Raw genomic sequence first — 115343 nt, forward strand, 5'->3', positions numbered from 1 at the left:
CAGGTAAGTGACTTCGGGAGAAAAGGTCCATCCGTAATATGCAATGATGTTCTGATAAGGGATCGCCACCAGCAAAAAGATAAAGTGCGTCCGTATATAACGCCACTTATGCTTTGCCAGAAAAAACTCCAGTACAAAATCGAACAGGAACCAGATGCAAATCCACAACTGGATCTTCATGTACGAGGACTGTGTATAAAAAGGAATCCCCTTAAACGTATCGATCGAAATACTAATAACCAGAAAAAGGGACATTAACAATATAATAATGTGGAGAATGCCATAAATCCCCTTTTTCCCCAGAATAAAATCGGAAAGCGCTGATTTCATAACTACTTAATTTATAATAAAATGATTCTTATGTAACTTATAATGCTTAGAAACAATCTGAGAAAGCGATTGTTTCGGAACAGGCATCCGAAGGTTTACAATTGAGCCATCCGGCGATGTTAATTAACGAACTTTGAAAGAGATTGCGGAAACATCTCACGCAAAATGTTGTTATAACACTGACTTTAAAATATTTTTCACTTAAAACCTTAACTTATGGCAAATATTAAAAATGCAGTGAAGCTGGGCGTGTTTACCCTGGCTATCATGAACGTTACGGCAGTAGTATCATTGCGTGGGCTACCAGCCGAGGCCGTATACGGAATGAGTTCGGCCTTCTACTATCTTTTCGCAGCGATTGTCTTCCTTATCCCGACATCGCTCGTAGCAGCCGAACTGGCAGCTATGTTTCAGGATAAGCAAGGTGGTGTGTTCCGGTGGGTAGGCGAAGCCTACGGCAAAAAACTGGGATTCCTCGCCATCTGGGTACAATGGATCGAAAGTACGATCTGGTATCCTACCGTATTGACATTCGGTGCCGTATCCATCGCCTTCATCGGAATGAACGACGTACATGATATGTCGCTGGCAAACAACAAGTATTACACCCTCGTCGTAGTTCTTATCATCTACTGGCTGGCTACATTCATTTCTCTGAAAGGTATGAGCTGGGTTGGTAAGGTAGCCAAAATCGGTGGTATGGTGGGTACGATTATTCCGGCCGCTTTGCTGATTATATTAGGTATTATCTATCTGGCAACCGGAGGACAATCCAATATGGATTTCCACAGCAGCTTCTTCCCTGACTTTACCAACTTCGATAACGTCGTCCTTGCTGCCAGTATCTTCCTGTTTTATGCTGGTATGGAAATGGGCGGTATCCACGTAAAAGACGTAGAAAACCCTTCCAAGAACTATCCGAAAGCCGTATTTATCGGTGCGCTGATCACTGTTCTTATCTTCGTATTGGGAACCTTCGCATTGGGCGTTATCATCCCTGCCAAGGATATTAACTTAACTCAGAGTCTGCTCGTCGGTTTCGATAACTATTTCAGATACATTCACGCTTCCTGGTTGTCACCGATCATCGCTATCGCTCTTGCATTCGGAGTGTTGGCAGGTGTGCTGACATGGGTTGCAGGTCCGTCAAAAGGTATCTTTGCCGTAGGTAAAGCAGGTTATATGCCTCCGTTCTTCCAGAAAACAAACAAACTGGGTGTACAGAAGAATATCTTGTTCGTGCAGGGTATCGCTGTAACTGTGCTGAGTTTGTTGTTCGTCGTTATGCCTTCCGTACAGAGTTTCTATCAGATTCTGTCACAGCTGACAGTGATTCTTTATCTGATTATGTATCTGTTGATGTTCTCCGGAGCTATCGCCCTGCGTTATAAGATGAAGAAATTGAACCGCCCGTTCCGTATCGGTAAGTCCGGTAACGGTTTGATGTGGTTCATTGGTGGTCTTGGCTTCTGTGGTTCATTGCTCGCATTCATTCTGAGCTTCATCCCGCCCAGCCAAATTTCTACCGGTAGCAATACCGTTTGGTTCTCCGTATTGATCATCGGTGCATTGATCGTAGTCGTTGCTCCGTTTATCATCTACGCATCCAAGAAACCGTCTTGGGTAGATCCGAACTCTAATTTCGAGCCGTTCCATTGGGAAGTTCAGCCTCAGGCTGTGACTGTCGGTGTTACTGCCAACAGTGCAAATGCCGCTCGTCCGGCTTCTGCTTCGACATCGTCTGCAAGTCCGGTCAGTTCCGCTACTACCAGACCAGCAAGTACCCCAACTTCCGGTCCGGCAAGCGCAGGCTCTACAACCTCCGGTTCTACTCCGACAAGCAATCCAGCTCCTTCCGGTGGAAATACCGCAGCAAGCAACGGATCGCCAGATTCCGGAATTAAAGATGCGGGTGCACCTAAATCTTAAAAGCTAAACATATTGTTTACATAAATAATCCCACCTTGAATATTTCCTGATTCAAGGTGGGATTATTCATATCTTATCATTTGTTATTTCTTTCTTCGTAACCAAAGGCAAGATGAACCAAAAAGTACTACCCTTACCGACTTCCGATTCTACACCGAATCTTCCCCCAAGATTATGAACGATTGTTTGCGAAAGTGTCAGTCCGAGCCCTGTTCCCTGCATCTCCCGATCAAGCTTCGTAAAACGGGAGAATATCTTTTCCTGCTCCTCCTTCGGAATGCCGATACCGGTATCCGATACATAAAAATAGACTTCATCCGTGCCTTCCATACGACATCCGAAACGGATTTCACCTGTCTTAGTAAATTTCATCGCATTATGGAGCAAGTTCGTCAATACCTGAATAATACGCTGCTTCTCCGAATGCATCATAATCGGTTCCAGATGTGCTTCACAGACCAGTGTCACCAAAGGATTCTCATTCAGCCTCATTCCGAAAAGTCCTTCCAGCTCCCTCAGCAGATCATTGGCATCAAACTCCGAATATACAAAGTTCAACACGCCTGCATCTATTTGCGAAAGATCGAAGATATCATTTACCAGTCGCAATAACCGCTCATTATTTTCAGAGATAATATCGGTATACATCTTCTTTTCCTCCTCGCTGGTAGCCGTAGCCATCAACCCAGAGAATCCGATAATGGCATTCAACGGAGTACGGACTTCGTGACTCATATTAGCGATAAAGGCAGACTTAAGTTTGTCGGCAGAAATCGCATTTTCTCTTTCTACATCCAGCAGGCGCTGCATATTTCGAAGTTCCGTCACATCATAGACTGTCAGCACCATACGTTCTTCACCATTTATTTTCAGATAAGTGCCCGAAACAGAAACATCACAGGGAATAACCGTCTTTTCATCCTCACTTAAAAGTTGCATAGAGGCATCCAGTTTCTTAAAGCTTCTCTTCTCATAAAAAGCCTTGCTTATAGATGTACGTATACAGCACAACTTACACTGTTCATGTTTCCCGCATTCTCCGGCTACTATCGCATTTCTGCAATGCAATAAATCTCCGACTCTTTTTTCTTCTCCCTGCGCAGGAGTCAAATGATTCAGTGTATAATAATTGGTATTGTGGACGATGAGGTCTCTGTCAATCAACAGATAGTAAACGTTTATATTCTGTAGTATGGAAGTCAACTCTTTGGATTCATGCAGCATTACAGATGTTTCCAATATCATTTTCTTCTTAACCGACTGATACTTAATCAGTAGATAAATGAATCCAGCTAATAAAACAACTGTAACAAACTGTAATGCCATAATAATATATTCTATTGTTTGTAGTGCCCTGATCGTTTTGACTCGTAAAAGTATAAAATATACCGAATAAATGATACTACATTTGCATATTTATTCTACCTAGAAAGAAAAGTTTTTTTTCTTTCTCCCTAAGTAGACGAAAAATTCTCTCTAAGTTATTGCAGTATTAAAAAATATACTTATCTTTGCACCCGCAAACGAGAAAGGTGCCATAGCTCAGTTGGTAGAGCAAAGGACTGAAAATCCTTGTGTCCCCGGTTCGATTCCTGGTGGCACCACTTTTAGAGAAAGCAAAAAGAAGTAAACTCCTGATATTCAGTAAATATCGGGAGTTTTTTATTTTTACCCGCTACGCAAAAAACAGCAAATTTCAACATACTTTGGTGGAGCAAAAGGTGGAGCAAATAAGGAGATAATACATCTCCACCTTTTGTCTTTGTTTGACTCTGTTTGTCAGCATGTTACATAGCGAAACTCTCTCCACTTTTCCATAATTTTGTATCACTTAAAACAGGTAGAAAAATGATGGAAAGAAATTCATTTAGTGTTTTGTTCTTCTTGAAGAAAACAAAACTATTGAAGAATGGTGAAGCCTCTGTATGTATGCGGATTACGGTCAATAATGTTCGTTCTGAAACGAATATCCGTAAAAGTATTACCCCTTCCCTATGGAATCAGGCGAAAGAATGTTCTCGTGGTAAAGACCGCAAATCAAACGACCTGAACAAGTTTATCGAAGAAGCCCGAATTAAATTGTATAATATCCATGCTGATTTGAAGCAGGAAGGTTTGCCTATTTCGGCTACTATCCTTCGGGATAAGTTCTTTAGCTTGGAAAAAAAAGAAGAACCGAAAACACTTATAGTCATTTTTCAGGAACACAACGACCAATGTCGCCAGCTAGTAGGAAAAGACTTTGCCTTAGTTACTGTTCGTCGTTATGAAAGCTGTAAACGCTATTTAGCTGAGCTTATTAAAATCAAGTACGACACAGACGATTTACCGCTCAAAGATATTAACGGAGAATTTATTCGGGCTTTCGACTTCTACCTGAAAACTGAAAAAGAATGCGCCAATAATACCGTCATTCGTTATATGAAGTGCCTGAAAAAGATTACGAACCTATCTCTTGCCAATGAATGGATAAACAAAGACCCGTTCGTAGGTATCAAATTCCATGAGAAAGAAGTTCATCGTGAGTTTCTTACTTGGGATGAACTTCAGATATTAGTGAATAAGAAATTTGAAATACCTCGTATTGATTTGGTGCGGGATATTTTCGTCTTTTGTGCATATTCCGGTCTTTCGTTCATAGATGTAAAGCAGCTAACCGCAGAACATATTATCAAGGATAGAGAAGGCAATTATTGGATTCGCAAGGCTCGGCAAAAAACAAAGAACATGTGCAACATCCCACTGTTAGATGTACCCTTGTCCATCATCGAGAAGTACAAGGATCACCCCCTCTGTAAGAAACAAAATGTATTACTTCCGGTTCCCTGCAATCAAAAGATGAACGCATATATCAAGGAAATCAGCGATTTGTGCGGAATCAAGAAAAACCTTTCAACACATTGTGCCAGATACACTTATGCCACTTCGGTTTGCTTGGCAAATGGGGTTAGTATGGAAAATGTTGCGAAAATGTTAGGTCATTCGAATATCAGTATGACAAAACGATATGCGAAGGTATTAGATCAGAGTATTCTGAATGATATGCAGAAGGTGGGGAGTTTGTTAGTTACAACTATATAAGGATAAGCTGATATAAATTGAGAAAGGTGCTTTTCTGTTGAGATTAGCACCTTTTCTTATACATATCACTTTAAGATTTAATCTTATCCGTAAATATTTTATTCCTAGAAATGGCTCTCTCCAACAAAGTAGAATACTTAATTACTTCTATATACATTTCACCCTCCCTTCTATTATCTCCTCCACTAACTGGATAAGCTGGGCAAAATAAATAATCAAAATAATATGCTTTTTTCAAAAAAGGATTTGCACGTTGAACCTCATTTAAAGTAAAGTTTTCTCCTATTAAATACGAATAAAAAGAGGTTATTTCATATTCTTCTTTTGAATATTGCCTAATTAGTCCTGCATATTGAGATACTTGAGATACAAATTTTGACACATCTGCATCAATACTCTTAAGTTCTATTATTATACATTTATGTTCTTTAGGGAAAAGTAGAATGTCAGGTCTATTACCCAATCGGTCTCGATTGAATGAAGTCAACTCCTCTTCTTCTTCTTTTGATAGATCTTCTCTAAAAAAAGGTTTTTCATTTATCAATATATTTCTCAATTCTGTTTCTGACGTTCCTTGAAAATGAATATAATCATCATTTATCATCCAAAGATTACTATCTAATGGATTAGAAGAATGTTGGCTAAAAAGAATGTTATGTAAAAAGCGTTCATTGTCAACTCGTTTCTTAGTACCAGTCTGCTGACAATTCAATTTTTTATCAATTGTCTTCTGCATTAAATCCAATACAACCTTTCTTTTTGTTATATATTTCGCCAACTCAGTTCTGTTTATTTGAGGAACTAACTCAGTTACTCTTTTGACCTTTTCGTTCAATTTACGACTAAAATCTTTACTGCCGGGAACCAATTCCCCTAAAGAATCAATCATAGATTTAACCCCAGCATCTTGTTTAGCCTCAATATCTGCATTGTACTCATAAACTCGTTTTAATATAACTTGATCTGAATCACCTGCTTTATATCCGACTTTGTTTAGAACATTTCTATCTAATGAGAACATTTCGGCAAGTTCATCTATTTTGTTATCTTGATTACTCTTTGCTTTTCTAAAATGTTCATAATGATTAATAATAGATGTGGTTGCTTGCTCTTGAATGTCATCAACTAATATTTCTTCTTGATTAGTAAATAAACTCCGATTTTTCAGAAAGTCTTTTCGTGAAGATAGAAGCAATTGTCCCCTTACATCAGTATCTTTATCAGTCAAGTAAGAACTGGATATAAGAAACAGATAATAATTATTCCCGATTTTGGGAGCTTCACTCATAAAAGAGAAATCAAAACCTTGCACATCTACGGTTTCGTTCTTACTTGTTAGCTTTACTTCATTTTTCTTTTGTATACCCACAGGTAAATTAAACGATTTTATTTCAAAATTTTCAGTTTTAGAAAGTTTGACTAAATCATTATCTACTGACATCTTAGAATAATTCACCTTTATAGAATCCTCATAATCAGGCTTAGGTATATCACTATCTTTAATAAAGCAATCTTTTGACTTATCATGAACATTGTTTATGTACTGCTCAAATTTAAACTCTTGAAAATTACCCTTTTTCAAACAAAAGCGACTCAGATAATGGATAAAAACAGATTCTTTTATCACCTGCGGAGAAAGCTCATTATATTTAATTTTATCATCTTCGTCTATAGGATAATAGAATGACACACTCGTTCCTGTAGGAGTATCTTCCTCTATTTCAAGTTTATCTCCTATCCATATAACAGAATGTCGATTAGGCAAATAGAATTTTTTGGAAAGTACAATTCTACGCTTATATTTCTTCCCTCCTTCTTCAAAAATACTATAAATATCAGTATTGTAGAAAAAATGAAGGTACTGTATTCTTCCTGTACCCAGATTATTCTGCCCTTTTGATTCATCAAATAAACATTTTAATCTACTTAGATTATCTTCTGTAAATCCTTTACCAGTATCACTAATTTCCAATGAAAGAAAGTCTAATTTGTCGGATTTTAATGTCTTGGCGAAATATAGTCTTATTGTAATACAATCTTCTGCTCCATTAGTAACTTCTAATGAATTACTAATAGCTTCAAACATCGGTTGTAAAAACGACGAATGCTTTTTGATATGTTTCTTCATTAAAGAGGGATACGCAATCTCTTGGATGAAGAAAGAGCCATTTGTAAGTTCTTTATACATAATCGCTATATTATTTAACAACTGGATAATACAATTCTATTGATATGAAATCTCAATATCGTGAAATTTCGTTTAGCAAAACTACACATAAAAAAAGACTTAGAAGCCATTTTCTAAGCCTTTCTTAAAATATTCATTTAAAACAGCTTACTATCAGTGATTCTGTTCTAACCGTCTAACTATCTCCGACTCCTTATACAGAATCTTTCCCTGTAATTTGATAAACTGAATTTTTCCTGTCTCCCTCCAGTTTTGGAGAATACGGGAAGAGATACGGAACAGTTGGCAGACATCTCGGTTTGTGAGGTACTTTTAACCATTCAGATGCAGAGTATGATTTTGTAGGGTTTGTTTGATGGTGGCTGGCAATTCATCTAAAGCCGTAAAGAACAATCCGATTTGCAGAGATTTGTTGTCGAGTATATCCAGATTATTAGTTTTTCATATAATCACCCAACGAAGCAATAGTTAGTATATCCAATCTCGAAGAATAAAAAACCGAAGTTCTTTTGCCACTGAGATACACAAAATAGCCCTGTTCATCCTCCTGAATCTCATACGTTAATGGGTTTTCCTGTCGGGTATTTTCATTCATATAGATGATACTTAATTGGTGTTTCTCACTGTTCCGATAAATCATTACGGTAGGATTCAAGTTAATGCTTTCCCAGTTGCCGACTAATATATCTAAATCAAAAAGTTCTCTTTCCATAGCTGCTATTTCTTGGTTTGTTGCTGATTGATAAACTGCTTGATGTCGGTAGTCTTATAGTAACACTTTTGCCCGATTTGTGAATAGGGCAAAACTCCCGTATCTCAGTAGGTTTGCAGGGTACGGGATGAGATTTTAAGCAGTTCGCAAACTTGCCTGTTATCTAACCAGTTTTCGGAACTTCGGTTCTGTCTGCAAAGTGCATTTATTTGCTTAGAAAAATCCTCAAACCTCTGCATCATCTGTTCAAAGGTTCGTTTTTCGATAGCTACAATTTCCATATTGATGTTGTTTTAGATTGTTATAAACTCCTGTCATTGCAATGATTTGCAGCAAAGAAAGAGAAAAAAACAACCGCTTCGGGGAACTGTGTATGCAATGGATTGAACTGGTAGCCGATGTCCTTGCCACTCACTTCAATCAATATATTTTTTCCTTTTTTTCTCTGATAAACATCTCCTATATGGAAAGAATAAATAAGGCAACACTTTTTGCAAATTTACTCTTTTTCGGGACGAAAAAGGAAGAAATTTACAAAAACCGCTTGCGGCTTGGTGTTGCCGTTTTATTCTTGGAATATACCTTTGTGTTCAGAGAAAGAAAGGATTAATTAAGATTATTCCATTGAAAAATAAGATATTAGATTGTTTACTGTTATTGCGTAATTCTCGCCATCTATGGAATAAAAGCCTAACTTCTTGGCAAATGCTCCGCTTTTGTCATTGGCACACTCTATACCGATATGATTAAAGCCGTATTTTTGGGCTACTTTTGTCAGAAATCTAAGAAAGTGTGTTCCGTGTCCTACCCGTTCTTTACTGAAACTCAATCGAGCTATAATCAAGCAATCAGGTGGAAATCGGCTTTCAATTCGTCTGATACGCAGATACAAATCTATTCGGCTATTCCTACGGGTGATAATAGCATTATCAATTGTTAGCCGTACCAGTGATTTACGATATTTGAAACGCTCCATCAGATAGCGGTCTATATCGGCTCTTAGTTCCTCATATTCAATCATCTTCTAATCCCTTTCTTCTTTTTCTTTTTGCGTTTCTGTGCCTGCAATTCCTCTGATTGTGTAGCATCGTAATTATTGCCATCTCCCAATGAAAGGATAGACAACAGAGAATCACCGCTTCTGTTATTTTGTTGATTAAAAGCGTGTTTCTCATTTTGCTGGTTATCAAGATTGCAAGAAATCATGTTTTCTTTTTCACTGGATTGGAATACGTCTTTTTTATTTTCGCCAGCAATATTCTGTTCCTGTAGTTCAAGTTGTTCAGAGATAGAACCATTCTTCATGGTATTGGCATACTCAAACGATTCAGAGAATTGCCGGTCGTAACCGAATAACTTGTCAAAACCTTGTTCTGCTTGTTGGAATAGGTTCACACGGTCAAAACCGCCTGTTACCGTCCCTTTTTTGGTGTTCTTATGATTGGTAAGCGGTGACAGCTTCTTCTTATTCGCTTGGTCTTTCCGGCTGACAATCAAATGGCAGTGCATATTCAGTTCATTATCGGAACGGCTACGGTCAAAATGTATCTTCCCATAAAACTTTATATCCGCTTCGGATAGCTCTTTGTTGAAGTTCTTGGCATATTCAGGAATGAACACTTCCCGAATATATAGTTTCATGGCTTCGGCTTTCTCCTGCTCGGTGTTTCCCATCACTCGAAGTTCGCTTTCCGATGGGCTGACATGGATAGCGAAAAACTTTGCATCCGTTTTCAGCAGTTGCCCGATATTACTATCTATATCCTTTATAACTTGCGATTTATAGATATTATCATCCGTCAGGTTGAAAAAGCCATCAGTATAGATACCCTGCTGCATCCGTTCCAAATCTTCATGCTCCATGTATGAGGCTAATTGCCGACTACTGCCTGCATTGTTATATGTTCCTCCCGATGGTGGAGCAAAATCTATGTGCATGGCTATGTATTTATCAGGTTGGTAATTTCCGTTTTTAGGCTCTCTTTTCGTTTACTATCCATCACACCACAGGCGGAGAGTTCCGAATAGAGTTGTATTAATTGAAGTAGCTTCTTATAATCCCGTTGGTGAATTTGATACAAGGCGTTAAGTTGCTTTCCCTGCTGGTTAATTACATCGGCGTGTTTGCCAAACTGCTCACTAACTTTTTGTAGTACGGCTGTTTGCTTTTCCCGACTGGATTCCAGTTGGGAAAGAATAAGCGTTTCCAAAGACTTGCCAATCGTATCAAATCGAACTGAAATAGAATTGGCGGTTCGTATCATTGGATTCAGTTGTTCTTCCTCGTAGTGTCGGATAAAGCGGATTATATCATCTTGCCGTTTGCTTATTTTCGCCAGTTCCGATTTTACGGATTCGGGTGCTTCCGATGGGTTGATACACGCTTTATCAATATAGACAAATGCTAACCTGACTATTTCCCCTTTTTTCAGTGAATAGCGTTTGCATAGCTTATCTATCAATTTACCCGTCTGTCGGTCTATCCCGATGGTGGTAAGTGTGGATATATTGCTGGTCTTATCCATAATTATAACTTTTTTATAAAGAAAGTGAGGTCTATTCAGTTGATTATAAGCAGAATAGATTTTTCACTTATAATCACTGTTATAAACGATTACAAATGTAACCTCTTAAAGCCGAAGGCTTTGTCCCGCAGGGCAAGAGGGAAGAACAGGACTTGTCCAGTTCCCTCTTGCTTCATTTAGCGAAACGAGCCTAGCCACAAGGCGAGGCGGTTTCTGCTAAATGGGGAGCGGTGGCACTTCATCAGGTGGTAACATTAACCACCTTGTTTTGCTTCGGTATGCTTATCAAGTTGGTTTTCCTTTTTAAACCGCTCATAGGTAGTACAATCGGCATTTTCCTGAACAAATGCCCGAATGTCCGATGCCCGATAATAGGTCTTGTGGCTTATCGTAAAATAAGGAAGTTTGCCACTTGCCCTATACCGTTGCAAGGTTCGGAAAGATACTTTCAATAGAAACGCCAAGTCCTGATTATCTAAAAGTTTGTCGTTCTCATCCATTATCTTGTCGGTATTGATAAGTGATTTCAGGTCTTGCCCTACTTCGGTGAGCTTCTTTGATAACCGTTCCATCCACTTGTCGAAGTTTTCATTATCTACATACATTTTGCTTCAATTTTAAGTTTAACATTATTGTTCTCAACCGATTGATGAAGCAAAGTTCGGCAGAATAGAGAAATGAAAATAGAGGAGTCCGGTATTGACCCCTCTATATCATAAACGCAAATAGCTATTTATCAAACTATTGCAAAATCATCTTTTTTCATCTTTATTTTTCAGTGCTTCCGCTTGTCGTTTCTTATATTCTTTAATAAGGACGGCTTTTAAAGCATCCAATGTTTTGGTGAGATTACATGGTTTGCGTTTGAAAAGTTCGCTCTGACGGTCATAGATACCGTTAAAACTAAATCCAAAAGCCCGTTCAAAGACTTCTGAAATTGCAATGATAGATGGTTTCTTTCCTGTATTATCGACAATACCACCTAATAACATCAGGGCTGAAAGAATTTCAGTCATACCCATAATTCCAAGATATTGGAACTTAGGTATGACCGATAAAAGTGATTCAAATGTCAATGAAGTTATCGAACGGAACGATTCGGGATGTGTGATTTTGAAATTTAGTAGTGCCAGTTCTGCATTAATAATCGCCAGTGTTTTTTGTAAGAACCGCTGTTTAAGCGCATTTTTCCCCCTGCCCGTAAAGAGGTGTTGTTTCAAGTGAAGCTATCTCAATACGGGTAGCTACAAGAATCCGATAAGTAGTGGAATAATCATTTCCATTGCTCACCGTTTTTATTTGTTCAATAAACTCACCATAGGCATCTTGCAATTCTTCGTTAGTTACTTTATGTGAGGTTTCGGATAATAACCCGAATAACCTCATGTTTAACAATTCGTTCATAGGCATAATTTTTTAATGTGAATATTAATAATAAGACCAAAGTCTTTTTTTACCTATGACTTTAAAATCATATTCTTATATTTCTGCAATTGATGATATGTCCCGGAATTACAGAGATAAAAAAGAATACGACTGTTATAATTAAATTTTGCTCATATCCAGATATTAATAAAAGCGACATCATACCAACAATGCCTACCAACCCCAGTATTACAACTATTCTATACTTAATGATTATTCCTGTGACTATGGTTTCAACTCCCATTAGAGAAGATATAAAGGCTAATAACGGAAAAGTGTAATAATATCGCCCAATACATAAAAACAGTGTTAATCCTCCGAATAGTGCCCATACTTTATTGATTAAATTTTCCGTTCTGCTCTTACTATTACTCTTTTGGATTAAGCGAGTGATTAAGTTAGCTGAAATTGGAACACCAGCATATAAACAATAATAAAGTTCATCAGCGGTTAGTTTCAAGCACATAAACACCAAGAGGGAAAAGAAAACAGTTGAATATCCCCATATAAGAAAACTATTACCATTATATGCAATATTACTTTGCTCCATTCCGTTTTTTGTTAAAATAATACTCTTTACCGACTGGCAATTCCATAATTTGGTCGATTTGATTACAATTAAAGGCAACGGTTCTCAATCTCGTTATCGGTTCGCCCATCGGTTCATCGGTTAAATCATACGTTCCGTAATGCATCGGAATAAAGAGTTTTCCACCTAAATTATGAAAGGCTATAAATGCTTCCTCTGGATTCATGTGTTCTCTTGCCATCAACCATTGTGGAGAATATGCTCCAATAGGTAACAAGCAAATATCTATATCTCCAAATAGTGCATGTATGTCTTCAAATATCATTTTATCGTATGCACTATCTCCAGCAAAAAAGATTTTCCTATCTCCATCTATAATTAAGAAGCTACCCCACAAAACTTTATTGTAATCGTTTAATCCTCTACGTCCCCAATGCTTAGCGGGAAGAAAAATAATCCGAATATCCTTGTCAATCTGAAATTCCTGATACCAACCAGCTTCCTGCATTTCAATATCTTTTAATATAGCTTTTACTCCCAAAGGAGCAAGAACCATTAAAGACAGATTATTAGCTACAATTTTATCAATTGTATTTTTATCAAGATGGTCGCGATGGTCATGTGAGATAAGCAGATAATTTATATCTGTCAATGAATCAATATTGCATGGTAAATCTACTTTCCGTTTTGTTGTTGGTAAATCAAAGAAACAAGGGTCTGTGATTAACTTTACGCCATTAATCGAAATAAAAAAAGAAGAGTGTCCCAACCAAATTATTCTATCTTCTTTACTGCCAAAATCATTGATATGGATTACCTCTAACCTAGATATATCATTTTGTTTCTCTAATTTTTGAGGATTAGAACTTAACTTCCATTTTAATACACTCCATACAGGCGATTTTACAATGATTGAATCATTGTAGAAACGTCCATTAATGGTAATATTTCCACTCCATTGCTGTTTTACAGTTTTCAGAAGCGGATTATTAACTTTTTCTATTTTCTGCGTCGTATTCATTGAACATATTAGTATTGACGATATTATGAACGAGCCAAATATGCCAAGCCTTATTTTATAACCCCGATGCTTTTCCATCTATTAATCACATAAGTATATTTATCTCTACTTTTCAGGACAAAAGGCTTTATCAGCATATGTATTGCGATATAATTCACAATAACATCTATAATCGTTTTTGACTTCTTCTTTTTTATAGCACTGTAAAAAGTATCTGCTTTTTGATGGATTTGTTTTATCATTCGGTCAGAAAGCGGGTTGGTGTTAAATTGTATTTTACACAAAATAGAACCAGCTATGATACCGCTTGAATATCGAAACAAGTTATTGAGTATTTTTAGAGCCGTACCTCCACCTGCAATTTCATACGTTACTACGGAAAAAGTATATTTATTATTCAAGGCTTGTTCTACCACAAAATGCCCTCTATCTATGTAGTTTTTAAGTATGCCCGGAATATTACTTACATAAGTAGGTAGTCCAATAATCACTCCTTCAGAATCTTTAATTGCAGCATTTAATTCTTCTGCATAATCATCCATGTGGCAACTACCCGTACTATAGCATCGCATACATCCAATACATGTTTGAATCGGTTTTGATGATATGTCATAGTATGAAACTGATATATCATCGTTTGTTTCCAATCGACTTTTGATTTCTTTTAAGATTTTTGCAGTCGCTCCATTCTTTCTAGGGCTTCCGTTGATGATTGTTACTCTCATATTTATTATACATTTGATTTAATCATTTGACTAAATTAGTAGCAAAAAAAATTATGCTCTTATACTATTAATGATAAAGCTACTGACGTGCTTACTTCTTTCTTTTACAAAATGACTATATTTTTTATTATCCAATACAATTCCTGATAAGAAATTTTTTGCCATAAACGGGAATAAGGATAATGACAAAATATTAATAAACAGAGAATCAACATCTATCGTTTTTATAATATTGCTATCAATAGCATTCTGTACATCAGCATAAAACATAGACAAATTCTTATTTGCATTCTGCTCTTCTTTATATTTCAAAATAAGAGGTTCAACTAACTTCTTATTAACCTCCAATTCGTGCATAATAAAACCCGGAAGTTTGGGATGTTTAATACCAACACTTATGTAGCTTTCAACCATTAATTCAATTTTATGGAAAATATCTACATCAGAGGTAAAAATCTTATTTAGTCGCTTAAATAGAGTTACAAATGCTTGATTAAGGACTATCTCGAATATTTTTTCTTTAGTTCTATAATAATAATGTAACAATGCAAGATTTACTTCTGCTTTAGAAGCTATGTCTCGCATTGTAGCACCGTTATATCCTTTCTCGAAAAATATTTCACGGGCTGCATCTATAATCTTTTCTTCTACTGATATTTCCATTACTGTTTTTAGTCAAACGACTAATTGCGAACAAAGCTAAAATAATATTTCTTAATATGCAAGGATAATTGAATTTATTCCCTATTTTTGTGCTATAAGAGTTATTTGAAGCAATGGAAAAACACAGCAAACTAAAGAAGTTCGCTCGTTTCTACATCGTTACCCATTGTTATACTCTTCTTCAAAAATCTATTATTCAATAGATTACAATCACATTTCTTGTTACAAAACACATATAATGCCTTTATGAATATTTCAATGAAGAATTAACACATAAAATTGTCTCCAAAATTTCCAAATTATGACGATTCCTCGTATATTTGCAAAAGGAAATGTGTTGTGAAGAATTTCGCCGCAAAGCAGTGCAAAAATTTGGTGGAGCAATAGCGGGAGATTACTTCTTTTTTGAAAATATATCTATAAGAAATACAGCCACTTAAGTCAAAATGACGATTTCTGGTGGCACCACCTTTTAAAAAGCAAGACAATATTAATCCCTGATTTTTTTCAAAATTCAGGGATTTTTCTTTTTCTGGAACAGGTAAAACCAATAGGAATGAGAATCAACATAAATATGATACCATTCTGCAATTGATTTTGGTACAGCATTTATTCAATCATTATCTCATGTTAAGCAACAGCTTTTCGCCCACTTTAAAATTCATTTAATGAACAAACTTTTTCTATAGCAAATATGTTTTCTATTATCCTAAATGAATGATAAATAAAATGTTTCCATCAAGCATTTTTTCTGTATGACAAAGGATTAATTTTATAAAGAGACAGATAAATGCTCATTTGTTATATTCATTTATTTATAGTTTAATATAACAAATCATGTAGATATGGCAACAATAAAAATCAAATTCCGTACCTCTTCCGTGAAAACAAAAGAAGGCGTATTGTTCTATCAAATCATTCATGCCAGAGTAACCAGGCAAATCAATACCGGCTATAAAATTTTTCCTTCAGAATGGGATAAGCATTTGGCTTGCATCATTCTTCCGGACAATAATGACATAAGACGACGTTTTCTCACTCAACTAACAAGCCGAATAGCAGAAGACATGCATAGACTGAAAAATATCATTTCAAAACTTGAACATTCGGGCAATCCTTTTACCTCCGGAAAAATAATAGAGCTATTCCGTATTCCCCCCATCAATAAATACAGTTTTCTATCATTCGCACAAGATCTTATTATACAACTAAAACAAATCGGCAAAGAACGCACTGCCGAGTCTTATGCCTCAGCATACAACAGTTTCAAGCGTTTTATGGACAATAATGGTGACGTTCTACTTGAAGATGTAAATTCCAATCTGATGATAAAATATGAAATATACCTTAAAAACTGCGGTGTCTGTCCAAACAGTTGTTCATATTATATGCGGAATCTCCGAGCAATATACAATCGTGCTGTAGAAAAAGAGTTAACACAACAACAATATCCGTTCAAGTATGTGTATACCGGTATTGACAAAACAGTAAAACGAGCTGTATCTCTAAAAACAATTCGCCAAATACAAAATTTAGATCTGAGCACAAACCCTTTGATGGATTATGCAAGAGACATCTTCATGTTCTCGTTCTACACCCGCGGAATGTCGTTCATTGACATGGCATATCTGAAAAAGAAAGATCTGCAAAATGGAGTTCTGTCCTACCGCAGACATAAAACCGACCAACAATTGTTCATTAAATGGGAAAAGCCCATGCAAAAAATTGTCGATAAATATAACACTATAGAAAGCCCTTATCTACTACCTATCATCAAAAATAACGGTAAAGACCCAAGAAGAGAATATAAAAATGCCTCACATTTGATTAATAGAAAACTGAAGGTAATAGGACAAATGTTAGAGATCCCCGTCACACTAACAACATATGTCGCCCGCCACGCATGGGCAAACATTGCCAAGAGTAAAAATATCTCTATCTCGGTTATTAGCGAAGCTATGGGACATGACTCCGAAAACACAACACGTATTTATCTAGCCTCGTTAGACGCCTCCATAGTAGATAAAGCAAACAGTATTATACTTAAATCATTATAGTATACCAAAAGAGTATTGGCGGGGCTGACCCAAAAGTCAGCCCTTAGTTTTCCAATGCTACATTATTAATAAATAAGATTATCATGGCTCTACACAACGGATAAAGCATGCATCACTTTTAGGCGTTTCTATTTTATTTTCACCAGTAAGAGTTGCGTAAACATTACTTTTAGAAATCAAATTAAAATCAAAAGAGAAGTAATTAATATCCCACGCCATAATATCACTTTCTCCATCGCGCCCTGGTGGATATATCTGCTGTAACCAATAGATAGCCCCCGGACGCATATACAAATCATAAAACAAAGGTTTCTCATCACCTGCCGTCATATTGAATTTATCACTACGTCCAGCAGAATAACGGAGTACAACTGTATTCTTTGTCTCACCATGTATATAGCCCTGACCAGTAACTACGCCCTGCCAATTTTTCATATCACCATATCCTTGTTTTCTATGTCCATAGCCTGACGCTCCTATCGGAAAGAATAGATTCCGCCCATCCGTTTTATTATATATAAAACAACCACGCATACCATATGTGCCGAAACTATCATAACGATATCCGTATACTTCATTGATATTGGAAAGTGTTTCCTCGGCATCATCACCATAGAGTACACCATAGCCCATTTCTATATCCTTGCTTTTATACAATACATTATAATCATCGTAATTGGCAATTTCCACTTCTTTTCCATTAATTTTAGGCTTTTCAAAAGGGGTATTAAAAGGCTGAGATGTGATTTCATCCCACAATTTAGTAGTCCCTTTTCCAGCAATCTCTAGTGGCTTGGCTTTATCATCTTTAAAGTCTTTCGGCTGCACTTCTATCCAATATTCTTTCTCATGTTTATTACTTGACGCATCAATTGGCTCATTCAGATTTCCCCACTTAAACAATGACCCTTCTTCTACCGGCGAATCTGTTTCCTCCGTAGGAGTCTTCATATTAAACGTATGCCAAGCCCGCCCTTCGTCAAGCAAAGCTACAGGAGCATAGCCCTGGCGGACAAATATAAGGTGATTGCAAGTATTGTTGTGATAACTGACACGAATAACGGCATGGCGGGATTCATTTTCTGCACATGTACCATTGAACGTAATTTTGAAATCAATTACTGAACCGGAAAGCCCCTTAAGTGTACCATGTTCATCTATACTCGTGTACTTGTTACTACTACTTTTTTCTAACTTCACAAATCCTTCGTGCGTTGTCGCTGCAACAACAGCTTCCCAAGCCCCCTCGGAAGTAAATTCTTCGAAATTTGTAGCATTCTCCCGTGCCAAACGTTTTAAAACGACATGGAAAGGCTTGTCATTATTATGCCGTCGATATATTCCTTTAGGATTGACTACGCGACGTACCTGGAATATATCAACTATTTCTGTTAATGGCTCACCCTGCGATAAAGTCGCGGTTATTTTTATTTTTGCCTGACGCCGGTAGGCTACATATGGATTATTCCCGGTATAACTAGTTTTTGCAATCATCTGTTTCGCACGTGTATATAAAGGTATACTCATATGAAGTATATTCGTCCCCTCTTCTTTACGCACAGAATAATTACCATATTCAGTATCTTCGTGAATGCCTGGATCTACGGCATATTCGCGATTTCCTCGTTGAGTTCGGTTATAGTATTCCTGGTTGCTTTCTGCATAAACAATACCTGAATCCTCATTACCATCTGCTTTTGTTGTCGTTAGTATGGTTGCAGTAGTACGGCGCAAAGAAAGAAATCCATTCCATACATTCTTGCCTTCCAAATCAAAATGATAATAATCAAAATTATTAGCATCTGCACCAATAGGCGCCCAACCATTGTTGAGTATTTCCGCTTTCACACTTTCCACTTTCGCATAACCAGGATTTATTTTTATAGGCAAATCCATCGTTCTGTTATATAAATAGGAAATATAATAGGGATTGGGCACCTCAATACCTGGTTCCGGTTCAGCATATTCGATATGCCAGTCTGCATCATTTGCAAAATTTTTAAATTTCAATGTAAGTTTATAGTGATGATTACGTTCGGCATCATAGTTTGTTGTAATGTTTTTGCCAAGCATAAAACGGTATTTAATATCACCACTACCTACTTTTTCTTCATTAATAGAACGATAATAAGCGTCTACTTCAATATATGTACCATAAGGTACGTTATCTTTTGGTCTATATTTTGAATAATCTTTGTCCGGCTGTTGCAGATGAGGAGGTAATCCGGGATGATCCAGTTCTTTATCTCCATCTGCATCCTGGCGTTTATCATATGGCTGGTCCCCCTGCATATTCTCAAAGAAAAACAAAGCATCAGCTGCCTCTTCGTGTCCATATTTAAAAGTTCCATTCTCTTCACACGGGTAATAAGCTCTCCCCGTAGCTAAACGTACCGGATAAAATTCGTCAAATGCAGGTGGGGTAGTTCCTGTATAATACTTTATGATTTCTCCGTCTTTTATTAAAGACGATTGTTCATCTTCACTTGGTGTGTTTGTTTTTCCCAAGTAGCAATTAACAGGAATATCCTTTATCTGAACCGATTTCAAATAAATAAAAACTCCTTCTTTCAATCCAGTGGCATCATAAGCAATGGTTACTTTGGAAGCTGCGCGGCGAATCCATGCGTGCAATTCCATATCTTTCTTATTTATAGCTACTCGTGAAGCTTCCGTATTGCGGTTAGCCCCCGCAGGTGCATTCTCTTTTGTTGTGAAGTAGCCAAACATCTGATGGTTTTTAGTAGCTCTTGTCACTTTTCCATCAACAGTTTCTTCTGTCGCGAACCAGTTTTCTGCTTCCCATGTCAGATTAATCGATTTCAGTTTATCGACTGTTTGTATATTATCTTTTTCTAACTCAGCCAAGTTACCCATATTTGCTACCGCATACATATAATAATAGCCGTAAGGAACTTGAGCCAACTTGAAGGTAGCCCGTTTGGTTTTGGCTTCCGCCGTTTTGCCTCCTTCCGCATCTGTGTCTGCACGGTCAATATCATCAACATCGAATCTATCTGTAGTTTCCGTTGAAGCAGTACCTTTCGGAAGAAGATAGTACGATTTCACCAGATTTCCTTCCTCATCATACAGCAACACACAAAGATCATTGATGTCTTTGATTACATCTCCTGCCGTACGAGTGTTTACATCCAGAGCCGGCCGAAGAGGAAGAAACTCTACAGTAGCACTCACACTGACTTCTCCTTCCGGCATTCTTTCGCCTTCGTTGTTCAGCCAATCATCCGTACAGGCAGTCAAGACAAATATCAGCATACCTGTAAGACTATAAATAATGTTGCGTTTCATATTTTCCTGTATAAAGTTATTTAAGGAAATCTTTCCTTTCTTTTTTTATAATCCGAAATCGGGTTCTAGTGTGATTTCGGTATAAGGACGCACATCTACTATGCAATCCATTGCATGTTCATTAATTGTAATATTTACCACCACATGTGTATTTCGCGGCAACTGTGGCAGATTTGGCAAGTAACTTTTCAATTCAGTTCCGTTGACACCCAAAGTCAGCAGATAAGGATTTTCCTTATTGTTGTCATCACTATGCTTCCCCTCCAACAGGTAAATCGGTTGCTCATTAGTTTTCGTATTTTCATCTCCCGGAAGCAGTTGCCCTTTAAACAACGATGACGCATCATATGTATAATACCCTTTCAAAGTAGGAACATCGAAACTATTTATGTCCCAGAACTTTGTTCCCTCCGTCATTTCTCTCTCTATATATGTAGCATTGTGTGGCAAGTAATACTCCCTTTCTGCCATTTTATCAATAGTCAGTTTCGTGATTTCTATGGACCGACTGCTTTTATTCGTTATATTGAAAGTAAATTTAACAGCCGCTCTCATTATGGAAAGCTCACGTTCACAATCCTCGGCAGGCACATCTACCATATAAAGTCCACTCATCGGCAACGGACCGTCGATTCGCTCCATATTACTGCCTAACCGAATGGTCAGGCTGGATATATAATCCGTAAAGAATAAGCTTCCGGGCTGAATTTTCTCAAAATCACACTCTACCAATTTACGTTTCGGAAAAAATCCCGTTGTCTTTATTTCCGTAGCTTCATTTGCAAACAAATAAATTCGTTTCTTTTCGTTTCCGATAACTTTCATCGGCTCGCTATAACAATCGGTAGATGCAACCTCCAAATTGTAAATCCGGTTATGTTCCACTATATTATCATTGTTACGTACAACAATAATACGCAACGTTTTCATCTTTTCATTATCATTTACCGGAGCCTCTGGATAGATGTCACTGGCCCGTGTACCCGATTGCGATATGTCAGACAGGGCAACGCTGATATTAAGATTCACTAACGGCACTTCCCTGTCAAACATTTCACTATCTGCATCATGAGCACACCCCCGAAAAAGAAGAGAAATAGCCCATGGTATAATGATATATGCGATTTTCTTCATTGTCCTATATCGTTGATTCTGACAGTCCAATCGTTTATCTTAATATAAGTTTTAATCCATTCAAGATTCGGGCTTAAGAAGAATATCATTGACCATTCACTTTCACGATCGAGGAACTCCTGCGAATCCATGCTTGCATACAGATCACTCTTAAGCATAAGCAAATAGTTAATAAGTGGAATATTGATAATTTCCACACCATCTGCTTTGCGACGCACCGTCAGCTTAGGCGAGTACCAATCACGCACCATCAACCGTGAAGTAGATAGTTCGGCATAAGCTACCACCACTTCTCTTCCCTCATCAGTGAATCCTGCCGAAGCTTGCCCTTGTGCCCATGGAGTGTATGTCACCATACCATTCTCAAGCAAATTATTATCATAACTGAACAGTATGTTATCATCGGTAATTTCAAATTCAAATTTCTTATCATCTACCGGCTCACCATTCATTTGTTGCAACACAACACGAATATTATTGGTGTTCTTCATCATCTCAACGGTGCCTTCACTGTAAAGGTCGGCAGTAGCAAGAGTAAGTTCACCCCAATACAAACCGTGCAAGTTCTTTCGTTTAGGATTTGTCAAGCATTCCGAATCTAGTTCCACTTGCAAATCGGTATATCCAGTTCCTTCTCCGGGGGTATACTTCATAAGGAAAGAGCTCTTATTACAAGCCAGACCACCATAAGCTACGAAATGATAATTTCCTTGTTTGAGGTCCAGCTTCATGCGATAGTTCTCGTCCTGCAACTCCGTACCCGTCACTATGCGAGTATCCACATAATTGCCATTTTCATCATAGACCAGCAATGTCAGACAATCCACCTTCTTAGCAAATGCATTGGCATATTCCATATTGTAGTCGTAAATGAAGCGTAGTGACACGCCATGCGGACATGGAGCAAGATCTTCATAAATACGCTCACACGATGAAAAGGCAAAATTTATCAGTACGATGCCAAGCACCGTACTGATAAACCCTGAAATTATATTTCGTTTTTTATTATGCATCTTTGGTTTCTTAGAAATCGATATTATTGACACGAACTACCCAAGGCAATACATCTACCGAAACTGTCAGATAAATATCACCTCGCTCATCGGGAGTATCAGGACCTGGGTTATCAGGGTCATTATCTGAAATACGTGGATGCCCAAGACGGGAAATGTTAGTTACAGCAAGTTTATAAACATTGTTGCGAACTACAGCGAACTCCATCGGAGCCATTTCACCTTCCACACCATTGTCATTGTGGCGATTCCAATAATAATAGTAGCAATAATAGCCCCAACCACCGTCTTTGTCCTCGCTTGACTGATAGATGGTTATGCCGGCATCAGTAGCTGCTTGTCTGAAATCACTGAGATAAGAACCTTCAAGTGTTTTGTCGTTTCTGTCCCAAGTGTTCCATTTTGAATTAGCACTACTTTCATCTTGAGGGCTAGCATCCCCTTCCTCACCTGTACCACCGGTACCATATACAGCCACATAAAGCGGATGAGAACGACTCCATGTTTTGGTCTCTTCGTTGTATGCAACAGCTTTCACTGCTTTTCGCACATTTGGCCAACTTACATACAAATTGCCGCCGAACATATAAATAATCGGATCTTTATAAGAATCCTTCATTAAACCAGTAGCAGTGTAATTAATAACTTCTGCCAAGTGCCTGGTATCTTCGTCAGTGCTAGCGGCAGCAGCTTCAGTAGCTACCATTTTTCCTTTGAAAACAATACCGGTTGTTATACCGTTTACCTGCCTGTCAACCGGTCCCGGAATTGTATTTTCAGTTACATACCGCCATATACGATAGTCACCATATTTGTTACCAGTATTCCAGCTATTATCTGTATCTTCTTCACCCCCAAGAACCGTAGATAATAGATGCGTGTTCCATTGATCTTGCTTTGTATTGTCTATTGAGCCGTCAGGTTGAAAGAGAGGGTAATTAAAATACTCTCCTAATTTCTTAGTCTCAATGCCTTGATTCTTCTCGGTTGCCCACACATCCACGACATAATTACCATTAAGATGAGTTTCCCCACCTCCCACAGCGGTAAACCAGGGCTTTTCCGGGCTGCAAAGACTAGCTTGTGCCGGAAGTCCATTATCAGATACACGACGCAAATAATAAAAACTATTATTCATATTCACCAAAGCCATTTTACCTAATTCAACGTTTACAATGTAATCCCCAGGTGTTCCGTCCGGCGCAATATCTTGTACAACCGGATAAGTGTTGCCTTTCTGAGGACGTATATTTTCAGGCAAACTGCGACTACCATCTCTAAAATCGAAACGTGCCATTGCGCGTTCTACTTTCACTGCACCACCTACACTGTTGTCTACTTGTGACAAGCTTCTCGCATTGTTTATTCCGGAAAGATTAAACGGAGTGGCTTCATTATATAACAACCAGTCATTCATCGTATTAGGGAGCAAGCGCTTAGCTATGGAATAGTTGGACATCAGAAAGCTGCCACCTTCATTCTTGCTCCATATCTTTCCTAATTCCTCATCGTCACCCTTGCAAATTGCATTATACCATGTCGTATTCTTATATTCAGTTTTACTAATAAGTTCTACCAATTCATCTGTCGGGTTACAAAATATAAATACATTCACTTCCTTTTTATCAGTTGGTGTTTCTGTATCATTATAGAACTGAGACAATTGCGTTTTAGTTATTTCGGAAGTCCCAATATAAGCCTGTTTATTTGCGGATTGTTTCATCTTGTCCGACATGTCACCAAAAGCAATGAATGCATTATCCGTGCTGCGGGCAAGTACCACATACATTCTTTTCACATTGTTCTCATAATCTTTACCGATTTCGACACCAACATTGCTGCCACCACCTTCAACCGTATTACTACGCGAACCAGGTACAGACGGCATAGTTACCTGTACTGTCATGTATGCCTTATCTCCCTCATAAACAGTAGGGTCAAATTCTGTTTCACCTAGTTTATCCTCAGCACAACCTGCTGTGAGAACTACGGCAAAAAGGCATAAAAAATACTTGCTAATTCTTTTCATAATCTGCAACTTTGAATGAATTAATAATTTCTATGTTTTTATATTTAGATCCTGTTAATGTTTTATCTCTTCTATTTGCTTTAACATCCCCTCTGCATCAGCCAGCCCCCTATGTGCAGCTTCAGTAAACATTTTCTCTGCCATATCAAACTCCTTCTTCAAGGCAGCGTATGTTCCCCGACCATAAACAGCCTGTGGTGAGTTTCCAGCTTTCTTCAGATAATATTCCGCATTCTTCATATCCCCCCTGGCCATTGCGGCATTTGCAGCATTCAGATTAGCCACTTCATCATCAGGGAACATACGTACAGCGACTTCGAATGTTTCATTATATTCTTCACTCCCCAGTTTCATATCCTGTGCGGCAAGATACATCTCATTCAAACTTAACTTCTGTGGCTGTGTTTTAATCAGACGCTTGATTTCGTTGATATCAGTATAGGTACGCACTTCATATTTGACTGCATAGTCTGAATGACGAAGCCCCGGATAAACCTCTTTCAGTAAGAATGCATAATCTTTGGGAAAGGCAGTCTTGATGCTACGTTCTTTTGCATCCGGTTCCTGGTTACTGCGGATTAATGCCAGAATACCTGCTTTGTTTTCGAGATACGAGTTTTCCACATAACGTTCGAGTCCTGCCCAATCTTCCGGCTCGTAATCGGTAATGAATAGTGAATCGGCAAAATCGTACTGTTTGCGTACATACTCTTTCAATGTCTTCGTTCGTCCCATCGCCAGACGTTCATTATTCGAATAGGGACTTTCAGGCGAAGCATATCCTTTGATGCTGACAGAGATAATCCGTGTATCCACATCATTCTTCACCGCATCAATAGTATTAAGTATCTTTTGTAATTCAGCCGGATTACGACGATAATTCTCATGGATTTCTGTTCGGTTCACAGGAAAGTCAATATAAGCCGAACCTTCCAATACATTAATTTTTGGTTCTGCTTTCGGACGAATGTATACATAGGCAGGCACAAATTCTTTCGGCTCCAACTGAAGCACCAACAGAGGCTCGTTGCCATCAACAAGTGCCTCGCCGCAACAACCGCATGTTTCATTGCCCGTACTGAGCGTGGCACGTTTCATCCAATCGGCATAAGGTACCACTGTACGATATTTGACCACAGATACTTTGCTTTTTTGATAAAGCATCATATCATCCGTACACAAGCCATTGCGCAGATGATGATAATAGCGGTTGCGACCAGCTATCATCACCGAAGGTAAGTTCAGTTCATTACCTTCTCCTGACAGTCTAGGCGTAAGAATCACTTCACGGTTACTTTTTACACTCAATGCCGAAACATCAATATCCATTGATACGAACAATTTATCTTCCGAACGAGACACGGCAAGGTCAGATACTGTCACATTACCGCCCATTATTGTTTGAGCCTTTGCTCCTATCATCAAGAGTAGGAGTAGCAAACTACTACAAAGTATTTTTGTTGTTCTATTCATATCCGTAATTTGTGTGATTTAAAAAGTATATATGAGATTGACTGCCGCTTTTGTGGGCCCAACATAATTATGCGATTTTCCATCGGCTATTTTTGTACCGCATTGGGCACAGGGATAACTGTCGTAGCGAGTATAAATCCAGCCCAAGCCTAACTCCGCTTCCAAATTCCAACGTTTGTTCAATATCCACGCATAACCATACGCAATGCCACCACCGGCAAACCAACCTTGATAACGACGATCAGAAAGCACAGATAAATCTGTTCCAAGAAACGAAATATGATTGTTCAGATTACCAATGTTATACTGCCCACCCAAAGCATGAACACCAACAAAATGACCAGCGAAACGATCACAAAACCAATAACGTCCTTCTGGTTGCAGAAGCCAATGTTTCCACTTACGCTCATGTGAAAAAGTCCAGCCATTATAGTTAGCGGAAAGATCAAATGTCCATTTCGGAGCAAGGCCAACTTCTATTCCTGCATTAACAGTTGCAGTAACATCATACAATAAATTGCTTTTGATTGCTACTTTCTGACAATGTACTTCTGTGCAAAGAAGCACAAAAATCAGAATTGCATACAGTTTCAATTTGTTTTTTTTCATATATATAAGTATTATATATTACTAAATTCACACATACACGCATATAGCTCGAACCACATTTGTCCTATATATCGGAAATAGAAATATTTTAGACATGCGTTATATATCAAATCAATGTTACATATACCTTTTCAACACCCCTATATATATGAGTAGAAATAAATGACATTTCAAATATATCTCTTCTTAAGAGATGTATCCAACCTGTTGCAAAATTATATAAAATATTGTAAATGACAATATAAAATATAAACTTTTTTTTTAGCTAAACTATTAAAAACTAAGGATTTGCAAAACTTTGTAATCTATACATATTTCTAGTTAATTCATTATTCGTTGAAATATTATTAATTAATTATTAACAGATTGGAAACTTCTCTTAAGAAGAAAGGTATTAAAATGTATATATACTAGAACTAATATCCGCATATATTCAATTTTGTATATTGCCGGTATACCTAATAATGAATATTTCAGTTTCTCATTAGGAGATAAACTCTTTGTCTAAAAAACCAGCACCAAAGAGAAGGACACGGGATATAGTTTTGTTCTTATCATCATAAAAGAATACATTATAAAGTTCCCTCCAAAAAATATTCCTATAGTATTTGGATAAATCGAACCTTTTCCATATCTTTGCACCGTCAAAAAAATAAGAGCAGTATAAGTTAACATTTAACATATATACAATCTATTTATTTGATTATAATGTGATAGAAATTGTAATGTTAATCAGAGTTTTACGAATAAAAACTTTCAAAGCTCAATTTTCAACAACATCACATTCAAGAGCGGAATGTAGCGCAGTTGGTAGCGCACTACGTTCGGGACGTAGGGGTCGGGCGTTCGAGTCGCCTCATTCCGACAAAAGCGACAAATGATTTTATCATTTGTCGCTTTTTGTTTTAATTCACTTTGGTAACGTACTGATAATCCATCAGATAATTCAATAATCAAATTCTTTTTCGTTCGATTCCTCCCTATTTTCAGTTTAATTTATTTGCACGCCAATAGATTCATTTATATCTTTGTTACCAATATTTTATTTAATCCCATTAATTCATCAACCTGTTACATCATGAAAAACAGATTCCACCTTTTAGCCACAGCGGTAGTTTCCTTGTTATGTGTTAGTTGTACAGAAACTCAGGTTTCTCAATCCGGAAGTGAAAAAGCAGTCAATCCCCCTATTATGGGTTGGAGTTCATGGAACGCCTTCCGAGTAGATATCAGTGAAGATATTATTAAAAATCAGGCCGACCTGATGGTTAAAAAAGGTCTGAAAGACGCAGGATATCACTATATTAATATTGATGATGGTTTCTTCGGCGAACGAGATGGCAATGGAAAAATGCAGACCAACAAAAACCGTTTCCCGAATGGAATGAAACCGGTTGCCGACCATATACATAGTCTTGGAATGAAAGCCGGTATTTATACAGATGCGGGCAACAACACTTGCGGTTCTATCTGGGACAACGATCATGCAGGAGTAGGTGCCGGTATTTACGGACATGAGCAACAAGACGCCCAACTCTATTTCAGCGATTGGGGATTCGACTTTATCAAGATAGACTATTGCGGCGGAGATGTACTGGGCCTGAATGAACAGGAACGCTATACTTCCATCCAGAACAGCATCGACAAAGTAAACAAGGACGTCTCTGTCAACATCTGCCGTTGGGCTTTTCCCGGCACATGGGCAAAGGATGTAGCTACTTCATGGCGTATCAGTGGTGACATCAATGCGCATTGGGGTTCATTGAAATATGTGGTCGGCAAAAACCTATACTTGTCTGCCTACGCCAAAGACGGACATTACAATGACATGGATATGATGGTCATCGGTTTCCGCGACAACAGCAAAGTAGGAGGAAAAGGACTTACCCCGACAGAAGAAGAAGCTCACTTCGGCTTATGGTGTATCATGAGCTCACCCCTGCTGATCGGATGTAATCTGGAAAGTCTGCCGGAATCTTCTCTTGAACTGCTGACAAACAAAGAATTAATCGCTCTGAACCAAGACCCGCTAGGCTTGCAGGCATACGTAGCACAACATGAAAACGAAGGCTATGTACTGGTAAAAGACATCGAACAAAAACGTGGAAATGTACGTGCCGTTGCTCTTTACAATCCATCGGACACCGTTTGTAGCTTCTCCGTACCTTTCTCGGCACTGGAATTTGGCGGGAACGTAAAAGTACGTGACTTGGCAAAACGCAGTGATTTGGGAAATTTCTCTGATGTCTTTGAGCAAACGCTTCCTGCACACAGCGCTATGTTCCTCCGCATGGAAGGAGAAACACGTCTGGAACCGACATTATATGAAGCAGAATGGGCATACCTGCCAATGTTCAATGATCTCGGCAAAAATCCGAAAGGCATCATATATGCTGCCGATCAGGAAGCTTCCGGAAAAATGAAAGTAGGTTTCTTGGGCGGACAACCGGAGAATTACGCAGAATGGTCGGAAGTATACAGCGCAGACGGCGGACGTTACCAAATGACGGTTCATTATTCATTCGGCAAAGGAAGACAACTGGAGATAGATGTCAACGGCATCGTAACCAAAATCGATTCGCTGGGAGAGGATGACAAGCACAATCAAGTAACAATCCCCGTTGATCTGAAAGCCGGTTACAATCATATCCGTATGGGTAACAGCTACAACTGGGCACCGGACATCGACTGCTTTACGCTTACCAAAGGAATGTAACAGACTGAAAAACAGCTAAACGTGACAATAAAAAAAAGGAGGAGCTAAGATCACTCTCCACTCCTCCTGTCACGACAAACAACTAAAATTATTCACTATTTGATGCCATCCAATGCCCTTTTAGCAGTAGCATTAGTGGAGTCTATAGCCAGAATTTTGCTCCAATACTCCTTAGATTTTTCTTTATTCGCCATTGCTTCCGCTTTCAGTGCCGGATTTTCAATAGCCAACAAGTAGTAATATCCAAGATAACTGTAGCACTCAATCAAAGCTGAATTGTAATGAGGATCATTCTTGCTTTCCAGCAGGGTGGCTACCTCCTCATAGAAAGGCTTCGCCAGTCCAAGAGTCGTTTCGGGGTCCAGTGCGGAATTGGCACGTGCCCTCCAAAAATTACCCAGGTAGCTGTCCGGTGCTGCTTCTGCGATGGAATGGAAAACAGAATCAGCGGCCATCAAAGCCTGCTTGCGCTCTTCAGCATTGATTGTCAGTGAATCAGTCTGCGTACCTGCACCATAATAAAGTCTGCCAAACTGGAATTGTAAATCCGGAGTCTGATGTTCCTTATCAAGAGATGCATAATATTTTTGGTATGCACTGATTGCTTTTTTATAATCATTCTTCTGTTCATAGGCAGAAGAGATATTTTTGTATAAGTCCGTCTTTGTCGGATCTAATTGTATGGCTTTCTCATATTGCTCTACAGCTTCATCATATTTTTTCAGAGCTTCGAGTAAATGCCCGTAATACATGTAATCAAGGTATGAATAATCAGCCTTGTCCGATTCGGTAAAGAAAGCATCCGCTGCCTTTATTGCTTCATCAAAGCGCTTCAGGTCTGTATAATTATACATTGCCAGGCGATTGAACGCCGCGTGACGCGCATTCTTTTTCAATCCCATATTCGCCACTTCAAGTGACTTCTCGAAGTCATGGTTCAGGAAGAGGGCAAATGCATATTTCACCAGATCCTCTTCTGTCGCTGTCGGTCCCATCGCAAAACGCGAATAAGCTTCGGCAGCTTTACTAAAATCATTCTTCAAATAATAGATTTCGGCAAGTTTCTTATCTACGGCTGTGTTGGACGGTTCCTGGGCTTTCAGCTGTTCCAGCTTTTCAATGGCCAGAGCAGCATTGGCTGATTTATAAATATCCGCATATCTCAGATATGCTTCTGTGCAACTCGGATCGAAATAGATAGCTTCTTCATATTTCTGAGATGCAAGACCGGCGTTTTTCTGCTCAAAGGCGATGTCTCCCTCCAGTACGGAGGCAAGAGCCGATTTGCCATTCACCTTTTTGGCAAGAGCAGCATACTCCTGTGCTTCCGGAAGTTTTCCGGCTTTCAGATATACCTCGCCGATAGCCACCAGAAGTTCCACATTCTTTTTATTCTTTCCTTTTATCAACTGTTCAGCGTCCTCATTGGCCTGAGCCGGATTCGTCTGAATGGTTTCTTTCAATTTTGCAACTCCTGCCTGCCATTCGGCATCAGATGATTGCGCATAGAGCGACCCAACTGCTATAAACGCTCCAGCTAAAAACATTTGTACTCTTTTCATGATAGTCTCTAATTTTAGTTATTATTCGTCTTTCACATGGACAATACGCACTGGCTGAGTAGCCGGAACAAGTCCAGATTTTAATATAATCCGCTGCCCTTTGTCGGATGTCATAAAAGAAGCGAATCCCCAAGGCAGCGCACTGCGAGGATCATTCAGTAATGCGTAAATGGGTCGTGCCAATGGATAGTTACCGTAATACAGGTAAGCCTGATAAGGCTTATAACTGTTAGCAGGAGTAGCTACATCCTCCGCACTCACTGCCATTACTCTGATTTCCTCGGTGAAAGAAAGGTTAGTGGTATCGCTGCGGTTGCCCAGCCAGTTCACACCAATGACTCCCATTGCGCCGGGATTCTCTGCTACATACTTTATCACCTGCTGATTGGTCTTCAAGGCACTGACATTGTCAGTAGCCAGTGGTTTTCCACCACAGATAGAATCCATTGTATAGCGTACGGTGCTGGAGTTTTTATTATCGAACACCACCTGAATACTCTTCAGGCGGGAGTTCGGATTTATATCCTTCCAGTCTTTCGCCTCACCAGTGAGGATGCGGCTGAAATCCCGTACGGTCAACAAAGAATCCGGATTGTCCCGGTTAACGATTAATGCCAGACCATCTGTAGCCAGCTTAATCTCGCGGGGAAAGAACTTGCGGCTGTGAAAGGAATTCATTTCTTCCTCAGTCAATGTCCGGGTTGCAATAGCCAACCGGACACTGTCTTTCAGAAGTAAATTAATAGCCTCGACTTCCGTCGTGTAGCGAGGAACAATTCCGGCCAAAGGATACAGACTTTCAAACACATCTATCTCTTCCTGTATAATAGGCTCAAAACTTTCATCCGCCGCAATAGATATCACCCCAGACGAATACGTATCCGTCGGTCCATCCGATTTGGAACGGCAAGCACTCAACACCGCCAACAAAACGATTCCTACCAGCCAAAATTGTCTCTTCATCATTCTTACTGTAATCTAAACATTACCGGAACGGTGAATTTCACACGTACCGCTTTACCATTTTGTTTACCAGGAATCCATTTCGGCATACTTTGTACCACACGCACGGCTTCTTTATCCAAGTATGGATCTACACCACGAGCTACGTGCACATCGGTGATAGTACCGTCACGTTCTACCACAAACTGGATAATAACGCGACCTTGTGTTCCATTCTCCTGTGCAATTGTCGGATACTTGATATTTTTTCCAAGGTATGACATCAATTCCTGCTGTCCACCGGGGAAAGTCGGCATCTGTTCTACCATATCAAATACTTTTTCAGGTTCTGCAGCCTGTGTCACCACTTGCTTCAGGTCAGCAATATCAGCTCCGTTGGCTTCATCATTACCTTTTACGTCGGCAATGGAGATTGCTACTCTGGTAGAAGTCAATTCTTCCTGACTCTTGATCTCATCGTCTTCGTGCACCTCTTCATCTTTCTTGATGACAGGGGCAGTAAACTTAATAGAACTCTTCAATGCAGGAGGGGGAGGTGCAACCGGTTCTACCCGTTTCATCTCTTCCTGTTTGATTTCCGGTTCTGCCAATTTCGACAAAGTTGTAACCTCTGTCATTACTTCCTTTTGCTCCGGGGTCGCCAACTTAAGCAGCGTAGGGATAGTAAATCCAACGATTGCTATCGCCACCACAATCAGCATTGCAATAGTATGCCGTCTGGGTGAATTGGCACGCATTCTATATGCACCGTACGCTTGATTCTTGCCTTCAAAAATCAGCTGACACCATTCCGAAGAAGCTAAATCTAATTTTGCCATTTTACTTTCTTTTTTTAGGTGTTACATCATTTATCGGCCAAGTTCTGTGACAGTTCTCCCTTAGCATCATAATTCTTAATCAGGAATTCATCGGCTTCGGCAATATCCGTTATCACATATTTACCTATATTACATATCTGCATCTCGTCCAATGCATCAATCAGATTCATATAAGAAGCATCATCCGTCGCCTTGATAATGACGGTCGGCGTATCTTTTCCGCTTTTTATTTCGGAAACCTTCTTTTTGTATTCGTCATCTGTTATCTTCAGATCGAGCTTCTGTTGTTTCAAAGCTCTTACCTGATTGACAGCTGCAGCATTTTTCTGAAGAAGTACGGCACGTAGCCCGTTTGCCCCGTAACTAGTCTCTTTCAATGAGGTGTAATCCTTGTAGTTAGGCTCTCCCTCATAGTAATAGAGCTTGTTATCGGCTCCCAGCAATAATGTAATTGCCTGAGAGGCTTTCACCATACTCTTTTGCTGTTCAGTTATATCTTTGTCATTGCTCGGCATGCTTATTTCCATCGTCTGAGGCTTGCTCAGCGTGGTACAAAGCATAAAGAAAGTAATCAGCAACATGTTCATATCCACCATCGGGGTAAAGTCTACCCGGACAGTCATTTTCTTCTGCTTGCCTTTTCCTCTTTTTCCGCTGCTCTCTTGTACTTCAGCACTCATTGTCTTTCCTCCCTTTTAATTTTCAGATTCTGCTTTGAGAGAAGTAATCAGATTGTACCGATTTTCCCGCAAATCCTGAAGTGAGTTCATTACGTTCTTTATCACTGAGTATGGAGTTGAAGCGTCCGCTTTAATAGCAATTCGCAGATCAGCATTGGCGGCACGTGCATTACGCACCCACGACTTGAACTGATTATCGGTACTATCACAAGGAATTCCTTCATTCTTCAGAATTTTGTCCCGTTGATCTTCCGGGAGGTCAAGGAATTTCTGCATACTTCTGATAGGCACTCCAAACGTAGAAGCCACTGTGAACCTCTTTGCCTGTTCCGGAGTGAACTTGATGCCATACTCTTCACCCATACTCTCCAAGACAGCCTGCATATCCTGCTGCTTGTCGAGGCTCATAAATATTTTTCCTTCCTGGTCAACCAGAATCTGGAGTACATCTGTCTCCGGAATCTTGATTTCCGATACGGAGGCTGGAGTGGTAACCTGCACCGGTTCCTTCTTCACAAATGTTGATGTCAACATAAAGAAAGTCAGAAGCAATACAGTTACGTCACTCATAGCGGTCATATCTATGAACGTATCTTTCTTTTTAATTTTCGCTCTACCCATGATTAATAGATTTTAAAGGGTTCGCCAAATTAATGAGTAGCTGCAAAAGTCTGCACGATAGAGAATCCGACTTCGTCGAGTCCGTAAGTCAATTTGTCAATTTTGTTAGTGAAGTAGTTGTAAGAAATAACAGCCAGCGCACCTGTCAAGATACCGAAAGCCGTATTGATCAAGGCTTCAGAGATACCTTGTGACAAAGCCATAGAGTCGGCACCACCACCGGCGGACAATGCGGCAAATGAACGGATCATACCGATTACAGTACCGAGCAATCCCATCAATGTACCCAAAGTAGTAATTGTAGCGATAATCGGAAGATTCTGTTGCATCATAGGCATTTCCAGAGCAGTTGCTTCTTCCAGTTCTTTCTGGATAGCCAGCAGCTTTTGTTCTTTAGGCAAAGCAGTGTTCTTTTCCATTTCTTCATACTTGCGCAAAGTAGCAGTAACTACATTGGCAACAGAACCGCGTTGTTTGTCACAAATCTCTTGTGCTTTCTTAAGGTCACCGGCAGCCAGAGCTTCTTTGATGTTAGCTACAAATTTAGCCAACGAGCCTTTACCGAAAGCAGAACGAAGAGCAAAAAAGCGTTCAATACTCAAAGCGAGTACAGTTAACAACAGTGTCTGAATAACAGGCACAATCACACCACCTTTGTAAATGGTACCCAACATGTTCAATGGATGGTTGTTAGGGTCATTGTTCATAAAGTTAGACGGATTTCCCAACAGGAACTGAAAAATACACACTGCTACAATGAAACAGCAGATGATTACGATACCGGCATTCTTTATACCTACAATCTGAGACTTTTTAGTAGTTTCCATAATAAGTTTTTTGTTAAGATATTAATTTTAGTTATTTAGAAAATTTTCAAATGATTAGATACACTGCGCTATAGACCCTGTGACTTTTCAAGAATGAAAGTCACACAGCTTCATACAGGGTACGAAAAAGTAAATAAGATGGGATAAGTAATTAAATAAGGATACGTCTTAGAGCGAACACGTAGTAGTCGCTGCAGATAATGGAGTAATGTGGATCCTTATCCGAATAATAGGATTTACTTTGATCTAATACAAGTGAGTTTTCTCTTAACAAGAAGAACTTATACATAACGTCTTTAAAGAAATCATTGGATTCAATGATTCTACGCAGACGATAATTATTAGAAGATGTTTCTGTAACTGATTTAAAGCCTAATTCTACGTCAGAAATAGACAAAGACTGGGATGATCTGTCATACCCCAGCGAACGAGTCTTAAATGAAGAATTAGAATTCGTATCGGAAGTTGATTCAGACAACTGACAAGAGCATTCGCTCTGAGAAATACATGAAGTGATATTCATAGCATTTCCACCTATGCTATATGATAGCATCAGCAGAACAATCGCTAATATGAATCTCACAGAACCTTTCATGATATTTATTTTAGTTGTTTATATCGAATTCTCGTATTTCGGCGACAAATGTAGCAATTAAATATATCCGTTTGTCGTTATTCACATCATTTAAGCATAAAAGTTTAACTCTATTATTGAAACAACGTACAAAGTGTTTTGTTCTCGCAGTTTGTGATTTTATGTGTTAAAAGTAGTTAGGCGTACATACGTTTTAAAGAGTCCGCCAAGTTTAATAATTGAGGGAAATATGTATAACCAAGAAAGCCCTCCAGTCTTAAATTCCGAAAGTATCCAAAACAAGAAAGCCCTTCGGGTATTTCTACCAGAAGGGCTTCTCTAAAAATGGCGGCTACCTACTCTCCCACTGTTACGCAGTACCATCGGCGTGACGAGGCTTAACTTCTCTGTTCGGAATGGGAAGAGGTGGAACCCTCGTGCTATAACCACCTGAATAAATTCAATAAGGTTATGACATGATGAAAAGTAAAACTTAAGTAAGATATCAGAGTCAAATGAATGAACTTACTGATACGCTCGCTAAACGTATATATCGCGATCCGCACCGTCCGAAAGAAAGTGAACGGGCAATTAGTAATGCTCGGCTTTGATGTTACCACCTTTACACCTGCATCCTATCAACGTCATCGTCTTTAACGACCCTAAGAAATCTAATCTTGTGGCTGGCTTCGTACTTAGATGCTTTCAGCACTTATCCAATCCCGACTTAGATACCCAGCAATGCACCTGGCGGCACAACTGGTAAACCAGCGGTCAGTCCAACACGGTCCTCTCGTACTAGTGTCAGAGCCACGCAAATTTCATACGCCCACGATAGATAGAGACCGAACTGTCTCACGACGTTCTGAACCCAGCTCGCGTGCCACTTTAATGGGCGAACAGCCCAACCCTTGGGACCTTCTCCAGCCCCAGGATGTGACGAGCCGACATCGAGGTGCCAAACCCCTCCGTCGATATGAGCTCTTGGGAGGGATCAGCCTGTTATCCCCGGAGTACCTTTTATCCTTTGAGCGATGTCCCTTCCATACGGAAACACCGGATCACTATGCTCTAGTTTCCTACCTGATCGACTTGTTAGTCTCCCAGTCAAGCGCCCTTATGCCATTACACTCTACGGACGGTTACCAATCGTCCTGAGGGCACCTTTAGAAGCCTCCGTTACTATTTTGGAGGCGACCACCCCAGTCAAACTACCCACCAAACAGTGTCCTCGCAACTACGAGTTAGAACTCAAATAATCAAAGGGCCGTATTTCAACAGCGACTCCACAAATACTGGCGTACCTGCTTCGAAGTCTCCGGCCTATCCTACACATCAATTACCCAAATTCAATGTTAAGCTATAGTAAAGGTTCACGGGGTCTTTTCGTCCCATCGCGGGTAATCGGCATCTTCACCGATACTACAATTTCACTGAGCTCACGGTTGAGACAGTGTCCAGATCATTACACCATTCGTGCAGGTCGGAACTTACCCGACAAGGAATTTCGCTACCTTAGGACCGTTATAGTTACGGCCGCCGTTTACTGGGGCTTCAATTCAATGCTTCTCTTGCGATGACATCTCCTCTTAACCTTCCAGCACCGGGCAGGTGTCAGGCTGTATACGTAATCTTTCAATTTGGCACAGCCCTGTGTTTTTGTTAAACAGTTGCCTGGACCTATTCTCTGCGCCCAACTCTCGTTGGGACCCTTTATCCCGAAGTTACAGGGTCAATTTGCCTAGTTCCTTAACCGTGAATCACTCAAGCGCCTTAGTATATTCAACCCGACTACGTGTGTCCGTTTGCGGTACGGGTACCTTAAGGATTAAGTTTAGCGGATTTTCTTGGGAGTATGCTTACACGCACTATTGGATTGTTCCGAAGAACGCTCCATACTATCAGGTTCGACTCTCATCCCGGATTTGCCTGGGATGATCAACATCTACACCCTTCAACGGACTATTCCGTCAGTCCGCGGCGCTGTCACTGCTCCGTCTCCACGTCACTCCTTAAGGTAGTACAGGAATATTAACCTGTTCTGCCATCGGCCTCACCGTTCGGCTGAGCCTTAGGACCCGACTAACCCTGATCCGATTAGCGTTGATCAGGAAACCTTAGTCTTTCGGCGAGGGGGTTTCTCACCCCCTTTATCGTTACTTATACCTACATTTGCTTTTCCACACGCTCCAGCAAAGCTCACGCTTCACCTTCGACGCAGAGTGGAATGCTCCCCTACCGATCATTACTGATCCCATAGCTTCGGTAAAACACTTAATGCCCGATTATTATCCACGCCAAACTCCTCGACTAGTGAGCTGTTACGCACTCTTTAAATGAATGGCTGCTTCCAAGCCAACATCCTAGCTGTCTTAGCAATCTGACTTCGTTAGTTCAACTTAGTGTTTATTTGGGGACCTTAGCTGATGGTCTGGATTCTTCTCCTTTAGGACATGGACCTTAGCACCCATGCCCTCACTCCTGTGATAGAACTAATGCGCATTCGGAGTTTATCAAGACTTGATAGGCGGTGAAGCCCTCGCATCTTATCAGTCGCTCTACCTCACATTAGTAACTCACAAGGCTGCACCTAAATGCATTTCGGGGAGTACGAGCTATCTCCAAGTTTGATTAGCCTTTCACCCCCACCCTCAGTTCATCCGGAAGCTTTTCAACGCTTATCGGTTCGGTCCTCCAGTTAGTGTTACCTAACCTTCAACCTGACCAAGGGTAGATCACTTGGTTTCGCGTCTACTCCTTCCGACTCGACGCCCTATTCAGACTCGCTTTCGCTTCGGCTGCACATCTCAAGATGCTTAACCTTGCCGGAAAAAGTAACTCGTAGGTTCATTATGCAAAAGGCACGCCGTCACTGCTTACACAGCTCCGACCGCTTGTAGGCGCACGGTTTCAGGGACTATTTCACTCTTCTATTCGAAGTGCTTTTCACCTTTCCTTCACAGTACTGGTTCGCTATCGGTCTCTCGGGAGTATTTAGCCTTACCGGATGGTCCCGGCAGATTCACGCAAGATTTCTCGTGTCCCGCGCTACTCAGGATACCACTACGCTTAATTTGACTTCGTATACCGGACTATCACCGTCTATGGTTCAACTTTCCAGAGGATTCTACTCATCAAATGTCTTGCGACATCGTGGTCCTACAACCCCACACATGCCGTAACATGGGTGGTTTGGGCTATTCCCCGTTCGCTCGCCACTACTAGGGGAATCATTATTATTTTCTTTTCCTACAGGTACTAAGATGTTTCAGTTCCCTGCGTTAGCTTCCATCTAAGATGGATGACATTCCTTCAGAATGCCGGGTTGTCCCATTCGGAAATCTCTGGATCAAAGGTTATTTGCACCTACCCAGAGCTTATCGCAGCTTATCACGTCCTTCATCGCCTCCGAGAGCCAAGGCATCCGCCATGCGCCCTTGCTTACTTTCTTTCAAACTTACTTTTAAGTATCAGGTATTAAGTATCAGGTATTAAACCGGAGTACTTAATATCGCGGTACTTAAAACGTACGGTTCGATATATACTTTTAGCTCTTTACTAAATTTTACTTTTTGTACATCATGTCAAAGATCGTTTCTCTTTTCAGAGATGGTGGAGAATAACGGATTCGAACCGTTGACCCTCTGCGTGCAAGGCAGATGCTCTAGCCAGCTGAGCTAATCCCCCAAGAGTAATTGAACATTCCAACACTGTATTGGCAACGACAATTTTTGTTCGGAGTAGTCCCAGGCAGAGTTGAACTGCCGACCTCTACATTATCAGTGTAGCGCTCTAACCAACTGAGCTATAGGACTAGTTCAACCTTGTCTACCTGATGTTAGACTCGGCTTCTTTCTTTTCTCTTGTTTATCTCTATCTATACTTCTATAGATGGTTGATCTATATGTTATAAATAAACAAGTACCAGTAGTACAATAATAGAACCTATGAAATCGTTGTAACGACATCGCTCCAGAAAGGAGGTGTTCCAGCCGCACCTTCCGGTACGGCTACCTTGTTACGACTTAGCCCCAATTACCAGTTTTACCCTAGGACGCTCCTTGCGGTTACGTACTTCAGGTACCCCCGGCTTTCATGGCTTGACGGGCGGTGTGTACAAGGCCCGGGAACGTATTCACCGCGCCATGGCTGATGCGCGATTACTAGCGAATCCAGCTTCACGAAGTCGGGTTGCAGACTTCGATCCGAACTGAGAGAGGCTTTTGGGATTAGCATCCTGTCACCAGGTAGCTGCCTTCTGTACCCCCCATTGTAACACGTGTGTAGCCCCGGACGTAAGGGCCGTGCTGATTTGACGTCATCCCCACCTTCCTCACATCTTACGACGGCAGTCTCTCTAGAGTCCTCAGCATGACCTGTTAGTAACTAAAGATAAGGGTTGCGCTCGTTATGGCACTTAAGCCGACACCTCACGGCACGAGCTGACGACAACCATGCAGCACCTTCACAAATGCCTTGCGGCTAACCTGTTTCCAGATTATTCATTTGCAATTTAAGCCCGGGTAAGGTTCCTCGCGTATCATCGAATTAAACCACATGTTCCTCCGCTTGTGCGGGCCCCCGTCAATTCCTTTGAGTTTCACCGTTGCCGGCGTACTCCCCAGGTGGAATACTTAATGCTTTCGCTTGGCCGCTTACTGTATATCGCAAACAGCGAGTATTCATCGTTTACTGTGTGGACTACCAGGGTATCTAATCCTGTTTGATACCCACACTTTCGAGCATCAGTGTCAGTTGCAGTCCAGTGAGCTGCCTTCGCAATCGGAGTTCTTCGTGATATCTAAGCATTTCACCGCTACACCACGAATTCCGCCCACCTCTACTGTACTCAAGACAGCCAGTATCAACTGCAATTTTACGGTTGAGCCGCAAACTTTCACAACTGACTTAACTATCCACCTACGCTCCCTTTAAACCCAATAAATCCGGATAACGCTCGGATCCTCCGTATTACCGCGGCTGCTGGCACGGAGTTAGCCGATCCTTATTCATATGGTACATACAAAATTCCACACGTGGAAAACTTTATTCCCATATAAAAGAAGTTTACAACCCATAGGGCAGTCATCCTTCACGCTACTTGGCTGGTTCAGACTCTCGTCCATTGACCAATATTCCTCACTGCTGCCTCCCGTAGGAGTTTGGACCGTGTCTCAGTTCCAATGTGGGGGACCTTCCTCTCAGAACCCCTATCCATCGAAGGTTTGGTGAGCCGTTACCTCACCAACTGCCTAATGGAACGCATCCCCATCGATAACCGAAATTCTTTAATAAAAAAACCATGCGGTTCTATTATGCCATCGGGTATTAATCTTTCTTTCGAAAGGCTATCCCCGAGTTATCGGCAGGTTGGATACGTGTTACTCACCCGTGCGCCGGTCGCCATCTTCAGTTTGCAAGCAAACTGAAATGCTGCCCCTCGACTTGCATGTGTTAAGCCTGTAGCTAGCGTTCATCCTGAGCCAGGATCAAACTCTTCATTGTAAAAGTATTTTAATCAGCATTACTGCTGTTTTTTGCTCTGTTCAGGATGCCGTACAATTTATTGACTTCATTAATACCTTGCGTCTCACACATATTACTATATATAAGACAAGTATTGACGGTTCTATTTTTTTCTTGTACTACTTGTATTGTTTATCAATATTTCAAAGAACATTTTGCTTTCGTTTTAAAAGCGGGTACAAAGGTAAGAGGTTTTATTTTAACTACCAAATATTTCGGAAGTTTTTTTTCGTTTTTCTTTTTCTATCGTTTCTCAGACTCTCTTAGCGAAAGGGAAAGAAGGTAAAGAAGAAAAGCGTAACACCTTTTCTTTGCGAATCGGACTGCAAAGATAAGAACTTTAAGCATTATCTTCCAAACTTTATCGGAAGTTTTTTTGTTCTTATGTTTAAGCAGACCCTTGCTTTTACACTAATTCAATTTATCAAGGCTTTCTTCTCTTGGAAAGCGGGTGCAAAAGTAGCCCCTTTTCAAATATGCTCCAAACTTAAATCACTCTTTTTTTGAATTATTTTTGAAAAGACTCGCTAAAGTGTTGAATCATAAGGATATTGTAGAACATATTTTTCTCGGATACAGGAGGAACAGAGGAAAGGCATGCACATTATTATATTCATACGCGCGTTAGAAGGGCGAGCGCGGGTAGATGCACCAGGGAAATGAAGAGGAAGTAGGGGGAAGAACAAAGTTTGAAAAAGAAAAAACTATGCCATCCGCAACAATTGGATTAACATTCTTATGGGGACTGACTAAAAAGTCGGGTCTACCTCTATTGGGGCTGACTAAAAAGTCAATTCTATCTTAAATCTCCTCCTTCCAGAAGGAGGAGTACCCGTAGGGGGAGGTGGTAGGTGAATACATAATCCTTTCATTTACAAAGAAATAGGAACAAACATTATTTATCCTACCACCTCGGTCTGCGACCACTCCTCCTTCCAGAAGGAGGAGAATGGAGATACTACCGACTTTTCAGTCAACCCCTACTCACGTGTCAGCCAAGCTCTCTATGAAAATAAAAAACTATAATTTGCTGTCATCTGTCACGTTGTCGGGGATAATAATTTGAATATGAGTGATTAATGAGGTGACGGCAGTAGGTGATGGCAGTGTGACGGCAAATTTTGCTGTCACACTGCCTTGTTTTCAATGGTTACTTATGGGCTGTTGGTTGGTCTATACAGAGCTTTTTAGTTTCTCCCGTTTGAAACTTTTGTTTCTCCTGCTTGGAACTAAAGTTTCATCGGCTTGGAACTAAAGTTTCAAAGCCGTGAAAACAAGGTTTCGGACGCTTGAAAACAGTGCTTCAAGCGTAGGGAATGAGTGAAACAAGGCAGGAACTGATGCCTTACTTATATGATTCAATTAACTTGACCGCACCAACTGTTCGATTAACCTGCTCTTCCAAGAAACAATAAATCACTTATCACTCAAAAACAGCTGAGTTATCAACCATTAAAGACTGATTTCTCAATTATTAATGTCTGAAACATCAATCGTTAATAATTGATACCTCAGATATTAACACACTGTAAATCAAATGACAATATCAAACAAATGACAGATAATGATACATGGAAGAGTGAGAGCAAACACTTGCTCTCACTCTGCTACCATTGGATCTCTAACTACTAAAACATCGATGAATAAAGGGATACAGACGAATTGTTAGAGCATGAGGGCAAAACGGATATCAAATCACTGTGGAGCGTAAAGAGAATAAAGCAAAATGTATGTTCATTTCAAATAGAACCTTTGTTTATCTCAAATATAAGTTCCGCTTTAAGATAAACAAAGATTCAATGCGCACAAATATATAATAACAAAACATCGAAAGTAAGTCCCAAATACCCAACACTTTTATTATCCTTTCAACTAGTAATAGCAGGCTTAGAAACTGCATATATTCCTATAAATGATACAGGAATATTATCATCAAAGGAAAAAAGATAATAAGCTTATTATTAAAATTTTAAATTTAACAACAGGAAGTATTACTAAAACAATCGACATTGGCAGCAAATTACAACTCCCCAAGTTCAAGTTCATCATAAGGGCGATAGAATTTCTAGTAAATCCTCACTGCTTATCAGATCATTTTATCACACACACTCTGCCTTCCTCTTACCAAAGACATACACAATAGCCGATCAATAGAGAGATGATAAGACACGAGAAGCAATTTCGGGATTACTTCTTTTCTTTATTTTATAATCGTTTCCACGCACCCGTTTTTGAAAAAAAGATAGAAAGAGCTGGAATACATCCATTGCACTTCACCATTTGATTCTGAGATTGTTTGCGGTTTGCCAAAAGCCAGCAGGCATTCATCTTCCGTCATCCCCTTTACCGGTTTACCGATATTTATTTCATTCCAATGGGTGATAGGAGAAAGCTGTTTGGTGCTGACAAAATCAAACAGTTTGTTCAGCATCTGCGATTCTATTTGCACAAAGTCATCCATAGTTTCCTTGTGAGAAGGCTTCTTCTCAGGTTGTAGTTTTTCCATCGGAGTGACTTTCTTCATTATAACCACCGATGATTCTATCTGAATATTGGAAAGATAATAGACCAGCTTCCCATCTTTTACCTGAAATTGGGCCGTACAATAGTACGTATTCTTTTGTTTGGCATCCGCTTGGGAAGTAAGCACCAAGTTACAACTAAAACTCTTGGCAGGAACGCTCACTTCTGTTATTCCGTCACGCTGTGCAGGGCAAACATTTTTAATAGTCCACAACAGAGTATTAGCATAAATACTTTCATCGTTCATCGAACTGAAAGGAATAAATCCGTTGACTACATATTTGCTGCCGTCCGCACTGAGCGGATAAGTATTCTTTTGTTCAGTAAAAGTTTGTGCAATCAAAGAGGGCAGTACTCCACCCAATAATAATACAATTACCCAAAGTCTCAGTCTTGTTATCATACGTCGCTATGTTTAAGAAAACAGCATTCACGTCTTTTCCATCAAAAGAAAAAGAGCGCAAATGCTGAAATTTATATGATTAAAATATGTGTCTCAATTAGAAAGCAATACCCAGACGGATCATAAAGTTACTAGTCTTGATTCCATCGAGATCGGAAAATACATCAATGAATCCACGCTGATAAGTGAAATCCAGATTGAAACGGTCATACCACAGTCCTACGCCAATATTCATACCAGCATCGAAATGATTGTAATCCACTTCCAGATAATCTGCAAAATCTCCCCAGCTGATGCTTTCACCACTTTCTTTCATTTTGCTGGTATAGTCATAACTGGCAAAAACACCCAGATGCGGATCGATGCTAAGATTGTCCGCTACTCCAATTTTCCATCCGAAAGTGAACGGTGAATATTGAATATTGTGTGCGATACATTTCATTTCATCGGCTTTAAACCCACGGGAACCGAGGCCGAATTCCATTCCCCAATATGCTCCGGCACCGCCCATAGGCTTTTGATAGCCGAATGTAGCATTGTAGCCAATGTTTGAATCCGCTTCAACTCCGTCACCGTTGAGGTTCATGATGTTCAGGCCTGCACGCAGGAACCATTGTGTGTTACTCGCTTGCTTTTGAGTCTTGACGATTGCACTTCTGGATGATACAATCTGTGCCTGTGTTCCTACGCACAACAAAAGCGCAGCAACAATTGATAATACTTTTTTCATTATTGTCTATGTTTTTTGGTTATTAATTCTTGTTCTTTATGACAGGTGCTATTTTGGTTCTATCATCGGCACCCGAAAGTTTCTGGATACGTATCCATTCGTAATCTTCTGTCGTGGCAGTATGCCAGTTGGTGAACACGCCCGGATAACCTACGACCGTAACCGTATATCCTCCCGACTTTTCATCATCCTCTATTTTAAAAGTGGCTCCCATGATCACATCACAATCGTTCTTGATAGTGGACAAATAAGTTCCCCATGCACGGATGTTATCAAGCTCACCTTTCATGGCAACTTCCACCTCTTCTCTGCTCAGTGTCCATACATCCTTTATTCGTCCTTTCTCTTCAAGAATTTTCACCTCTACAACTGTAGGCTTTACACAAACTTCGGTTACTGCATCTCCGGCACGTGCCTGCGCATCACGAAACTTAAAGACAGTCTTTTGCGCATACGTCCCAATGACACAACCGAAAACCAGCATCATAATTAGAATCAGCTTTTTCATATTCTTTTGTGATTTTATGTTAATATGCCGCAAAGGTATGCGAAAGGAGTATACCAGCAGGAGAAATCATAGTTCCGGATAGGATACAGAAATGTATCTTATTTGGATACACATGAAGAAGTACCGATACGGATGTTATCGGATAAATCGCGGAAGAAATCATGATCGAGTATGCACGAAATGCGCCAAAGAAGATGGATGTCGATATTTTCCTTCTTGAATATCTTGTATATATTGGGACGTGTACAGCATAACTGTCCGGCGAACCAGGTAACTGTGCGTCCCTGTTCGTGAAGCGTACGTTCGATAAGCTGTCCCGCATGAATCATGCCCAATCTTCCTATGAGTGCCCCCCTGACTCCCACCGGGTAAACGGATAAATGTAAGATGAAAGGAATATATAAAAAAGCGTGGGAATCTTACCTTCGTCCGTTCCATGTTCAAGGCCTTCGCAATGCCCACCACCGAGAACGAACAACGCAGAAAGCCCACGCCGATATGTACAACACCCGTAACCTCCCTTTGTTTTCTCAAAAAGAGGCACGGATGTATATAAATACACATCAGGAGGACGTCTTAGTTGCTATTCGTCATTCCGGTGGTCAAAGTTTGCGAAGTTCTGAAACACGAAAGACAAACGCTTGTAAACGTCTTCTCTATATACACGGCTCCCCCACCACCCGGAGGCTTTCTGCGGAAGAGTCCGTTGCAAATGTATAAAAAAATAAGTTTGGTGCGCCAATTATGATTAATAATCTTTTAATCACTCTCAGCAAATGACAGTCCAATTACCCCAATAAAGCCATCAGACTTTACACAAAATTCGTTCTATCCCATTTAATTCTTCAGCAGTAAATTCCAACTGGTTTAAAGCCTGCAAATTGTCTGCCAGCTGATTCACTGAGCTCGCTCCTACTATGACCGATGTCATCCGTTCGTCTCTCAGCACCCATGCCAAAGCCATTTCTGCCAGCGTCTGTCCACGGTGACGGGCGATTTCATTCAATTGTCGGGCAGCCTCCACCTTTTCAGGCGTCACTTGCGAGCGTTGCAGAAAAGTGGAAGGACGTGCCGCACGTGAGCCTTCGGGGATGCCATTCAGATATTTATCCGTCAGTAATCCTTGCGCCAAAGGAGAAAAGGCGATAAAGCCGGAACCGTATTCGGCAGCCAAAGGAAGGCTTTCAGCCTCAACCGCACGGTCGAACATACTATAACGATACTGGCTGATAAGACAAGGAACGCCTGCTTTTACCATCATTTCATAGGCAATCCGCGCTTGCAGAGGAGGATATTTTGAGATTCCGATATACAGAGCTTTTCCTTGCTTTACAATATCAATCAACGTTTGAATGGTTTCTTCTACCGGAGTGACTCCGTCATAGCGATGACTATAAAAGATATCAAAATACTCCAGTCCTGTCCGGCGCAGACTCTGATCAATGCTTGCCATCAGATTCTTGCGGGAGCTGTTGCCGCCATAAGGCCCCATCCACATGTCATGGCCGGCTTTGGAGGAGATTATCATCTCATCCCGATATCCCTGGAAGTTTTCTTTGAGAATCCGTCCGAAATTAGTTTCGGCACTTCCCGGCACAGGACCATAGTTATTAGCAAGATCGAAATGGGTGATGCCATGGTCGAAGGCATATTTAATCATGTCGGTCGCTACACTAAAGTTATCTACGCTACCGAAGTTATGCCACAATCCTAAAGAGATGAGAGGCAGTTGCAAGCCACTCTTGCCACAGTATTTATATTGCATCCGATCGTAGCGATCAGTAGCCGGCTGATTATTCAATGGGTAATCCATAAGGTTCAATGTTTTTTTCGTTATTGCAAAGAAAGAGAAAATATTTTAATAACGTTCCATCTTATTGCTAAATTCAAAGGTTGAAATCAAGGAACAACGTCCTTCAGTCTGCCAGTAAAGGAGACACATTCTGATCAAAGAAGACAGATGATGTCACTATACTGACAGTACGATGGACGGTCCTTGGAAAACCAATCATACAAACCCTAAAAAACTATTTCAACAAGTTCTCCTTGAACTCTATTTCTACAATACGCAATTCATGCCCGGTCTTGTCCCCATCCTTCGCTTTAAACAAATCCAGTTCATTGGCAACGGGGGCGGCAACTTCTACTATTTGGCCGAAGGCATCTCCTTCTTTGCTTGTACCCTTCAGCCGGATGGTAATTTCATTGGTCAGTACCGGTTTTACATCCAAGTGGACGTATCCCAGACTCTTATCCGTATCTCCGCTCCATATCAGTTCTTTGCCTGCATATATCTCCAGCGGATAACTGCGCATACGCCATCCGGTCAGTTTCATACAAACTTCATCCACCCGTGCGGCACGTTCCAACTTATAGGTAATCCATGCGGTAGCTGCCTTCCCGTCATTCCGCCATTCGCTCAGTTCATTATCATCGAAACTGTTGACTGTATTCTCATTATTGGCTCCGGCAATGGCGGAAACGATACCGACATCCACTTTTGAGACCTTGTATGAAGGAGTCTGCGGAGTCTCACCACGAGTCAGCCTGCCTTCGAGTTCATCACCGGGGATATAGCTACTCAAACCGTTTTTCACTTCGACAGGTGAGGAAGTAAGGCTGATTTCTGCTGATTTCAATCCGTCGGCCTTCGCTGTGATACGGACGTTTCCGGCAGTAGTGAGCGAACGGATCAAAGCACGATTGATGCCGCATTCTACCGGCAAGTCTTTTGAAAGGATATAATTATTTTCTCCTTGTGCGATACCGCCACGCCATTCAGCAGGTCCTTCTACTTCAAAGTGTATCAAGTCATTTGCCAGCGGACAACGGTTGCCGTCTTTATCCATGACTTCTACCTGAAGCAATACCATATCGGCACCATCCGCTTTCCATCCTTCGGGACTCTGGATGAAACTCAATTGAATCTGTTCCGGCTTGCCAGCGGTCTGCAACTGAGTACGGCAACATTCTTTTCCGTTTTCGTCGTATCCTACGGCCTCCAGTCTGCCCGGTACGAAAGCGATATCTTTGAAGGTATACAGAAAATGATAATCCCGTTCACCATAGCCCAAAGACTTACCATTCAGAAATAATTCTACTTTATCGGCACTCGATACGACATATACCGGTTTCACTACCGTGTCATTATAATTCCAATGACCGACGATATAGATGCGAGGACATTCCGTATCTACCCAGCCGTCCCACATCACCTGATGTGCAAAGAAAGGATCTTTAGGAATACGCATGGCGTCGGTTACTCCGCTACGACGATAATTTTCTACTCCGCGATAGTGCGTATTGGTATCGGAGAAGATTATCTTCACGCCACCCGAACTTACACGGTCACCCGTTCCCGGACGTTCTCGCCAGTAATCGAACCAGCGAATAATATTTTCGATGGTAAAGGAATCCTGATTACGGTTGTAGACACGGGCATCCACTTTCTTCTGTACTTTGTTAGTAACGGTGGACTTATAAGAATTGCTGCCGTCTCCATCCTTGTGATAAGGATAGGAATAATCATCCCAGTATTTGCGCAATCCCTCGTCACGGCAATATTCCATTGCCCACATCGGATGATGCGCACTCTTATTGATATACAGCATTTCGCCTCCATATTCCGCTTCACGGATATCCAGCATTTCACGGGAACCGATTGCACGGCCGCCGTGAGGATCGTACAAATCACGTATCGCTTTCATCTCAATCATGTGTTCACGACTGATGGACTCATTGCCGCATTCATAAAATAAGATACTCGGATTATTACGGTTATAGATGATGGCGTCGCGCATCAATTCCGTACGCTGTTCCCACTGACGTCCTTCACAATCTTTTTCGGCATCTCCCGCCTGCATAGCCTGAATCAATCCTACACGGTCGCACGACTCGATATCCTGTTTCCACGGGGTGACATGCATCCAGCGCACGAGGTTCGCATTGCCCTCCACCATCAGATGATTGCTATAATCGCTCAGCCAGGCAGGTACGCTCATCCCGACTCCCGGCCATTCATTGCTTGTCCGCTGGGCAAAGCCCTTCATCTGAATGACACGGTCATTCAGCCAGATCATTCCTTTACCGAAACGCGTTTTACGGAATCCGGTGCGAGTGGCAACTTCGTCTACTTTCCTGCCATCTACCCACAGGCTTGTCTTTACTGTATACAGATAGCCATATCCCCAGCTCCAGAAATGTAGGTTATCTACTTCGGATGCCGCTTTCAGCGTGATTGTTTCACCCGGTTTCACTACCGCCTTTGTTCCTTCGAATGTTTGGATCGATGTACCGTCACGGTCTATCAGTTCTACTTGATAGGAAACCTGCTTATCACGGTTATATTCGTTTCTGATTTCAGATTCCGCATGGATAATGGCCTTGCGCGATTTCACACGGATGTCTTCGGCATAGATGTAGACTCCGGTCGTTTTGAGATTACTATATAAAGGTAAAGTCTGATACAAACGGTCGGTGACGTGCAGCCATACATTTTTGGGGATACCGCCATAATTGGCATTAAAGTTCTTATTGCTCCACTGGTATTTCGTGCCCGTCGCCCGTTCTTTATAATTCCAGTCATTGTCGATGCGGACTGCGATTACATTTTCCTGCCCGTACTTAATATAAGGAGTCAGATCAAAACCGACAGCCATGACACCATTCTCGTGCAGGCCGACATTCTGACCATTTATATAGAAATCCGCCCCTTGACGGACTCCTTCAAACTCTACAAAAACTTTCTTATTCTTGCTGTCGGCAGGCAGACGGAAATGTTTCCGATACCACATAATCGTATCGGTCAACTCATCAATGCTCAGGCGGAAAGCCTCATCTTCATTGAAGGCATGCGGTAAAGTCACTTTCTTCCACTCCGAATCAGAAAAACGCGGCTGCTTTGCCTCGGGAACATCGCCCACATAAAGCAACCAGTCTGAATTGAAGTTATATTTATTACGGACATCAGACGATGTCACGAACTGGCTTATTCCGATAAAAGCCAAAAAGAAAAAGAGGATTCTATGTCTCATAGTATGTCTATTTATCTGTTCGTGGCAAAGCTAGTGCAAAATATTACATATGTCCATAGACTAAAATACAGATTGCATAGAGATTTGTTCATAACTGCAAAGGAATGAATCAAACAGTAGTACACAATAGTAACTCCATTCTCCTCCTTCGGGAAGGAGGAGTGGTCGCAGACCGAGGTGGTAGGAAAAACAATGTTTATACCTATTTCTTTGTAAATGACAGGATTATGTATTCACCTACCACCTCCCCCTACGGGTACTCCTCCTTCCCGAAGGAGGAGAATTGAAGATAGAACCGACTATCATTTAGCTCAAAACCGTATGGTAATGAACAAAACTGTGTGGAAAGAAAGCTAAAACTGGAAATAAATAAACGGCTGAATCTCCGAACTCTTCATCTGAATGACCAGATAAATCAGAGCCACCATCAGCAGAGCTTTCCCTAAGAACGGCAGGCGAATGACTCCACGGCAAGCAGCATTCTCCCAACTATCCGGAGTGAAATGAAGCAGAAAGCCGAGCAGCATCAAGGCAAACACGCGCCAGTATCCTTCGATCAATTGTGGAAAAAGCTGCGGACGGAAAGTGGTGAATATCTGTCTCAACATATCCATCGAGTTCTGAAAATCAGCATTACGGAAGAATATCCAGCAGAAACAGACAAAGTGGAAAGTGATAATGATGCCGAATACACGACGCCAGCCATGACTTTGTTCCCCTTTCTTACGACCGGTGATGGACATCCACATCTTATGCGCCGCCAAAGCGATGCCGTGAAATGTTCCCCAAAGCACAAAGTTCCAGGAAGCTCCGTGCCACAATCCGCCCAAGAACATGGTAATAATCAGATTCAGATACTGGCGGAACTTACCTTTCCGGTTTCCTCCCAAGGATATGTACAGGTAATCGCGCAACCAACTGGACAATGAGATATGCCAACGCCGCCAAAATTCAGTGATGGAGGCGGACTTATAAGGAGAATTAAAGTTGAGATTAAAATGAAAGCCCAACAGCAGAGCGATACCGATAGCCATATCGCTATATCCGGAGAAGTCACAGTAAATCTGCAAAGCATATCCGTATACTCCCATCAGATTCTCGAGACCGGAATAAAGGGTCGGATTATCAAAGATACGCTCCACGAAGTTGACACTGATATAATCGGAAATGATTGCTTTCTTGAACAAACCGGAGAGAATAAGGAAAATCCCCCGCCCGAACATCTCCTGAGAAACGAAAAGCGGTTTCCGGATTTGCGGAATAAAGTCACGGGCACGCACAATAGGTCCGGCCACCAGCTGCGGAAAGAAGGATACATAAAACGCGTAATCCAGTATGTTGGTCAATGGCTTGATGTCTTTCCGGTAAACGTCAATGGTATAGCTTAATGACTGGAAAGTGAAGAATGAGATTCCTACAGGCAGGAATATATCAAGCGCCGTAAATTCTCCTCCCATCAACGAGGCAATCACTCCACCCAGAAAATTAGTATATTTAAAGTAGGCAAGAAGCCCCAGATTGACTCCCAAACTCAGAGTCACCAGGCCTTTACGCTTCCAGCGTCCTTCGGTACGGTCCATCCATTGCGCCAGCAGAAAGTCGCAAACCGTGACCAGCGCCAGCAGGAAAAAGTAAGTGCCGCTGCTCTTATAATAAAAGTAATAAGAGAAAAGCGTCACAAACAGAATACGGGCCGTATACTGACGCTGCAACAAGGTGTACACGATCATAAAGGCGGCAAACAGCCAAAGGAAGATACCACTGCTGAATATCATAGGTGCCTGCGGATCGTAGGTAAGCACCTCTTTTAACCGGCTGAAATCAATATCAATGGGAAACATAATCGTTATAAGCTTGAATAATGGCTTGGTATAATAAATTTCCTTGCAGGATATATCCCTCAGGTAAATAATGCACATGATCGGGACGCATCAATTTCGCTTCCGTCCAGTTGGTACAGGCACGGCGCTTGCCCCCTACTACATCGTACATATCCCACACGAGCAGACGATGATCTTTGGCATAACGGCGGATTGTTTCTGCTGCCGTAGCCGTCCGGGGATTGATGGCGTACGTACGTTTCCGCCGCCTTTGCCGGAAACTTTCGTAAGAACCCGGAGGTGTGGTGAGAAGAATAGGGACATCGGGAAGGCTGTCGCGCAACAGTTTGACAAGTTCGTCCATCTGATTATAGTGCAGGTTGACGTTATATCGCCGGTTATGACTTTCGTTGGTTCCGAAGGACAGAATCAGCAGTTCCGGCTTCATGGCTGCAATCTCGGCAATACGTCCCGGATGGGTAAACGTCAGACAGGTAGCCCCGTTCACCCCCATATCGGTATAAGAGACAGCACCAAAGGTTTCTTTCAGCAGCGTTCCCGTAGTTTGCGGATAGATGTGCCCGCGTACATGACTGTCTCCGATATGGAGAATACGCACCGTATCTTCGGAAAGTCCGGCACGTACCTGACGGAGACGTTCAAACACGGGTGTCAGCAGGGCAATGCTGTCGATTATCTCATTCCTTCCGGTTTCGCGGAAAGCGGAAGGAAAAGAAGTCTGCACGGCGATGGTATCATTCGCCCAGTTCATTTCCCGCAAAGGTTTTATCATTTTCAAGGTCTTCCCCAGTGGAGGACAGGCAGGGATACGGTCTTGCGCCTTTCCTGCCGGAAGAAGAAAGAAAGTTCCAAGTACCCCCAAGATAAAGCCCAGCAACAGGTTATTCTTGCTCATAAGCACGCCTCCTGTCATATTGTTCCTTACCGTATATCAATGTTTCATAGAGCAGTCCTGCCAGGTGTTTGCCTCCCCGGAAGTTGATATGAGTATAATCGTAGTTCGCCATCGAAGGTTTGGCATGTACGAGATTCGCCATACTGCCTTCGCCTCCCATCGCTTCAAACATATTCCAGAAAGCGATGCCGCTTTCGGCAGCAATGTTCTGCTGATAGCGAATCAGATTCTTGACTCCCGGCATGGTACGAAGTTCGCCATCTTCCGTCTTATAATCACGGTCGCCGACACTTAACAGCAAAATACTCGCCTGTGGAAAACAATTCTTCAGATGTTCGATAGAAGTGAGCAGTCCCTTCTGATAGTTATCATAAATGCGCCCCCGTTTGGTAGCCACATTCAATCCGTATTCAAGAATAATCAGATCATAAGGACGCTGCTCGTTAAACTGACGCAGCATTTGTTGCGGAATCCCCCGCAACGATAATCCGGAACTGCCTCGCAAGGAGAAATTATCAAGAATGATTCCTTTCTTACCATCCATCGCCAAGCCATAGAACAGCGTAGAATCGGCACGATCTACCGTCCACCGGACAGAGCCGATACGTCCTTCAACGGAAATCTTCTGCAAATCGCCCGAAGGTCCTAAAGAGTAGTTCTTACTCTCCCCCCGATTCACACGGGCAGTAAGATGAACGGAATCTTTATTATAAAAGAAAATAGAAGCCTGCTGACAGGTATCAAGCAGCGAAGCATATTTGCTTTGCCCCCTCAACTCAACGTATGCCCCTTCACGGGGAATAAAGTAGTGTCCGGAAATACCCTGTTTCTTTTTATCGAAATACACACTGTCCGTCACCGCATGACTGGACCATCCGCCGAAAGTATGCCGCACGGTAGGACGATACCCGCTCGTCATCGAAGTTATTGTGACAAATCCGACACCGCAACCGCCAAACCGCTTCTGAAGCATTTCACGTAAATCAGCCGTAAAGATATCCGCCTCTATAAATGAATCACCGAAAACGGCGATACGTACCAGCCCGTCATGATCCGGATAAGAAGAAGAAGTACGGTCGAGCGCTTCATAAAAAGAAGCCATGCCGCGACGGGTAGAGTCACCGTAATCTTCAATGCAAGTCATGCCCGCACGACAGGTATCGACAAAAACCGGCTTTACGACAGGAGGCAAAGGAATGGTATCCGAATCGGCTACCGCCACTTCCTGCTTCGGATAGCGAAGATCGCTTAAAAGATCGACACGCCTCATCGTGTGTCCGTCGATCGTTATAGCCGGAAGCCAGTGCAACCCAAAGAGTGCTGCAAACACAATGAGTACAAGCCATAACGAATATTTCAGGTAGTTCTTGATAATCTCCATCTTATAAGTAGATATAAGCACTCATTAAGTCCTCGTTTTTTATCCGGTGCCGAGCCACCTCCTCATCGGTGCCGAAGGAAGGCCTCATCGGTGCCAGACCACAAGTTCATCGGTGCCGGACGTTTTCAGGCTGCAAAGATAGGGAAAAGCAAGAAAAAAGAAGGGAGAATCTACATTATTTATAGATTCTCCCTTCCGATTATTGATTCACTGTACGAACGCTAGATGGTCCGTTCAATATTCCATACAAATGCACGTAATCCCAGCTGTTCGGTCTGTAAGTCCATCTTATGCAGGGTATCCAGCAGCGGATCGACTTTATTGTCATCGACCACCGTAAGGATAGCCGAACACATACTGGGCCAGGCATGACTGCCGAAGTGCGGATCGCCTGTCTTTGAACCACGTCCCTGCACCTTTTCAAGGTATGTAAAGCCCCGGCAGTTGAGACGGTCGAGCAATGCCATGATCCGTTCGTAATAAGCCTGATCGAATGTTATCAATACTGATTTCATATTTCTTTTCTGTTATTTCTTAATAATTTCATCTTTATGTTCCTGGAAGTAGACATCCAGTTCGCGTTTGCGATGGAGTTTACGACGTCTGTTCTTGATACCTGTTCCGGCAAATACACAGTACAGCGTAGGAATCAGGACGAGTGTCAACACAGTAGATACCGTCAGACCACCGATTACGGCAATCGCCATCGGACTCCACATCTCAGAACCTTGTCCGCCACCGATAGCCATCGGGATCATACCCAGAACGGTAGTAGCCGTTGTCATCAATACCGGACGGAGACGGCTCTTACCGGATGTCACCACAGAGTTGATGACCGCCATCCCCCGCTCTCGACAGAGCGTGATGTAGTCGATGAGCACAATACCGTTCTTCACCACAATACCAATCAGCATGATACCTCCCAGCAAACTCATTACACTCAGCGTACTGCCCGTAAAGAACAACGCCATCAAGACTCCACTAAATGCAAACGGCAGAGAGAACATGATAATGAACGGATAAGTCAGAGACTCGAACTGTGCCGCCATTACGATGAATACAAGGATAACAATCAGGATACCCAGTGTTCCCAAGTCGCGGAACGAGTCCTGCTGGTCTTCGTACGAACCGGAAATCTGAATCGTGATTTCTCCCGGAATATCCATCTTATCAATAAGCTTGTTACCTGCTGCCACTACGTCACCCAACGGAGCACCGGAGATAACGGCGGATACGGTCACGATACGTTCACGGTCTTTACGCTCAATGGTAGGAGGCGCAAAACGTTCGACTACCTTTCCGACATCTTTTACACGCACGGACTCGCCTTTGGCATTATAAATAAGGATGTTCTCGATGCTTTCCAGACTTGTACGATATTCGGGTGCATAGCGCACTTTGATATCATACTCATCTCCGTCTTCACGATATTTGGAAGCAACGGCACCATTGATACGATTACGCAGATAGTTACCGGCTGTAGCCAGGTTCAGTCCGTGCATCGCCAGCTTCTCACGGTCGAAGTCAACCTGATACTCGGGCTGGTAGTCACTACGGCTGATGTTTACCTCGGTCACCCCTTTTACGGTCAGCAGCTCACGTTTCAAACGGGCTGCCACGCTATCGGTCATCGTCATATCGTATCCGTATATCTCAAAGTCGGCACTTGCCTGAGCAGACATACCTGTATTACTACCTCCCAGAATAACCTGTGCCTTGCTGAACTCCGGATAACCTTTCAAGTCCTGACGCATCTCGTCGCAGACTGTTTCCAGTGAGATATCACGATCTCCCGGGTCCACCAGACTGATATTGAAGGAGATAATGTGCGAACCGTTGTCCTGCATGGAAGCCCACGTATTATCCGAGTCCGCCTGACCTACGGTATAGTTACATACCTTCATGATATCTTTATACTTCGTCAGCCACTGGTTAGTCAGCTTCTCAGAAAGTTCCTGTGCAATCTCTTTTCGTGTACCAATCGGCAATTCAAGCTGAACAGCGATACGGGCATTATCCTGTGCAGGGAAGAACTCCGTACCGATTCCTTTCGCACACAGCAAGCTGACTACGAAGAAAGCAATACATCCCACAATCACAACCGGACGATGACGAACTGCCCAGTTCAGCATTTTCGCATAACCTGTATCGAGTGCGTCCAACGCTTTCTCTATCGGAGTAAAGAAGAGTTTGAACATCTTCGACGGGCGCTTCTGCAGACGAAGTAATTGCGAACAGAGCATCGGGGTCAGTGACAACGCCGCCACGGTAGACACAAACATGATGGCACACATCATCCAGCCCAACTGCTTGAAGAGCACACCGGACATACCGCTTACCATGGTCAACGGGAAGAACACGGCGATCATGGTCAGCGTAGAAGCGATTACGGAAATAGCCACCTCATTCGTTCCATGTACTGCTGCCTGTTTCGGGTCCGAACCACGCTCAATATGTGTCGTCACGTTTTCAAGTACCACAATCGCATCATCCACCACCATACCGATGGCAATAGACAGAGACGACAGTGAGATAATGTTGATCGTATTTCCGGTAATCGCCAGATAGATAAAGGAGGCGATCAACGAAAGCGGAATCGTGATACAGATAATCAATGTCGCACGCCAGCGTCCCAGGAACAGGAACACGACGATTACAACGAACAGCAAGGCATACATTACAGTCTCTGCCAAACTGTCAATCGTATTCAAGATATTATCGGAAGTATCGACAATCACTCCCAGCTTCACATCACTCGGCAGGTTCTTCTGCAAACGCGGAAGCGCTTCCTCTACCTTACGGGAAATTTCTACAGAGTTGGCACCCGACTGCTTCTGAACCACAATCATCGCACCCTGCACACCGTTATTATAGGTTTCCTGCGCACGCTCTTCCACCGTGTCCACGATGCGAGCCACATCACGCAGGAAGACATTCGCTCCATTGTGTGTACCTACTACGATATCTGCCAACTGACGGGAATCATCAAACTCCCCTTCCACACGGAGGGCATACGTTTCACTACCGATATCGAAGTTACCGCCCGGAATATTCTTGTTTTCGGCTCCGATAATAGAGCTGATAGTTTCAATGCTCAGGTTATAAGCTTCCAGTTTGTTAGGGTCGCAATATACCTGAATCTCACGTTGCGGCGCACCACTGATGGACACTGTTCCCACCCCGGGAATACGTGCCAACGGGTTAACCACACGGTCGTCCAGTATCTTGTAAAGCGCGGCCTGGCTCTCATTGGCCTGTACCGAAAGCAATACAATCGGAATCATGTCCGTACTGAACTTGAAGATGATCGGATTCTCGACATCATCCGGCAGCTGTGAGCTTACCATGTCGAGTTTGTCACGCACATCATTCGTCAGCACGTCAATATCATTACCAAACTCAAATTCCAATGTAATCAATGACATATTCTCGGAAGAACGAGAGGTAATATGTTTCAGGTTACTCACCGCATTCAAGGTATTCTCCAGCGGCCGGGTAACGTTATTTTCTATATCCGAAGCACTTGCGCCAGGATATGCGGTCATTACCATGATCGTATTTGTATCGATGTCCGGATACAAGTCGATAGGTAACTTGGACAAAGAGAAAAGACCAAAAATCACCACTGCCAGAAAGCAGAGGGAGGTCATAATCGGTTTCTTAACCGCACCTTCGTATAAACTCATTTCTTTATAGTGATTAGTTTAATAGTGATTTTACTTCTCGATCTCTACTTCCGTACCGTTTATCAGACGTGCCTGTCCGGCCACTACCACCTGCGAGTTATCGGGCACACCGGATTTCAGCTCATACTCCGAGCCCATGCGTCTGCCTAACTCCACTTTGTTGTAGGACACTTTGCCATCTTTATAAACGTACACATAGCGATCGCCGGAACCTGCCTGTTTCACAATAGCCAAGTCGGGTACTACGACGTTGTCCGCCGTACCGAAGTTCAGGGTAGCACGGGCAAACATTCCCGGACGTACACGCTGATCTTTATTGTCCAACTTGATCTCGATCTGGAAAGTACGGGTAGTTGCGTCGATAGTCGGATAGATCAGGCTGATAGTTCCCTTGAACAGCTCGTCACCATATACATCCAGCTTCACATCTACCGGTTCGCCTTTCTTCACCTTCGTGAAGTAGGTTTCAGACACATTGATCATCAGCTTGACCGGAGTGATCTGTTCGACCACCAGCACCGGACTTCCTCCGCTATACATATCACCATTATCGTAATTACGGGCAGTGATTACTCCGTTGATCGGGCTCAACAGGAATGTATTCTCTACCAGATTATTATAAGCAGTCTGCTTCACATCGAGCTGCATCTTCGCAGCATCCCACTCTGATTTGGAAGCACCGCCTACCTTATAAAGTTCGTCGATACGATTAAATTCAATTTGCTGATTGTCCAATTGCAGTTTCGTCTGTGTGAGGTTGGCTGCATCCATCTGCACCAGTTTCTGGCCTTTGGATACACGGTCGCCCACTTCTACCAGAATCCGGTCAATGCGGACAGGTGACGAAGGAGCAATGTTGTTCTTTACTTCAGCTTCTACCGTCGCTGTATAATCCTGTATCTGATCTACGGGACGGGCTGTTACATCAGCCACTTTTACTCTGGGCTTCTCGTCTTCCTGTTTCACAGCAGCCTTATCTTTTCCACCCGTACATGAGCTCATTACTACTGTCAATAGCAGAGCCACTAATTGGATACCTTTTTTCATATTCCTTAGTTGTAATTTTAGTTGTCTATCTTTATTGTTTTCCCAAAACCTGATCAAGGTCAGCCTTAGCTACCAGGTAATCGTAGATTGATTGATTGTAAGTAAGTTGTGCCTGCGTGAGTGATACCTGCGAACTGTTAAGTTCGAGCACGGTCCCCTTACCGACTTCATAACGTTTTCCGGCAATCTGTACCGCTTTTTCAGCCTGCATCACGTTTTCTTTGTTGCTGACCACCTGCTCGGAACTGGCAGTCATATTGTTACGGTAGCTGACTACCTGCATATTCAGTTTTCTCTCCGTATCGATGCGGTTCCAGTCAAGCTGGCGCATCTGGATACGGGCCGATTTTACCTTCGTAAAGTTACTCGCCCTATACAAAGGAATGCTCAGATTGAACATCAAAGACGAACTGTTACTCCATGTATAATCAAAGAAATTGATGTTCGGATTATACAAAGACTGATATTGATAAGAGAAGCTCATCGACAAAGTAGGCATGAAGTTCGTTTTCAGCGACTTCACGTTCTTTTCAAGCAATTTCATATTCAGCTCGAACTGCTTCATCGTTGTATTGTTCTCCAGACTCATATCTTCTTCCTTCAACTGATTGGCAAACAGCATTGATTCGTAGTTTGTCAGATTATCGTCAGTCTTAATATCCACGTCAGCTGTAATTCCCATCAGCACTTTCAACTGGAGTTTCGCCAGCGTCACGGCATTGGCGGCAGAAATGACATTCGGCTTGATACTGCGCATCTGTACTTCTGCGCTGATCTTATCAAATTCGCTGACTGCACCTTGTTGATACTTGGCGTTCACGACATTGAAATTATCTTCTGCCAACTTATAACTGCCTTGAAGCACTTCATAACTGTCTTGTGCAAGCATCAGCTGATAATAAGCTTTGGTCACTTGATTAATCAAATCCAGTTCGGAAGCACGCGACTTCTCCACTGCCAGTTCGATATCCGTCTTTGTCATTGACATGGCCCGGTAAACAGCCGGTGCAAACAAAGGCAGGTTAATGCTCAGTCCGGCATTGGCGGTATTCGTACCGTCCTGCCCCATCTTGAACGACATATCGTTCAGTTTCATTTCAGCCGCTTTGATCGTGTGATCCAATGATCCGTTTAGGCTTGCTTCGGGTAACAGGCTCTGCCACGCTTCCTTACTTGCAACTTTCTTTAAGGCAATTTCTTCTGCCGCCACCTTTATCGTAGGATTCTCATCCAACGCTATTTCCAGGGCTTTGTCCAGCGTCAATGTCAGCGTATTCTGCGTTGTCTGCTCCGTCTGAGCCTTTGCAAAGCCAAACGCACAGAGAGCCATTGCCGTCAGAAGCATTTTCTTGCCTGTCAATCTTTTCAATCTGTTCATAAACTCGTTTCTATTTGATCCTTAATTGTTTGTCATCCGAACCTTACTTCTATTGTTGCTCGACCCGGTTTTTACGATATTCTGATATAAATTCCTCTAAAACTTTGGCTCCTTTTTCCGTGGAAATACCACGTATATAGGTAAACATGATGGATTCATATACTTCTATAAAAGGATATTCGTTGCAAATGTCCGTATTCAACAGCACATCAAACTGCTCGCGCACCAACAGATTGACTATCTCAAAGTTGACATCCGAACGAAAGATACCTTGCTCCACGCCCGACTTAAAGAAAGACATCGTCTTCTCTGAGTCACTTTCGCTACGGTCTTTCATCATTGCATATACCTTCGGATATTTCTTGATATCCTCGAAGAAGCGCTTGTTGGTCTGATGAAAGATCTCGATGCTTTTCTGAAAGACAGCAAGTATCACCTCCAGCACATTGTTGGATTGCTCGTATATCTCCTGCAAGTATTTGTCTCTCTCGGCTTGCTTTTGCAGAATACACTCTTTCAATAATGATTCCTTATCTGCAAAAACCTCATAGAGCGTACGTTTGGAAATGCCCAATGCTGCCGCAATGTCATCCATCGTAATACACTTGATACCTTTCAAAGTAAAAGCTTCTGTCGCGGTCATTATGATCCGTTCTCTCAGCTCCGCCTTTTGGGACGCGTCTCTTCCATGCTCCATCATCACTCTTTTTAGATTTTGTTAGACTCAGTTTTCTATAAATTCACCATTTAAAGCGAAAAACGGAACAAAGATATATAGAAAACTCAATTAACAAATCAAGTTTCCTTTTATTTATAGCCCATTTGATAAATATTATCATTCATTAGAGGTATATGAAAACAAGTGTTAAGAGGAAATATGGAGCAAAAGTAAGGAATAGCGGTATATGAAGTAAAGTTTTATCGCTGTAAGAGGGAGAATAATCGGCAAATGCCGGATAAATATCGATAAGAATCGATCGTTTATCCGGCAATAACAGTCACCATTATTAACGAAAAGCGAAAAAGGAGGTTTAGTACTCTAACTTAGTCCTTTTTAAAAAAGCGACTGTTTTATGTATTTCTTTGTACATCACGATGTCGTCTTTCACAAAAGGCACTTCTTTCCGGTAGGCATGCAGGAAACTCTCCAGCAGCGGAGACGTTTTCAGCGGACGGCGGAAATCGATGCCCTGCGCAGCATTCATCAGTTCGATGGCAAGGATATGTTCAAGGTTGTCCATCACTTTATAAAGTTTGGTTGCGGCATTGGCTCCCATACTTACGTGGTCTTCCTGCCCGTTGGACGAAACGATGGAATCGCTCGATGCGGCATAGCAGTACATTTTATTCTGACTGACCATAGACGCAGCAGCGTATTGGGGAATCATAAAGCCGGAATTCAGTCCCGGATTGGCTACCAGAAATTCCGGAAGTTCGCGAAGTCCCATAATCAATTGAGAGACACGGCGTTCGGAGATATTTCCCAGTTCTGCCAGGGCAATGGCGAGAAAGTCATAGGAGATAGCCAACGGCTGACCGTGGAAGTTTCCACCGGAAATGATTCTGTCTTCGTCAGGGAAGATCGTGGGATTGTCCGTGACGGAATTGATTTCGGTCAGCAGTACGGAGGAAACATAGCGGATAGCGTCTTTCGTGGCACCATGCACTTGCGGGATGCAACGGAAAGAGTAAGGATCCTGCACGTGCGCTTTGGGACGTTCGATCAGTTCGCTGCCTGCCAGCAGTTTACGGAAAGCCTCTCCCGTCTCGATCTGTCCGGGATGAGGGCGTATCTGCTGGATGCAATCCATAAACGGGTCGATGCGTCCGTCGAAGGCTTCAAGAGAAAGGGCGGCTATCAGGTCGGCTTTCTTGGAGAGGCGGAAGGCTTTGAGAATGGCAAATACACCGTTGGCACTCATGAACTGGGTACCGTTGAGCAGTGCAAGCCCTTCCTTGCTCATGAGCCGGACGGGTTCCCAGCCAAATTCGTCGAGCACGCTGATGGCTTCACATTTCTTTCCTTTATAGTTGACATCGCCCACACCGATCAAAGGAAGGAACAGATTGGCTAATGGGGCGAGATCGCCGGAAGCTCCCAAGGAACCGCGGTCATAGACGATGGGCAGTACGTCGTTATTGAAAAAGTCGAGGATACGCTGCACGGTGATAAGTTGCACGCCGCTATGTCCCAACGAGAGAGCGTGGGCTTTGAGCAACATCATCAGTTTGATGATGACAGGACGGATTTCTTCGCCAACACTGCAGGCATGGCTCTTTATCAGGTTTTCCTGCAAGGTTCCCAATTCGCCGGGAGATATATTTTTAGTGCATAACGAGCCGAAGCCGGTGGTGATGCCATAAAGAGGTTCTTCGGAAGAAGCGATTTTATGGTCGAGATAATCACGGCATTTCTGAATGCGGAGCTTGGCTTCGGGAGCCAGTTCCAGCTTCAGATTCTCGTTGATGATCCGTTCGATGATTTCGAAGGTCAGTTCTCCGGAACCTATTTGATACACATTCTTGCTCATACACGTAAGTCTTGGTTGACGGCATCCAGTAATTCTTTCTCTTTCCGGCAAGCGGTTTGCTCCATCCGGTCCGCTTCGGCTTGCAAGCCCTGGACAAATTCTTTGTCTTTGAGTACCCCCAGATTAATGCGGACATTCAGCAATGCCCCCAATACGGCGGATCGTGCCGCCATCATGGCTACACAGGCGTCTGTAATAGCGTTCCGGTTTCCCAAGCGGGCGATGTCTGCTATGACGGGCATCACTTCAAGTGCTTTTCGGGCAACTTCCATCGGAATGAGGGCGGCATGCCTGGTGGCTTCCTGAATGGCAGCGCTGCGGGCAGCTTTTTCTTCATCGGTAGCTTTGGGAAGTTTAAAACAGGCAAAAACTTCATCATAGGCTTCGGAGTCTTTATCAATCAAGGCGATGAATTCTTTTTGGAATCGGGTGGTAAGCGTCTGTGCGTGCTGCATTACTTCTTCACTGGCTTCATATCCTTTCTTGCCGATGGTGAGTCTCGTCACCATCGTGGCCAAAGCGGAAGCCAGCGCTCCGCCTAAAGCGGCAATACTACCACCGCCGGGTACCGGATCATTGCCGGCTACCTTATCTAAGAAATCTTTTACGGTTAAATCTGCTAACATGGTATTTTATGATTTTAGTTATCAATTGACGGGGTATAGCATACCGCCTTTAATAGTCATGATGACACAGTTCATGCCTACGTAGTATGGCAGAATGTGATAATTGTCCGAATTCAGTATGACAAAGTCGCCTTGCTTACCTACTTCGATGCTTCCGATCCGGTCTGCCCGATGAAGGGCAGCAGCCCCGTTCAGTGTAAGGGCAGTGATGGTTTCTTCGATGCTAAGTTTCATGTAAATACACGCCAAAGCAATGGTCAACGGGATGGAACCGGAGAAACAGCTTCCCGGATTCAAGTCTGTGGCAAGTGCTACGGCACAGCCGGCATCAATCATTTCACGACCGCGTGCATAAGGTTCTTTCAGTGCGAAAGCCGTCAGAGGCAGTAGGGTAGCTACTACTCCTGCGTCGGCCATTGCACGGATTCCGGCATCGGAAGCCTGAAGCAGATGGTCGGCAGACAAAGCGCCCAGTTCGGCAGCCAACTCAGCGCCACCAAAGGAAACGATTTCATCGGCATGGAGCTTTAACAGGAAGCCTTGCTCTTTGGCTGCCTGAAGGAGACGGCGGGACTGTTCGACAGAGAAAACTCCTTGTTCGCAAAAGACATCGCAACATTCGGCAAGTCCGTTCTCGCGGATAACGGGGAGCATTTCACGAATCAGAAAGTCGATGTATTCGTCTCCTCTTCCTTTATACTCTTCGGGAAGGGCGTGGGCTCCTAAGAAAGTGGATACAATGTCGATACGTTTGTGTTCGTCATTGTTCAGGCTGCGCATTATTTTCAGTTGCAGCAGTTCTGTTTCCCGATCGAGTCCATAACCGCTTTTGCCTTCTACCGTGGTGACTCCCATAGCGCTCATCTTCTTCAGAAAGCCTTCGGCCGCCGAGCGAAGTTTCAGGAAATTCATTTGCCGGGTAGCTTTTACGGTACTGGCTATCCCTCCGCCACGTTCCATAATGGACATATAGCTTTCGCCTTTCAGCCGCCAGGAAAATTCTTCGGAACGTTCTCCGCCAAAAACAAAATGGGTATGCGAGTCGACAAAGCCCGGAAGCAGGCAATGTCCCCGGGCGTTATAATGCCAGTAGTGCTGGTAATAGCCGTCACGATCTTCGCCACGACTCTCGCCGACGTAAGTGATGATGCCTTTGGTCACTTCTACCGTTCCGTTTTCTATGATGCGGAGTTGTCCCATTTCCGCACCTTTACGGGCGGAGGTTCCTGTCGGGGTGACAATACGGGCATTGAATATAATCAGGTTTTCACTCATTGATCTTTTATTATTCAGTTCTTACTAGTTCAATCATAATTCGATATAAGTTTCCGCAGCTTTATATCGGACGCACGTTATTTTAATACTCCGGGCGCTATTCCATGATACGCGCTTCCAGCACCTGCTGCATGGAGAAATTCTCCAGTCCTAAATAATAGGAAGCCGTGTCTATCAGCGCTTCCATCGGTACCAGACCAATGATCTCACTTCCAACAATCGTCACTCCATAGCGGCGGGCCTCAATACGCACCAATTCGAAAGCACGATAAAGGGCAGTGCGGGTGTAATCGGTCATATTAATGGATACTTGGGTGATATTCCGTTCTTTCAGTTCCACCCCCATTGCTTTGACGTAGCGGAGACCGCCGTTGATATGCCGGATATTCTTTGCTATTTTCGTGGCTATTTCAAGATTATTGGTACTCAGATTGATGTTATAAGCGACCAGCGGCATTCGGGCACCGATAGCTACCGTTCCGGCAGTGGGATGACGCTCGGCAGGTCCGAAGTCGGGCTGCCATTCGGGAAGTTTAATTTTCTCCGCCATTCCTTCAAATTCTCCCTTACGGACGGAGGCCAGATTTTCCCGATGCGGGGCCGTGGCGGACTTTTCATATAGAAAGACAGGGAGATTATATAGTTCCGCCACTCGGGAGGCTACTTCTTTCGACAAGGCGACGGCTTCTTCCATCGTCGTATTCTTGATCGGGATGAAAGGAACCACATCCACCGCTCCCATGCGGGGATGCTGTCCGCTATGATGGTTAAGGTCTATCAGACGGACAGCAATGCCGATAGCTTCAATGACTGCATCGCGCAAGGCTTCCGGTTCGCCAACCAAAGTGACTACCAAACGATTATGATCTTCATCATTACTATAATCGAGCAGCTTCACGCCGGATTTGCCACGAAAAGGGGCTACTATCTTGTCTATTTTCTCCAAATCACGTCCCTCGCTAAAGTTGGGGACACATTCGATGATCTTATTCCAATTCATGTTTATTTCTCTATTTCGTTACTTTCTATTACAATGCTTCTTTTATTGTCTTTTTAATCAGCTCGTCATCAGCCAGATAAGGCATCGTTATATGATACCCTTCCGAATGTGATTCATTAAAAGCGCCGCTAGTCTCCATTGCATGCGGATTGCGAGCCCACGAACGGCGGGCCACTCCGCCCATCACATCCCAAAGCATAGCCGAGCGAAGTATCTCGTCTACCCGTTCGCTGCCGTCACATACCATGCCGAAGCCGCCATTAATCGCTTTTCCGATACCGACTCCACCGCCATTATGCAGGGCTACCAGGCTCATGCCACGCGCACAGTTTCCGGCGAAACACTGCACAGCCATATCAGCCATGACATTACTTCCGTCTTTGATATTCGATGTCTCACGGAAAGGCGAATCGGTTCCACTCACATCATGATGATCGCGGCCCAACATGATCGGTCCTACTTCTCCCCGCCGTACCATTTCATTGAAACGGAGGGCGATATTCATTCTTCCTACGGCATCCTGATAGAGAATACGTGCCTGAGTACCTACTACCAGCCGGTTCTTTTCGGCATCGCGTATCCAATTATAATTATCCAGATCCTGCCCCCGCCGATTGACATCAATGCACTCCATTGCGGCACGATCCGTTTTTATCAGATCTTCGTGCTTACCGCTCAGACATACCCATCGGAAGGGGCCATAGCCATAATCAAAGAGTTGGGGTCCCATGATATCTTCTACATAACTCGGCCATATAAATCCGTCTTTCTCATCAACGCCATTGCGGGAAATCTCTTTCACTCCGGCATCATAAACGGCTTTCATAAAGGAGTTGCCATAATCGAAGAAGTAAGTGCCGCGTGCCACTAGTTTCCGGATTACCTCAAAATGGCGACGCAAGGAAGCGTCTGCCAGACGACGGAACTGATCAGGAGATTCATGAAGAAGGCGGGTGCGCTCTTCAAAAGTCAAGCCTGCGGGACAGTAGCCTCCTTCGTAAACGGCATGACAAGAGGTCTGATCGGACAAAAGTTCAATATGAATCTGCTCGCGTTCCGCATATTCCAGCAAATCGACGACGTTACCATGATAGGCTATCGAGCAAGGTTCCCGACGTTCCATCGCTTCTTTTGCCAGACGGAAAGCCTCCGACAAGTCTTGTGTGACATGGCCTACCCATCCCTGCCGATAACGTGTTTCGATACGGGAACTATCGACTTCGGCTATAATAGAGGCTGCTCCGGCTATTTCGGCTGCCTTGGGCTGCGCCCCGCTCATTCCTCCCAAACCGGAAGATACGAAGAGGTGACCACGCAAATCTTTGTCCTGCGGAATGCCGAGTTTCAATCGTCCGGCATTGAGTAATGTATTGAAAGTGCCATGAACAATACCCTGCGGACCAATATACATCCAGCCGCCCGCCGTCATCTGCCCATAGTTGGCAACTCCCATTTGTGCGGCAATGTGCCAGTCGTGCTGATTGTCGAACTGGCCTATCATCATAGAGTTAGTAATAATAACGCGGGGAGCATCGGGACGGGAACGAAACAGTCCCAACGGATGTCCGGACTCAATGACCAGTGTTTGCTCAGGAGTAAGTTCTTCGAGATATTGCTTGATCAGGAGGTATTGCATCCAGTTCTGACAAACTTGGCCGGTTTCACCATAAGTTACAAGTTCATAGGGATACAACGCGATATCAAAACAGAGATTGTTGTCAATCATTACTTGAAAGGCTTTGCCTTCCACACATTTGCCACGATATTCATCAATCGCCCTTGCTTTCAGGTCGCCTGCGGGGCGGAAGCGGTATCCGTAAATTCGTCCACGGGTACGCAATTCTTCCATAAATTCAGGTGCCAGTTGCTCATGCAATTCCAAGGGGATATAGCGCAATGCATTCTTCAATGCCGTAGCTGTCTGCGCCGGCGTAAGCGTATAACTACGGTCGGGGGCCCTCCGGATACCTTCTATGAAAGCTGGGTAGGGAGGTAACGTGTTGCCAAGAGTTATCTTCATAATAAGCAGAATTAAGGATTACAAACTGTAAGCAATACAGTTCTATAACTCTTCGCAATATAGAAAAAAAGAAGAGAAAAGACAAAGGTTTTGGTAGATTTATTATCAGAAAGGTATTATTTATTCTTTCTGCTGCTCACCACACAGCATTTGCAGATACTTGAAGGTATGCTTCGCTTCCTGACTGTCTTTTGTAAGGTAGGCTTTCTTCCAGTCCGGATGTTTTTCCAGCAGTTGCGCCATCTTTTCTTTTCCTACAAAATCAATCTTTCCGGTCTCACCGTTCAGCTCATAGCAGACTCGTTTAGTAACCAGACTTGAAGCAGCAAGAGCATCTCCCACATTTCCGCCCAGTTTCACATCATCTTCTTCTGCAAATGTCCCGCCGATTACCGACCCTAATGGCATCGCACAGAAATAAATATTTTTGCCCAACTGAACAGCCGGAGCATACCACGCCCCGAAACGCATCTTTTTATATCGCAACTTACGGCAGTTGATAAACAAATCTCCTTTAGCAGTGCGCACTGCAAAACAACGCTTCTTCAACTGGCGGCACATAGATTCATCGTTGCCTGCCGTTATCCGGTAGTCAGCCCCTCCTGTCAATAGAATCTGGCTTCTGGAACGCTTCTCCACTCTCAATACCGCAAGGGTATCGCCATCTTGAGCCATCAACTCTTTCAAGTTTGAATAAATGATATTCTGCGCAACTAACGGAAGGCTAATCACGCTTATCAGCAACCACAAAATACATCCTTTCTTCATAAGCTATCCTCCTTTCTTCATTCAACGCCTTTTCGAGTGGAAAGTTATAAATTTTAGCGCATAAATGCAAGAATGGAAAAAGAAATGTTGAAAAAAGAAGTCAGGAAGCCCCTTTCGCCTTCTTGGCACAGCACCTCTTACACGCAATTATCCCGGAAGCAAGTCAATCGCACCCGAAGTTTGTTTATTCATGAGATACGGTTTATGGTTCTTTTCATAATCTTATCTTGGCTTTTTTCATTCGGAATATCAGGTGTTTTATGTGGTATATCAGGCGTTAATACCTGAGTCGTCAGGGTTGACTAAAAAGTCGGTAGTATCTCCAATTCCCCTCCCTTCGGGAAGGAGGGGTGGCTGAAAGCCGGGGTGGTAGGTAAAATGATGTATATTCATATTTTACTGTAAATGAAAGAGTTATGTATTCACCTACCACCTCCCCCTACGGGTACTCCTCCTTCCGGAAGGAGGAGATTCGAGATAGAATCGACTTTTTAGTCACTCCCATTTGAGATACTACCGGCTTTTTAGTCAGCCCCATATCAACTATTAATGATTGAGGAATCAGGTATTAATACTTGTTATGACCGATATTATGACTTATACTGTGCCCCATACTGATGTAGCATACATAAGTAATCATAAAGAATAAGTTGTGACAATTTACATGGAAACAGGCTCCATTCATATCCGTTTAAGTTTGTGACAATGTTTATCCGGGCAAAGGAAAGATAAGTACCTAGGAACAACAGCAAATGAACGATTCATTATGCTATCATGCAGGCATGATTAATATATTCCGTCAGTAACAATAAATCGTTTCACGTACATGCTCCCAACAGTCCACGTACGTAAACTATTGAGCTCACATACGTGATCCGAACAGATCACGGACGTGAAACGAAAATATGAAACGGACAAAATATATTAGCCAAACCTTGTTTGCAGGTTAAGGTTGCCGAGCTTTGTCTTAATATAGGCGGCATACAGGAAGTAATATATGGCATAAACAACGTACACCCATGCCTAAAAGGGAGTTTTTAACATAAATAGGCAAAGGCTTTAAAACAGTACACTCACCACTGATAATCAGCAAATTAATCGTATTATCTATTAAAAACAGGTGATAATAGAAAGCAGAAAAAAATCTATTATCACCGGCTATTATCACCATTACTTAACTAATTATAAGACACTTATCACACAAAGGTGACAAGTGACAATAACAAAGTGTGTTTATTTCCTATGTAACTTTGCTCTAAACCATCACAACTTACTTCATCACCGATTACTGAATGACCGTTAATAAAGAGTAAATCTGCTCTTTACAAAAACACGCTCCCATTCAGCCTTTTACGAATTATATTACCTTTGTCCGAAAAGCAATATAATCGTATGGAAAAACAAGAAAATATTATAGCAACCTATCAACAGATCATTCAGGAAACAGAACAACAACTACAAAAAGCGCGGAAACGCATTCGCTATATCAGCCTTCTGAGACTGATCTTATTCGTAGAAGCAGTAGCCTCCGCCGTTATTTTTTGGTCCGATGGATGGTTAAAACTCATCGTACTTACCGTACTTCCCATCATCGCTTTCATTTGGCTGGTGCAAAGCCACAACCGATGGTTTTACCGGAAAGATTATCTCAAAAAGAAAATAGAAATCAATCAGCAGGAACTACGAGCACTGCAATATGACTTTTCCGACTTCGACAACGGAAAGGAATACATCGATCCGTCTCACCTCTATACTTTCGACTTGGACATATTTGGCGAGCACTCGCTATTCCAGTATATCAACCGTACTTCAACCCCCATTGGCAAACAGCGTCTTGCCAACTGGTTCAATGCGCATCTGGAAGAAAAGGAAGCTATCGAACAACGTCAGGAAGCGATTCGGGAACTATCCTCAGAACTTGAGTTTCGGCAACAATTCCGCCTGCTCGGATTACTTTATAAAGGCAAGCCATCCGACACCTCTGAAATTAAAGAATGGGTAAACAGTCCGAGCGACTATCGGAAACACGCTTTCCTCCGTATCCTCCCGACAGCAGTAGGTATTATCAACCTCCTGTGTATTGGCGCAACGATTCTGGGATTTCTCCCTGCAAGCATCAGTGGGATAGTATTTGCGTGCTTTGTCGTATTCAGTTTTATCTTCTCAAAAGGAATAACCAAAATACAAGCGACGTATGGCGAAAAACTACAAATTCTGTCTACTTACGCCGACCAGATTCTCATCACCGAGAAAAAAGAGATGCACAGCCCTGCACTGCAACAACTGAAAGCCGAACTTACAAGCCAAAATCAAACAGCTTCCCAGTCCGTACACCGCCTGGCTAAACTCATGAATGCACTTGACCAACGAGGCAACCTGCTAATGAGCACCATCTTAAACGGCCTCTTATTTTGGGAACTCCGCCAGGTCATGCAAATCGAGAAATGGAAAGAAGCACACTCCGCAGACCTCCCCCGCTGGATTGAAGCTATCGGAGCAATCGATGCTTATTGTTCTCTTGCAACATTCTCATACAACCATCCGGATTACATCTATCCTCAAATAACTTCTCAGTCTTTCCACCTGCAAGCCGAAGCCTTAGGGCATCCGCTCATGGATCGCAATAAATGTGTCCGCAATGGAATCGATATGGAGAAACGCCCGTTCTTTATCATTATTACCGGCGCCAACATGGCAGGAAAAAGTACTTACCTGCGCACCGTAGGTGTTAACTATCTCTTAGCTTGCATTGGTGCTCCTGTATGGGCTTCGAAAATGGAAATATTTCCCGCTCATCTTGTCACCAGCCTCCGGACAAGTGATTCACTCACCGACAACGAATCTTACTTCTTTGCCGAACTCAAACGACTAAAACTAATCATTGATAAGCTCAAAGCCGGAGAAGATTTATTTATCATCCTTGATGAAATCCTGAAAGGAACTAACTCGATGGACAAACAGAAAGGTTCTTTTGCCTTGATCAAACAATTTATGAGCATGGACGCCAATGGCATTATCGCTACTCATGACTTGCTGTTAGGCACACTAATAGATGCTTTTCCACAAAATATCCGGAATTATTGTTTCGAAGCGGACATTACCAACAACGAACTGACATTCTCATACCAGATGAGAAGCGGAGTCGCACAGAACATGAATGCGTGCTTCTTAATGAAAAAAATGGGGATTGCCGTCATCGACGGTTAATCCCCATATGTCAGTTATTCCTTAAAGCCTGCTTGTATCTAAGCTATTAAGACATGGAAGTGCGATATTCAGTAATTATCAATCCATTATCCATTTATCCCTGCATTCCCGCACTTCACGATCTTAGAAATGGTCTTCTGATGGATGACAGTCCGCCATCAACATGAATACCATTTGACATTAAGCACCTTTAATTCAATTGACTTTTAGTCAGAAACGCAGCAACAGCTGCAGCTGCATCATTGGTAAAATAATGCACAGCAGTCACCGGCTGATATGTATAAGGTACAAACTGGAATAGCTGTACAGCTGCAAATTTATTATCAGCAGATAGTATCACGTCCATACGTATATTACCACTTGCCTCACTCTTAATCTTTGAATCCGCAGAAAATGAACCGGAATTAACAAGATCAGTCAGCTTGTCCATATGCTTCAGATCAAAGAAAATACTACGTTCCTTCGCAATGCTTCCTGTCGGTACATAGACTACTTCCTTTGACTTCCAAAAAAGCCGGAAAATACCTAAAAGGAACAATCCTGTCCCAAAGACCATCAGAGCCATACTGACAGTAGACGATTTATCTTCCAGTTCAAAAGTAGAAGCAAAAGATAAAATACCAATCAGTAACATTACACAAGAAATTAAAAGACCGGAGATACTCGTACGTTTAGCGATATCGGGATGTGAAGATGCAAATATAGTAGCATCAATAGCTTGAGTTGCCATAATATTGAAGTTTAAATTATTAGTAAAAATATGAAGATAATAAAGACTGACCGGCACTATATAATTAACGCCAGCAATCTGGAAAATAATACCAATAAATAAACGTCTAAATAATAATATGCCTTAAAGTAAATACATAGTATTCACTTGCAGGCTGGCAATAATAGGAAGTTGTAGTATTATAAATCCTTCCCCAATGCTGTGACAGTGAGTTATCACGATCTGCACAACATTGCAGCACATTTCTCAGAGAAGTGAAGTATTCACCGATTTGTACACGTTGGATACGCGTCACCGATATCTGATGGCTTTGCAAATTGGTTAATTCAGCCACAGGAAGATAAGGAGATTCAGGAGCATTGATCTGCCCTTGCGGTCTCATAGAATATGTAACAGCATGCTCTGGTTGTTCCACCTGTTTTTCAGTGAAAACATTGCCTGCGACCCCATGAAGGGCAACTGCCAGCAACAGAAACAATATTACCTTTACAAATTTTGCCATATTCTCCTGCAAATATAACAGATAATTCTTATGAAAAGTTCATTCGGTAAATCTTTTAATGTATCTTAGGATAACTAAAATATAAGGATACAAAAAAGGCTACCCGTATGAGTAGCCTTTTTTATATGTATAAGAATAACTGTAAAATTATTCAGCTGATTCAGCTTTTGGTTCTTCAGTTGCAGGAGCTTCAACAGCAGCAGGAGCAGCAGCTTCAGCACTCTTCTTAGAACGACGAGTACGAGTAGCTTTCTTAGCAACTTTTTCTTTAGCCATGTTTTCATTGTAGTCAACCAACTCAATGAAACACATTTCTGCATTGTCACCTAAACGGTTACCAGTCTTGATGATACGAGTATAACCACCCGGACGGTCAGCAATCTTAACCGAGATTTCTTTGAACAATTCTGTTACTGCAATCTTATCTTGCAGGTTGCTAAATACAACACGACGAGAATTCGTAGTATCTTCTTTAGACTTTGTAATCAAAGGCTCAACAAACTTCTTCAAAGCTTTAGCCTTTGCCACAGTCGTAGTGATTCTTTTGTGCTTGATCAAGGAGCAAGCCATGTTAGATAACATAGCGCTTCTGTGAGAAGCAGTACGACCTAAATGATTGAATTTTTTATTATGTCTCATTTTTTATTCTTTATCTAATTTATATTTAGAAATGTCGGTTCCAAACGATAGATTCAGACTTTCCAGCAAATCATCAAGCTCGGTAAGCGATTTCTTTCCGAAGTTTCTGAACTTCAACAGGTCAGTTTTGTTGAATTGTACCAAGTCGCCGAGAGTTTCTACATCAGCAGCCTTCAAACAGTTGAGGGCACGAACTGACAAGTCCATATCAACAAGCTTAGTCTTCAACAGCTGACGCATATGCAATACTTCTTCGTCAAACTCTTCATTGCCATCAGTATCGTTACTTTCAAGCGTGATCTTCTCGTCAGAGAACAACATGAAGTGGTAGATCAGAATTTTTGCAGCTTCTTTCAGCGCTTCCTTCGGGTGTATAGAACCGTCGGTACTAATCTCAAGCACTAGCTTTTCGTAGTCAGTCTTCTGTTCTACACGGAAGTTTTCTACAGCATACTTGACATTACGTATCGGTGTATAAATAGAGTCGATTGGAATTACATTAACATCCGTGCAATATTCGCGATTTTCATCAGCAGGAACATATCCACGACCCTTGTTAATAGTAATATCAATCTGCATAGTTGCCTTAGAATCTAAATGACAAATAACTAATTCCGGATTTAACACTTCAAATCCAGTCAAATACTTACCTATGTCACCTGCTTTAAATTCACTTGAATTCTCGACAGTGATGCTCACTTTTTCGCTCTCGAATTCTTCAACTACTTGCTTGAATCTCACTTGTTTCAGATTCAAGATAATGTTGGTAACATCCTCTTTTACTCCAGGTACACTAGAAAATTCATGCTCCACACCATCTATTCTGATGGTAGTGATAGCAAAACCCTCTAATGAAGAGAGCAGGATACGGCGTAATGCATTACCTACGGTAATACCAAACCCCGGTTCCAACGGACGAAATTCGAATTTACCGAATCTGGAGTCCGCCTCCAACATTAATACTTTATCAGGTTTTTGAAATGCTAATATCGCCATGAAATTAATTATTATTTAGAATACAATTCAACGATCAAATGTTCTTTAATGTTCTCAGGAATGTCTGCTCTTTCAGGTATATGCAACATTTTACCAACCTTAGAAGTTTCATCCCACTCCAACCAAGCGTATTTGCTGTGATTGAAACCTGCAAGAGAGTTAGCAATTACTTCCAAAGATTTAGATCTTTCACGAACACCAATCAATTGTCCTGGTTTTACTGCGAATGAAGGAATGTTTACCACTTCACCATCTACAGTAATATGCTTGTGACTAACCAACTGACGAGCAGCAGCACGTGTAGGAGCAATACCCAAACGGAATACTACGTTGTCAAGACGGCCTTCCAGCAATTGAAGAAGCACCTCACCGGTAATACCTTTAGCGGTAGCGGCTTTTTCAAACAAATTGCGGAATTGTTTTTCTAAAACTCCATAAGTGTATTTCGCTTTCTGCTTTTCACGAAGTTGCACACCATATTCAGAAGTTTTTCTTTTTCTTGAATTTCCGTGTTGTCCGGGAGGATAGTTCTTCTTTGACAAAACTTTATCAGCTCCAAAGATGCCTTCACCGAATTTACGGGCTATTCTTGATTTTGGTCCAGTATATCTAGCCATTTCTTTTAAATATTTAATTGTTTATTCATGAACTCAATTTGTTGCAGCCGCGATTGCAGAGAAGAAATTATTGCAATCCAAAAACAAAATCAAGATCATTTTAAGTTAAAGGTAAATTAAACTCTACGTCTTTTCGGAGGACGACAACCATTATGTGGAAGCGGAGTTACGTCGATGATCTCTGTAACCTCAATACCAGCTCCGTGGATAGTTCTAATAGCAGACTCACGTCCGTTACCTGGACCCTTCACATATGCTTTTACCTTTCTCAGGCCAAGATCAAATGCAATTTTTGCACAATCCTGGGCAGCCATCTGAGCTGCATAAGGAGTATTCTTTTTTGAACCTCTAAATCCCATCTTTCCTGCAGATGACCAAGAGATAATCTGCCCTTCACTGTTTGCAAGAGAAACAATAATATTGTTGAAAGATGAATGAACGTGTAACTGTCCATTAGCGTCTACTTTCACATTTCTCTTCTTAGCTGCAACTGTTTTTTTTGCCATATCAACAATTATTATTTAGTAGCTTTTTTCTTATTAGCAACGGTTTTCTTTCTACCCTTACGAGTACGTGCATTGTTCTTAGTGCTCTGACCTCTAACCGGCAGACCAATACGATGACGTACACCACGGTAACAACCAATATCCATTAATCGCTTAATGTTCAATTGGATTTCAGAACGAAGATCACCTTCTACTTTATACTCTGCACCGATAATCTCACGAATCTTAGCAGCTTGATCATCTGTCCAGTCTTTAACCTTCAGATCTTTATCTACACCAGCTTTATCTAAAATTTTTGCTGAACTACTGCGACCTATTCCATATACATAGGTCAACGCAATTTCACCTCTCTTATTCTGAGGTAAATCTACACCAACTATTCTTATAGCCATATACTAAATTATTTTTTTTGCAAAAATAACAAATTATCCTTGACGTTGTTTATACTTAGGATTTTTCTTGTTAATAACATACAAACGGCCATTACGTCTAACGATCTTACATTCTGGCGTGCGTTTCTTTAATGATGCTCTTACTTTCATATCTTAATTTTATTTATATCTAAACACAATTCTTCCTTTCGATAAGTCGTAAGGAGACATTTCGACTCTCACTTTATCTCCCGGCAAGATCTTGATGTAATGCATACGCATCTTACCTGAAATATGTGCAGTAATCTCATGTCCGTTTTCTAATTCAACACGAAACATTGCATTAGACAATGCTTCAACTATAACTCCATCTTGTTCTATTGCAGATTGCTTTGCCATATTATATTGCTTTATCTCCTAAAACTTCTTCTATGAATTTGAATGAAGACAAAATATCAGCCTCACCAGCTCCAACAGCTACCGTATGTTCAAAGTGCGCAGCACATTTACGATCTCTGGTCCTCACAGTCCATCCGTCACCTTCCATAATCACTTGTCTGTCTCCCAACGTTATCATCGGCTCAATTGCAATGCAAAGACCTCTTTTCATCAAAGGACCATATCCTCGCTTACCATAATTAGGTACCTGGGGATCTTCATGCATTTCCTTACCGATGCCGTGACCGACAAACTCACGCACTACACCATAAGAATGAGACTCACAATATTGCTGAATAGCATATCCGATATCTCCGATTCTTTTTCCGTGTACTGCATTCTGAATACCGATATATAACGCTTCTTTAGTTACCTTCAACAAGTTACGAATTTCTTCGTCTACCTCTCCTACACAAAAAGTATAAGCAGAATCTCCACAAAAACCATTCATATAAGTTCCGCAATCCACAGATACAATATCACCGTCTTTCAGAACAACATCCCCCGGGATACCATGTACTACCTGCTCATTTACAGAAGTACAAATGGATGCAGGAAACGGGTCTCCATATTGATTCGGGAATCCTTTAAAAGTTGGAGTTGCCCCATTATCTCTAATGAATTCTTCAGCAACTTTGTCCAACTCACGTGTAGTTACACCAGGTTTCACCACTTTAGCAACCTCAGCTAGAGTTCTACCGACAAGCAGGTTACTCTGACGGAGCAATTCTATTTCATCTTCTGTCTTAAGAAATATCATTTCTATTCTAAAGAATTAATATGCCGCTACACCAGCGCGTCCCTTAATACGACCTGATTTCAACAGACCATCATAATGTCTCATCAACAAATGACTTTCAACCTGTTGCAGTGTATCAAGAACAACACCTACAAGAATTAACAAAGATGTACCGCCGAAGAATTGAGCAAATCCAGCTTGAACCCCAAATATACCAGCAAAAGCAGGCATAATAGCAACCAATGCCAAGAAGAAAGAACCCGGTAAAGTAATACGAGACATGATATCGTCGATATACTCCGCTGTTTTCTTTCCCGGTTTGATACCAGGGATGAAACCATTATTTCTCTTCATATCCTCAGCCATCTGAGTCGGATTGATTGTAATTGCAGTATAGAAATACGTAAATAATATAATCATTACCGCAAAAACAAAATTATACCAGAAACTTGTATGATCTGTAAACGCATGCAAGAAACCGCCTGCGTTATTTACATTATTGGAAAAACCGATAAATGTAATTGGAATAAACATGATTGCCTGAGCAAAGATAATAGGCATTACACCAGCAGCATTCACCTTCAAAGGAATATACTGTCTTGCACCACCATATTGTTTATTACCTACAATTCTTTTAGCATACTGTACAGGAATCTTTCTTGTACCTTGTACCAACAGGATTGCAGCACCAATTACTAACAATAAGAATACGACTTCAATTATAAACATAATCAGACCACCACTCTTATTTGCTACTCTGGATACAACTTCTTGTATCAAAGCATCAGGGAAACGAGCGATAATACCGATCAGGATGATAAATGAAATACCGTTACCAATACCTTTATCAGTTATTCTTTCACCAAGCCACAAAATAAACATACTACCTGCTGCCAAAATAATGGTAGAGGTAACCATAAACAGAGTCCAATCTAATGAAGCATTTAAGGAAGGGCCAGCCTGCATTTTAAGATTGAGCAAATAAGAAGGGGCCTGAACTAACAATATAGCAATCGTCAGATAACGAGTATATTGATTCATTTTTCTTCTGCCGCTCTCACCTTCGCGCTGCAACTTCTGGAAATACGGCACAGCGATTCCCAATAGCTGAATAACGATAGATGCAGAGATATAAGGCATGATTCCTAATGCAAAAATAGAGGCATTAGAAAATGCTCCTCCAGAGAACATATTTAACAAGGCTAAAAGGCCTTCACTTGTTTGTTCGTGCAATTTTGCCAACATTGCCGGATTAATACCCGGTAATACGACATATGATCCGAAACGGTAAATTGCCACAAACAATATGGTGATGAGGATCCGCTGTCTCAGATCCTCAATCTTCCATATATTCTTTAATGTTTCAATAGCTTTTCTCATTGAATCAGAGTTTTACTACAGTTCCACCAGCAGCTTCAATAGCAGCAGCAGCACTCTTAGAGAATGCGTTAGCTTCTACTTCCAGCTTGTTAGTCAGAGCTCCGTTACCCAATACTTTAACCAATTGATTTGAAGAAATAAATCCTGCTTCAATAAAGTCGCTAATACCAACTTTTGTCAGATTCTTAGCGTCTGCAAGCGTCTGAATTGTATCCAAGTTGATAGCCTTATATTCTACACGATTGATATTCTTAAAACCAAATTTAGGTACTCGACGTTGAAGAGGCATCTGACCACCTTCAAAGCCAACTTTCTTAGAGTATCCAGATCTTGATTTAGCTCCTTTATGACCTCTTGTAGAAGTACCACCCAAGCCAGAACCGGCACCACGTCCTATTCTCTTTCTTGTCTTAGTAGATCCTTCTGCAGGTTTTAAATTACTTAAGTTCATATTGTAATTCGTTTTTTTATTCAACAAATAATTACTTAACAATGGCAACCAAGTGTTTTACTTTATCTACCATTCCAAGAATTGAAGGAGTGCTTTCGTGTTCAACCACGCGGTTCAGTTTGCGAAGTCCCAGTGCATCAAGAGTTCTTTTCTGATCAGCTGGAGCACCAATTCTACTTTTAACTTGTTTAATCTTTATAGTTGACATATCTCCTCCTTATCCTCTAAATACTTTTTCAACACTAATACCTCTGTTCTGAGCAATCATTCTTGCATCACGCATCTCACTCAAAGCTTCAATTGTAGCTTTAACAAGGTTGTGCGGATTTGAAGAACCTTTAGATTTTGCCAAAACGTCAGTAATACCAACACTTTCCAATACAGCACGCATAGCACCACCAGCTACTACACCGGTTCCGTGAGATGCAGGTTTGATGAATACTTCAGCACCACCAAATTTAGCTGATTGTTCATGAGGAACAGTACCTTTTAAAACAGGTACTTTCACCAGGTTCTTTTTAGCTGATTCTACGCCTTTAGCGATAGCAGCTGTTACTTCACCTGCTTTACCAAGTCCCCAACCGATAATACCTTCTTCGTTACCTACAACAACGATTGCAGAGAAACTAAAAGTTCTACCACCTTTGGTAACTTTAGTAACACGATTAATAGCAACCAATCTATCCTTCAGTTCTATATCGTTAGTAACCTTAACTCTATTATTAACTCCTGCCATAATGATTAAAATTTAAGTCCACCGTTACGAGCAGCATCAGCTACTTCTTTTACTCTCCCATGATACAAGTAACCATTACGGTCGAAAACAACAGTAGTTATACCTGCTTCCTGAGCCTTTTTAGCAATCATTTCACCAACTTTAGCAGCTTGTTCTTTCTTTGCGACTTTCTCAGCCATACCTAAAGAAGAAGCAGCAGCCAGTGTCTTACCAGAAAGATCATCGATAATCTGGACATAAATTTGCTTGTTACTTCTAAATACACTCATACGCGGACGTTCAGCAGTACCTGAAATCTTATTGCGTACTCTATATTTGATCTTAACTCGTCTTTCTATTTTTGTTGTCATAATAATCTAATTTTATATGATTTACTTAGCGCCGGCTGATTTACCAGACTTTCTACGAATTACTTCGCCAACAAACTTAATACCTTTACCCTTATATGGTTCAGGTTTACGGAAAGAACGTATTTTAGAGCAAACTTGACCAAGCAATTGTTTGTCACACGATTCCAATATAATAAGAGGGTTCTTATTTCTTTCAGACTTAGTTTCAACTTTCACCTCAGCAGGCAATTGAATGAAAATATTGTGTGTATAACCTAAAGCCAGTTCAATGATGTTACCTTGGTTAGAAGCACGGTAACCTACACCGACAAGTTCCAGTTCCTTTTTATATCCTTCAGACACGCCCACAACCATGTTATGAACTAAAGAACGATACAAACCGTGGAAAGCATGTTTTTGCTTCGGGTTATCAATCATTTCTTTTTCGTTTTCTGTTAAAGTCACGTGTCCGTCTTCAATGGCAACATTGATAGCAGGATTCACATATTGGCTAAGTTCGCCTTTGGGTCCCTTTACGGTAACCACATCATCCTTCAGAGTGACTGTCACTCCAGCAGGGATACTAATGGGTAATTTTCCTATTCTTGACATTGCTTATTCCTCCTAAATTAATATACGTAACACAAGACTTCACCACCGATTTTCAGTTCAGCAGCTTCTTTGTTAGTCATTACACCTTTGGAAGTAGATATTATAGCAATACCCAGCCCATTAATAACACGCGGCATATCTTTGTAACCAGTATACTTACGCATACCCGGAGAAGATACTCTTTCTAATTTTTTGATTGCGTTAACTTTGTTAACAGAATCATACTTCAAGGCAACCTTGATAGTTCCTTGAGGACCATCTTCTACAAACTTATAGTTAAGAATGTAGCCTTTTTCAAAAAGAATCTTAGTGATTTCTTTTTTCAAGTTCGAAGCGGGAACTTCTACAACTCTGTGCTTAGCACCAATTGCGTTCCGCAACCTCGTCAAATAATCTGCTATTGGATCAGTCATATAAAAATAAATTAAATTAATCAGGACTTCCCTGACAATATTTAAACAATAATTACCAGCTTGCTTTCTTTACGCCCGGGATCAGACCGTTAGATGCCATCTCACGGAACTGGATTCTTGAAATTCCGAACTGACGGATATAACCTTTTGGACGACCAGTCAGTTTGCAACGGTTGTGCATACGAATCGGATTTGAATTCTTAGGCAACTCTTGCAATTTCTGTGCAGCTTCAAAAGCATCGGCAGGTTCACCTGTTCTCACGATTTGCTTCAAAGCAGCTCTTTTCTCGGCGTATCTGGCTACTAATTTAGCACGCTTTACTTCACGTGCCTTCATTGATTCCTTTGCCATATTCTATTAATCTTTTTTAGCGTTTTTAAAAGGTAAACCGAATTCCTTCAACAAGGCATAACCTTCTTCATCTGTCTCCGCAGAGGTTACAAAGGTAATATTCATTCCGAGAATTCTTGTAATACTATCGATATTTATTTCAGGGAAAATGATTTGTTCCTGAATACCAAGGGTATAGTTACCTTTACCATCAAACTTACTTTCGATACCTTTGAAGTCACGAATACGAGGAAGAGCTACACGAACTAGTTTTTCCAAGAATTCATACATTCTCTCACGACGCAAAGTTACCATAACGCCAATCGGCATTTTTTTACGTAACTTAAAGTTTGCGATATCTTTACGAGAAATGGTAGCTACGGCCTTCTGACCAGTGATAGCTGTCATTTCATTGATTGCTACTTCAATAATCTTCTTATCAGCAACAGCCATACCTAAACCTTGATTGATAACAATCTTCTTAAGTACGGGTACCTGCATCGTTGAAGAATACTGGAATTGTGATTTCAATGCAGGTGCAATACGATCTGCATATTCTTTCTTTAGGCTAGCAGTATTACTCATTACTAAATCTCCTCTCCTGATTTTTTAGAATAACGCACTAAAGTTCCTTCAGAACTCTTTCTTCTCCCAATACGTGTTGCTTTACCAGTTTTTGGATCAACCGGGTTCAAGTTTGAAATGTGGATAGAAGCTTCTTGCTTCACAATACCACCCTGCGGATTCTTTGCATTCGGCTTAGTGCTCTTAGATACCATATTGATACCCTCAACGATTGCACGACCTTCTTTAACAAGAACCTTCAATACACGACCAGTTTTGCCCTTATCTTCGCCAGCATTTACGTAAACTGTATCGCCTTTTTTAATATGTAATTTACTCATTACTCAAATCTTTTACAAAATTAAAGTACCTCAGGCGCAAGTGACACAACCTTCATGTTTGTAGCACGAAGTTCTCTTGCTACAGGACCGAAAATACGACTTCCTCTAATTTCACCTGCATTATTAAGCAACACGCAAGCATTATCATCAAAACGTATATAAGAACCATCAGGACGACGGATTTCTTTCTTCGTACGTACAATCAAAGCCTTTGATACTGCACCTTTTTTAACATCACTCGAAGGGATAACACTCTTTACGGAAACTACAATAACATCTCCTACTGAAGCGTAACGACGACCTGTGCCACCCAATACACGGATACACAAAGCTTCTTTAGCTCCACTGTTATCACATACTGTAAGTCTGGATTCTACTTGTATCATAATTACTTAGCTCTTTCAATTATTTCTACTAATCTCCATCTTTTAGTCTTGCTCAAAGGACGAGTTTCCATGATGCGTACAGTATCACCGATATTGCATTCATTCTTTTCATCATGAGCATGGTACTTCTTCGTTTTACTAACGAACTTACCATATATAGGGTGTTTTTCTTTAAACTTGGCAGCAACTGTGATAGTTTTTTCCATCTTGTTGCTCAATACAACCCCTGTTCTTTCTTTTCTTAAATTTCTTGCTTCCATCAAGCTGATCATTTATTGTTAAGTTCTCTTTGGCGTAATTCTGTTTTCATACGCGCAATAGTCCTGCGTAATTGTTTGATTTGAGCAGGATTTTCCAAAGGAGAAATAGAATGATTGATAACCATCTGGTTATAATTAGCTGTTTCTGCCTCTACTCTTTCTACTAAATCATTAGTAGTCATTTCTTTAATTTCTGCAATTTTCATAAACCTTACGCATTTTGATTTTGAATATCATAATCACGTCTTACGACAAACTTCGTTGTAATAGGAAGCTTTTGAGCAGCTAAGCGCAATGCTTCTTTCGCGATTTCGTAAGATACTCCTTCAGCTTCAATAATGATTCTACCTGGAGTTACAGGAGCCACAAATCCCTCAGGAGCACCCTTACCTTTACCCATACGCACATCGGCAGGTTTTCTAGTAATTGGTTTATCCGGGAATATACGGATCCAGATCTGTCCTTGACGTTGCATATATCTTGTTACTGCAATACGAGCAGCTTCGATCTGACGGCCTGTAATCCATTTAGTTTCCAAAGCCTTAATGCCAAAAGAACCGAAAGCCAGCTGGTTGCCTCTCTGAGCATTACCTTTTGCACGGCCTTTTTGTTGTCTTCTGAATTTTGTCTTTTTCGGTTGTAACATAGTTTCCTAAAATTCAAATTCGTTTAGCGATTATTTTTCTTTCTTTTGAAGTTCTTTCCGCCGTTGTTTCCACCATTGTTTCCACGACCACTTTCTTTGCTTTGTGTAAAGTTCGGAGCTAATTCTTTCTTACCAAACACTTCACCTCTACAAATCCAAACTTTGATACCTAAAAGACCCACTTTAGTCAATGCTTCTGCATGACAGTAGTCGATATCAGCTCTGAAAGTGTGCAACGGAGTTCTTCCTTCTTTATACATTTCAGAACGAGCCATTTCAGCTCCATTCAAACGTCCTGAAATCTGAATTTTGATACCTTCAGCACCCATACGCATTGTATTTGCGATAGCCATTTTAATGGCACGGCGATAGGCAATTTTACCTTCTACCTGGCGAGCAATATTGTTAGCAACAATTACAGCATCCAGTTCCGGTCTTTTCACTTCAAAGATATTAATCTGAATATCTTTGTCGGTAACCTTCTTCAACTCTTCTTTTAACTTATCAACTTCTTGGCCACCTTTACCGATGATAATACCCGGGCGAGCAGTGCAAACAGTAATAGTAACGAGCTTCAGCGTACGTTCAATTACGATTCTTGATACACTTGCCTTTGCAAGTCTTGCATTAAGATATTTACGGATTTTGCTATCTTCCAGCAAAGAATCACCGTAATCATTTCCACCATACCAGTTAGAATCCCATCCTCTGATAATTCCTAAACGGTTGCTTATTGGATTAACTTTTTGTCCCATCTACCTTAATTTTGATCTTCGTTATTACTTTTAGCACCAACGAACAATGTTACGTGATTTGAACGTTTGCGAATTCTATAACCTCTACCCTGCGGTGCCGGTCTCATTCTTTTGAGTGTAGCGCCACCATCAACAAAAATCTGCGTTACGAACAACTCGCCGCTTTCTGCTTTACGTTCGTTTTTCTGTTCCCAGTTAGCAATTGCAGAGCGAAGCAATTTTTCCACTCTTGCAGCAGCTTCTTTTGAAGAAAATTTCAAAACACCAAGTGCTCTGTTCACTTCCATACCACGAATCATATCAGCAACTAAGCGCATCTTACGTGGAGAAGTAGGAACATTTTGCAATTTAGCAAAATACATGGTCTTAAGGGCTTCTTTTCTTTTTTCAGCCGATATTTTTTTTCTTGCTCCCATTATATTTATTACTTTATTATTTCAAATAATTCCTGTTATCTTTTCTTGTTACCAGCGTGTCCTCTGAATGTACGAGTTGGAGCAAATTCGCCCAACTTGTGTCCTACCATATTTTCGGTAACATATACAGGAATAAATTTATTTCCATTGTGAACTGCAACTGTATGGCCTACAAAATCAGGCGAAATCATTGAAGCTCTGGCCCATGTCTTTACTACGACTTTTTTGCCGGATTCATTCATGGCAAAAATTCTCTTTTCAAGCTTTACGTTAATATATGGACCTTTTTTTAATGAACGACTCATAGTTTACTCAATTAATCAGATTACTTTTTTCTTCTCTCAATAATGTACTTAGACGATTGTTTCTTAGGAGCTCTAGTCTTAAGTCCCTTAGCGTACAATCCCTTACGAGATCTTGGATGTCCTCCGGAAGAACGTCCTTCACCACCACCCATCGGGTGATCAACCGGGTTCATTACAACACCACGGTTACGAGGACGACGACCTTGCCAACGAGAGCGTCCAGCCTTACCTGAGCGTTCCAATCCATGATCTGAGTTACCAACACTACCGATAGTAGCTTTACAAGTGCTAAGAATCTGTCTTACTTCACCTGAAGGCAATTTAATCACACAATACTTACCCTCACGAGAAGTTAACTGAGCAAAGTTTCCAGCTGATCTAACCAGAGCAGCACCCTGTCCCGGACGTAACTCAATATTGTGAATTACAGTACCAACCGGAATGTTCTGAAGGGGAAGAGTATTACCAATCTCTGGCGCTGCTGTTTCACCCGACATCAGAGTCGCACCAACTTGCAATCCATTGGGAGCAATAATATATCTTTTTTCTCCATCAGCGTAATATAACAAAGCGATACGAGCCGAACGATTCGGATCGTATTCAATTGTCTTAACCACTGCTGGTACACCGTCTTTGTTTCTCTTGAAATCAACAATTCTAATCACCTTTCTATGACCGCCACCAATGTAGCGCATAGTCATCTTACCTTCGTTGTTACGACCACCAGATGATTTCTTACCATATACAAGAGACTTTTCTGGTACTGATGCAGTAATTTCTTCGAAAGTACCAATAATTTTATGTCTTTGCCCCGGTGTTGTGGGCTTTAATTTACGTACTGCCATTTTTATTAAATATTACTATAAAAATCAATAGTATCTCCTTCTTTCAATGTTACGATTGCTTTTTTGAATGCATTCGTACGGCCATTGATGATACCTGCTTTAGTATAACGGCTTTTATTTTTGCCAGCATACTTCACTGTATTCACATCAACTACAGTAACATTATAAAGAGCTTCAACTTCCTTCTTAATTTCCAGTTTGTTAGCATCAGGACGTACAACAAAGCCGAAACGATTCAGCTTATCAGTGATTGCAGTCATTTTCTCTGTTACCAACGGTTTAATAATAATTCCCATTATTTAAGCCTCCTTTTTAAATTAAGATATTGTCAATAGCCTTCAGAGAGTTTTCTGTAAGCACAACAACCCCAGCATTCAATACTCTGTAAGTATTTAATCCTGAGACAGTCTGCACGTTTGCACCCTCTATGTTACGAGCTGACAAATATACGTTTTTATTTGCTTCCGGTAAAATTACAAGTAGCTTTTTATCGGAAACTTTAAGATTTTTTGTCATAGCAACGAAATCTTTTGTCTTAGGAGCTTCAAAAACGAAGTCTTCAACAACAATAAGCGCGTTGTTCTGAACTTTATAAGACAATGCTGACTTACGAGCCAATGTCTTAACTTTTTTATTCAACTTGAAGAAGTAGTCTCTTGGCTTCGGACCAAAAACACGAGCACCACCAACGAGCACCGGTGAATTCATATCACCACGACGTGCTCCACCACCACCTTTCTGGCGACCGATCTTACGAGTAGAGCCACTGATTTCACTTCTTTCTTTTGACTTATGAGTACCCTGACGCTGGTTGGCCATAAATTGCTTTACATCCAAATAGATAGCGTGGTCGTTGGGCTCAATTCCGAAGATAGATTCGTTTAACGTAACCTTTCTCCCAGTGTCTTCACCTTTAATGTTATATACGTTAACTTCCATTATTTCTCAATTATTACGATTGAACCTTTGCAACCCGGGATAGAACCTTTGATCAAAAGAAGGTTATGATCCGCGATTACTTTTAATACCTGCAAGTTTTGAACAGTAACTCTGTCACCACCGAGCTGTCCGCCCATGCGCATTCCTTTGAATACTTTAGCTGGATAAGAACAAGCACCGATAGAACCCGGCTTACGAGCACGGTTGTGCTGACCGTGAGTAGCTTGACCTACACCACCGAAACCATGTCTCTTAACTACCCCCTGGAAACCTTTACCTTTAGAAGTTCCGACAACGTCTACGAAAGTAGCGTCATTGAACATTTCTACAGTAATAGTATCACCCAGATTCAACTCTGTCTCAAATTCTTTGAACTCGGCCAAGTGTCTCTTCGGTGTTACTCCAGCTCTCTTGAAGTGGCCCATCAACGGTTTAGTTGTATGTTTTTCCTTTTTGTCCTGGAAACCCAACTGAACAGCTGCATAGCCATCTTTTTCGACAGTTTTAACCTGAGTAACAACACAAGGACCTGCTTCGATAACAGTGCATGGTACATTCTTACCATCAGCACTGAAAACGGATGTCATTCCGATTTTTTTTCCTAATAATCCTGGCATTTCACTAATTTTTAATTATCAAACTTTAATTTCTACTTCCACACCACTCGGCAACTCAAGCTTCATAAGAGCATCTACCGTCTTAGCAGTTGAGCTATAGATGTCGATCAATCTCTTATAAGAAGAGAGTTCAAACTGTTCACGTGACTTCTTGTTAACGAAAGTCGAGCGGTTCACTGTAAAGATACGCTTGTGCGTAGGCAGAGGAATTGGACCACTAACAATAGCACCCGTAGCCTTTACGGTTCTTACAATCTTCTCAGCTGACTTGTCAACCAAGTTGTGGTCGTAAGATTTCAATTTAATTCTAATTTTCTGACTCATTATGGTTTTAAATTAATATATTTATAAATAAGAGAAAGCGGCAGGCTAAGAGTCATTCGCTAGCCTGCTGCTTTTGATATTCTTTTAGAGTAAATCAGCACGTCCTTTTACTTCTTCCAATACTGCCTTAGCAATAGAGTTAGAAACTTGAGCGTGATGAGAATATACCATTGATGAAGTTGCGCGACCAGATGTAATAGTACGTAACGCTGTTACATAGCCAAACATTTCAGCCAGTGGCACCATTGCTTTCACGATACGAGCACCGGAGCGGCTAGATTCCATACCTTCAACCTGACCACGACGCTTATTCAAGTCACCAATCACATCACCCATGTTTTCTTCCGGAGTAACAACCTCCAGCTTCATGATAGGCTCCATCAATACCGGACCTGCTTTAGCACATGCATTCTTATATGCCTGAATAGCACAAATTTCGAAAGACAACTGGTCAGAGTCAACCGGGTGGAATGAACCATCAATCAAAGTTACTTTCATTGAATCCAACGGATATCCGGCCAACACACCGTTCTTCATTGCGCTTGTGAAACCTTTCTGAACTGAAGGAATAAATTCTTTAGGAATATTACCGCCCTTCACTTCATCGATAAACTGCAATCCGCCTTCTTTGAAATCTTCATCAACAGGACCGATCTTAACGATGATATCTGCAAACTTACCACGACCACCAGACTGTTTCTTATAAACTTCACGAAGATCAACTGTCTTAGTGATAGCTTCTTTATAATTAACCTGAGGTTTACCTTGGTTACATTCTACTTTAAATTCACGTTTCAAACGGTCAATAATGATATCCAAGTGTAACTCACCCATACCAGAGATTACAGTCTGTCCTGTTTGCTCATCAGTCTTAACTGTAAATGTCGGATCTTCTTCAGCGAGCTTAGCCAAACCGTTAGACAATTTATCCATGTCTTTCTGAGTTTTAGGCTCAACTGCAATACCGATTACCGGTTCCGGGAAGTCCATAGACTCTAATACGATCGGAGCTGTTTCATCACAAAGCGTATCACCGGTATGAATATCTTTAAAACCTACACCTGCACCAATATCACCAGCACCGATTACTTCAACCGGATTCTGCTTGTTTGAATGCATCTGGAACAGACGAGAAACACGTTCTTTCTTACCAGAGCGAGAATTATAGATATAAGAACCAGCTTCAATCTTACCCGAATATACACGGAAGAAAGTCAAACGACCTACATAAGGGTCAGTAGCAATCTTAAATGCCAAAGCTGATGTTTTCTCATCATCACTCGGTTTACGATCTTCTTCTGCACCTGTATTCGGATTTGTACCAATCACATTCTCAGTATCCAATGGAGAAGGCAAGAAAGCACAAACATAGTCCAACAATGTCTGAACACCCTTATTCTTAAATGAAGAGCCACACAACATTGGTACAACTGCCATCTGAACTGTTGCATTGCGGAGGGCTCTCAACACTTCTTCTTCTGTAATAGTAGAAGGATCGTCGAAATATTTCTCCATCAAAGCATCGTCAAACTCAGCTACCTTTTCAAGCATTTTATCTCTCCATTCATTTGCTTCATCAACGAGATCTGCCGGTATTTCTTCAACTGTATAGTCAGCTCCCATTGTTTCATCATGCCAATAGATAGCTTTCATTTTAATCAAGTCTACCAGACCTTTGAAGGTTTCTTCAGCACCAATAGGAACAACGATTGGACAAGGATTAGCACCCAAAACAGCTTTCATCTGGCGTACAACCTCAAAGAAGTCAGCACCCGAACGGTCCATTTTGTTTACGTACGCAATACGTGGCACATTATACTTATCAGCTTGACGCCATACAGTTTCTGATTGAGGTTCTACACCACCTACTGCACAGTAAGCAGCCACAGCACCATCCAGAATACGTAACGAACGTTCTACTTCAGCAGTAAAGTCAACGTGTCCCGGAGTGTCAATCAAGTTGATTTTATAAGTATCACCAGCATATTTCCATCTTGTTGTTGTTGCAGCAGATGTAATAGTAATACCACGTTCTTGCTCCTGTTCCATCCAGTCCATTGTTGCAGCACCATCGTGTACCTCACCAATTTTGTGAGTCAATCCAGTGTAGAACAGGATACGTTCAGAAGTTGTTGTTTTTCCGGCATCAATGTGAGCCATGATACCGATATTACGAGTCAAATGTAAATCTGTCTTTGCCATTTTCTTATTCCTTTACTTTAAGTTTTCAATCTAAATCGGTTATATTCTTATAGTATTAGAATCTGAAATGGGCAAATGCACGGTTAGCTTCAGCCATTCTATGCATATCTTCTTTACGTTTGTATGCGCCACCTTGTTCGTTAAAGGCATCCATGATTTCAGCAGCCAATTTGTCTGCCATAGATTTACCACCTCTTTTGCGAGCAAACAGAATCAAGTTTTTCATTGAAACCGATTCTTTACGATCAGGACGGATTTCAGTAGGAACCTGGAAGGTAGCACCACCTACACGACGAGATTTTACTTCTACTTGCGGAGTTACATTATCCAAAGCCTTTTTCCAGATTTCGAGAGCTGATTTTTCTTCGTTAGGAAGTTTTGCTTTCACTGTTTCCAGAGCGGCATAAAAGATTTCATAAGACGCATTCTTTTTACCATCATACATCAAATGGTTTACAAACTTAGAAACCTTTTGGTCATTAAAAACGGGATCCGGAAGGATTACGCGTTTTTTGGGTTTTGCTTTTCTCATTTGTTTGAAAAATAATGTTTTTTGTTCTTGGTTGTCTACTTCTTGACTTCTTCAACTCTCCCACCGGAGAATTTACTCAACCTTTAGCATTTCCAACAAACTAAAACGTAAGTTATTACTTTAATTCTAATTAGGTTTTAATCCTTATTTTTTCTTAGCCGGCGCAGCTTGTCCTGGTTTCGGACGCTTAGCTCCGTATTTAGAACGTCTTTGAGTACGACCAGCAACACCTGCAGTATCAAGTGTACCACGTACAATGTGGTAACGTACACCAGGAAGGTCTTTTACACGACCGCCACGTACCAAAACGATTGAGTGTTCCTGCAAGTTGTGTCCTTCTCCCGGAATGTATGAGTTAACCTCTTTTTGGTTAGTCAAACGTACACGAGCTACTTTACGCATTGCAGAGTTCGGCTTCTTCGGAGTAGTAGTATATACTCTCACGCAAACGCCACGTCTTTGAGGACATGAATCCAAGGCTGGAGATTTACTTTTCTCCACCAGCGCTTCGCGTCCTTTTCTTACTAATTGCTGAATTGTAGGCATTTTAATTGTTTTTTGATTTATATTATTGTTATATTAATTTCGTAACTATACATTTTGGGCTGCAAAAATACGAATAATATTTGAATATTCAATGCGCTACAACTTTTTTTTCTTTTTTAATGTTTTTATATCAACCTCATGCTTCGCCTTTTACAACACTTAGCGGAGGCATCGGTGACTCTTCAGAAATACGAATAGGTCCAAAAGCACGTTCATACTTTGCTATGTTATCCTCCAATGCCCGCAACAAGCGTTTTGCGTGTTCAGGAGCTACTATAATACGAGATTGCACTCCTGCTTTCGGCACTCCCGGCATAACCCGTACAAAGTCTAAAATAAACTCTGAGCTTGAATGAGTAATGATTGCAAGATTTGCGTAAGTTCCTTGCGCTACTTCTTCTTTCAATTCGATCTGCAACTGGTTGTTATTTTGTTCTTCCATATTAAATAAGATAAAATGTTATTTTGCAAAATAACAAAATTTTATCGAGATAAGAATGATACAGCCAGGTAAAAGAAACAAAAAAAAGGAGCAACTGCCTGTTACAGCAATCGCTCCTTTTTCATATAGTCAATTGAATTGTATTATTCTACTTCATTATAATCAAGTACTGTCTTCTTGTTCGCCAAGATACGATCATACTCTTCTTTTGAACCAACGATAATCTTTTCGAATTCACGCTGACCTGTACCTGCCGGAATTAAGTGACCGCAAATTACGTTTTCCTTCATTCCTTCAAGTTTATCTGTCTTGCCATTGATAGCAGCCTCATTCAACACCTTCGTTGTTTCCTGGAAGGATGCAGCTGACATAAAGCTTGAAGTCTGCAGTGCAGCACGCGTAATACCCTGAAGAATCTGAGTAGAAGTTGCAGCTACAGCATCACGTACCTCAACAGGTTTCAAGTCACGGCGCTTCAGCATACTGTTCTCATCACGCAACTTACGGGCAGTCACAATCTGTCCCGGCTGCATATTCTGAGAATCACCTGCATCAACAACCACTTTCTTACCCCAGATACGATCGTTCTCTTCCATAAACTCAAGCTTATCCACTACCTGTTGTTCCAAGAAGCGAGTATCACCCGGCTCATCGATCTGAACCTTACGCATCATCTGGCGAACGATAATCTCAAAATGCTTATCGTTGATCTTCACACCCTGCAGACGGTATACATCCTGAACTTCATTCACAATATATTCCTGTACAGCCGTAGGACCTTTAATTGCCAGGATATCAGCCGGAGTAGTAGCACCATCAGATAATGGAGTACCAGCACGCACATAGTCGTTCTCCTGTACCAGAATCTGTTTGGACAATGCAACAAGATATTTCTTCACCTCACCTGTTTTCGAAGTTACGATGATTTCACGGTTACCACGCTTGATCTTACCCATTGTAACCTCACCGTCAATTTCAGAAACGACAGCAGGGTTAGACGGATTACGTGCTTCAAACAACTCAGTAACACGAGGAAGACCACCCGTAATATCACCCGCCTTACCTACAGCACGCGGAATCTTCACGATTACTTCACCGGCTTTCACTTTCTGACCATTTTCAATAATCACGTGACCACCTACCGGTAAGTTATAAGTACGAATCAAATCGCCGTCTTCTGTCAGGATATGAGCCGAAGGAACTTTCGTTTTATCCTTAGATTCAATAATGATGATTTCACGAAGACCGGTTGCTTCATCCGATTCCACTTTATAAGTAACATTCTCAATTACACCTTCGAATTCAATCTTACCAGTTGCTTCAGTTATAATAACGGCATTGAACGGGTCCCATTTAGCAATTAACTTACCCTTTTCAACCAGATCACCATCCGATACATATAATGTAGAACCATAAGGTACATTGTGTGTAGAAAGAACGATACCTGTATTTACGTCCACAAAACGAACTTCAGCCAAACGGCCTACCACTACTTTTGCAGCTTCACCCATTTCGTCTACGATATCTACCGTACGAAGTTCTTCAAATTCCAGACGAGCACTGTTCTTAGCCACAATACTTGCATTTGCCGCAATATTCGCAGCAGTACCACCGGCGTGGAATGTACGCAATGTCAACTGTGTACCCGGCTCACCGATTGACTGAGCAGCAATTACACCGACAGCCTCACCCTTCTGAACCATGCGGCTTGTTGCCAGGTTACGTCCGTAACACTTAGCACAAACACCCTTCTTCGCTTCACAAGTCAATACAGAACGGATTTCAACGCTTTCAATCGGAGAATCCTGAATCTTCTTAGCAACTTCTTCTGTGATTTCTTCACCACCGGCAACAAGCAATTCACCTGTAGTAGGATGAATAATATCATGTACGGAAACACGCCCTAAGATACGTTCATACAGGGTAGCGATTACTTCATCGTTATTCTTCAAGTCTGTACAAACCAATCCACGAAGTGTACCGCAGTCTTCTTCCGTGATGATCACGTCGTGAGAAACGTCTACCAGACGACGAGTCAAATATCCAGCATCGGCAGTCTTCAAAGCGGTATCCGCCAAACCTTTACGGGCACCGTGAGTAGAGATAAAGTACTCCAACACAGAAAGTCCCTCTTTAAAGTTTGACAAGATCGGGTTTTCAATAATCTGACCACCTTCAGCACCAGCTTTCTGGGGCTTAGCCATCAAACCACGCATACCGGACAACTGACGAATCTGTTCTTTAGAACCACGGGCACCCGAATCCAGCATCATGTATACAGAGTTGAATCCTTGGTCATCCGAAGAAATAGTTTTCATCAAGATGTTAGACAACTCAGAGTTCACATGCGTCCAGATATCAATTACCTGATTATAACGTTCGTTGTTGGTAATGAAACCCATATTATAGTTGTTTACGACTTGTTCAACTTCGTCGTAACCTTTTTGTACCAATGTCTCTTTTTCTTTCGGGATAATAATATCACCCAAGTTGAATGACAAACCACCCTTAAAGGCCATTTGGTAACCTAAGTTCTTGATTCCATCCAAGAAGTCTGCAGCTTTAGCCACACCACAAACCTTGATTACATCACTAATGATATCACGAAGAGATTTCTTAGAAATAATCGTATTGATATAACCTGCTTCAGGAGGAACAATTTCATTAACAATCACACGTCCTACAGAAGTTTCACGCATAACGTCAACAATGTTACCATTTTCATCAACGTCTTTCACGATCACCTTTACCGGAGCATGAATATCTACCTTACCTTCATTATAAGCGATTAATGCTTCTTCCGGTCCGTAGAATGTAAGTCCTTCTCCCTTAGCACCGGCACGCAACTTGGTAATGTAATACAAACCAAGAACCATATCCTGTGCAGGCACAGTAATAGGCGCACCGTTTGCCGGATTCAGGATATTATGTGACTGAAGCATCAACATCTGAGCTTCAAGAATAGCTTCGTTACTCAAAGGCAAGTGAACAGCCATCTGGTCACCGTCGAAGTCGGCGTTGAATGCCGTACATGCCAACGGGTGCAACTGAATAGCTTTACCTTCAATCATCTTCGGCTGGAATGCCTGGATACCCAAACGGTGCAATGTCGGAGCACGATTCAACAGTACAGGATGTCCTTTCATTACGTGTTCCAGAATATCCCAGATCACAGCTTCCTTACGATCTACAATCTTCTTTGCAGATTTCACCGTCTTAACGATACCACGTTCAATGAGTTTACGGATAATAAACGGCTTATAAAGTTCGGCAGCCATCAATTTAGGAATACCGCACTCACCCATCTTCAGTTCCGGACCAACGACAATTACCGAACGTGCAGAGTAGTCAACACGTTTACCCAGCAAGTTCTGACGGAAACGTCCTTGTTTACCTTTCAAGCTATCAGACAGTGATTTCAACGGGCGGTTAGCATCCGTCTTCACTGCACTTGATTTACGTGAATTATCGAACAATGAGTCTACAGATTCCTGAAGCATACGTTTCTCATTACGCAAGATTACTTCCGGAGCTTTGATTTCGATCAATCTCTTCAGACGGTTGTTACGAATGATAACACGACGATAAAGGTCATTCAAGTCGGAAGTAGCAAAACGACCACCATCCAATGGAACCAATGGACGGAGTTCGGGCGGAATAACCGGTACGATACGTACAATCATCCATTCCGGCTTGTTACGTCCACGTGATGCACGGAACGATTCTACAACCTGAAGACGTTTCAATGCCTCATTCTTACGTTGCTGTGAAGCATCATTGCCTGCACGGTGACGCAATTCATAAGACAGAGCATCCAGATCCAAACGAGCCAGCAAATCATAGATTGCTTCAGCTCCCATCTTAGCGATGAACTTATTCGGATCATTATCCTCCAGATATTGATTGTCCTTCGGAAGTGTATCCAGAATATCCAGATATTCTTCTTCAGAAAGTAAATCATATTCGGCAATGCCATCTTCAGCCTTTACACCCGGCTGAATTACAACATAACGTTCGTAATATATAATCGAATCCAGCTTCTTTGTCGGCAGTCCGAGCAAATAACCGATCTTATTTGGAAGCGAACGGAAATACCAGATGTGTGCCACCGGCACCACCAGCTGTATATGTCCCATACGTTCACGGCGTACTTTCTTTTCTGTAACTTCTACACCACAACGGTCGCAGACGATACCTTTATAACGGATACGCTTATATTTACCGCAATGACATTCGTAATCCTTAATAGGACCAAAAATGCGCTCGCAGAACAAACCATCGCGTTCGGGTTTGTACGTACGGTAATTTATGGTTTCAGGCTTCAAAACTTCACCACTCGAATTCTCTAGGATTTCTTCCGGAGAAGCCAGACCAATTGAGATCTTCGAGAAATTGCTTTTCGTCTTATTTTCTTTTCTAAAAGCCATACTCTATATAATTGAGATTTGATAATTGAATCATTGGAAATTGAAGAAGATGCGAATGTCAACAGACCTTCATCGGCCTATTGACATCCTGCATTCTTTCATTATTTTATTCTAGGTTGATACTCAAACCTAAACCTCTCAACTCGTGTAACAATACGTTCAAGGATTCCGGAATACCGGGTTGCGGCATCGGTTCACCTTTCACAATTGCTTCATAAGCCTTAGAACGTCCTACTACGTCGTCAGACTTAATAGTCAAGATTTCCTGCAGGATATGAGCAGCACCGAAGCCTTCGAGTGCCCAAACCTCCATTTCTCCGAAACGCTGACCACCGAATTGTGCTTTACCGCCAAGAGGTTGCTGAGTAATCAATGAGTACGGACCGATAGAACGAGCGTGCATCTTGTCTTCAACCATGTGCCCCAGCTTCAGCATATAAGTCACACCTACGGTTGCTGCCTGGTCAAATTGCTCACCTGTACCACCATCACAAAGATAAGTTTTACAGTAACGTGGCAATCCCGCTTTGTCTGTCCACTGATCCAAGTCGTCCATCGTAGCACCGTCAAAAATAGGAGTTGCAAATTTCACGCCCAAAGTTTTTCCGGCGCGACCTAATACAGCTTCAAAAATCTGACCAATGTTCATACGAGAAGGCACACCCAACGGATTCAGTACAATGTCAACCGGAGTACCATCTGCCAGGAACGGCATATCTTCCTGACGAACAACACGTGACACGATACCCTTGTTACCGTGACGACCTGCCATCTTATCACCTACACCAATCTTACGTTTCTTAGCAATATATACTTTAGCCATCTGAATGATACCAGCCGGAAGTTCATCACCGATAGTGATAGCAAACTTCTTACGTTTCAATTCAGCATCCAGCTCTTTGTATTTCTTGATAAAGTTCATAACCAGATCACGAACCATACCATTAGTATGGTCATCACTAGTCCAGTTACTCAGCTGAATAGAAGTAAAGTCGAGTGAATCAAAATCAGAAGCACTGAACTTAGATCCCTTAGCAATAACTTCTGCTCCTAAGTAGTCTTTCACACCCTGAGAAACCTTGCCTTCAGTCAAAGTCATCAGTTTCTTAACCAGAATACGTTTCAAGTCTGCAACCTTTGATTCAAACTCATCGTCAATCTTAGGCAACAATGCTTTATCCGCCAGTTTAGAGCTACGGTTCTTAATTACACGTGAGAAAAGTTTCTTATCAATAACAACACCTTTCAAAGAAGGAGAAGCTTTTAAAGAAGCATCTTTCACATCACCTGCCTTATCACCGAAGATAGCACGAAGCAGTTTTTCTTCCGGAGAAGGATCAGATTCACCTTTCGGAGTAATCTTACCGATCATGATATCACCCGGTTCGATACGCGCACCAATTCTTACGATACCGTTTTCATCCAGGTCTTTAGTAGCTTCCTCACTTACATTCGGAATATCAGAAGTCAATTCTTCCATACCGCGCTTCGTTTCACGAACTTCCAGAGAGTATTCTTCTACGTGAACAGAAGTCAACAAGTCCTCGCGAACCACGCGTTCGTTCAATACGATAGCATCCTCATAGTTATATCCCTTCCATGGCATATAAGCAACCAACAGGTTTTTACCCAAAGCTAATTCACCCTTTTCGGTAGAATAACCTTCAGTCAGGATATCACCCTTCTTCACGCGCTGACCTTTGTCACAAATCGGACGCAAGTCAATTGTCATGTTCTGGTTCGTCTTACGGAACTTCGGAATTCTATATTCTTTCAAAGCAGGCTCGAAGCTTACAAATTCTTCGTCCTCTGTACGGTCATACAAAATACGGATCGTAGTAGCATCAACGAAGTCAACAACACCATCGCCTTCTGCAGTAATCTGCGTGCGAGAGTCTCTCACTAACTGTCGTTCGATACCTGTACCTACAATCGGAGCTTCACTTCTCAACAAAGGAACTGCCTGGCGCATCATGTTTGATCCCATCAATGCACGGTTAGCATCATCATGTTCCAGGAACGGAATCAGTGAAGCAGCAATCGATGCAATCTGCTGAGGAGAAACGTCCATCAAATCTACTTCAGACGGTTCTACAACCGGGAAGTCAGCGTCCTGACGAGATTTAACTTTATTGCGAACAAATGTACCGTCATCATTCAACGGAGCATTACCCTGTGCAATAATCTTTTCTTCTTCTTCTTCAGCAGTCAGATAAACCAGACCATTATCGGAAAGATCCACTTTTCCGTTTTCCACCTTACGGTACGGAGTTTCAATGAATCCCAGCTCATTAATTTTAGCGAATACACACAAGGAAGAAATCAAACCGATATTCGGACCTTCAGGAGTCTCAATCGGACAAAGACGACCGTAGTGTGTATAGTGAACGTCACGAACCTCAAATCCGGCACGTTCACGAGAAAGACCACCAGGACCTAGGGCAGACATACGGCGCTTGTGCGTAATTTCAGCCAACGGGTTTGTCTGGTCCATGAACTGTGACAAAGCATTTGTTCCAAAGAAAGAATTGATCACAGAAGAAATAGTCTTCGCATTGATCAAATCAATCGGAGTAAATACTTCATTGTCACGAACGTTCATACGTTCACGAATCGTACGAGACATACGAGCCAGACCAACAGCAAACTGGTTAGAAAGCTGTTCACCTACTGTACGTACACGACGGTTGCTCAAGTGGTCAATATCATCCACATCTGCTTTTGAATTAATCAACTCAATCAGATATTTGATGATTTCAATGATATCTTCCTTCGTGAGGACACGCACGTCCATATCAGTCGTCAGATTCAGTTTCTTGTTGATTCTGTAACGACCTACATCACCAAGGTCATATCGTTTTTCTGAGAAGAACAAGTTGTTGATAACTTCACGTGCACTTGCATCATCGGCCGGATCGGCGTTACGCAATTGACGATAGATATACAACACAGCTTCTTTTTCCGAGTTACTCGGGTCCTTCTGCAGAGTATTATATATAATAGAGAAATCAGATTGATTCGGCTCGTCCTTATGCAAAAGGATGTTTTGAACTCCCGATTCCAGAATTTCATCAATATGTACTTCCTCCAGTACGGTTTCACGGTCGATAATAACCTCGTTACGTTCGATAGAAACCACTTCACCGGTATCTTCATCAACGAAATCTTCAATCCATGTTTTCAAAACACGTGCAGCTAACTTACGACCCAGAACTCTCTTCAGATTTGTTTTGTTTACCTTAACATCTTCTGCAAGGTTGAAAATCTCAAGAATATCCTTATCGTTCTCGAAGCCAATCGCGCGTAACAAAGTAGTTACCGGCAATTTCTTCTTACGGTCGATGTATGCGTACATCACATTATTGATGTCGGTAGCAAACTCAATCCACGAACCTTTAAACGGAATAATACGAGCCGAGTAAAGTTTCGTACCATTGGCATGTACACTCTGACCGAAGAACACACCCGGAGAACGGTGAAGCTGTGACACAACTACACGTTCGGCACCGTTAATGACGAAAGTAGCCTTATCAGTCATATAAGGGATCGGGCCGAGGAATACGTCCTGAATAACTGTATCAAAATCCTCGTGATCGGGGTCGGTACAGTACAGCTTAAGTTTCGCTTTCAAAGGAACACTATATGTGAGCCCACGCTCTATACAATCATCGATGGTATAGCGCGGCGGATCAATATAATAATCCAAAAACTCAAGAACAAAATTGTTTCTTGTATCGGCAATAGGGAAGTTTTCAGCAAATACTTTATACAAACCCTCATTCTTGCGCTTTTCAGGTGGGGTATCTAATTGTAGAAAGTCTTGGAATGACTTCAATTGTACTTCCAGGAAATCCGGATATTCAAGCGGATTCTTAGTCGAAGCAAAATTAACTCTTTGATTTACAGTATTTGAAGACATCTGTGAATGAATTTGGAGAACTTAATTTGAAATATATACACAAAAAGGTTAAGAATCCTCTTGCGAAGGATTCCTAACCGAATTACCTGATTACCAGGCTAATGTTATTTAAGTTCAACTTCAGCTCCAGCTTCTTCCAATGTTTTCTTCAATGATTCTGCTTCGTCTTTAGCCAAACCTTCTTTTACTACACTAGGAGCACCGTCTACCATGTCCTTAGCTTCTTTCAAGCCAAGACCACAAGCTTCCTTAACGGCCTTAACAACCTGAAGTTTAGCTGCACCAGCGCTCTTCAATACTACGTCGAAAGAAGTTTTTTCTTCTACAGCAGCAGCACCAGCTGCAGGACCAGCAGCAACAGCAACAGCTGCAGCAGCAGGTTCAATACCGTATTCTTCTTTAAGGATAGTTGCAAGTTCATTAACTTCTTTTACTGTCAAGTTAACTAATTGTTCTGCAAAAGCTTTCAAATCTGCCATTTTTTGTATGATTTTAATTGTTTAAATACTTTGTTGTTTTTTGAAAATTATTCGGGTCTCTCACCAAGAGTTTTGAGAACTCCGTGAAGGGTGTTACCACCTGATTGAAGAGCAGAAATAACATTCTTGGCCGGAGATTGCAACAATGCAACGATATCGGCGATAACTTCGTTCTTACTCTTGATAGCAACGAGAGCATCCAATTGGTCTGCACCAACGTAGAAGCTTTCTTCTGCATATGCAGCTTTCAGTCCGGGAATTCCGTCTTTAGCTTTGTCCTTGATCAGTTTAGCAGGTACGTTTGCAGTATTGCAAAACATAACAGCAGTTGTACCTTTCAAAGAACCGTAAAGAGGAGAAAAGTCTTCTTCCAGGCTTTCAAGAGCTTTGTGAAGCAATGTATTCTTAACTACCATCAATTTGATGTCAGACTTGAAACAATCTCTTCTCAATGCACTTGTAGCAGTAGCGTTCATCGCTGTAACGTCTACCAAATAGAAGTGGCCATATTCCTTTACTGTAGCAGCAATTTGCTCTATAATCGAATTTTTATCTTCCTTTCTCATTATTTCTCTGTTTTATTAGATTTCATCCACTGATTTCGGGTCGATTTTGATACCCGCACTCATTGTACTAGAAAGATAAATACTCTTAATATATGTACCCTTTGCTGCGGTCGGTTTCAGTTTGTTCAGAGTAGAGATGAACTCTTTCGCGTTGTCGCGAATCTGATCAGGACTGAATGATACCTTACCGATAGAAGTATGAACAATACCGCTCTTATCAACTTTAAAGTCAATCTTACCTTGTTTTACTTCTTTTACAGCTTTAGCAACATCCATAGTTACAGTACCACTCTTCGGGTTAGGCATCAATCCACGAGGACCGAGTACACGACCGAGTGCACCAATTTTACCCATGATAGATGGCATAGTGATGATTACATCAATATCAGTCCATCCACCTTTGATCTTTTCAATATATTCGTCAAGACCAACATAGTCAGCACCAGCTTCTTTTGCAGCAGCTTCAGCATCCGGTGTACAGAGTACCAAAACACGTACTTCTTTACCAGTACCATGAGGAAGTGAAACAACACCTCTCACCATCTGGTTAGCTTTACGTGGGTCTACACCTAAACGTACGTCAATATCCAGTGAGGCATCAAATTTAGTGAAAGTAATTTCTTTTACTAAAGATGCAGCTTCTTTCAGTGAGTATGCTTTCCCTGCTTCAATTTTTTCTGCAGCTAACTTTTGATTTTTTGTCAGTTTACCCATTACAATTGAAGTTTATTAGTTATTAACCGGGAACTCCCCTTTTACAGCGATACCCATACTTCTAGCTGTACCAGCAACCATTCTCATGGCAGCATCCACAGTAAAACAGTTTAAGTCAACCATTTTGTCCTGAGCAATCGTACGAATCTGTTCCCAAGTAAGCTCGGCAACTTTCTTACGGTTAGGCTCAGCAGAACCACTCTTTACCTTAGCTACTTCAAGCAATTGAATAGCAACGGGAGGAGTCTTGATTACAAAATCGAAAGACTTATCTGCGTAGTAAGTAATGATAACAGGCAAAATCTTACCTGCCTTGTCTTGGGTTCTGGCATTGAATTGCTTGCAAAATTCCATGATATTAATACCCTTGGAACCCAAAGCAGGTCCAACTGGGGGTGATGGATTTGCAGCGCCTCCTTTAATCTGTAACTTGATTAGTCCAGCAACTTCTTTAGCCATTTTTTTATTGATTTATATATAAACATTAAACGAAGAACAACAACAGCGTAACAATTCCGCGTTATTCTTTTTCCACTTGCATAAAGCCTAATTCAAGCGGCGTTTTGCGCCCGAATATCTTCACCATGACCTTTAGTTTCTTCTTTTCACTATTCACTTCTTCAATGATACCACTGAATCCGCTGAAAGGACCAAAAGTAACTTTCACAGTCTCACCCACTACATACGGAATATTGAGTTCTTCACCCGTTTCCTGTAGTTCGTCTACTGTACCAAGTATACGATTCACTTCTGATTGTCTGAGAGGCACCGGTTTCTCGGAGCCACCTAAAAAGCCTATCACATTCGGAGTATTGCGCAGATGATGAGCGACCTCACCAACCAAAGCAGCCTCCACCAAAACGTAACCAGGGAGATAACTTCTCTCTTTCACAATTTTTTTACCATTGCGAACCTGATACACTTTTTCAGTTGGAATCAATACCTGAGATACATATTCACCAAGGTCGCTGTTTTTAAGGTCAGCTTCAAGATATTCCTTTACCTTAGCTTCTTTTCCGCTAATAGCACGTAGAACGTACCATTTCTTTTCAATCTCAGCCATTTTCAATTCCTAATTTTTTAATGTGGATAAACAATTTTTTCCATGAAGTTCTGGAAACAGACATCCATACCCCATACTACCAATGCAATAAGCAGGGAAGCATATAAAACAACTACTGCACTGTTAGCAAGTTCGGAATACGTAGGCCACGATACTTTATGAACAAGTTCGTCGTAAGATTCTTTAATATAAGCTATTACCTTTTTCATTTCAATAATATTAGCACGGGAGGAGAGGCTCGAACTCCCGACACCCGGTTTTGGAGACCGGTGCTCTACCAACTGAGCTACTCCCGTTTGTACATAATCAGTTCCCGATAGTAAAACCGGGAACTGATTAATTATTGTGTATTAGTCGATAATTTCAGTAATCTGACCAGCACCTACTGTACGTCCACCTTCGCGGATAGCGAAACGAAGACCTGGGTTCAATGCTACTGGGTAGATCAACTCTACAGTGATAGTTACGTTATCACCCGGCATTACCATTTCTGTTCCTTCCGGCAAAGTGATTTCACCTGTACAGTCCATAGTACGCAAGTAGAACTGAGGACGGTATTTGTTGTGGAACGGAGTGTGACGACCACCTTCTTCTTTCTTCAGGATATAAACCTCAGCTTTGAAGCGAGAGTGCGGTTTAATCTGACCCGGTTTACAAAGAACCATACCACGTTTGATTTCGTTCTTGTCAACACCACGGAGCAACAAACCTACGTTGTCACCAGCTTCACCCTGATCCAACAGTTTACGGAACATTTCAACACCAGTTACAACTGATTTCTTATCTTCACCTAAACCAAGGATTTCAACTTCATCACCTACGTGGATGATACCAGATTCGATACGACCTGTTGCTACAGTACCACGACCTGTGATAGAGAACACGTCTTCAACCGGCATCAAGAATGGTTTATCAACATCGCGCGGAGGAAGTGGAATCCAGTTATCAACTGCATCCATCAGTTCCATAACTTTGTCTTCCCATTTTTCAACACCGTTCAATGCGCCAAGAGCAGAACCCTGGATGATAGGAGTATTGTCACCATCGAAATCATAGAATGAAAGAAGTTCTCTCATTTCCATTTCAACGAGTTCCAACATTTCTTCGTCGTCTACCATATCGCACTTGTTCAAGAATACAACCAGACGAGGTACGTTTACCTGACGAGCCAACAGGATATGTTCGCGAGTCTGAGGCATCGGACCATCAGTTGCAGCACAAACGATGATAGCACCGTCCATCTGAGCAGCACCAGTTACCATGTTCTTTACGTAGTCGGCGTGTCCCGGACAGTCAACGTGTGCGTAGTGACGGTTAGCTGTTTCGTACTCAACGTGTGAAGTATTGATAGTAATACCTCTTTCTTTTTCTTCAGGAGCGTTGTCGATAGAATCGAAAGAACGCAACTCAGAAAGACCTTTTTTTGCCAACACAGTAGTGATAGCAGCTGTCAACGTTGTCTTACCGTGGTCTACGTGACCGATTGTACCAATGTTTACGTGCGGTTTGGTACGTTCAAATTTCTCTTTAGCCATAGCTTTACTTGTTATTTATTTGATTAATAATCAGCATTTACATCTTTATGAGCTGTTACCGGGACTTGAACCCGGGACCTCTTCCTTACCAAGGAAGTGCTCTACCGCTGAGCTATAACAGCAAGAAAAAAAGAGCGGAAGACGGGGCTCAAACCCGCGACCCTCAGCTTGGAAGGCTAATGCTCTATCAACTGAGCTACTTCCGCATTCTTGCCAAAGTTGTCACTCTGATTGTGGGCAAAGATGGATTCGAACCACCGAAGTCGAAAGACAGCAGATTTACAGTCTGCCCCATTTGGCCACTCTGGTATTTGCCCTTAATATTTCAAACAAAGAATTAAAATCAAATAGCGAACAATACTCTGAACATAGATGTTTTATTCTCAGTTCTTCTTCTAATTCTTCCCCGCCACGCGAACCGAATTGACTACCGTCATCCCTTTCGCTAAAACCGGATGATCCTCATTCATCCTTGGAGCCTCTTGTCGGATTCGAACCAACGACCCCGAGATTACAAATCACGTGCTCTGGCCAACTGAGCTAAAGAGGCGTTCTAGCTAAAAAATGCAACCGTCACGTTCTAACGCGAGCGAAACGGCTGCAAATTTAGTTATTTATTTCTTTCCCGCAAAATATTTGCGATTTTTTTATTTGCTACGCTGTTTTTCCTTGTATTTCACCAGTTGTTTTTCAAGCGCCTCCACATCCAAATCAACTGCTTCCTCGAATGTATCACACACTTTACTTGCATAAAACTCACCATTAGGGATAAGAATCTTTATGCCCGCCTCTTTATTTTCAGCAGCTTCCGGCTTAACTACCTTTAATGACACCTCTACTTTCTTTATATCTTCGTAATATTTTTCCAACTTAGACACTTTCTTCTGAATAAATGCCTGCAATTGCTCTGACGCATCAAAGTGAATTGATTGAATTCTAATATCCATACTTACCTCCTTTTTTTAAGCTCTTGGATGAGCTTGTTTATACACTTTTTTAAGTTCTTCAAATGTGGCATGCGTATAGATCTCGGTAGTTGCAATACTCTCGTGACCCAAAAGTTCTTTTACCGCACCCAGTTCTGCATCATTATTCAGCATTGTGGTAGCAAAAGTATGCCTCAGCACGTGAGGACTTCTTTTTTTCAGCGTCGCCACCTTTGACAGGTTCCGTTTCACTAAATTATAGACCAGATTCTTATAAAGCCGCTCACCATCCTCTTTAACAAAGAAAGCTTCCGACCTTTCCGGAATCGTTTCGTTTCTTACATTAATATATTCAAGCATCAACTCTTTCAGTTCATCACCGAACGGTATTAGCCGCTGCTTGTTTCTTTTCCCGGTTACTTTCAAAAGAGAAGCGGAAAAATCTACATCCTTATCATCCAGACCTATCAATTCCGAAAGTCTTATGCCTGTAGCATAAAACACTTCAATAATCAACCGATCACGACAACCTTTAAATCCTTCGCCAAAATCCGTATTATCCAGCAACTTGTCCATTTCGCTTTCTTTCAGAAAAGCAGGTAACGGTTTCTTATTTTTAGGTCCTGTTATTTTTCGTAACGGATCTACTGTCACCTCTCCTTGCCTTAAAAGATACTTATAGAACGACCGGAGCGAACTTAGCTTTCGATTTACAGAAGTTGAAGTATATCCCCTATCCATTAATGAAACAATCCATTCACGAATCAGTTCACCTTCCACTTCCAACGGATCAAACTTTCCGTACTCTTCCTGAGCAAACTCCTGTAGTTGCTTTATATCCTCGCCATACGCCAGAACGGTTTTTTCGGAATAGTTCCGCTCATACCGGAGGTAATCAAGAAAAGATTTAATTAACATAATATCGCTACATCTAAAATCGTGCAACGAATGTATGAAAAGAATTCAATAATTCAAAGGAAATTACGAATTATTAATCTTCTACTTGCTGAAGTTGTTGTACATAAACTGCACGTTCTTTCTTAAGTCTTTTAGTTACAGACGGTTTATCAAATTGCTGTCTGCTTCTTAATTCTTTCACGATGCCAGTTTTCTCAAATTTTCTTTTAAACTTCTTCAGCGCTTTTTCAATGTTTTCGCCTTCTTTTACAGGTACTACAATCATTTTGTTATTATTAATATGTTATTGGTTAAAAATTTCCGCAGTCAAATTGCGCCGCAAAATTACACATACTTTCTTTATTCACAAAACTTTCGGCAAATATTTCTCAAAAACTATTCATAAACAAATCATTAACCGCGAAAAGTTAGTACCTTTGAGACTCTTAAATATGTCTATAAATAATATAATAAGGTATGAAGCAGAGCATAAAAGAGCGTATACACGCACTACGGATGGCATTCCGCCCTAACAATATCAAAGCGTTCATCATTCCCAGCACCGATCCTCACCTGAGTGAGTATGTAGCTCCTTATTGGATGTCCCGTGAATGGATTTCCGGTTTCACGGGTTCTGCCGGAACAGTCGTCATCTTAATGGATAAAGCCGGACTATGGACAGATTCCCGTTATTTCCTGCAAGCGGAAAAGGAACTGGAAGGCAGCGGCATTACATTATATAAAGAGATGCTGCCGGAAACTCCTAGTATCACAAAGTTCCTCTGTCAGAATCTAAAGCCGGGAGAATCTGTGAGTATTGATGGGAAAATGTTCTCCGTGCAACAGGTGGAACAAATGAAAGAAGATCTTGCCCCCTATCAGTTACAGGTCAACCTGTTTGGCGATCCGCTGAAAAACATTTGGAAGGACCGTCCATCCATGCCTGGTGCTCCGGCTTTCATCTACGATGTTAAATATGCAGGAAAAAGTTGTGGAGAAAAAGTTGCCGCCATTCGTGCCGAGCTGAAAAAGAAAGGCATCTATGCTTTATTTTTATCCAGTCTGGACGAAATAGCATGGACTCTCAATCTGAGAGGAAGTGATGTGCATTGCAATCCGGTTATAGTAAGTTATCTACTGGTTACTCAAGATGAAGTAGTCTACTTTATTTCGCCGGAGAAGATTACCCAAGAGGTAAATGAATACTTGCAAGAGCAGCAAGTCAGCCTGAGAAAATATGACGAAGCTGAATCTTTCCTGAATTCTTTTGCAGGAGAAAACATACTTATCGACCCAAAGAAAACGAACTATGCGATTTATTCGGCTATCAATCCTGCATGCAAGGTCATTCGTGGAGAATCTCCTGTGACATTGCTGAAAGCCATTCGCAATGAGCAGGAGATTGCCGGCATCCATCACGCAATGCAGCGGGATGGCGTGGCGCTTGTCAAGTTCCTCAAATGGCTGGAACAATCAGTGCCTTCGGGCAAAGAAACCGAACTGAGCGTAGACCGGAAGCTGCATGAGTTCAGAGCAGCCCAACCTTTGTATATGGGAGAAAGTTTCGACACAATCGCCGGATATAAAGAACATGGAGCAATCGTGCACTATTCCGCAACGGAGGAGAGTGATGTCACGCTTCAGCCTAAAGGTTTCTTGCTGTTAGATTCGGGAGCACAGTATCTAGACGGAACAACTGACATCACCCGTACTATTGCATTAGGCGAACTGACGGAGGAAGAAAAAACAGACTATACCTTAATATTAAAAGGCCATATTGCGTTGGCAATGGCTAAATTCCCAGCCGGAACCCGCGGCGCCCAACTCGATGTATTGGCTCGTATGCCTATCTGGAGTCATGGCATGAACTTCCTTCATGGTACCGGACATGGCGTAGGACATTTTCTGAGCGTACACGAAGGTCCGCAAAGTATCCGTATGAACGAAAATCCCATTGTGCTGCAACCCGGTATGGTTACATCCAATGAACCTGGTGTTTATAAAGCAGGCAGCCACGGGATACGCACCGAGAATCTGACATTGGTCTGCAAAGATAAGGAAGGCATGTTCGGAGAATATTTCAAATTTGAGACGATCACCCTATGCCCAATCTGCAAAAAAGGCATCATCAAAGATATGCTGACGGCAGAGGAAGTCAAGTGGTTCAATGACTACCATCGAAATGTTTACGAAAAACTTTCTCCAAGTCTGAACGAAGAAGAAAAGAAGTGGCTGCTAGAAGCGACAAAAGCTATTTAAAACAGCTTTTGTCTGACACCCGGGTGTTGAGCATACCGACACCCGGGTGTCAGGCTGCCTGAGACCCGGGTGTCAGACGGTACGAGACCCGGGTGTCAGACAATCCCCAATCATATTCAATAAAAACATCATTAGAAACAATATATTTTATGGCTTTAATCAAATCAGTGCGGGGCTTTACCCCCGAAATTGGAGAGAACTGTTTTCTCGCAGACAATGCAACTATCATAGGAGATGTAAAAATAGGAAATGACTGTAGCATCTGGTTTTGTACCGTATTGCGCGGTGACGTTAATTCCATACGGATAGGCAATGGAGTCAATATTCAGGATGGAAGCGTGCTACATACTTTATATGAGAAGTCAACCATCGAAATTGGTGATCATGTTTCCGTAGGACATAATGTGACGATTCACGGAGCAACCGTCAAAGATTATGCACTTATCGGGATGGGGTCTACCATATTGGATCATGCCATAGTAGGCGAAGGAGCCATCGTTGCCGCCGGTTCTTTGGTATTAAGCAATACAGTAATCGAGCCCGGAAGCATTTGGGGAGGGGTACCGGCTAAATTTATTAAGAAGGTAGACCCGAAGCAGGCAAAGGAGCTAAACCAAAAAATCGCTCACAATTACCTGATGTATTCCCAATGGTATAAATAATGTGAATCAGTAGTTGATTCAAAATTGCAAAGGAATGAATCAAACAGTAGTATCTCCATTGGGGGTGACTAAAAAGTCAATAGTATCTCTATTCTCCTCCTTCGGGAAGGAGGAGTGGTCGAAGACCGAGGTGGTAGGAGAGATAATGTTTGTTCCTATTTCTTTGTAAATGATAGGATTATGTATTCACCTACCACCTCCCCCTACGGGTACTCCTCCTTCCAGAAGGAGGAGAGTTAAGATACTATTGACTTTTTAGACAGCCCATTTAAGATACTATTGACTATCATTTAGTTCAAAACCGCAAAGAAATGAACAACATTCAACTACTGATTCACATGAATAATATAAATATCAGGTTCCAGATCATTAGTAAGTTCATGTGTTTTCAGGGTACTATATTCAATGCATCAGGTCTGATCTTTGAAAAATTAGCAAAGGAGCGTATTGGATCAGCTAATGTCCATGAAGGAGTTCATGTATTCATTTGTTTTATTTAACCAATTGTTTGCCTCCAATTTACGAATTATTCGTAGATTTGTAATCAAACAGAATAAAAACATCTAACTATAGAAAACATATTACTCCACGATCAATCATGAAAACAAAACTACTGCTTATTACTCTCCTTTTTGCAACAATGCCGGCAGTCAATGCTCAAAACAGAGAGAGAGACTATTTAAAAAAGGTATTTGCCAATCTAGAGAAAATTGAATCCGCAACATATTATGTTGCTAACGAAAGCTGGCAACCCGGGGACTCCACCGCATTATCCATTCTACATGGATTCATCAAAGAATATAATCACCCCATAGATTCAACCATCAGCGCAAGCTATGTTTCACTGGATGCCAAGGATACTACAAAGCTAAACTTTTGTTATGATGGCAACGTCAGAGTAGAAGCCTATCACGATAATAAAAAGTTAGTAATTGATGACTTCACATTCAAACCACTTCCTTTCAGGCTAGTAAGACCTCCATTCTTCAATTTCGCAAAGAACATCATCAAGTATGCGCTTACCACTGATGATAATATCACCATAGAACTGAAAGACGAGGGTAATGATTACTATTTCAAACTAACAATCAATGAGGAACAACAGGTTGAATTCTTTGGAAAAGCCTTCCACATGCCTCTTCCCCCATTCGATATCGGCAATACGACTTCTATTTATGAATTATGGATTAATAAATCGGATAATTTACCTTTTAAGGAGCGAAGGGAAATGTCACATGATATTTCCGTTTCAACTTGTTCCAACCTTCAGATTAACAAGCTCAACATCAAAGACTTTAACATCAATGATTATTTCCCCAAAGATTATGAAACAGTTAAATACAGCGATCTCCACAAGAAAAGCGGAAACTCGCCATCCACATCCGGACTCACAGGCAAAAAAGCTCCGGGATGGATATTAGAAAATATAGATGGACAGTCTTTATCACTTGCCAACTGCAAAAGCAAAGTCATACTAATCAATTTCACCGGCATTGGCTGTGGCGCCTGCCAGGCAGCTGTACCTTTTTTGAAAAAATTAAAAGAATTATTCAGCAACGAGGAGTTTGATCTCATTGCTATAGAATCCTGGAGCCACAATGCATCCGCCATCCGAAACTACGCCAAACGGAAAGATTTGAATTATACGATTCTAAATGCCACGAACGAAGTTATCAAACAATACCAGACAGGTGGTGCTGCGCCCTTCTTTTTCATACTGGACCAGAAACGAATCATACGAAAAATAATCAGAGGATATAGCACAGAGAATACAGATAAAGAAATTATAAATGCAATCAAAGAACTATTATGAACAGACTGTTTACCTTCCTTTTCTTGTCTCTGCTATTCAACATAGTACAAGCACAATTACGGAGTCCCGAATATCAAAAAGGAAAAGCCATACTAAGCGGCACAATAGCTAATTATAGCCCTGATGATCATCCGGACCTCAAAATCGGAGCTCCTAATATTGTGATGGGGGCAGCCGAAACCCTCTTCCCGACTATCGAAGCAGACGGAAGCTTCAAAATCAATATTCCTCTCTATCATAACACACAAGTACGGATGATGATAGGGAAAGCCGATATAGTCATTCTGCTAAGTCCCGATAAAGAAACTAATGTAGCGGTCAATCTAAGCAATCCGCAAGGAAAACAATTTGTATTCAGCGGACAATATGCTACCATCAATAATGAATGGTGCCAGCCAGAATTGATTACAAGAATAGCTCCGGTTTATAGAAATGGCGACATACTGGATTCTATTGCAGGCATCAGCGCCAATGAATTTAAGAAACGCTGCATCGACCAATACAAACAGTGCGTAGCACACAACAACACAAAAACGCAATTTAGTGAAGATACCCGCACACTTGCCAATCTCTCATGTGCGTTCGATTGCATAGAGAATCTGAATGCAACCCGTTATTGTCTGCAAACGGCTTATCAGAAGAAGGAAAACATCACGCGTGAACAAGCCAGTACAGCCTTTGCCAATTTTGATTTTCCTTCCAATTTCTATGATTTCCTAAAGAGTTTCCCTGTCAATCATCCCTTAGCGCTCTATTGCTACAATTACCGCAACGTGATCTCAGGAGAACTCTATGAGCTACATCATGATCCTTTAAAATTTGAGAAGTATTTACTATCAAAAGCAGCGCTTACAAAGGAGGAACAAGCGCTTATTCGCCAATACGAGACAGCTCTCAAAACAGGTATCCCCTTCCAACAAGGCAGCGAGCTGATCGCGCTTATTGCAAAATACCCCAAAGAATATAATGAATTCAGTCAGAAACTATTCACCAAAGCGAAGGAGTATCTGAGCCATATCATGCAAGACAGCACTTGTTTAATGGTCGATTATATACGGGCAATCTATATGCGCTCCAGCCTATATAATTTAAAACCACTGACCACTCAACAAGAAGCTATGGCAACGGAAATTACAAACCCGATTTTCTTAGGAATCATTCAAGATATGAACCGACAGATGCAACCACGTGCAAAAGCGACAACAAAGAAATACTCTGTCTGCGAAGCACCTAAAGTATCAGAAGAAGAATTACTGTCTGCTCTCGTCGACTGCCATAAAGGAAAAGTACAATTCATTGACTTTTGGGCTACCTGGTGCGGTGGCTGCCGAAGGACGATTAAAGAATATGAACCTATTAAAAAAGAATTAGGCGAAAACGTAGCTTTTGTCTACCTAACTGGCCCCAGTTCCATCGAAAAGACTTGGAAAATACTCATACAAGACATTGTCGGTGAACATTATTGGTTAAACGAAAAGCAATGGGGGTATCTTTGGAAACATTTTCAGATGAAAGGTTTGCCCATGTATTTGGTGATAGACAAGCAAGGAAATATAGTGAAACGATTCACCCATGTGACACGAAAAGAACTGGAAGAGTTACTAAAACAGGAAATAAACAAATAGAATACCAACATTTTCAAAAGATGTACTGGTAAGCGGGTGTATCGAAACCTTTATAAATTAAAATTCATCTTCGCTACAGATAGTTGTGGCGAAGATGAATTCGTTAAAAGGGGAGTTCTGACACATCTCCTTATTCTTATCTTATTCTGTTATATTCTGAGTTCATTGACGAATCTCTCTTCTTTAAGAAAAACGAGACGGCAAGCTCAGAACAGCAGAGCGAAATGATAGGGCTTACCTGTTTTTCAAGCGACGCCCAACCTTATCCGTCTCTAAAAGTTAATCATGTGCATGATCTTCTCCGTAGCTCCGGCATTACTGGTCACATAATAACCGGCATTCGCACCGGTCTCACGCATGAAAACGTCATCTGCCTGAAAACGGTCCAGCAAGGTTTTCAACTCGTGATAGTCTTTAATTGAGTATGCGCCTTTAGCTTCGAGCAACCGGATTGCTTCCATAAACTTCTGATATTTCGGTCCGAAGATAACAGGGATGCCATATACAGCAGCTTCCAGCGTATTATGAATACCGACGCCAAAACCACCTCCGATATAAGCCACTTCTCCATAGCGGTAAATAGAAGATAACAGTCCGAAGCAATCGATAATCAAGCAATCAACTTTCAGTACATTCTTTTCGTCAGCACGAGTATAGCGTACATAAGGACGTTTCAGTTTACTGATAATCTCCACCAGATGATTTTCATCAATCACATGCGGAGCGATGATCAACTTCATTTCCGGATGGGTGTTGAAGTACTCCAGAAATAAATCTTCATCCGGTCCCCAAGAACTGCCGGCTACAAACGTAAAAGCATTGTCTCCTTTAAACATTTTCACCAATGGGAGGTCTTTGGCTTCTTCCCGAATCTGCAACACACGGTCGAAACGGGTATCTCCCACCACTGTCACACGACTAATGCCAATCTTCGACAAATAGCGTTTGGAAGCCTCATTCTGCACAAACAAATGATCGAAATCCTTCAGCACATTACGATAAGTCCCACCATACCATTTAAAGAATATCTGATCGCGACGGAAAATGGAAGAAACACTATACACCGGGATGCGACGCTTATGAAGCTCATCCAGGTAATTCTTCCAAAATTCGTACTTGATAAAGAATGCCATGCACGGGTTTGCAATATCCAGGAACTTCTTCACATTCCGCGGTTTATCAAACGGCAGATAGCAGACAATGTCCGCTCCCCGGTAATGCTTGCGCACTTCGTAACCGGACGGAGAGAAAAATGTAAGCAATATCTTATAATCGGGATATTTTTCCCTGATCATTTCTATTAATGGACGCCCTTGTTCAAACTCGCCAAGCGAAGCAGCGTGAAACCAAATATACTGCTCCCCTTTCTCCACTTGCTGTCGTAGAAGTTCATACACCACCCAATGCCCTTTCATCATTTTTCGGGGCTTACGGCTGAACGGAGCAGCAAAATGAACCAAAAGGTCATAAATAACTATTGCCAGATTGTAAAGCATAATTTACAAATCCTAATTATTTAAGTACCTCTACGGCGCGCTTCATACGAGCCAATGTCTCTTCCTTGCCCAACACCCAGGAAATATCGAACATATGCGGACCTTTACCTTCGCCTACCAGTGTCAGACGGAAAGCATTCATTATATTACCTGTATGGTAACCTTTTTCAGCAATCCAGTCCATCACTACTTTCTCCTGACCTTCAATGCTGAAATCCTCGATGCCGGCAATTACTTCCGCCAACTCAGTCATACATTTTGCCGAGTCTTCTTTCCAGCGTTTCTTCACTGTCTTTTCGTCATATTCAGCAGGAGCCACAAAGAAGAAGCTACAAACATCCCACAGTTCCTTGATAAAACTTACACGGTCTTTCATCATGCCGACTACCGTAACGACCTTCTCGAAAGGAGCCTCTACCCCATGCTCTTTCAGCACAGGCAAAAACAGTTCGGCAATTTCTTCATTCGGTTTAAGCTGGATATACTGATGATTGAACCAAATACCTTTTTTATAGTCGAATTTAGCTCCGGACTTGCTGCAACGATGAATGTCGAACAGTTTTATCATCTCGTCCATAGACATTACTTCCTGATCGTTGCCCGGATTCCATCCCAACAAAGCCAGGAAGTTAATCACCGCTTCGGGCAAATAACCCGATTCACGATATCCGGAAGACACTTCTCCCGATTCCGGACGCCATTCCAACGGGAATACAGGGAATCCCAAACGGTCGCCGTCACGCTTGCTTAGTTTACCGTTTCCTTCCGGCTTCAACAGCAAAGGCAAGTGGGCAAATTCCGGCATCGTGTCTTCCCAGCCGAATGCACGGTACAAAAGTACGTGCAGCGGTGCCGAAGGCAACCATTCTTCGCCACGGATTACATGAGACACTTCCATCAAATGGTCATCCACAATGTTTGCGAGATGATAAGTAGGCAGTTCGTCAGCCGACTTATAAAGCACCTTGTCATCCAGAATAGATGAATTAATAACGACTTCGCCACGAATCAAGTCATTCACGTGAACATCCTCGTTCGGCTCGATCTTAAAGCGAACCACATATTGCTTTCCTTCAGCAATCAATGCGTCCACTTCTTCTTTCGACATTGTCAGAGAATTACGCATCATCCCGCGGGTCGATGCATCATATTGGAAGTTAG

At 41.6% G+C, this 115343-nt stretch carries 110 protein-coding genes, 9 tRNA genes, 3 rRNA genes and 2 pseudogenes (2 of these 124 running past the window's edge); 15 read left to right on the forward strand and 109 right to left on the reverse strand.

The genetic code is table 11. The annotated features are described in order from the left end of the window. Nucleotides 1–330, reverse strand: partial view of a potassium channel family protein gene (locus ACHLI0_RS10780; RefSeq protein WP_055221821.1) — the 5' portion only. It extends 411 nt beyond the left edge of the window; 330 of the gene's 741 nt are visible here — the first part of the coding sequence; it begins with the start codon at nt 328–330; its stop codon lies beyond the left edge, outside the window. A gap of 216 nt (nt 331–546) precedes the next feature. Here ACHLI0_RS10780 and gadC point away from each other — a divergent pair, with 216 nt between their 5' ends. Next, on the forward strand, nt 547–2259 hold the full coding sequence (gadC, locus tag ACHLI0_RS10785; RefSeq protein ID WP_490749140.1) for a glutamine/gamma-aminobutyrate antiporter GadC: 1713 nt from the start codon (nt 547–549) through the stop codon (nt 2257–2259). Between the two features lie 66 nt (nt 2260–2325). Here gadC and ACHLI0_RS10790 read toward each other — a convergent pair whose 3' ends face one another. Further along, nucleotides 2326–3585, reverse strand: coding sequence for a sensor histidine kinase (locus tag ACHLI0_RS10790; protein WP_490749141.1), 1260 nt, complete (start codon nt 3583–3585; stop codon nt 2326–2328). 205 nt (nt 3586–3790) lie between these two features. Here ACHLI0_RS10790 and ACHLI0_RS10795 point away from each other — a divergent pair. Then, nucleotides 3791–3863 (forward strand) — tRNA-Phe (locus ACHLI0_RS10795). Nucleotides 3864–4110: 247 nt separating this feature from the next. Next, entirely contained in the window at nt 4111–5340 is a 1230-nt protein-coding gene (locus ACHLI0_RS10800; protein ID WP_490749571.1) for a site-specific integrase, read from the forward strand. A gap of 70 nt (nt 5341–5410) precedes the next feature. Here the strand turns inward: ACHLI0_RS10800 and ACHLI0_RS10805 are convergent, their stop codons facing one another. The 4 genes and pseudogenes from ACHLI0_RS10805 to ACHLI0_RS10820 form a co-directional block, all read right to left on the reverse strand. Further along, nucleotides 5411–7528 (reverse strand): ATP-binding protein, encoded by a 2118-nt coding sequence (locus ACHLI0_RS10805; protein WP_490749142.1) that lies wholly within the window; start codon nt 7526–7528, stop codon nt 5411–5413. A gap of 153 nt (nt 7529–7681) precedes the next feature. Beyond that, a pseudogene (locus ACHLI0_RS10810) lies at nt 7682–7825 on the reverse strand (helix-turn-helix domain-containing protein); the annotation flags it as partial. Nucleotides 7826–7961: 136 nt separating this feature from the next. Further along, on the reverse strand, nt 7962–8240 hold the full coding sequence (locus ACHLI0_RS10815; protein WP_490749143.1) for a DUF3876 domain-containing protein: 279 nt from the start codon (nt 8238–8240) through the stop codon (nt 7962–7964). 5 nt (nt 8241–8245) lie between these two features. Then, nucleotides 8246–8482 (reverse strand): annotated as a pseudogene (locus tag ACHLI0_RS10820) (helix-turn-helix domain-containing protein). Between the two features lie 221 nt (nt 8483–8703). On the opposite strand from ACHLI0_RS10820, the gene ACHLI0_RS10825 reads away from it, so the two are divergent. Then, a complete protein-coding gene (locus ACHLI0_RS10825; protein ID WP_490749145.1) occupies nt 8704–8850 on the forward strand; it encodes a hypothetical protein in 147 nt (48 codons plus the stop codon). A 6-nt stretch (nt 8851–8856) separates the two neighbouring features. Here the strand turns inward: ACHLI0_RS10825 and ACHLI0_RS10830 are convergent, their stop codons facing one another. From ACHLI0_RS10830 to ACHLI0_RS10875, 10 genes are all read right to left on the reverse strand, one after another. Next, nucleotides 8857–9261, reverse strand: coding sequence for a GNAT family N-acetyltransferase (locus tag ACHLI0_RS10830; RefSeq protein ID WP_490749147.1), 405 nt, complete (start codon nt 9259–9261; stop codon nt 8857–8859). After that, complete coding sequence (locus ACHLI0_RS10835; protein ID WP_490749148.1) at nt 9258–10178, reverse strand: DUF5712 family protein; 921 nt, start codon at nt 10176–10178, stop codon at nt 9258–9260. Before ACHLI0_RS10835 ends, ACHLI0_RS10830 begins: the two co-directional genes overlap by 4 nt. A 2-nt stretch (nt 10179–10180) precedes the next feature. Beyond that, on the reverse strand, nt 10181–10765 hold the full coding sequence (locus ACHLI0_RS10840) for a BfmA/BtgA family mobilization protein (RefSeq protein WP_490749149.1): 585 nt from the start codon (nt 10763–10765) through the stop codon (nt 10181–10183). Between the two features lie 254 nt (nt 10766–11019). Then, nucleotides 11020–11370, reverse strand: coding sequence for a helix-turn-helix domain-containing protein (locus ACHLI0_RS10845; RefSeq protein ID WP_490749150.1), 351 nt, complete (start codon nt 11368–11370; stop codon nt 11020–11022). A gap of 147 nt (nt 11371–11517) precedes the next feature. Further along, nucleotides 11518–11985, reverse strand: coding sequence for a hypothetical protein (locus ACHLI0_RS10850; protein ID WP_490749151.1), 468 nt, complete (start codon nt 11983–11985; stop codon nt 11518–11520). Beyond that, a complete protein-coding gene (locus tag ACHLI0_RS10855) occupies nt 11942–12169 on the reverse strand; it encodes a hypothetical protein (protein WP_390563342.1) in 228 nt (75 codons plus the stop codon). The genes ACHLI0_RS10850 and ACHLI0_RS10855 overlap by 44 nt, the downstream gene beginning before the upstream one ends. 67 nt (nt 12170–12236) lie before the next feature. Continuing rightward, on the reverse strand, nt 12237–12740 hold the full coding sequence (locus tag ACHLI0_RS10860) for a hypothetical protein (protein ID WP_490749153.1): 504 nt from the start codon (nt 12738–12740) through the stop codon (nt 12237–12239). Further along, nucleotides 12727–13740, reverse strand: a complete 1014-nt coding sequence (locus ACHLI0_RS10865) for an MBL fold metallo-hydrolase (protein ID WP_490749155.1) — start codon at nt 13738–13740, stop codon at nt 12727–12729. Before ACHLI0_RS10865 ends, ACHLI0_RS10860 begins: the two co-directional genes overlap by 14 nt. A gap of 50 nt (nt 13741–13790) precedes the next feature. Further along, entirely contained in the window at nt 13791–14465 is a 675-nt protein-coding gene (locus ACHLI0_RS10870) for a flavodoxin family protein (RefSeq protein WP_490749156.1), read from the reverse strand. A gap of 51 nt (nt 14466–14516) precedes the next feature. Further along, complete coding sequence (locus ACHLI0_RS10875; RefSeq protein WP_490749158.1) at nt 14517–15128, reverse strand: TetR/AcrR family transcriptional regulator; 612 nt, start codon at nt 15126–15128, stop codon at nt 14517–14519. An 845-nt stretch (nt 15129–15973) separates the two neighbouring features. On the opposite strand from ACHLI0_RS10875, the gene ACHLI0_RS10880 reads away from it, so the two are divergent. Next, the gene (locus ACHLI0_RS10880; protein WP_234119622.1) at nt 15974–17185 is read left to right on the forward strand and encodes a tyrosine-type recombinase/integrase; all 1212 of its coding nucleotides are present in this window, start codon (nt 15974–15976) and stop codon (nt 17183–17185) included. 81 nt (nt 17186–17266) lie between these two features. Here ACHLI0_RS10880 and ACHLI0_RS10885 read toward each other — a convergent pair whose 3' ends face one another. The 6 genes from ACHLI0_RS10885 to ACHLI0_RS10910 are packed head-to-tail and all read right to left on the reverse strand — an operon-like array spanning nt 17267 to nt 26752. Beyond that, complete coding sequence (locus ACHLI0_RS10885) at nt 17267–20494, reverse strand: DUF4906 domain-containing protein (RefSeq protein ID WP_490749159.1); 3228 nt, start codon at nt 20492–20494, stop codon at nt 17267–17269. 45 nt (nt 20495–20539) lie between these two features. Beyond that, nucleotides 20540–21628 (reverse strand): hypothetical protein, encoded by a 1089-nt coding sequence (locus tag ACHLI0_RS10890; protein ID WP_221647283.1) that lies wholly within the window; start codon nt 21626–21628, stop codon nt 20540–20542. Further along, nucleotides 21625–22641, reverse strand: a complete 1017-nt coding sequence (locus tag ACHLI0_RS10895) for a FimB/Mfa2 family fimbrial subunit (RefSeq protein ID WP_054959071.1) — start codon at nt 22639–22641, stop codon at nt 21625–21627. The genes ACHLI0_RS10890 and ACHLI0_RS10895 overlap by 4 nt, the downstream gene beginning before the upstream one ends. 10 nt (nt 22642–22651) lie before the next feature. Beyond that, on the reverse strand, nt 22652–24670 hold the full coding sequence (locus tag ACHLI0_RS10900) for an Mfa1 family fimbria major subunit (RefSeq protein WP_490749161.1): 2019 nt from the start codon (nt 24668–24670) through the stop codon (nt 22652–22654). Nucleotides 24671–24724: 54 nt separating this feature from the next. Then, complete coding sequence (locus tag ACHLI0_RS10905; protein ID WP_490749162.1) at nt 24725–26143, reverse strand: DUF3868 domain-containing protein; 1419 nt, start codon at nt 26141–26143, stop codon at nt 24725–24727. 18 nt (nt 26144–26161) lie between these two features. Next, nucleotides 26162–26752: a DUF3575 domain-containing protein gene (locus ACHLI0_RS10910; protein ID WP_490749164.1), complete on the reverse strand. Its 591-nt coding sequence runs from the start codon at nt 26750–26752 to the stop codon at nt 26162–26164. Between the two features lie 792 nt (nt 26753–27544). Between ACHLI0_RS10910 and ACHLI0_RS10915 the strand changes: the two genes are divergently transcribed. Both ACHLI0_RS10915 and ACHLI0_RS10920 read left to right on the forward strand, forming a co-directional pair. Further along, a tRNA-Pro gene (locus tag ACHLI0_RS10915) sits at nt 27545–27617 on the forward strand. Nucleotides 27618–27830: 213 nt separating this feature from the next. Continuing rightward, on the forward strand, nt 27831–29468 hold the full coding sequence (locus tag ACHLI0_RS10920; RefSeq protein ID WP_490749166.1) for an alpha-galactosidase D: 1638 nt from the start codon (nt 27831–27833) through the stop codon (nt 29466–29468). Between the two features lie 95 nt (nt 29469–29563). Here the strand turns inward: ACHLI0_RS10920 and ACHLI0_RS10925 are convergent, their stop codons facing one another. From ACHLI0_RS10925 to ACHLI0_RS11000, 16 genes are all read right to left on the reverse strand, one after another. Then, complete coding sequence (locus ACHLI0_RS10925; RefSeq protein ID WP_055221853.1) at nt 29564–31030, reverse strand: tetratricopeptide repeat protein; 1467 nt, start codon at nt 31028–31030, stop codon at nt 29564–29566. Nucleotides 31031–31051: 21 nt separating this feature from the next. Continuing rightward, on the reverse strand, nt 31052–31996 hold the full coding sequence (locus ACHLI0_RS10930) for a PstS family phosphate ABC transporter substrate-binding protein (protein WP_008763547.1): 945 nt from the start codon (nt 31994–31996) through the stop codon (nt 31052–31054). Nucleotides 31997–31998: 2 nt separating this feature from the next. After that, nucleotides 31999–32811 (reverse strand): energy transducer TonB, encoded by an 813-nt coding sequence (locus ACHLI0_RS10935; protein WP_234120801.1) that lies wholly within the window; start codon nt 32809–32811, stop codon nt 31999–32001. A 26-nt stretch (nt 32812–32837) separates the two neighbouring features. Continuing rightward, nucleotides 32838–33491: an ExbD/TolR family protein gene (locus ACHLI0_RS10940; protein WP_055221859.1), complete on the reverse strand. Its 654-nt coding sequence runs from the start codon at nt 33489–33491 to the stop codon at nt 32838–32840. Nucleotides 33492–33506: 15 nt separating this feature from the next. Next, nucleotides 33507–34112, reverse strand: coding sequence for an ExbD/TolR family protein (locus ACHLI0_RS10945; protein WP_008763544.1), 606 nt, complete (start codon nt 34110–34112; stop codon nt 33507–33509). A 29-nt stretch (nt 34113–34141) separates the two neighbouring features. Further along, nucleotides 34142–34939: a MotA/TolQ/ExbB proton channel family protein gene (locus ACHLI0_RS10950; protein WP_008763543.1), complete on the reverse strand. Its 798-nt coding sequence runs from the start codon at nt 34937–34939 to the stop codon at nt 34142–34144. A gap of 151 nt (nt 34940–35090) precedes the next feature. Continuing rightward, complete coding sequence (locus tag ACHLI0_RS10955) at nt 35091–35534, reverse strand: DUF8440 family protein (RefSeq protein WP_011108440.1); 444 nt, start codon at nt 35532–35534, stop codon at nt 35091–35093. A 322-nt stretch (nt 35535–35856) separates the two neighbouring features. Further along, nucleotides 35857–35967 (reverse strand): 5S ribosomal RNA (gene rrf, locus ACHLI0_RS10960). Between the two features lie 117 nt (nt 35968–36084). Then, nucleotides 36085–38964, reverse strand: a 23S ribosomal RNA gene (locus tag ACHLI0_RS10965). A 159-nt stretch (nt 38965–39123) separates the two neighbouring features. Continuing rightward, nucleotides 39124–39200: transfer RNA gene (locus tag ACHLI0_RS10970), tRNA-Ala, on the reverse strand. 54 nt (nt 39201–39254) lie between these two features. Further along, a tRNA-Ile gene (locus ACHLI0_RS10975) sits at nt 39255–39328 on the reverse strand. Nucleotides 39329–39489: 161 nt separating this feature from the next. Beyond that, nucleotides 39490–41018: ribosomal RNA gene (locus tag ACHLI0_RS10980) — 16S ribosomal RNA — on the reverse strand. The 16S, 23S and 5S rRNA genes sit together here with 2 tRNA genes alongside, the layout of an rRNA operon. Nucleotides 41019–43239: 2221 nt before the next feature. Next, on the reverse strand, nt 43240–43965 hold the full coding sequence (locus ACHLI0_RS10985; RefSeq protein ID WP_490749168.1) for a hypothetical protein: 726 nt from the start codon (nt 43963–43965) through the stop codon (nt 43240–43242). 97 nt (nt 43966–44062) lie between these two features. Further along, entirely contained in the window at nt 44063–44695 is a 633-nt protein-coding gene (locus tag ACHLI0_RS10990) for an outer membrane beta-barrel protein (RefSeq protein ID WP_008762074.1), read from the reverse strand. A gap of 22 nt (nt 44696–44717) precedes the next feature. Then, complete coding sequence (locus tag ACHLI0_RS10995) at nt 44718–45203, reverse strand: hypothetical protein (RefSeq protein ID WP_008762073.1); 486 nt, start codon at nt 45201–45203, stop codon at nt 44718–44720. Between the two features lie 98 nt (nt 45204–45301). Beyond that, complete coding sequence (locus ACHLI0_RS11000) at nt 45302–45532, reverse strand: hypothetical protein (RefSeq protein ID WP_032814234.1); 231 nt, start codon at nt 45530–45532, stop codon at nt 45302–45304. Between the two features lie 58 nt (nt 45533–45590). Between ACHLI0_RS11000 and ACHLI0_RS11005 the strand changes: the two genes are divergently transcribed. Then, nucleotides 45591–45923 carry a hypothetical protein gene (locus ACHLI0_RS11005; RefSeq protein ID WP_032840831.1) on the forward strand — a complete coding sequence of 111 codons (333 nt, stop codon included), beginning with the start codon at nt 45591–45593 and terminating at the stop codon, nt 45921–45923. 85 nt (nt 45924–46008) lie between these two features. Here the strand turns inward: ACHLI0_RS11005 and ACHLI0_RS11010 are convergent, their stop codons facing one another. Together ACHLI0_RS11010 and ACHLI0_RS11015 are read right to left on the reverse strand one after the other, a co-directional pair. After that, nucleotides 46009–47016 carry an aldo/keto reductase gene (locus ACHLI0_RS11010; RefSeq protein WP_490749170.1) on the reverse strand — a complete coding sequence of 336 codons (1008 nt, stop codon included), beginning with the start codon at nt 47014–47016 and terminating at the stop codon, nt 46009–46011. Between the two features lie 214 nt (nt 47017–47230). Then, nucleotides 47231–50236 carry a glycoside hydrolase family 2 protein gene (locus ACHLI0_RS11015; RefSeq protein ID WP_490749172.1) on the reverse strand — a complete coding sequence of 1002 codons (3006 nt, stop codon included), beginning with the start codon at nt 50234–50236 and terminating at the stop codon, nt 47231–47233. A gap of 104 nt (nt 50237–50340) precedes the next feature. Here ACHLI0_RS11015 and ACHLI0_RS11020 point away from each other — a divergent pair, with 104 nt between their 5' ends. Then, a complete protein-coding gene (locus ACHLI0_RS11020) occupies nt 50341–50523 on the forward strand; it encodes a hypothetical protein (RefSeq protein ID WP_147338187.1) in 183 nt (60 codons plus the stop codon). Between the two features lie 66 nt (nt 50524–50589). Here the strand turns inward: ACHLI0_RS11020 and ACHLI0_RS11025 are convergent, their stop codons facing one another. The 14 genes from ACHLI0_RS11025 to ACHLI0_RS11090 form a co-directional block, all read right to left on the reverse strand. Beyond that, on the reverse strand, nt 50590–52077 hold the full coding sequence (locus ACHLI0_RS11025; RefSeq protein ID WP_055221682.1) for an MBOAT family O-acyltransferase: 1488 nt from the start codon (nt 52075–52077) through the stop codon (nt 50590–50592). Continuing rightward, nucleotides 52064–52972, reverse strand: a complete 909-nt coding sequence (locus ACHLI0_RS11030; protein ID WP_055221680.1) for an SGNH/GDSL hydrolase family protein — start codon at nt 52970–52972, stop codon at nt 52064–52066. The genes ACHLI0_RS11025 and ACHLI0_RS11030 overlap by 14 nt, the downstream gene beginning before the upstream one ends. Next, nucleotides 52959–54353 (reverse strand): SGNH/GDSL hydrolase family protein, encoded by a 1395-nt coding sequence (locus ACHLI0_RS11035; RefSeq protein WP_490749174.1) that lies wholly within the window; start codon nt 54351–54353, stop codon nt 52959–52961. The genes ACHLI0_RS11030 and ACHLI0_RS11035 overlap by 14 nt, the downstream gene beginning before the upstream one ends. A gap of 221 nt (nt 54354–54574) precedes the next feature. Next, entirely contained in the window at nt 54575–54868 is a 294-nt protein-coding gene (locus ACHLI0_RS11040) for a PG0541 family transporter-associated protein (RefSeq protein WP_008762066.1), read from the reverse strand. 12 nt (nt 54869–54880) lie between these two features. Continuing rightward, on the reverse strand, nt 54881–58039 hold the full coding sequence (locus tag ACHLI0_RS11045) for an efflux RND transporter permease subunit (RefSeq protein ID WP_195440736.1): 3159 nt from the start codon (nt 58037–58039) through the stop codon (nt 54881–54883). Nucleotides 58040–58069: 30 nt separating this feature from the next. Further along, nucleotides 58070–59086 carry an efflux RND transporter periplasmic adaptor subunit gene (locus ACHLI0_RS11050; protein WP_055221675.1) on the reverse strand — a complete coding sequence of 339 codons (1017 nt, stop codon included), beginning with the start codon at nt 59084–59086 and terminating at the stop codon, nt 58070–58072. 31 nt (nt 59087–59117) lie between these two features. After that, nucleotides 59118–60464: a TolC family protein gene (locus tag ACHLI0_RS11055; protein ID WP_008762063.1), complete on the reverse strand. Its 1347-nt coding sequence runs from the start codon at nt 60462–60464 to the stop codon at nt 59118–59120. A gap of 49 nt (nt 60465–60513) precedes the next feature. Next, nucleotides 60514–61164, reverse strand: a complete 651-nt coding sequence (locus ACHLI0_RS11060; protein ID WP_055221670.1) for a TetR/AcrR family transcriptional regulator — start codon at nt 61162–61164, stop codon at nt 60514–60516. A gap of 331 nt (nt 61165–61495) precedes the next feature. Continuing rightward, nucleotides 61496–62995, reverse strand: a complete 1500-nt coding sequence (gene hutH / locus ACHLI0_RS11065) for a histidine ammonia-lyase (protein WP_011108449.1) — start codon at nt 62993–62995, stop codon at nt 61496–61498. Beyond that, on the reverse strand, nt 62992–63621 hold the full coding sequence (locus ACHLI0_RS11070; protein ID WP_414186259.1) for a cyclodeaminase/cyclohydrolase family protein: 630 nt from the start codon (nt 63619–63621) through the stop codon (nt 62992–62994). The genes hutH and ACHLI0_RS11070 overlap by 4 nt, the downstream gene beginning before the upstream one ends. A gap of 21 nt (nt 63622–63642) precedes the next feature. Beyond that, nucleotides 63643–64896, reverse strand: coding sequence for an imidazolonepropionase (gene hutI, locus ACHLI0_RS11075; protein ID WP_225684072.1), 1254 nt, complete (start codon nt 64894–64896; stop codon nt 63643–63645). Between the two features lie 97 nt (nt 64897–64993). Then, nucleotides 64994–65896, reverse strand: coding sequence for a glutamate formimidoyltransferase (gene ftcD / locus ACHLI0_RS11080; protein WP_414186258.1), 903 nt, complete (start codon nt 65894–65896; stop codon nt 64994–64996). A gap of 28 nt (nt 65897–65924) precedes the next feature. Then, nucleotides 65925–67916 carry a urocanate hydratase gene (gene hutU, locus ACHLI0_RS11085; protein WP_490749178.1) on the reverse strand — a complete coding sequence of 664 codons (1992 nt, stop codon included), beginning with the start codon at nt 67914–67916 and terminating at the stop codon, nt 65925–65927. A 120-nt stretch (nt 67917–68036) separates the two neighbouring features. After that, the gene (locus ACHLI0_RS11090) at nt 68037–68684 is read right to left on the reverse strand and encodes a DUF6563 family protein (protein WP_055221662.1); all 648 of its coding nucleotides are present in this window, start codon (nt 68682–68684) and stop codon (nt 68037–68039) included. Nucleotides 68685–70076: 1392 nt separating this feature from the next. On the opposite strand from ACHLI0_RS11090, the gene ACHLI0_RS11095 reads away from it, so the two are divergent. Beyond that, on the forward strand, nt 70077–71891 hold the full coding sequence (locus ACHLI0_RS11095; protein WP_490749180.1) for a MutS family DNA mismatch repair protein: 1815 nt from the start codon (nt 70077–70079) through the stop codon (nt 71889–71891). Nucleotides 71892–72081: 190 nt separating this feature from the next. On the opposite strand, the gene ACHLI0_RS11100 is transcribed toward ACHLI0_RS11095, so the two are convergent. The 53 genes from ACHLI0_RS11100 to rpsU form a co-directional block, all read right to left on the reverse strand. Beyond that, nucleotides 72082–72621: a DUF8460 domain-containing protein gene (locus tag ACHLI0_RS11100; protein WP_008765432.1), complete on the reverse strand. Its 540-nt coding sequence runs from the start codon at nt 72619–72621 to the stop codon at nt 72082–72084. 106 nt (nt 72622–72727) lie between these two features. Next, the gene (locus tag ACHLI0_RS11105; RefSeq protein WP_490749181.1) at nt 72728–73123 is read right to left on the reverse strand and encodes a hypothetical protein; all 396 of its coding nucleotides are present in this window, start codon (nt 73121–73123) and stop codon (nt 72728–72730) included. Between the two features lie 147 nt (nt 73124–73270). Continuing rightward, nucleotides 73271–73762, reverse strand: coding sequence for a 50S ribosomal protein L17 (gene rplQ / locus ACHLI0_RS11110; RefSeq protein ID WP_008762052.1), 492 nt, complete (start codon nt 73760–73762; stop codon nt 73271–73273). Nucleotides 73763–73765: 3 nt separating this feature from the next. Continuing rightward, nucleotides 73766–74758: a DNA-directed RNA polymerase subunit alpha gene (locus tag ACHLI0_RS11115; protein ID WP_008762051.1), complete on the reverse strand. Its 993-nt coding sequence runs from the start codon at nt 74756–74758 to the stop codon at nt 73766–73768. A gap of 11 nt (nt 74759–74769) precedes the next feature. Continuing rightward, on the reverse strand, nt 74770–75375 hold the full coding sequence (gene rpsD, locus ACHLI0_RS11120; RefSeq protein ID WP_008762050.1) for a 30S ribosomal protein S4: 606 nt from the start codon (nt 75373–75375) through the stop codon (nt 74770–74772). 116 nt (nt 75376–75491) lie between these two features. Beyond that, entirely contained in the window at nt 75492–75881 is a 390-nt protein-coding gene (gene rpsK / locus ACHLI0_RS11125; RefSeq protein WP_004296327.1) for a 30S ribosomal protein S11, read from the reverse strand. 11 nt (nt 75882–75892) lie between these two features. Further along, the gene (gene rpsM, locus ACHLI0_RS11130) at nt 75893–76273 is read right to left on the reverse strand and encodes a 30S ribosomal protein S13 (protein ID WP_004296328.1); all 381 of its coding nucleotides are present in this window, start codon (nt 76271–76273) and stop codon (nt 75893–75895) included. Nucleotides 76274–76306: 33 nt separating this feature from the next. Further along, a complete protein-coding gene (ykgO, locus tag ACHLI0_RS11135; protein WP_002558051.1) occupies nt 76307–76423 on the reverse strand; it encodes a type B 50S ribosomal protein L36 in 117 nt (38 codons plus the stop codon). 9 nt (nt 76424–76432) lie between these two features. Further along, nucleotides 76433–76651 (reverse strand): translation initiation factor IF-1, encoded by a 219-nt coding sequence (gene infA, locus ACHLI0_RS11140; RefSeq protein ID WP_002558052.1) that lies wholly within the window; start codon nt 76649–76651, stop codon nt 76433–76435. 1 nt (nt 76652) lies between these two features. After that, nucleotides 76653–77450, reverse strand: coding sequence for a type I methionyl aminopeptidase (map, locus tag ACHLI0_RS11145; RefSeq protein ID WP_055221657.1), 798 nt, complete (start codon nt 77448–77450; stop codon nt 76653–76655). A 15-nt stretch (nt 77451–77465) separates the two neighbouring features. After that, entirely contained in the window at nt 77466–78809 is a 1344-nt protein-coding gene (secY, locus tag ACHLI0_RS11150) for a preprotein translocase subunit SecY (protein WP_008762047.1), read from the reverse strand. Between the two features lie 4 nt (nt 78810–78813). Beyond that, the gene (gene rplO, locus ACHLI0_RS11155; protein WP_008762046.1) at nt 78814–79260 is read right to left on the reverse strand and encodes a 50S ribosomal protein L15; all 447 of its coding nucleotides are present in this window, start codon (nt 79258–79260) and stop codon (nt 78814–78816) included. A gap of 31 nt (nt 79261–79291) precedes the next feature. Then, complete coding sequence (rpmD, locus tag ACHLI0_RS11160) at nt 79292–79468, reverse strand: 50S ribosomal protein L30 (protein WP_004296332.1); 177 nt, start codon at nt 79466–79468, stop codon at nt 79292–79294. A gap of 9 nt (nt 79469–79477) precedes the next feature. Continuing rightward, nucleotides 79478–79996 carry a 30S ribosomal protein S5 gene (gene rpsE, locus ACHLI0_RS11165; protein WP_008762045.1) on the reverse strand — a complete coding sequence of 173 codons (519 nt, stop codon included), beginning with the start codon at nt 79994–79996 and terminating at the stop codon, nt 79478–79480. A gap of 5 nt (nt 79997–80001) precedes the next feature. Then, complete coding sequence (gene rplR, locus ACHLI0_RS11170) at nt 80002–80346, reverse strand: 50S ribosomal protein L18 (protein ID WP_008765430.1); 345 nt, start codon at nt 80344–80346, stop codon at nt 80002–80004. Nucleotides 80347–80367: 21 nt separating this feature from the next. After that, on the reverse strand, nt 80368–80937 hold the full coding sequence (gene rplF, locus ACHLI0_RS11175) for a 50S ribosomal protein L6 (protein ID WP_008765429.1): 570 nt from the start codon (nt 80935–80937) through the stop codon (nt 80368–80370). 17 nt (nt 80938–80954) lie between these two features. Next, the gene (rpsH, locus tag ACHLI0_RS11180; protein WP_008762043.1) at nt 80955–81350 is read right to left on the reverse strand and encodes a 30S ribosomal protein S8; all 396 of its coding nucleotides are present in this window, start codon (nt 81348–81350) and stop codon (nt 80955–80957) included. Nucleotides 81351–81402: 52 nt separating this feature from the next. Further along, nucleotides 81403–81702, reverse strand: a complete 300-nt coding sequence (rpsN, locus tag ACHLI0_RS11185) for a 30S ribosomal protein S14 (RefSeq protein ID WP_008762042.1) — start codon at nt 81700–81702, stop codon at nt 81403–81405. 6 nt (nt 81703–81708) lie between these two features. Beyond that, nucleotides 81709–82266 (reverse strand): 50S ribosomal protein L5, encoded by a 558-nt coding sequence (rplE, locus tag ACHLI0_RS11190; RefSeq protein WP_005675434.1) that lies wholly within the window; start codon nt 82264–82266, stop codon nt 81709–81711. A gap of 2 nt (nt 82267–82268) precedes the next feature. After that, entirely contained in the window at nt 82269–82586 is a 318-nt protein-coding gene (gene rplX / locus ACHLI0_RS11195) for a 50S ribosomal protein L24 (RefSeq protein ID WP_008762041.1), read from the reverse strand. Nucleotides 82587–82606: 20 nt separating this feature from the next. Further along, the gene (gene rplN / locus ACHLI0_RS11200) at nt 82607–82972 is read right to left on the reverse strand and encodes a 50S ribosomal protein L14 (protein ID WP_004296340.1); all 366 of its coding nucleotides are present in this window, start codon (nt 82970–82972) and stop codon (nt 82607–82609) included. Nucleotides 82973–82974: 2 nt separating this feature from the next. Continuing rightward, nucleotides 82975–83244 carry a 30S ribosomal protein S17 gene (gene rpsQ, locus ACHLI0_RS11205; RefSeq protein ID WP_008762040.1) on the reverse strand — a complete coding sequence of 90 codons (270 nt, stop codon included), beginning with the start codon at nt 83242–83244 and terminating at the stop codon, nt 82975–82977. Beyond that, a complete protein-coding gene (gene rpmC / locus ACHLI0_RS11210) occupies nt 83241–83438 on the reverse strand; it encodes a 50S ribosomal protein L29 (protein WP_008762039.1) in 198 nt (65 codons plus the stop codon). The genes rpsQ and rpmC overlap by 4 nt, the downstream gene beginning before the upstream one ends. A gap of 5 nt (nt 83439–83443) precedes the next feature. Continuing rightward, complete coding sequence (gene rplP, locus ACHLI0_RS11215; protein WP_002558067.1) at nt 83444–83878, reverse strand: 50S ribosomal protein L16; 435 nt, start codon at nt 83876–83878, stop codon at nt 83444–83446. 23 nt (nt 83879–83901) lie between these two features. Next, entirely contained in the window at nt 83902–84633 is a 732-nt protein-coding gene (gene rpsC, locus ACHLI0_RS11220; RefSeq protein WP_008762038.1) for a 30S ribosomal protein S3, read from the reverse strand. 5 nt (nt 84634–84638) lie between these two features. Further along, complete coding sequence (gene rplV, locus ACHLI0_RS11225; protein ID WP_004296344.1) at nt 84639–85049, reverse strand: 50S ribosomal protein L22; 411 nt, start codon at nt 85047–85049, stop codon at nt 84639–84641. A 35-nt stretch (nt 85050–85084) separates the two neighbouring features. Continuing rightward, nucleotides 85085–85354: a 30S ribosomal protein S19 gene (rpsS, locus tag ACHLI0_RS11230; RefSeq protein WP_008762037.1), complete on the reverse strand. Its 270-nt coding sequence runs from the start codon at nt 85352–85354 to the stop codon at nt 85085–85087. A 20-nt stretch (nt 85355–85374) separates the two neighbouring features. After that, complete coding sequence (gene rplB / locus ACHLI0_RS11235; protein ID WP_008765427.1) at nt 85375–86199, reverse strand: 50S ribosomal protein L2; 825 nt, start codon at nt 86197–86199, stop codon at nt 85375–85377. Between the two features lie 5 nt (nt 86200–86204). Beyond that, on the reverse strand, nt 86205–86495 hold the full coding sequence (gene rplW / locus ACHLI0_RS11240; protein WP_007747932.1) for a 50S ribosomal protein L23: 291 nt from the start codon (nt 86493–86495) through the stop codon (nt 86205–86207). Between the two features lie 16 nt (nt 86496–86511). Beyond that, nucleotides 86512–87138 (reverse strand): 50S ribosomal protein L4, encoded by a 627-nt coding sequence (gene rplD / locus ACHLI0_RS11245; protein ID WP_008762035.1) that lies wholly within the window; start codon nt 87136–87138, stop codon nt 86512–86514. Continuing rightward, complete coding sequence (gene rplC / locus ACHLI0_RS11250; RefSeq protein ID WP_008762034.1) at nt 87138–87755, reverse strand: 50S ribosomal protein L3; 618 nt, start codon at nt 87753–87755, stop codon at nt 87138–87140. The genes rplD and rplC overlap by 1 nt, the downstream gene beginning before the upstream one ends. A gap of 18 nt (nt 87756–87773) precedes the next feature. Continuing rightward, a complete protein-coding gene (gene rpsJ / locus ACHLI0_RS11255) occupies nt 87774–88079 on the reverse strand; it encodes a 30S ribosomal protein S10 (protein WP_002558075.1) in 306 nt (101 codons plus the stop codon). A gap of 84 nt (nt 88080–88163) precedes the next feature. Next, complete coding sequence (fusA, locus tag ACHLI0_RS11260) at nt 88164–90281, reverse strand: elongation factor G (protein WP_008762033.1); 2118 nt, start codon at nt 90279–90281, stop codon at nt 88164–88166. A 55-nt stretch (nt 90282–90336) separates the two neighbouring features. Further along, a complete protein-coding gene (gene rpsG, locus ACHLI0_RS11265) occupies nt 90337–90813 on the reverse strand; it encodes a 30S ribosomal protein S7 (protein WP_008762032.1) in 477 nt (158 codons plus the stop codon). Nucleotides 90814–90957: 144 nt separating this feature from the next. Beyond that, nucleotides 90958–91359, reverse strand: a complete 402-nt coding sequence (gene rpsL / locus ACHLI0_RS11270) for a 30S ribosomal protein S12 (RefSeq protein ID WP_055221655.1) — start codon at nt 91357–91359, stop codon at nt 90958–90960. Nucleotides 91360–91495: 136 nt separating this feature from the next. Then, nucleotides 91496–91801 carry a DUF3467 domain-containing protein gene (locus ACHLI0_RS11275; protein ID WP_008762031.1) on the reverse strand — a complete coding sequence of 102 codons (306 nt, stop codon included), beginning with the start codon at nt 91799–91801 and terminating at the stop codon, nt 91496–91498. A gap of 143 nt (nt 91802–91944) precedes the next feature. Next, complete coding sequence (gene rpoC, locus ACHLI0_RS11280) at nt 91945–96228, reverse strand: DNA-directed RNA polymerase subunit beta' (RefSeq protein WP_008762030.1); 4284 nt, start codon at nt 96226–96228, stop codon at nt 91945–91947. Between the two features lie 106 nt (nt 96229–96334). Continuing rightward, on the reverse strand, nt 96335–100147 hold the full coding sequence (gene rpoB, locus ACHLI0_RS11285; protein WP_008762029.1) for a DNA-directed RNA polymerase subunit beta: 3813 nt from the start codon (nt 100145–100147) through the stop codon (nt 96335–96337). Between the two features lie 104 nt (nt 100148–100251). Then, entirely contained in the window at nt 100252–100626 is a 375-nt protein-coding gene (rplL, locus tag ACHLI0_RS11290) for a 50S ribosomal protein L7/L12 (protein ID WP_002558082.1), read from the reverse strand. A gap of 47 nt (nt 100627–100673) precedes the next feature. Then, nucleotides 100674–101192 (reverse strand): 50S ribosomal protein L10, encoded by a 519-nt coding sequence (gene rplJ, locus ACHLI0_RS11295; RefSeq protein ID WP_008762028.1) that lies wholly within the window; start codon nt 101190–101192, stop codon nt 100674–100676. Nucleotides 101193–101207: 15 nt separating this feature from the next. Continuing rightward, nucleotides 101208–101906 (reverse strand): 50S ribosomal protein L1, encoded by a 699-nt coding sequence (gene rplA / locus ACHLI0_RS11300; RefSeq protein ID WP_004310894.1) that lies wholly within the window; start codon nt 101904–101906, stop codon nt 101208–101210. A 15-nt stretch (nt 101907–101921) separates the two neighbouring features. Beyond that, nucleotides 101922–102365, reverse strand: coding sequence for a 50S ribosomal protein L11 (rplK, locus tag ACHLI0_RS11305; RefSeq protein ID WP_008762027.1), 444 nt, complete (start codon nt 102363–102365; stop codon nt 101922–101924). A 61-nt stretch (nt 102366–102426) separates the two neighbouring features. Beyond that, complete coding sequence (gene nusG / locus ACHLI0_RS11310) at nt 102427–102969, reverse strand: transcription termination/antitermination protein NusG (RefSeq protein ID WP_004296362.1); 543 nt, start codon at nt 102967–102969, stop codon at nt 102427–102429. 17 nt (nt 102970–102986) lie between these two features. Beyond that, a complete protein-coding gene (gene secE / locus ACHLI0_RS11315) occupies nt 102987–103178 on the reverse strand; it encodes a preprotein translocase subunit SecE (protein WP_004296363.1) in 192 nt (63 codons plus the stop codon). 14 nt (nt 103179–103192) lie between these two features. Further along, nucleotides 103193–103265: transfer RNA gene (locus tag ACHLI0_RS11320), tRNA-Trp, on the reverse strand. 54 nt (nt 103266–103319) lie between these two features. After that, nucleotides 103320–104504: an elongation factor Tu gene (gene tuf / locus ACHLI0_RS11325; protein WP_008762026.1), complete on the reverse strand. Its 1185-nt coding sequence runs from the start codon at nt 104502–104504 to the stop codon at nt 103320–103322. Nucleotides 104505–104554: 50 nt separating this feature from the next. After that, nucleotides 104555–104626: transfer RNA gene (locus ACHLI0_RS11330), tRNA-Thr, on the reverse strand. Nucleotides 104627–104637: 11 nt separating this feature from the next. Continuing rightward, nucleotides 104638–104710: transfer RNA gene (locus tag ACHLI0_RS11335), tRNA-Gly, on the reverse strand. A gap of 28 nt (nt 104711–104738) precedes the next feature. Then, nucleotides 104739–104821: transfer RNA gene (locus ACHLI0_RS11340), tRNA-Tyr, on the reverse strand. 156 nt (nt 104822–104977) lie between these two features. After that, a tRNA-Thr gene (locus ACHLI0_RS11345) sits at nt 104978–105054 on the reverse strand. A 97-nt stretch (nt 105055–105151) separates the two neighbouring features. After that, entirely contained in the window at nt 105152–105451 is a 300-nt protein-coding gene (gene hpf / locus ACHLI0_RS11350) for a ribosome hibernation-promoting factor, HPF/YfiA family (RefSeq protein ID WP_008762025.1), read from the reverse strand. 15 nt (nt 105452–105466) lie between these two features. Then, nucleotides 105467–106348 carry a tyrosine recombinase XerC gene (gene xerC, locus ACHLI0_RS11355; RefSeq protein WP_055221653.1) on the reverse strand — a complete coding sequence of 294 codons (882 nt, stop codon included), beginning with the start codon at nt 106346–106348 and terminating at the stop codon, nt 105467–105469. Nucleotides 106349–106421: 73 nt separating this feature from the next. Then, nucleotides 106422–106613 (reverse strand): 30S ribosomal protein S21, encoded by a 192-nt coding sequence (rpsU, locus tag ACHLI0_RS11360; RefSeq protein WP_002558090.1) that lies wholly within the window; start codon nt 106611–106613, stop codon nt 106422–106424. A gap of 191 nt (nt 106614–106804) precedes the next feature. Between rpsU and ACHLI0_RS11365 the strand changes: the two genes are divergently transcribed. The 5 genes from ACHLI0_RS11365 to ACHLI0_RS11385 all read left to right on the forward strand — a co-directional run bounded on the left by ACHLI0_RS11365 (nt 106805) and on the right by ACHLI0_RS11385 (nt 112686). Beyond that, a complete protein-coding gene (locus ACHLI0_RS11365) occupies nt 106805–108586 on the forward strand; it encodes an aminopeptidase P family protein (protein ID WP_490749191.1) in 1782 nt (593 codons plus the stop codon). A 149-nt stretch (nt 108587–108735) separates the two neighbouring features. Beyond that, nucleotides 108736–109248, forward strand: coding sequence for a gamma carbonic anhydrase family protein (locus ACHLI0_RS11370; RefSeq protein ID WP_490749192.1), 513 nt, complete (start codon nt 108736–108738; stop codon nt 109246–109248). Between the two features lie 34 nt (nt 109249–109282). Further along, complete coding sequence (locus ACHLI0_RS11375; RefSeq protein ID WP_490749193.1) at nt 109283–109417, forward strand: hypothetical protein; 135 nt, start codon at nt 109283–109285, stop codon at nt 109415–109417. 429 nt (nt 109418–109846) lie between these two features. Then, complete coding sequence (locus ACHLI0_RS11380; protein ID WP_490749194.1) at nt 109847–111061, forward strand: peroxiredoxin family protein; 1215 nt, start codon at nt 109847–109849, stop codon at nt 111059–111061. After that, complete coding sequence (locus ACHLI0_RS11385; RefSeq protein ID WP_490749195.1) at nt 111058–112686, forward strand: TlpA family protein disulfide reductase; 1629 nt, start codon at nt 111058–111060, stop codon at nt 112684–112686. Before ACHLI0_RS11380 ends, ACHLI0_RS11385 begins: the two co-directional genes overlap by 4 nt. Nucleotides 112687–112958: 272 nt before the next feature. On the opposite strand, the gene ACHLI0_RS11390 is transcribed toward ACHLI0_RS11385, so the two are convergent. Both ACHLI0_RS11390 and gltX read right to left on the reverse strand, forming a co-directional pair. Beyond that, nucleotides 112959–114182 (reverse strand): 3-deoxy-D-manno-octulosonic acid transferase, encoded by a 1224-nt coding sequence (locus ACHLI0_RS11390; RefSeq protein ID WP_113748107.1) that lies wholly within the window; start codon nt 114180–114182, stop codon nt 112959–112961. A 16-nt stretch (nt 114183–114198) separates the two neighbouring features. Continuing rightward, nucleotides 114199–115343 carry the 3' portion of a glutamate--tRNA ligase gene (gene gltX, locus ACHLI0_RS11395; RefSeq protein WP_490749196.1) on the reverse strand. 370 nt of this gene lie beyond the right edge of the window, so 1145 of the gene's 1515 nt are visible here — the last part of the coding sequence; the start codon falls outside the window, past its right edge — the gene reads right to left on this strand; it ends in the stop codon at nt 114199–114201.

The organism is Bacteroides sp. RCH18 (genome assembly GCF_058231005.1).

Excerpts from the sequence above, each read along its gene's own strand:
- ACHLI0_RS10790 (WP_490749141.1), bottom strand. The coding sequence starts at position 3,585 with ATGGCATTACAGTTTGTTACAGTTGTTTTATTAGCTGGATTCATTTAT.
- ACHLI0_RS10890 (WP_221647283.1), bottom strand. The coding sequence starts at position 21,628 with ATGAAGAAAATCGCATATATCATTATACCATGGGCTATTTCTCTTCTT.
- ACHLI0_RS11365 (WP_490749191.1), top strand. The coding sequence starts at position 106,805 with ATGAAGCAGAGCATAAAAGAGCGTATACACGCACTACGGATGGCATTC.
- ACHLI0_RS10940 (WP_055221859.1), bottom strand. The coding sequence starts at position 33,491 with ATGAGTGCTGAAGTACAAGAGAGCAGCGGAAAAAGAGGAAAAGGCAAG.
- rpsJ (WP_002558075.1), bottom strand. The coding sequence starts at position 88,079 with ATGAGTCAGAAAATTAGAATTAAATTGAAATCTTACGACCACAACTTG.
- ACHLI0_RS10825 (WP_490749145.1), top strand. The coding sequence starts at position 8,704 with ATGGAAAGAATAAATAAGGCAACACTTTTTGCAAATTTACTCTTTTTC.
- ACHLI0_RS10885 (WP_490749159.1), bottom strand. The coding sequence starts at position 20,494 with ATGAAACGCAACATTATTTATAGTCTTACAGGTATGCTGATATTTGTC.
- ACHLI0_RS11030 (WP_055221680.1), bottom strand. The coding sequence starts at position 52,972 with ATGAGCAAGAATAACCTGTTGCTGGGCTTTATCTTGGGGGTACTTGGA.
- ACHLI0_RS10875 (WP_490749158.1), bottom strand. The coding sequence starts at position 15,128 with ATGGAAATATCAGTAGAAGAAAAGATTATAGATGCAGCCCGTGAAATA.
- rpmD (WP_004296332.1), bottom strand. The coding sequence starts at position 79,468 with ATGTCAACTATAAAGATTAAACAAGTTAAAAGTAGAATTGGTGCTCCA.
- ACHLI0_RS11385 (WP_490749195.1), top strand. The coding sequence starts at position 111,058 with ATGAACAGACTGTTTACCTTCCTTTTCTTGTCTCTGCTATTCAACATA.
- ACHLI0_RS11380 (WP_490749194.1), top strand. The coding sequence starts at position 109,847 with ATGAAAACAAAACTACTGCTTATTACTCTCCTTTTTGCAACAATGCCG.
- ACHLI0_RS10920 (WP_490749166.1), top strand. The coding sequence starts at position 27,831 with ATGAAAAACAGATTCCACCTTTTAGCCACAGCGGTAGTTTCCTTGTTA.
- ACHLI0_RS11100 (WP_008765432.1), bottom strand. The coding sequence starts at position 72,621 with ATGGCAACTCAAGCTATTGATGCTACTATATTTGCATCTTCACATCCC.
- ACHLI0_RS10945 (WP_008763544.1), bottom strand. The coding sequence starts at position 34,112 with ATGGGTAGAGCGAAAATTAAAAAGAAAGATACGTTCATAGATATGACC.
- secE (WP_004296363.1), bottom strand. The coding sequence starts at position 103,178 with ATGAAAAAGGTAATAGCTTATATTAAAGAATCTTACGACGAACTTGTT.
- ACHLI0_RS10985 (WP_490749168.1), bottom strand. The coding sequence starts at position 43,965 with ATGATAACAAGACTGAGACTTTGGGTAATTGTATTATTATTGGGTGGA.
- rpsE (WP_008762045.1), bottom strand. The coding sequence starts at position 79,996 with ATGGCAGGAGTTAATAATAGAGTTAAGGTTACTAACGATATAGAACTG.
- ACHLI0_RS11000 (WP_032814234.1), bottom strand. The coding sequence starts at position 45,532 with ATGATTCATGCGGGACAGCTTATCGAACGTACGCTTCACGAACAGGGA.
- tuf (WP_008762026.1), bottom strand. The coding sequence starts at position 104,504 with ATGGCTAAAGAGAAATTTGAACGTACCAAACCGCACGTAAACATTGGT.
- ACHLI0_RS10950 (WP_008763543.1), bottom strand. The coding sequence starts at position 34,939 with ATGGAAACTACTAAAAAGTCTCAGATTGTAGGTATAAAGAATGCCGGT.
- ACHLI0_RS10805 (WP_490749142.1), bottom strand. The coding sequence starts at position 7,528 with ATGTATAAAGAACTTACAAATGGCTCTTTCTTCATCCAAGAGATTGCG.
- rplV (WP_004296344.1), bottom strand. The coding sequence starts at position 85,049 with ATGGGAGCAAGAAAAAAAATATCGGCTGAAAAAAGAAAAGAAGCCCTT.
- secY (WP_008762047.1), bottom strand. The coding sequence starts at position 78,809 with ATGAGAAAAGCTATTGAAACATTAAAGAATATATGGAAGATTGAGGAT.
- rplQ (WP_008762052.1), bottom strand. The coding sequence starts at position 73,762 with ATGAGACATAATAAAAAATTCAATCATTTAGGTCGTACTGCTTCTCAC.
- ACHLI0_RS10860 (WP_490749153.1), bottom strand. The coding sequence starts at position 12,740 with ATGGAGCAAAGTAATATTGCATATAATGGTAATAGTTTTCTTATATGG.
- hutU (WP_490749178.1), bottom strand. The coding sequence starts at position 67,916 with ATGAAGATAACTCTTGGCAACACGTTACCTCCCTACCCAGCTTTCATA.
- ACHLI0_RS11070 (WP_414186259.1), bottom strand. The coding sequence starts at position 63,621 with ATGTTAGCAGATTTAACCGTAAAAGATTTCTTAGATAAGGTAGCCGGC.
- hutI (WP_225684072.1), bottom strand. The coding sequence starts at position 64,896 with ATGAGTGAAAACCTGATTATATTCAATGCCCGTATTGTCACCCCGACA.
- ACHLI0_RS10955 (WP_011108440.1), bottom strand. The coding sequence starts at position 35,534 with ATGAAAGGTTCTGTGAGATTCATATTAGCGATTGTTCTGCTGATGCTA.
- ACHLI0_RS10815 (WP_490749143.1), bottom strand. The coding sequence starts at position 8,240 with ATGGAAAGAGAACTTTTTGATTTAGATATATTAGTCGGCAACTGGGAA.
- ACHLI0_RS11115 (WP_008762051.1), bottom strand. The coding sequence starts at position 74,758 with ATGGCGATATTAGCATTTCAAAAACCTGATAAAGTATTAATGTTGGAG.
- rpsN (WP_008762042.1), bottom strand. The coding sequence starts at position 81,702 with ATGGCAAAGGAATCAATGAAGGCACGTGAAGTAAAGCGTGCTAAATTA.
- ACHLI0_RS11105 (WP_490749181.1), bottom strand. The coding sequence starts at position 73,123 with ATGGCAAAATTTGTAAAGGTAATATTGTTTCTGTTGCTGGCAGTTGCC.
- ACHLI0_RS11060 (WP_055221670.1), bottom strand. The coding sequence starts at position 61,164 with ATGATGGAGCATGGAAGAGACGCGTCCCAAAAGGCGGAGCTGAGAGAA.
- gadC (WP_490749140.1), top strand. The coding sequence starts at position 547 with ATGGCAAATATTAAAAATGCAGTGAAGCTGGGCGTGTTTACCCTGGCT.
- ACHLI0_RS10855 (WP_390563342.1), bottom strand. The coding sequence starts at position 12,169 with ATGAACGAATTGTTAAACATGAGGTTATTCGGGTTATTATCCGAAACC.
- rpsS (WP_008762037.1), bottom strand. The coding sequence starts at position 85,354 with ATGAGTCGTTCATTAAAAAAAGGTCCATATATTAACGTAAAGCTTGAA.
- ftcD (WP_414186258.1), bottom strand. The coding sequence starts at position 65,896 with ATGAATTGGAATAAGATCATCGAATGTGTCCCCAACTTTAGCGAGGGA.
- rplB (WP_008765427.1), bottom strand. The coding sequence starts at position 86,199 with ATGGCAGTACGTAAATTAAAGCCCACAACACCGGGGCAAAGACATAAA.
- rpsC (WP_008762038.1), bottom strand. The coding sequence starts at position 84,633 with ATGGGACAAAAAGTTAATCCAATAAGCAACCGTTTAGGAATTATCAGA.
- ACHLI0_RS11005 (WP_032840831.1), top strand. The coding sequence starts at position 45,591 with ATGAAAGGAATATATAAAAAAGCGTGGGAATCTTACCTTCGTCCGTTC.
- rpsD (WP_008762050.1), bottom strand. The coding sequence starts at position 75,375 with ATGGCTAGATATACTGGACCAAAATCAAGAATAGCCCGTAAATTCGGT.
- ACHLI0_RS11010 (WP_490749170.1), bottom strand. The coding sequence starts at position 47,016 with ATGGATTACCCATTGAATAATCAGCCGGCTACTGATCGCTACGATCGG.
- ACHLI0_RS10880 (WP_234119622.1), top strand. The coding sequence starts at position 15,974 with ATGGCAACAATAAAAATCAAATTCCGTACCTCTTCCGTGAAAACAAAA.
- ACHLI0_RS11020 (WP_147338187.1), top strand. The coding sequence starts at position 50,341 with ATGAATCAAACAGTAGTACACAATAGTAACTCCATTCTCCTCCTTCGG.
- hpf (WP_008762025.1), bottom strand. The coding sequence starts at position 105,451 with ATGGATATTAGAATTCAATCAATTCACTTTGATGCGTCAGAGCAATTG.
- ACHLI0_RS11275 (WP_008762031.1), bottom strand. The coding sequence starts at position 91,801 with ATGGAAGAACAAAATAACAACCAGTTGCAGATCGAATTGAAAGAAGAA.
- rpsU (WP_002558090.1), bottom strand. The coding sequence starts at position 106,613 with ATGATTGTAGTACCTGTAAAAGAAGGCGAAAACATTGAAAAAGCGCTG.
- xerC (WP_055221653.1), bottom strand. The coding sequence starts at position 106,348 with ATGTTAATTAAATCTTTTCTTGATTACCTCCGGTATGAGCGGAACTAT.
- fusA (WP_008762033.1), bottom strand. The coding sequence starts at position 90,281 with ATGGCAAAGACAGATTTACATTTGACTCGTAATATCGGTATCATGGCT.
- ACHLI0_RS10800 (WP_490749571.1), top strand. The coding sequence starts at position 4,111 with ATGGAAAGAAATTCATTTAGTGTTTTGTTCTTCTTGAAGAAAACAAAA.
- ACHLI0_RS11390 (WP_113748107.1), bottom strand. The coding sequence starts at position 114,182 with ATGCTTTACAATCTGGCAATAGTTATTTATGACCTTTTGGTTCATTTT.
- rpsK (WP_004296327.1), bottom strand. The coding sequence starts at position 75,881 with ATGGCAAAAAAAACAGTTGCAGCTAAGAAGAGAAATGTGAAAGTAGAC.
- ACHLI0_RS10895 (WP_054959071.1), bottom strand. The coding sequence starts at position 22,641 with ATGCATAATAAAAAACGAAATATAATTTCAGGGTTTATCAGTACGGTG.
- rpsQ (WP_008762040.1), bottom strand. The coding sequence starts at position 83,244 with ATGATCAGCTTGATGGAAGCAAGAAATTTAAGAAAAGAAAGAACAGGG.
- ACHLI0_RS10925 (WP_055221853.1), bottom strand. The coding sequence starts at position 31,030 with ATGAAAAGAGTACAAATGTTTTTAGCTGGAGCGTTTATAGCAGTTGGG.
- rpsM (WP_004296328.1), bottom strand. The coding sequence starts at position 76,273 with ATGGCTATAAGAATAGTTGGTGTAGATTTACCTCAGAATAAGAGAGGT.
- rplP (WP_002558067.1), bottom strand. The coding sequence starts at position 83,878 with ATGTTACAACCGAAAAAGACAAAATTCAGAAGACAACAAAAAGGCCGT.
- ACHLI0_RS10935 (WP_234120801.1), bottom strand. The coding sequence starts at position 32,811 with ATGGCAAAATTAGATTTAGCTTCTTCGGAATGGTGTCAGCTGATTTTT.
- rplF (WP_008765429.1), bottom strand. The coding sequence starts at position 80,937 with ATGTCAAGAATAGGAAAATTACCCATTAGTATCCCTGCTGGAGTGACA.
- ACHLI0_RS10995 (WP_008762073.1), bottom strand. The coding sequence starts at position 45,203 with ATGAAAAAGCTGATTCTAATTATGATGCTGGTTTTCGGTTGTGTCATT.
- rpsH (WP_008762043.1), bottom strand. The coding sequence starts at position 81,350 with ATGACTGATCCAATAGCAGATTATTTGACGAGGTTGCGGAACGCAATT.
- rplX (WP_008762041.1), bottom strand. The coding sequence starts at position 82,586 with ATGAGTAAATTACATATTAAAAAAGGCGATACAGTTTACGTAAATGCT.
- rplJ (WP_008762028.1), bottom strand. The coding sequence starts at position 101,192 with ATGAGAAAGGAAGATAAAAATTCGATTATAGAGCAAATTGCTGCTACA.
- rplR (WP_008765430.1), bottom strand. The coding sequence starts at position 80,346 with ATGACAACAAAAATAGAAAGACGAGTTAAGATCAAATATAGAGTACGC.
- ACHLI0_RS10845 (WP_490749150.1), bottom strand. The coding sequence starts at position 11,370 with ATGTATGTAGATAATGAAAACTTCGACAAGTGGATGGAACGGTTATCA.
- ACHLI0_RS11375 (WP_490749193.1), top strand. The coding sequence starts at position 109,283 with ATGAATCAAACAGTAGTATCTCCATTGGGGGTGACTAAAAAGTCAATA.
- ACHLI0_RS11035 (WP_490749174.1), bottom strand. The coding sequence starts at position 54,353 with ATGGAGATTATCAAGAACTACCTGAAATATTCGTTATGGCTTGTACTC.
- rpoC (WP_008762030.1), bottom strand. The coding sequence starts at position 96,228 with ATGGCTTTTAGAAAAGAAAATAAGACGAAAAGCAATTTCTCGAAGATC.
- rplE (WP_005675434.1), bottom strand. The coding sequence starts at position 82,266 with ATGAGTAATACTGCTAGCCTAAAGAAAGAATATGCAGATCGTATTGCA.
- rplK (WP_008762027.1), bottom strand. The coding sequence starts at position 102,365 with ATGGCTAAAGAAGTTGCTGGACTAATCAAGTTACAGATTAAAGGAGGC.
- ykgO (WP_002558051.1), bottom strand. The coding sequence starts at position 76,423 with ATGAAAGTAAGAGCATCATTAAAGAAACGCACGCCAGAATGTAAGATC.
- rpsG (WP_008762032.1), bottom strand. The coding sequence starts at position 90,813 with ATGAGAAAAGCAAAACCCAAAAAACGCGTAATCCTTCCGGATCCCGTT.
- infA (WP_002558052.1), bottom strand. The coding sequence starts at position 76,651 with ATGGCAAAGCAATCTGCAATAGAACAAGATGGAGTTATAGTTGAAGCA.
- rplW (WP_007747932.1), bottom strand. The coding sequence starts at position 86,495 with ATGGGAATTATTATTAAACCGTTGGTAACAGAGAAAATGACTGCAATC.
- ACHLI0_RS11090 (WP_055221662.1), bottom strand. The coding sequence starts at position 68,684 with ATGAAGAAAGGATGTATTTTGTGGTTGCTGATAAGCGTGATTAGCCTT.
- rpoB (WP_008762029.1), bottom strand. The coding sequence starts at position 100,147 with ATGTCTTCAAATACTGTAAATCAAAGAGTTAATTTTGCTTCGACTAAG.
- ACHLI0_RS10900 (WP_490749161.1), bottom strand. The coding sequence starts at position 24,670 with ATGAAAAGAATTAGCAAGTATTTTTTATGCCTTTTTGCCGTAGTTCTC.
- ACHLI0_RS10840 (WP_490749149.1), bottom strand. The coding sequence starts at position 10,765 with ATGGATAAGACCAGCAATATATCCACACTTACCACCATCGGGATAGAC.
- rplD (WP_008762035.1), bottom strand. The coding sequence starts at position 87,138 with ATGGAAGTTAACGTATATAACATTAAAGGTGAAGACACTGGGAGAAAG.
- ACHLI0_RS11040 (WP_008762066.1), bottom strand. The coding sequence starts at position 54,868 with ATGAAATCAGTATTGATAACATTCGATCAGGCTTATTACGAACGGATC.
- ACHLI0_RS11055 (WP_008762063.1), bottom strand. The coding sequence starts at position 60,464 with ATGAACAGATTGAAAAGATTGACAGGCAAGAAAATGCTTCTGACGGCA.
- rplN (WP_004296340.1), bottom strand. The coding sequence starts at position 82,972 with ATGATACAAGTAGAATCCAGACTTACAGTATGTGATAACAGTGGAGCT.
- rpmC (WP_008762039.1), bottom strand. The coding sequence starts at position 83,438 with ATGAAAATTGCAGAAATTAAAGAAATGACTACTAATGATTTAGTAGAA.
- map (WP_055221657.1), bottom strand. The coding sequence starts at position 77,450 with ATGATATTTCTTAAGACAGAAGATGAAATAGAATTGCTCCGTCAGAGT.
- ACHLI0_RS10905 (WP_490749162.1), bottom strand. The coding sequence starts at position 26,143 with ATGAATAGAACAACAAAAATACTTTGTAGTAGTTTGCTACTCCTACTC.
- ACHLI0_RS10830 (WP_490749147.1), bottom strand. The coding sequence starts at position 9,261 with ATGATTGAATATGAGGAACTAAGAGCCGATATAGACCGCTATCTGATG.
- rplC (WP_008762034.1), bottom strand. The coding sequence starts at position 87,755 with ATGCCAGGATTATTAGGAAAAAAAATCGGAATGACATCCGTTTTCAGT.
- rplA (WP_004310894.1), bottom strand. The coding sequence starts at position 101,906 with ATGGGTAAACTGACAAAAAATCAAAAGTTAGCTGCAGAAAAAATTGAA.
- hutH (WP_011108449.1), bottom strand. The coding sequence starts at position 62,995 with ATGAGCAAGAATGTGTATCAAATAGGTTCCGGAGAACTGACCTTCGAA.
- ACHLI0_RS10990 (WP_008762074.1), bottom strand. The coding sequence starts at position 44,695 with ATGAAAAAAGTATTATCAATTGTTGCTGCGCTTTTGTTGTGCGTAGGA.
- ACHLI0_RS10870 (WP_490749156.1), bottom strand. The coding sequence starts at position 14,465 with ATGAGAGTAACAATCATCAACGGAAGCCCTAGAAAGAATGGAGCGACT.
- nusG (WP_004296362.1), bottom strand. The coding sequence starts at position 102,969 with ATGGCTGAGATTGAAAAGAAATGGTACGTTCTACGTGCTATTAGCGGA.
- rplL (WP_002558082.1), bottom strand. The coding sequence starts at position 100,626 with ATGGCAGATTTGAAAGCTTTTGCAGAACAATTAGTTAACTTGACAGTA.
- rpsL (WP_055221655.1), bottom strand. The coding sequence starts at position 91,359 with ATGCCTACAATTCAGCAATTAGTAAGAAAAGGACGCGAAGCGCTGGTG.
- ACHLI0_RS11370 (WP_490749192.1), top strand. The coding sequence starts at position 108,736 with ATGGCTTTAATCAAATCAGTGCGGGGCTTTACCCCCGAAATTGGAGAG.
- ACHLI0_RS11050 (WP_055221675.1), bottom strand. The coding sequence starts at position 59,086 with ATGAAAAAAGGTATCCAATTAGTGGCTCTGCTATTGACAGTAGTAATG.
- ACHLI0_RS10865 (WP_490749155.1), bottom strand. The coding sequence starts at position 13,740 with ATGAATACGACGCAGAAAATAGAAAAAGTTAATAATCCGCTTCTGAAA.
- ACHLI0_RS11015 (WP_490749172.1), bottom strand. The coding sequence starts at position 50,236 with ATGAGACATAGAATCCTCTTTTTCTTTTTGGCTTTTATCGGAATAAGC.
- ACHLI0_RS10910 (WP_490749164.1), bottom strand. The coding sequence starts at position 26,752 with ATGAAAAAAAACAAATTGAAACTGTATGCAATTCTGATTTTTGTGCTT.
- ACHLI0_RS10930 (WP_008763547.1), bottom strand. The coding sequence starts at position 31,996 with ATGATGAAGAGACAATTTTGGCTGGTAGGAATCGTTTTGTTGGCGGTG.
- ACHLI0_RS10835 (WP_490749148.1), bottom strand. The coding sequence starts at position 10,178 with ATGCACATAGATTTTGCTCCACCATCGGGAGGAACATATAACAATGCA.
- ACHLI0_RS11045 (WP_195440736.1), bottom strand. The coding sequence starts at position 58,039 with ATGAGTTTATACGAAGGTGCGGTTAAGAAACCGATTATGACCTCCCTC.
- rplO (WP_008762046.1), bottom strand. The coding sequence starts at position 79,260 with ATGAACTTAAGTAATTTAAAACCTGCAGAAGGATCTACTAAGACAAGA.
- ACHLI0_RS11025 (WP_055221682.1), bottom strand. The coding sequence starts at position 52,077 with ATGTTTCCCATTGATATTGATTTCAGCCGGTTAAAAGAGGTGCTTACC.
- ACHLI0_RS11095 (WP_490749180.1), top strand. The coding sequence starts at position 70,077 with ATGGAAAAACAAGAAAATATTATAGCAACCTATCAACAGATCATTCAG.